Source organism: Nitrosospira briensis C-128 (assembly GCF_000619905.2).
GTDB lineage: Bacteria > Pseudomonadota > Gammaproteobacteria > Burkholderiales > Nitrosomonadaceae > Nitrosospira > Nitrosospira briensis.
This window is the reverse complement of record NZ_CP012371.1, coordinates 749,730-865,072: the sequence shown is the minus strand read 5'-3', so window position 1 is coordinate 865,072 and position 115,343 is coordinate 749,730. Positions and strand designations below refer to the sequence as shown.

Here is a 115,343-nt window from a genome sequence, read left to right as displayed (position 1 = left end):
CGCCCGGACCGCGAAGGCGCAAATCCTGGCGCGCGATTTCGAAACCGTCGGTTTGCTCGAAAATAATTTTGAGCCGCTCCCGGGCTGTCGCGGATAAAGGCTTCTGATACAGCAATATGCATATCCCTCCTTCCGCTCCCCGTCCCACGCGGCCTCTTAACTGATGCAATTGTGCCAGGCCCATACGTTCGGCGTGCTCGATCACCATTAGCGAGGCATTCGGCACATCCACTCCTACTTCGATAACGGTGGTGGCGATCAGTAGATGAATCTCGCCTTGCGCGAATGATTCCATCACTGCCGACTTTTCCTGGGAGGGGAGTCGTCCATGCACCAGGCCGATTTTCAATTCCGGGAAAGTCAGGCTCAACGTTTCGTAAGTCTCCAGGGCTGTCTTGAGTTGCAAAGCCTCGGATTCCTCGATCAACGGACAAACCCAGTAGGCCTGTTTTCCCGCGCGGCAGGCTTCCTGAATACGGGTGGTGACTTCATGGCGTCGCGTATCCGCGACCAGCTTGGTCACGACCTGGGTTCTGCCGGGCGGCAGCCCGTCAATCAACGACACATCAAGGTCGGCATAATAGCTCATCGAGAGGGTGCGCGGAATGGGCGTGGCACTCATCATCAATTGATGCGGCCTGGCGCCGCTTTTTGTGCCTTTTTCTCGTAATGCCAGCCGTTGGTGAACGCCAAACCGATGCTGTTCATCAATGATCACAAGGCCCAGCCTGTCGAATTCGACCTGCTCCTGGAATAGTGCGTGGGTGCCGATGGCAAGCATGGCTTTACCTTCGACGATATTGGCCAGCATGATTTCCCGCTGTTTTCTTTTCTGATTGCCGGATAACCGGGCAATTGTCATGTCCAGATGAGCCAGGAGTGGGGCAAGCCAGGCGGAAAGCTTCCGATAATGCTGTTCAGCAAGGATCTCGGTCGGGGCCATCAGTGCGGCCTGATAATTATTTTCGATGGCTTGTAACATGGCCAATGCCGCCACGACGGTTTTGCCGCTGCCTACATCTCCTTGCAACAGTCGTTGCATCGGATGGGCCACAGCCAGATCGCGGCTGATTTCAGAAAAAGCCTTTTTCTGCCCGCTGGTGAGTTCAAACGGCAGTGATGCCAGCAGTGCTTCAGTCAACTTGTTTCTGGCGGACAGAACGGGCGCGCTGCCGCTGCGGCGCTGCCGATAATGCAAGCGCATGGACAATTGCTGAGCCAGCAATTCATCGAACTTGATCCGGCGCCAGGCGGGATGGGTGCGTTCCTGCAATAGAGCGACCGGTGCGTCCGGCGGAGGTTGGTGCAGGAATAAGACGCTGTCCTTGAAACCCTGGAGCTGATAATGCGTTAACACCGCACCAGGCAGCGTTTCCGAAAGATAGTCCCATTGACTGCCCGCATCCCGGGTCTGCTGAAGGACTCGACGGATCAGCTTGTGTATCGTTTCCGAAGAAAGTCCGGCAGTGGTGGGATAAACCGGCGTCAACGCATCGGCCAGCGGTTCCTGCTCCCCCACGAGCCGGCATTTTGGATGGACCATTTCAACGCCAAAAAAACCTGCACGGGCTTCTCCAAGCAATCGCACTCGCGTGCCGGTGGAGTAGGCCTTCGCCAGACTACCGTAGAAATTGAGGAAACGCATGAACAAGGTGCCGCTGCCGTCTTCTATCTGACAAACGAGTTGCCGGCGGGGGCGATACATGATTTCGCTGCGGATAATGACGCCCTCGACCTGTACTGTCTTGTTGGCAGGCACATCATTGATGGGATATAGATGTGTTTCGTCTTCATAGCGCAGCGGCAAGTGCAGCACCAGATCGAACTCATCGGCAATGCCCAGCCTGACGAGTTTTTCTTGCACCGTCTTGCTGCCCAGATGAGAAGGGGCATGAGGCGTGGGAGTACATTCCGTGTTGCCCTTCACCCCGGCAATACCAGCACCGCGTCCATTTCCACCAGCGCGCCACGCGGCAGCGCCGCTACGCCTACTGCAGCGCGTGCCGGATAGGGCGCATCAAAGTAGCTGGCCATGATCTCGTTTACTTTTTGAAAATTGGCAAGGTCTATCAGATACACATTCAACTTGACGATATCGCCGAGGACGCCGCCACTCGCCGCTGCCACGGCTTTCAAGTTTAAAAATACCCGATGGATTTGCTCCTCGACTCCATTTACCATCTGCATGGAAATCGGGTCCAGGCCGATCTGGCCCGAAACATAAACCGTATCTCCGCCGCTTACACGTATCCCTTGGGAATAGGTGCCGATTGCCTGGGGCGCATCAGTAGTTTGTATCGTCTTTTTTTTCATGTATTCTCCTTGAGTTGTAATGTGTCTTCGCTCCAAAGGTCTGCAAATTTGGAACTATGAAGGTTGGCTTTGCGATATGATGACGGGAATTTTCGCACATTTCAACCGTAAAATCCCACGCTCGATACTCATCATTGCCACAAAAAAAATAGAATACACTTATAGGCTTATCATCAGCCTCAAGGTATGGACATAAAATTCATATGGCATATGATCAACCATTCGACGGAACGGGAATTTCACACGCGTCCATATTGCCGCGATATCGGGCTTGAGAAACTTATTATCGCTAATCCGATAATAAGCAGCGCATGTATTGCTCACAACTTATAAGTAACAGTCTATGCAAAAACTGATCATACAGGGCGGCGAGCCTCTTTTCGGAGAAGTCCGCATTTCGGGTGCAAAAAATGCTGCCTTGCCAATTCTATGCGCTTCTTTGCTTACGGGTGAAACCCTCACGATAGAGAACGTTCCGCATCTGAACGACGTAACGACCATGCTGAGTCTTCTTGAGCAGATGGGCATCGGCGTCGCAGCGAACGACGACAGGACAGAACTGACTGCCGCGCGACTTTCTCACCTGGTTGCGCCTTATGAGATGGTGAAAACCATGCGGGCCGCAATTCTGGTGCTGGGTCCGATGTTGGCGCGCGCAGGTGCGGCAAGCGTGTCGCTGCCGGGCGGTTGTGCTATCGGCCTGCGGCCTGTTGACCAGCATATCAAAGGGTTGCAGGCGATGGGTGCGGAGATCGATATCGAGCATGGCTACATTCATGCAAAGGCCAAGCGCCTCAACGGTGCGCACATCGTCATGGATATCGTCACCGTCACCGGCACCGAAAACCTGATGATGGCGGCAACGCTGGCCGATGGGACGACCATACTCGAAAACGCAGCGCGAGAGCCGGAAGTAATGGATCTGGCCAACTGTCTTATCGCAATGGGTGCGAAAATTCATGGCGTCGGCACCGATATCATCACGATCGAGGGCGTGGAGGCCTTGCGTGGCGCAACGTATCGCGTCATGCCCGATCGTATTGAGACCGGTACGTTCCTGGTCGCCGCTGCTGCCAGCGGCGGCGAGATACACCTCAGGCAAACCCGCTCCGGCACGCTCGATGCGGTGCTCGACAAGCTGATGGAGGCAGGTGCAGCGATTGAATCCGGAGAAGACTGGATATATCTGAAAATGAATAATCCATTAAAATCGGTAAATCTGCGAACCGCGCCTTATCCGGCGTTTCCTACCGATATGCAGGCACAATTCATGGTGCTGAACAGCGTCGCCACGGGTACTGCAATCATTACCGAAACCATATTCGAAAATCGCTTCATGCACGTGCAGGAATTAAAACGCATGAATGCCGATATCAAGGTCGAGGGCAACACTGCGGTAGTATGTGGCGTGGCCGGTCTCGATGGTGCCAATGTCATGGCCACTGACCTTCGCGCCTCCGCCAGCCTGGTGCTGGCGGGACTGATCGCCAGGGGTGAAACCATCATTGATCGTATCTATCACCTCGATCGCGGCTATGAGCACATCGAGGACAAGCTATCCCGGTTGGGGGCGAAAATCAGACGAGCAAACTAGCAAGTCCAGTGATTCTATTGCCCGAAAAAGCGGCGAAATATGAACCGGCCAGACGCTTTTGCAAGCTGCTGCGCACTTCAGGGCAATGTCATGGCAAGACGAAAACCCAGATAGCGCATGCGTTTGTTCGTATCGAACCAGTTGCGGGTGATAGCCCGCATGTCCTGGGGCCGGTGATTCCACGAGCCGCCAAAAAACATACGCTTTGCGCAATTGCCTTGCCAGCAGGTATCCGTCCATTGCCAGACATTTCCCATCATGTCGTATATCCCGAAAGCATTGGGCTTGAAACTGCCCACCGGCGCGGTTCTTCTGTTGTCCCACTCGCTTCCGCAGCCATCGCAGTTGGCATTATTACGTCCGACATCGTTGCCCCAGTAATAGTCGCTGGTTGAGCCTGCCTGGGCGGCGATTTCCCATTCGTCTTTAGTCGGCAGACGGTAGGTTTTCCCGGTTTTTCCCGATATCCACTGTATATAAGCTTGTGCATCGTCCCAGCTTACATTGATCACGGGCCTGCTGCCGCGTCCCCAGCCATTATCCGGGGCTTGATATCCCCCGCAGCCCCCTGCCGCCACGCAAGCGTCCCATTCCTTGAAAGTTACGGTATATTTCCCGATCGCAAATTTATTGCCCGGAATGGGTATCATTTCAGGGCACTCGGAACAAGCTCCGCCGTCTTCGTTCTGACGTCCGGCTGAATTGGATAAGGCTATCGTTTGTACCGTTTGCTGCTGTTTGCCTACCTCATGCTGGGAGGTTAATCGTATGCCGCTCGTTGTTGCCGCTAATACTACTTTTTGAGTCATATTGCCGTCTATCGGGCGTTCACCTTCAAATGCCTCGCCATTATCGCCATGGGTTCTTTCCTGTATTTCCGCAATTTGCATGCGTTTATCGTTGAATTCGCCGGTGGTCATTCCCCTCACGGCATTATCTTTATAATCGGGCTGGGCACTGGATGCGAATGCACCCGCTTCGGTAGATGCTGCAAAGACCAAGGCGAGCAGGACAGTAGACAAAACTGATTTCATGAATTCCATTTGAACGCGGATGGGGGGATTTTTTCGATTCATGTGTGGGTACCGGGAGCATATCTGCCCGGGTGCATGGCACATAACCACTATCATGAGTGCTTCCAGCCTATATGGTAGCCGATGCCAGCCAGATATGGGGGAAAAATAGACTTGCAGAGGGGGGCCAATTCCCATTAAAGCGATCATTTGTTAAATCCCGAATTCAAGCGTAGTCTTTTCTATTCCTTTAATTGCCCTGGATAAAAATGGATACGGTAGCAGTTCGCTGTTGCATCGCGGGTGGGGGTCCGGCCGGCATAATGATGGGGTTGCTATTGGCTCGCGCGGGTGTTGAGGTGCTGGTTCTGGAAAAGCATGCGGATTTTCTGCGGGATTTTCGAGGGGATACTATCCATCCATCCACATTGGAAGCCATGCATGAGCTTGGATTTCTCGAAGCGCTACTGGATCTGCCGCATCAAAAAGCACATCGGATCAATGGGCAATTTGGCACACTTGCCTTGACAGTGGCTGACTTCGGTAATTTGCAAACCCGATGTCCCTTTATCGTTTTTATGCCGCAGTGGGATTTCCTGAGTTTTCTTGCCGAACGGGCAGCTCGATATCCGACGTTCAGCTTGCGAATGAATACTGAAGTGACTGGGCTCATCGAACAGGAGGGGCGTATCGTCGGGTTGCAGGCGATGACACCGGAGGGTCCGCTGGACGTGCATGCGAGTCTTGTGGTCGGAGCCGATGGCCGGCATTCCACTGTGCGTGCGCGTGCCGGACTGAGGGGCATCGAATATGGCGCACCTATGGATGTATTATGGTTTCGGCTGTCTCGGTGCGCTGGGGATCCGGAAGACCCTGTCGGACGTTTCGATGCGGGCAGGGTTTTTGTCATGCTGAACCGGGATGCCTACTGGCAATGCGGTTTCGTGATTCCGAAAGGTTCGCATGCGCAGGTTCGGGAACGAGGGTTGCCGTCATTACGCGATACGATTGCGGAGCTGGCCCCGTTTGTAGCTGATCGTGTCGGTGAACTGCAAGACTGGGAAGCTATCAAGCTACTCGCTGTTCAGGTCGATCGGCTGCGTCAATGGTATTGCCCGGGCCTTCTCTGCCTTGGTGACGCGGCACATGCTATGTCCCCAATCGGTGGTGTCGGAATCAACCTGGCAATTCAGGATGCAATTGCCGCATCGAATGCACTGGCCGCACCGTTACGGGAGGATAGACCCACTATTGCGGCGCTGCGGCGGATTCAACAGCGCCGCGCTTGGCCAACGCGCATGACGCAGCGATTGCAGCTCTTTCTCCAGAAACAGGTCATTGGCCGTATATTACGTGGCGATGATTCTCTTTCGCCTCCAATTTTTTTCCGTCTACTCGCGCGCTTTCCCTTGCTGCAATGGATTCCCGCTCGATTGATTGGTATCGGGTTTCGTCCCGAGCATATCAAGACGCCTGACGTATGGCTTCGCTGAGCTGAATCGACCGCTAATCTGCTCACGGCATGTCAGTTGGCACATTGGTTTTGTTTTCCCCGGAAACTGGAAGGCACCATCCCTGCCGGTCGATTAAACTATCACATGTCGGTTTTTTTTATGGCCGACTGATAGTTGGTGCGCTAACGCACCGAACCCTCTGGAAAATTCACATAAATTTAAATCGCAGCAATATTGCTGAGTTGATAAAGGATGCAGCCATGAAATTTTCTACAAAATTGAGAGCTAAGTTACTGGCACTGGCAAGCGCGCTGGTTTTCGGCGTGGCCGGTACCGGGATAGTTCATGCGGCTGAGGGTGATTACGACATGCCGGATTCGATAGCGCCCGGTGATTCCGGGGCCGTGAGGGACACGGGTTCCCCGAACCAGGATGAAAGCATAAAAGAGAAATGGAGTAAAAAAGATCGGGCTGCGACCAAGACCACCCCCAAGTATGACAACTCAAGATACAGCACCGACGGAACGGAAAGATATGACGACGATGAAGGAGACAGCGGCACAGGCCCCAAGCTTCCTGGCCGCTATTAACGATGGTGGTGAGGGCTGACACCGGGGTCAGGCTTGCTGGCAGAGTCACGCTTACCGGGGAACTCCTCTCCTCCATTTAGAGTCCGTGGGGTGTTGATTGCTCGAGCAGAGGACACAGGTGCGATGCAGAAGCCGATCTGAGGTCAACGTCGTCTGCCGATATTACCGGTTAATCGGTTTATACCTGATCCGTTTAGGTTTTGCGCCTTCTTCACCAAGACGTTTCCGTTTGTCGGCTTCGTATTCCTGATAATTGCCACTGAAGAACGCGACCTGCGAATTGCCCTCGAACGACAGGATGTGAGTTGCAATACGGTCGAGAAACCAGCGGTCATGCGAGATGACCAGCACACATCCGGCAAACTCCAGCAATGCATCTTCCAATGCCCGCAACGTTTCTACGTCCAGATCATTGGAAGGTTCATCCAGTAACAGGACGTTGCCACCTGAGATGAGCGTTTTTGCCAAATGAAGCCTGCCACGCTCGCCGCCTGAAAGATTGCCGACGTTCTTCTGCTGGTCCGCGCCCTTGAAGTTGAAACGCCCCAGATAGGCGCGAGCAGGCGTTTCATACCTGCCGACAGTGAGGATATCATGGCCATCTGAAATGGTATCGAACACGGTTTTTCCGCTTTCGAGAGCGTCACGCGATTGATCCACATGCGCGATCTTGACGGTTGTGCCAATCGTCAATTCTCCGGAATCCGGCCGCTCCTTTCCTGTGATCATGCGAAACAGGGTGGATTTCCCCGCCCCGTTGGGTCCGATGATCCCGACAATGGCCCCCGGTGGCACTTTAAAGCTCAGGTTGTCGATCAGTAGCCTGTCTCCATACGCTTTGGATACACCCTTCAACTCGATGACTTCATTACCGAGCCTGTCCGCGACGGGAATGAATATCTCCTGCGTTTCATTGCGCTTCTGGTATTCCTGCGAGTTGAGTTCATCGAAGCGGGCAATACGAGCCTTGGATTTGGACTGCCGTCCTTTGGGATTTTGCCTGACCCACTCAAGTTCTTTTTTCAGCGCTTTCTGGCGAGCGGACTCGGTCGATTCCTCCTGTTTCAGGCGGTTTTCTTTCTGTTCCAGCCACGAGCTGTAGTTGCCCTTCCAGGGGATGCCATGGCCACGGTCCAGTTCCAGTATCCACTCCGCAGCGTTGTCGAGGAAGTAGCGGTCATGCGTGACTGCCACGACAGTGCCGGGGAACCGGGTAAGAAATTGCTCCAGCCATTCCACTGATTCCGCATCCAGATGGTTGGTGGGCTCGTCCAATAGCAACATGTCGGGCTTGGATAGCAAAAGTTTGCACAAGGCTACCCTGCGCTTCTCGCCACCCGAAAGATTTTCGATCATGGCATCCCATTCCGGCAGGCGTAGCGCATCGGCGGCGATTTCCATCTGTTGACTTCCATCTCCGCCGCTGACGGCCAGGATAGCCTCCAGCCGGACTTGTTCGGATGCCAATGCATCGAAGTCCGCGTCCGGCTCGGCATAAGCCGCATAGACCTCTTCCAGCTTCTGCTGCGCACCGAACACTTCGCCCAGCCCCTCTTGCACTGCGTCGCGCACAGTCTGCACGGGGTTGAGTTGAGGTTCCTGCGGAAGATAGCCGATATTGAGGTTGGGCATCGCCGTCACCTCGCCTTCGATGTCCTTGTCCAGGCCTGCCATGATTTTCAATACGGTTGATTTACCGGAACCGTTCAGGCCAAGCAACCCTATCTTTGCGCCGGGAAAGAAACTGATGGAAATATCCTTGAGAATCGTGCGCCGGGGCGGGACAACTTTGCCCACTCGATTCATGGTGAGTACGTATTGAGCCATAAAAATATCAGATCAGCAAAATGCTTGAGTTTAACGCATGGAGAACCGACAGACAAAAGAATGACATAAACCCAGTGATGCAGACCGTTCTCCCTTCCGGGTAAGGTCTGAAATATTGCCTTGATAATGCCGCAAACGCCGACAGGCGATAAGAAGAAAAAAAATTCCTGAAACCTCCAATTCTAAAACTGCTGAGTATGAGTTAATATCTCGACCCTTAAACAGATTCTGATTGTTCGTTACTACTGATCCCGTTTACATAAATTCAGGCGAGGCCACATGAATACAAGATTATCGATTGTATGCGCAGTATTGATGTTGGGTGCCTGTGCAAGCCCTACCCGCACAGTGCAAGAAGGCGTTAAAGACCCTGGGCCCAGGGTGGCCGCACGGCCTTTGCCTGCCGCCGAACGCATGACAGTCGGTATCGCGCGTTTCACCAATGAATCAATTTACGGTAGTGGTCTTTTTACTGATGCTTCCGGTGACCGTATCGGAAAACAGGCATCTGATCTGTTGGCCCGGCATCTGATGGCAACGCAACGCTTCAACGTAGTCGAGCGGCAGGATATTGGCAAGCTGGCGGCGGAAGCCGACCTGATGGGCATCAGCAAAGAGCAGTTCAAGCAAAATCTGAAAGGGGTCGACGCTTTGATTCTTGGTTCGGTTGCCGAGTTAGGGCGAGACACCACCGGCAATACATGGTTAGTGGGCAAGCAAAAAACGCAACGAGCGCGGGCACGTGTTGTATTGAGGCTGGTCGATCCCAAGACGGGCCAACTGTTCTATACACAGGAAGGCTCGGGAGAAGCGGACTTGTCATCCAGCAGCACCTTCGGCTTCGGTGGTGCGACCGGTTTTGATTCAACCCTGGAAGGAAAAGCGATCGATGCCGCAATCGTGAATATGATTAACAGCGTGGCACAAACCCTGGATGCACGGCGCGCGATGGGGCAGTAAAAAATATGAAAAACAATCACTATTCCCTGAGTGAACCTAAACAGAACTATTCCAGGTGCATGATGCTGGTCGTCGCAATTGGTCTGGTAGGTTGTAGCGCACCATCCATTTACCATTGGGGCCAGTTTGAGGATGGGCTGCATGACCGGTATGTCAGCCAGAACCATCCACAAGCCGATGCTTATTTGCTCGAAACAATTACTAAGGCCGAGCAGGAAAATTTAAGAATTCCCCCTGGCGCGTATGCGGACTACGGCTTTTTATTGTTCAAACGAGGTGATCGTGAAGGGGCGATTGCCTATTTTGAAAAAGAAAAACGCTTTTTTCCGGAATCCAGCGCCTTTATGACCAAACTAATTGAGCGCGTCAAGCAAAAGGAATCTGATTCTGCTGAAAAACAACAGCCACAGGCAGCTATGACTCAAGGAACTCAACCATGAAGTCAATTCTGATCGTTGCTGCGTGTGTCGCTTTGGGGTTGCTTTCGGGCTGTGCCATTCAGCCAGAGAAAATTGATCTAGCGGCCTTTCACGCACATAAACCACGTTCTATAGTAATTGTACCGGTACTTAACGAGACGACCGAAATCAGTGCCCCATCCGTTTTCGTCTCGACCATCACCAAGCCGTTGGCAGAACGAGGCTATTACGTTTTTCCAGTATATCTGACTGATCTGGTATTACGCGATTTCGGATTGGCGGAAGCCGGGCATATCCATCAACTGGATACGCAACGTTTGTTTGAATTGTTCGGGGCCGACGCGGCACTGTTTATTACTATCAAGGATTGGAGCAGCAAATATATTGTTCTCGCCTCGACGGTTGTTGTGGAGATGGATTACGAGTTGAAGGATACAAAAACGGGTACCGTTCTATGGCATTCAAAACAGCAGGTTGCCCAAAGTTCTGGGGGAGGCGACCCGATAAGCATGGTGGTAAGTGCCGCGATAACAGCTATGCTTGCTGATTATCTTCCGCTGGCGAGACAGGCAAATAACCAGGCATTCATACCCCCTCGAGGTTTGCCCGCCGGGCCTTATAACGCCGATTATGGCAGGGATCAGGACAAGTTTTAACGCGCAGTGCAGTTAGCAGTTAGCATCACGATTGATCTGCTTGCAGTTTCAAGGTCCAGGCAAAGCCTGATGTCTGGATCGGACGATTGAGCGATGCCAGTTCAGCGAACCGGATATTCAGAAAATTTTTCGCCGATGCAATCACACAAACGCAAGTATTTTCTACCCTCCATTGTTCCTCGGCGATGTAGCTCGGGTGAGGCGCTCGGCATTATCCCTGGTATCGTAAATATTGATGTGTGGACGATTTTCGGCCGCCTTTTCCATGCGTTCGCGAATTTCGGTTGCCATTTCATTGTTGCGCCGTACGGCCGGGCGTGCTTCCATGGCCTCGAACCAGCGGATGAAATTGGGAAAAGCAACACTGTCGATGCCGCGATCCTTATGCCCTTTACACCACGGATAAGTGGCGATATCGGCGATAGTATATTCGCTGGAAGCAAGCCACTGGTATTTGCTCAAGCGGTTTTCCAGTACCCGGTACAGACGTAGCGATTCATTGTTGTAGCGATCCCGGGCGTACTGATTATCCTTCGCCTGGCCATTGAAGTGATTAGCTTGGCCGAACATGGGCCCGATATGCGCTACCTGGAAAAACAGCCACTGCAATGTGTCATAGCGCCCGCGCGCATCCTTTGGCATGAATCTTTCGGATTTCTCGGCGAGATAAACAAGGATAGCGCCCGATTCCATCATTGTGTAGGGTCCACCGCCTGGTCCGTCCGTATCCACAATGGCAGGAATCTTGTTATTGGGGCTGAGCTTCAGGTGTTCGGGCTCGAACTGTTCACCAACGCCGATATTCACGTCGATATGCTTCCATTCGACTCCCATCTCCTCAAGCATGATCATCACCTTCTGGCCATTAGGCGTTGGGCTCGAATGCAATTCAATCATGGTTTCCTCCTTGTTTGCTTCGTGCATCGATGTCAATTATCGGGATAATTCTGCCGTTTCATGGCGGATATATTTCTGCGAACTGCGCAAGGCTTCGGTAAACTGATTCAAAACCAATTTTTTCAAAATAATCAGCGGGAATCATGTTATTCAAAATAATCGGGGTTTTATTAGGTTATCACTTCTTCGGCATTTTCGGCGCATTGATCGGCTATATCGTCGGGGGTATCGTCGACCGTTACGTAGCTTACGGCTCGGGTGCGGTCAATCCATTTACGAATGCTCATCGGCAGTCGGTTTTTATCGAAGCTGTTTTTTTGCTGATGGGAAAGCTTGCCAAGGCGGACGGCCATATTTCCCAGGATGAAATCACTCATGTTGAAGATTTCATGCAAAAGCTGCACATGTCGTCCGAACACCGTGAGCGTGCGATTGCCCTGTTCAGGCAGGGAGCAGAGCCGGATTTCGATTTCGAGCCGAAGCTGAACGAATTTATCGCTGTTTGCGGACACACCCATAGCCTGAAGCAGATGCTGCTGGTTTACCTCATTGTCATGGCGCTGTCCGACGGGCGGATGGATACGGCTGAGGAGAGCTTATTAAAAGGTATTGCGCTCCGCCTGGGCTATGATCAGCTTGCGTTTTCAAAACTGCTGGAGATGGTTTTAAACCAGTCACACTTTGCAGGTGGCCGGGTATCTTCCGCGAACGCGCTGGATGAGGCTTATAAAGCATTAGGTGTAAAGAAGGAGAGCAGCGACCAGGAAATCAAACGTGCCTATCGGAAGCTGATAAGCCAGTATCACCCCGACAAATTAATGGGGCAGGGGGTCCCGGAAGATATGATTGCTGTGGCTACCGCACAAACTCAGGAAGTACAGACCGCTTATGACCTGATTAAAAAGAGCCGCAATATGTAAATTAAACAGATCGGGTTTTTAGTCCGGTTCAGGTAATTTTGGTCGAGAGGTTGAAATGAAAGTTGCCGTATGTAGTGCAAAGCCCTATGACCGTCAATTTTTAGAGGCGGCCAATCTTAACATCGGCCATGAACTGGCTTTTTTTGATTTGCCGTTATGCGAAGAGACGCAGCAGATGGTGGAGGGTTTTCCGGCCGTATGCGTATTCGTGAACGATACGCTCAATGCCGATGTGCTAAGGATTCTGTCCTCCCAGGGCACGCGCCTGATCGCCCTGCGTTGTGCCGGCTTCAACAATGTCGACATACAGGCGGCGGTTGACCTGGGGCTTCATGTCGTGCGTGTCCCGGCTTATTCACCGCATTCGGTGGCAGAGCATAGTGTAGGACTGATGCTGGCACTCAACCGGCGCCTTTGCCAAGCCTATAATCGTGTGCGCACCGGTAATTTTGAATTGCAGGGGTTGCTTGGTTTCGAATTGCGCGGCAAGACAGTCGGCATAATCGGTACGGGACGCATCGGTACGGCAGTTGCTCAAATACTGCGCGGATTTGGTTGCCGCCTGATTGCATATGATCCGCAGCACAGCCCCGAATGCATCAGCCTGGGTGCAGAATATGTTCCGCTGGAAAAGCTCTACGCAGACAGCGACATCATTACGGTGCATTGCCCGCTGAACAAGAAAACTCACCATTTAATCGGTAGAGCGGCAATCATGCATATGAAGCGGGGCATCATGCTGATCAACACCAGTCGCGGCGCGGTGATCGATACGCAGGCGGTGATTGAAGGGCTTAAATCATCGAAAATCGGTTACCTGGGCCTGGATGTGTATGAGCAGGAAGGAGACCTGTTTTTTCAGGATTTGTCTGATCAGGTGATACAGGATGATGTATTTCTGCGTCTGCTGACTTTTCCAAATGTACTGATTACCGGGCATCAGGGATTCTTTACCGTTGATGCCCTATCCAGTATCGCGCAAACCACCCTGCAAAATATCAGCACCTTCGAGCGCGATGGCGTATGTCGGAACGAGGTGACGCCGGCGCTATTAAGAATGAGCTGAAGAACCTCTGGAAGCGCCGACGGCGGAGGTTCTCATCGCCGTCCTCATCGCCGCCATTGCCGCAGAATAAACGGCGCCCGGACGAGAAGAGTACCGGTATATGTGGTCGCAATTCACGTGATCCAGCTTGAATTGAGTGAAGTTACCGGAAGCATCGCAAATCCGGTGCATGCCCATACTTTACTGTGTCTTATCCCGAATTCGTCATATCCCCATCGCCATACAGCTCTGATTCGCCAGTGGTAGAACAAATTCTTCATCCAGATACTTCGGCTGATTCGGATCGCATATTCCAGGAACATTCTCTTTCGATCTCCTGAACAAATCCTGCAGCGGAAGCTTATCCAGTTCCTGGATCTTTACTCTCGACGGCTGATATGAAACAAGCCATGCGTCCAGCTTTGTTTGTTGGCTATCGTACAGAACACATCTGCGAGATGAATCAGACTGAGATTCTGATTCCGGAGCCTCGCCGGGATCCACTAGGACGGAAGTCCAAGGAGCCTGATCCTTGAATACGCCAGCACAATTGACTGAGGTTTGGCCTCTGGTAGCCTACTTCCTTCTCGTCATCGCGCTGATGGGCGTAGTCCTGTTGCTTTCGCATGTCATTGGTGAACGCCACCGGGCTGGGGCGGCGGATGAGCTGTTCGAGGGCGGTATTGTCACCGTCGGTTTTGCGCGATTGCGCCTGTCCGCCAAATTTTATCTGATCGCAATGTTCTTTGTGATCTTCGACGTGGAAGCCGTGTTCCTCTTTGCCTGGGCGGTTGCTTTTCGCGAACTGGGCTGGGCTGGGTATATCGAGGTGGTTATCTTCATCGGTGTTCTGGGCGCGGCACTGGCTTATTTATGGATGCTGGGCGCGCTGGACTGGGGTTCCAGCGGCCATCGTTCCCATGGACAAAGGGGGGGCAAACGATGCAATGGTCGCTGAGCAAGGTAACCAACGCGGCTGACTCAACCGTGCCAATCGAGTCCCGCGAGCCCGCTGGGTCAATTGAGCCGCCACGCCACCAGCCGGTCATGCGCAGCAACCATGGTATTGAAGAAGACGGGCAACGCAATGTATTGCTGGCGCGGCTGCAAGACCTCGTTGCGTGGGGCCGCAAAAATTCCGTCTGGCCTTACAACTTCGGTCTCTCGTGTTGTTACGTGGAAATGGCCACGAGCTTCACCAGCAAGTACGACATTGCCCGATTCGGTTCCGAAGTGATCCGCGCCTCACCCCGCCAGGCCGACTTGATCGTCATCTCGGGCACCGTATTCATGAAGATGGCGCCGGTGATCCAGCGGCTTTACGAGCAAATGCTGGAACCGCGCTGGGTTATCTCGATGGGCTCCTGCGCCAATTCCGGGGGTATGTACGATATTTACAGCGTGGTACAGGGGGTGGATTCATTCATCCCGGTGGATATTTATGTTCCAGGGTGTCCGCCGCGTCCGGATGCATTCATGCAGGGCCTGAATCTGCTCCAGGACGCGATTGGCAAGGAAAGGCGTCCGTTGAGCTGGGTCATCGGCCCGCAAGGGGTCGAGCGCTCTGACCGGCTATCACAGCGGGATATCAACAGAACGCGGAGAATGCGCGAGACAGTGTTGCGTGGTCCCGACGAGGTTTGAACCTTGAGCGCGCCTTCATCCAGCGTTGTCGTGGAACAGAACGTTCACGGCATTCTTGCGGAATTGAAGGACCGCTTTGGCGCGGCAATCGGGGCCACGCAGGAAACCTGCGATGGCATGCCGACACAGTGGGTCGCGCGGAACAGCGTGTGCGATGTTTTGCGCTACCTGAAACTGGAGGCGCAGCGTCCTTATCGCATGCTATATGACCTTACCGCCATCGATGAGCGCACCCGCGTTCACCGCGACGATCAGCCGGCCAGTCATTTCACGGTGGTTTATCACCTGCTGTCATTCGAGCGCAATGCCGATATCCGCCTCAAGCTCGCGCTTTCTGTCGACGATCTGCGGGTGCCCACCATCACCGGCATCTGGCCTGCAGCGAACTGGTATGAGCGAGAGATATGGGACATGTTCGGCATCGTTTTCACGGGGCATCCACACCTGCGCCGTATCCTGCTGCCTCCTTGGTGGAAAGGCCACGCGCTACATAAGGACCATCCCGCTCGCGCCACGGAAATGGAACCTTTCCGGTTGCCGCAGGATAAGGGGGATGCTGAGCAGGAGATGCTACGCTTCCATCCGGAAGAGTGGGGAATGCGGCGTGCACATGAAAGCACCGATTTCATGTTTCTCAACCTGGGACCCAACCACCCTAGCGTCCACGGTGTCTTTCGCATCGTATTGCAACTCGATGGGGAGGAAATCGTCGACGCCGTGCCCGATATAGGTTTTCATCACCGCGGTGCGGAAAAAATGGGTGAGCGCCAGTCCTGGCATACCTACATCCCTTATACCGACCGCGTCGACTATCTGGGAGGGGTGATGAACAACCTTCCCTATGTGCTGGCGGTGGAAAAACTGGCTGGCATCGAAGTGCCCGAGCGGGTAAAGGTGATTCGCGTGATGATGGCCGAGTTTTTCCGCATCGCGAGCCATCTGGTGTTCTACGGTACGTATGCACAGGATCTGGGCGCGTTATCGCCCGTATTTTTCATGTTCAGCGACCGGGAGCGGGTATTCGATGTCGTCGAGGCGATTTGCGGAGGCCGCATGCACCCGAGTTGGTATCGCATTGGCGGCGTGGCGCAGGATCTGCCTGATGGGTGGGATCGGCTGGTGCGCGACTTCCTCGATTATCTTCCGCCCCGGCTCGACGAGTATGACAAGATCGCGCTGGGCAATCGCATCCTCAAGGCACGCAGCCGCGGTATCGGTACGTATACGGTGGATGAGGCGATTGAGTGGGGCGTGACGGGGCCGGGTCTGCGTGCCTGCGGTTTTGCATGGGATTTTCGCAAGGAGCGGCCTTACTCGGGCTACGACCAGTTCGATTTCGATATACCCACCGGCCAGCACGGCGATTGTTACGACCGCTGCGCCGTTCGCGCCGAGGAGATTCGCCAGAGCCTGCGCATCATCGAGCAGTGCCTCAACCATATGCCGGCGGGATCTTATAAGGCGAATCATCCGTTGACTACACCGCCGCTCAAGAAGCACACCCTGCATGACATCGAGACCCTCATCAATCACTTTCTGGGCGTGAGTTGGGGACCGGTCATCCCGCCGGGCGAAGCATTCGTCGGCATCGAGGCGACCAAAGGGAACAACGGCTATTACCTGATCAGCGACGGTAGCACCATGGCCTACCGGGTACGCATCCGCACACCTTCTTTTCCGCACCTGCAAATGATTCCCCTGATCAGCCGCGGGTTGATGATTTCCGATTTGATCGCCATTCTGGGCAGCATTGATTTTGTCATGGCCGACGTGGACCGCTGAGGCGAATATGCTGAGCGAGCAGGAAAGACACGAAATAGAGGCACAGTCGCACCACTACCCGAACAATCGAGCGCTGTGTATCGAAGCACTCAAGATCGTGCAGGCGCACCGGGGCTGGGTGTCGGACGAGGGCATTGCGGACGTGGCTGAAGCCCTGCAAATGGCTGCGGCGGAATTGGAGGGTGTCGCGACCTTCTACAACATGATTTTTCGGAAACCGGTGGGCAGGCATGTGATTTTACTGTGCGACAGCGTGAGTTGCTGGATCATGGGTTACGACGGGCTGCGTGAGCATTTGCATGCACGGTTGGGTATCGGGCTGGGCGAGACCACCGCCGATGGCTGTTTCACCCTGTTGCCGAATGTATGCCTTGGTGCCTGCGACCATGCGCCGGCGATGATGATAGACAGCGCGCATTATCAAGACCTGGACCCTGCCGGGATCGATGAAATCCTGGCGAAATATCAGATGAACGAAATACGGGAAGAAAAAAAGGAAAAAAGAGAGCCGCCTGATGGAAACACCGCTGACCCGTAACATCACGCTGGGAAAAATGCCGCCCGATTTCGCGCAGTATGAAAAAGCGGGCGGTTATGCGGCGCTGCGCAAGGCACTGCGCATGGCGCCGGGCGAAGTGATGGCCGCAGTAAAAGAGGCAAACCTGCGTGGACGCGGCGGTGCAGGTTTTCCTACTGCGCAGAAATGGAGTTTCGTGCCAATGGGAGACGACGCGCCCCATCCAAAATATCTCATCTGCAATGCGGACGAGATGGAACCCGGCACATTCAAGGACCGCCTGTTGCTCGAAGGCGACCCGCACCAGCTATTGGAAGGCATGATCGTAAGTGCGTATGCGGTTCAGGCCGATGTCAGCTACATTTTCCTGCGCTGGGCTTACAAGCTTGCGGCGCAGCGGCTGGAGCAGGCAATCGCCGAGGCCTACCGCCAGGGCTACCTGGGCAGGAATATTGCCGGCTCGGGGTATAGCCTGGAGCTTCACCTCCACGTCAGCGCTGGGCGCTACATGTGCGGGGAAGAGACCGCGTTGCTGAACGCACTCGAGGGCAAGCGCGCCAATCCAAGAGCGAAGCCTCCCTATCCCCAGGTAAGCGGCCTGTGGGGCAAGCCTACCGTCGTCAACAATGTTGAAACGCTATGCTGCGTGCCGCATATCTTGAACCACGGCGCGGCCTGGTTCAAGAACCTGAGTCGTAGCGGCGATGGCGGCACCAAGCTGTATGGTGTAAGCGGAAGAGTGAAGAAGCCGGGACTGTGGGAATTGCCGATGGGCACGACCATCCGCGAAATTCTGGAAGAGCACGCTGGCGGCATGCGGGACGGTTACCAGCTTCGTGGCCTGCTGCCGGGTGGGGCATCGACAGATTTCATGGTGGCTGATCACCTTGATGTGGCGATGGATTTTGACTCGATGCAGGCGGCGGGTAGCCGCCTTGGCACCGGTACCATGATTATCCTCGACGACAAGACCTGCCCTGTCGGCATGCTGCACAATCTGGAACACTTCTTTGCGCAGGAATCGTGCGGCTGGTGCACGCCTTGCTGGTCTGGGCTGTCGTGGGTGGAACAGATACTGAAAGGCCTGGAAGATGGCAAGGGGCAAGTCTCGGATCTGGAACGGCTCCAATCTCATGCGCGCCTGCTGGGCCCGGGGCATACGTTTTGCGCACTGGCGCCCGGCGCCGCGGAACCACTGCAAAGCGGCCTCAAGTATTTTGGAGACGATTTCGACCGGCACATCCACGAGAAGCGGTGTCCTTGGAAATGAAGATGGCGACGATTCACATCGATAATCGACCCTATTCGGTAAAGGACGGAGAAAACCTGCTGCAACAATGTCTTTCACTGGGGTTCAACCTTCCATATTTCTGCTGGCACCCCGCATTAGGCTCGGTAGGCGCGTGTCGGCAATGCGCCATCAAGCAGTTCAAGAACGAAGAGGACAAGCACGGCAAGATTGTCATGGCCTGCATGACGCCAGCCACAGACGGTGCCCGCATCTCGATCGAGGATCCCGAGGCGCGGGAATTCCGCGCAAGCATAATCGAATGGCTGATGGTCAACCACCCACACGACTGCCCGGTGTGTGATGAGGGCGGCGAATGCCATCTGCAGGACATGACGGTGATGACGGCGCATACTTACCGCCGTTATCGTGGCCGGAAGCGTACATTTCACAACCAGGACCTCGGTCCTCTCGTTAACCACGAGATGAACCGCTGCATTCAGTGCTACCGCTGCACACGCTTCTACCGCGACTATGCCGGCGGACGTGATTTCGATGCGCTGGTGCTTGGCAACCGGGTCTACTTTGGCCGTCATCAGGACGGTACTCTCGAAAGCGAGTTCAGCGGGAATCTGGTGGAGGTCTGCCCCACCGGTGTTTTTACCGACAAGTCCCTGAAGCAGCATTACACGCGCAAGTGGGATTTTCAGACGGCGCCTTCAGTATGTGTGCACTGCGGGTTGGGCTGCAACACGATCCCCGGCGAGCGCTACGGCACATTGCGTCGAATTCACAATCGTTTCAATGGCGCGGTCAACGGCTATTTTCTATGCGACCGCGGACGTTACGGGTACGACTTCGTCAATAGCGAACAGCGTATCCGGCGTCCGGCTCTGCGGAAAGACCGAAGCGCACCCTTTCAGTCCATCAGCAAAGGCGAAGCCATACAGTTTCTGGCCGGGCTAGCGGCCAATGGAACCAGGACAATTGGTATCGGGTCTCCGCGCGCCTCGATCGAAGCCAATTTTGCATTACGCATGCTGGTTGGGCCCGAACGGTTTTATGCCGGCGTTTCCGAACAGGATGGTCGTCTACTCGCTTCCATGCTGGATATTCTGGGGCAGGGTCCGGCGCGTTCGCCATCATTGCACGAGGTGGAGCTTGCCGACGCCGTTCTGGTGCTGGGCGAGGATGTAACCAATACCGCGCCGCTACTGGCGCTTGCGCTACGCCAGTCGATTCGTCGCCAGCCGCAGAAGATTGCCGAGAAGATGCATATTCCACACTGGAATGACCATGCGGTCCGTGCTGCAGTGCAGCAGGAGCGGGGGCCGCTATTTGTCGCTGCCATCGCCGCCACCAGGCTCGACGATGTTGCTACGGAGATGTTTCGCGGGGTTCCCGACGATTTGGCCCGTCTCGGGTTCGCAGTGGCGCATGCGCTCGATTCGAGGGCGCCGCCGGTACCGGACCTACCGGATACGATACGGACGCTGGCCGATACCATCGCAAAAGCGCTAAAGGCCGCGGAGCGTCCACTCGTCGTTTCCGGCATGGGTTGCGCCAGTGCGGCCGTCCTGGAGGCGGCAGCCAGCGTGGCGTGGGCGCTATGCAATACGGGGCATCCGGCGGAGCTTTGCTTCGCGGTTTCTGAATGCAACAGCCTGGGTGCTGCCATGATAGGCGGCGCCACTCTCGAACTGGCGTTCGAGACAGTGCTCGGCACCGCTGCATATACAGGGATCGCAGGCGACACCGTTATTATCCTGGAAAATGATCTTTACCACCGCGCCGCCGCTGCGGCGGTCGATCAGTTCCTCGCAGCCGCAAGGAACGTTGTGGTCATCGACCACATCAGCCATGCGACCAGTGCGAGAGCGGACGTGGTGCTGCCAGCCGGAACTTTCGCCGAGACGGACGGCACGCTGGTGAATAATGAAGGCCGGGCGCAGCGCTTCTTTCAGGTGTTCGTCCCCCAGGGCGATATTCAGGAAAGCTGGCGTTGGGCGCAAGACCTCATAACGGCAACCGGGGCTGATAAAGACGATCCCTGGCTGAACCTGGATCAGGTGACTGCCGCCTGCGCTGCTTCAATTCCAGGATTACAACCTATTTTGCGAGCTGCGCCGTCGGCAGATTTTCGCATTGATGGCCAGAAGATTCCCCGCCAGCCACACCGTTACAGCGGGCGAACCGCCATGCTGGCGAACATCGACGTGCATGAACCCGAGCCACCCGAAGATCCGGATGCGCCGCTCTCATTCTCGATGGAAGGATATCCGAACCATCCTCCGCCGGCGCTCAATCCGCGTTTTTGGGCGCCCGGCTGGAACTCGGTACAGGCACTCAACAAATTTCAGGACGAGGTGGGGGGGACGCTCACCGGCGGGGATCCGGGTGTGCGCCTGATCGAGCCGCTACCGGCCGGAAAAGTCGAGTACTTTACCAACATACCGTCAGCATTTGAGCGGCGCACGGGCGAATGGCTGGTCGTGCCGCTTCGTCATATCTTCGGCACAGAGGAGTTGAGTGCGCTCGCGCCTGCACTTGCAGAACTTGCCGCAAAGCCATACCTTGCGCTCAATCCACGCGATGCGGCGGAGCTCGGCCTTGCCGCCGGAGACGACTCGCAACTGCAGTTACAACGGAATCCCGGCCAGAAGTATAAGCTGCCGGTGCGGTTGGAGCCCGGATTGCAGCGCGGTTCCGCCGGCCTGCCAGTCGGTTTGCCGGCAGTGGCTGGAATCGTCGTGCCGGCATGGGGCAAGGTGACAAGGATGGGAAAGGAGACTCCATCATGAGCGAACTGGCGCTTGCCTGGTCGAACGTGATCCTGATTCTGGCCGTTGTGTTCAGTTTCGCGGCACTGTTGTCCTGGATCGAGCGTCGCCTGCTCGGCGTCTGGCAGGACCGCTATGGGCCGAACCGGGTCGGACCGTTCGGTCTGCTGCAGATCGTCGCCGATGCGATCAAGCTCCTCGCCAAGGAAGACTGGGTGCCGCCGTTTGCCGAAAAAGCCCTGTTCGTGCTGGCGCCGGTAATCATCGCCATCACCGCGCTGCTTGCGTTCGCCGTTGTGCCCGTTGCGCCGGGCATCGGCGTAGTCGATCTGAACATCGGCTTATTATTTTTCCTCGCCATGTCCTCGCTGGGGGTTTACAGCATTGTTCTGGGCGGATGGGCCTCGAATAACAAATACTCGTTGCTGGGCGGGTTCCGGGCAGCAGCACAGATGCTGAGCTACGAGGTCTTCATGGGGCTCTCGCTGATGGGCGTGGTCATGCTGGCCGGTTCGTTCAATCTGCGCGATATCGTCGCGGCGCAGGAAGACCTGTGGTTTTGCATTCCGCAGATCCTCGGGTTCATAACCTTTACCGTTGCCGGCATTGCCGAAGCGCGTCGACTGCCTTTCGATCTCCCAGAGGCGGAGAACGAGTTGGTCGCCGGTTTCCACACCGAATACTCCAGCATGAAGTTCGGGCTGTTTTTTATCGGCGAATACGTCGGCGTCATTCTCATTTCGGCGATGATGGTGACACTGTTCTTTGGCGGCTGGCTGGGGCCGCTATTGCCTCCATTGATGTGGTTTCTGCTTAAAACCTTCATTGTCATCGGTTTCTTCATTCTTTTGCGCGCGTCGTTGCCACGGCCCCGCTACGACCAATTGATGGCCTATGGCTGGAAAGTGATGCTGCCCCTCACCCTGGTCAATCTGCTGGTCACAGGGGCGATCGTATTGGCATGGGAATCATGAGAGTGCCGGTGGACTGTGACTTGAGGAGAAAAATGACATGTGGAATTCTCTGAAAACGATGTGGACGATCTTTCTGCACATGTTCCGGCGCCGGGTAACGATCCAGTACCCGGACGAAAAGCCTGTTATTCCGCCACGTTGGCGCGGGCGCATCATCCTGAGCCGCGACCCTGACGGAGAAGAACGTTGTGTGGCCTGCTATCTCTGCGCCGCGGCGTGTCCGGTGGACTGCATCGCACTCCAGGCAACGGAAGATGAATATGGCCGGCGTTACCCGTCATTTTTCCGCATCAATTTTTCACGCTGCATTTTCTGCGGCTACTGCGAGGAAGCGTGTCCCACCGATGCAATCCAGCTTACCCCGGATTTTGAAATGGGCGAATACGACCGGAAAAACCTGGTGTACGAAAAAGAGGATCTGTTGATCGATGGCACTGGAAAATACCCCGGCTATAACTTCTACCGAGTGGCGGGCCTTGCGATCAAGGACAAGGACAAGGGCGAGGCCGAGAACGAGGCGCCCCCCGTGGATCTGCATCGCCTGCTGCCCTGATTCCGAAACAGAATGAGAAGTACGGAGGCACCATGGAATTCACATTTTATCTTTCTGGGGCCATCGCCATTGCGGCCACGCTGATGGTCATCGTCCGCTTGAGCGCCGTGCATGCGCTGCTCTACCTGATCGTCTCCCTGCTTGCCGTGGCAATCGTATTCTATGTGCTGGGCGCACCCTTTGCGGCCGCGCTGGAAGTCATCATTTACGCAGGTGCGATCATGGTGCTGTTCGTGTTTGTCATGATGATGCTCAACCTCGGCAAAACGGCTGCGGCAAAAGAGAGAGACTGGCTGAACCCCGGCATGTGGGCGGGACCCGCTGTCTTGGCGGCGCTGCTGCTGGCCGAGCTGCTTTATATCCTCATGCAAGACGGCAGCACGCCCGCCAGCGCTGCCGTGGTAGACGCGAAGGCGGTCGGCATCATCCTTTTCGGTCCCTATCTTCTGGGGGTTGAACTGGCTTCACTGCTGCTGCTGGCAGGATTGGTAGGAGCGTGTCATCTGGGATGGTACGAAGGCCGGCGCGGGAACGGGCATGACCATGAGAACGGCTGAGGCCATTGCCGCGATCCCCATGCATCACGGGTTGATGCTGGCGGCAATCCTGTTCGCATTGGGGGTGATCGGTGTCTTGGTGCGGCGCAACCTGATTTTCATCCTGATGTCGATCGAGATCATGCTCAATGCGGCCGGGCTTGCCTTCGTGGTTGCCGGTGCGCGGTGGGAGCAGGCCGATGGCCAGGTGATGCTCATCTTCATCCTCGCGGTGGCAGCGGTGGAAGTCTCGGTCGGCCTCGCACTGCTGCTGTTGCTCCATCGCCGCTTCCAGACCCTGGATGCCGACGCGGTGAGCAAGATGCGGGGATAACATGTTGTCCCTGCTCTGGCTTATTCCCACGCTGCCTCTGGCCGGCTTCCTGGTGCTGGCGCTCAGCGGACGATATCTGGGACATCGCAGTATTGCGGTAATTGGGACGAGCTCGGTGGCTCTCCCGGCACTCATCGCCATCCTGATCGGGATAGACTTCATCGCTGCGCCACCGCCGGGCTTTGTCTTTCGGCAGGAAGCATGGACCTGGATTGCTGTGGCCGGTTTCTCGCCAGGGATCGGCTTTTATCTCGACGCGTTATCACTGGTAATGGTCCTGGTCGTGACTGTCATCAGTTTCCTGATCCACCTCTATTCGACGGAATTCATGATTGGTGATGACGGCTATGCGCGCTTTTTCGCCTACATGAATCTCTTTGTCGGTTCGATGTGTATCCTGGTTCTTGCCGACAATCTACTGTTTCTTTACCTTGGCTGGGAAGGGGTGGGACTTTGCAGTTACCTGCTCATCGGATTCTGGTATCGGGACCCCGCCAATGGGCGCGCGGCGCGCAAGGCATTTATCGTGACCCGTATTGGCGATACCGCTATGGCGCTCGGCCTTTTTCTGCTGTTCACGCATCTGGGCACCCTTGATATCCAACCGTTGATGCAGCGTGTGATGCAGCAGTGGCCGGAGGGGTCGGAACTCGCTATTCTCGCTGCAGCGCTTCTGCTTGGCGGTGCGGTGGGCAAATCTGCCCAGTTCCCGCTACAGGTCTGGCTGCCTGACGCAATGGCCGGCCCCACGCCGGTGAGCGCGCTGATGCATGCTGCGACGATGGTAACGGCAGGCGTCTATCTGATCGCCCGCACGCATGTGCTCTTTTCGCTTGCGCCACCCGTACAACTGGCGGTAGCAGTAATAGGCGCTCTTACCCTGCTGCTGGCGGGGTTCAGTGCACTTGCCCAAAAAGACATCAAGCGCGTGCTCGCGTATTCGACCATCAGCCAGATCGGCTATATGTTCCTCGCGCTAGGGGTGGGCGCCTGGTCGGCAGCCATCTTTCACCTGATGACTCACGCCTTCTTCAAGGCTCTGCTGTTCCTGAGCGCAGGTGTGGTCATCATGAGCCTGCACGAGGAACATGATATTTTCCGGATGGGTGGGCTCAGGAAAAAACTTCCCGTTGCATTCTGGACTTTTCTGATTGGCAGTGCATCGCTCGCGGCGCTACCGCTCGTTACTGCGGGCTTCTACAGCAAGGACCTGATTCTTTGGCAGGCCTGGTCGTCAGCAGGAGGGAATCCATGGTTATGGGCTGCGGGATGGGGAGGTGCAATATTGACTGGCCTCTACATCTTTCGCGTGGTGTTTCTCGTCTTTTTTGGCGAAGCGAGGGCTGCGACGCCCCCCGATACCAGACGGCCAGGGCTGCGCATAACTATACCGCTTATAGTTCTTGCCGCACTCTCTCTAGTTGGTGGATGGATTGAAACTCCACCTTTTCTCGGCAATTTAACGCTGTTTTCCGATTTTGTTCAGCATGCCTTGCCGCCGGCTCGGGTCGTTCATGACGGTAAAAATGACGAAACCATTCTGGAACTGCTCGCAATTGCTGCCTCTCTTGGCAGCATCGCGTTGGCGTACCTGTTGTTTCTGAGATATCCCGCCTTTCTCCATGGACTGATGCTGATCCCGGCATTGGCAAGGATCCGGAAGTTCTGGCATTTTGGCTGGGGTTTCGACTGGTTTTACGAGTTCCTGTTCGTCTGGCCCTATCTCTGGCTCGCGTACGCCGATCGGCACGACGTGATCGACAATATCTACAAAATGGCGATTTCATTCACACTGAGGTGGCTCCAGAAGGTCGATCGGCACGACGTGATCGACTATATCTACAGCGGCCTGGCCGAGCTTTGCCTGTTTCTCTATCGCGCCTTGAGTGCAACGCAAAGCGGACAGGTACGCCGCTATGCGGCGGCGATTGCCGCCGGATCGATCGGTATTATATTCATCGGGATATTCGCATGATTCTCTTCACATTAATTTTCATCCTGGTGGCCGGCGGTGTGCTGTCATGGGTGGTTGAACGCAGCTGGCACCCAGGCTCTGCAAAGTGGGTTGCGCTGGCTACGGCGGGCATCGAGCTCGTATTGACTATATGGCTTTGGCTGCAGTCTGCCAGCGCTATGGCTCTTCCCGCTCACGGAGGGTGGCTTGCCGAGATCAGGGCGGAGTGGATTCCGCGTTTCGGAGTGAGCTTTCATCTGGCCATGGATGGAATAAGCCTCATCCTGGTCGTGCTGACCGCTTTTCTGGGGGTGGTATCGGTGGCATGTTCCTGGACGGAAATCCAGGAGCGTGCCGGGTTCTTTTACTTCAACCTGCTATGGACTTTGGCAGGGGCGGTCGGCGTATTCCTTGCGCTGGACCTGTTCCTGTTTTTCTTCTTCTGGGAGCTGATGCTGGTGCCGATGTATTTCATGATTGCGATCTGGGGCCATGAGAAGCGGCAGTATGCATCGATCAAGTTCTTCATTTTCACCGAGGGGAGCGGTCTGTTCATGCTGGTGGCAATTCTTGCGCTGGTATTCATCCACTACGGCAGCACTGGGGTCCTGACATTTGATTATTTCGAGCTGTTGAATACGGCCATGTCTCCCTCCACCGAGCTGTGGATCATGCTCGGCTTTTTCATTGCGTTCGCAGTCAAGACGCCCATCGTGCCATTTCACACCTGGCTGCCGGACGCACATACCGAGGCGCCGACAGCAGGAAGCGTGATTCTTGCAGGTGTGCTACTGAAAACCGGAGCCTACGGGCTATTGCGCTTCGTTGTTCCGCTATTTCCCCAGGCGGCGGGGTATTTTGCCCCGGTGGCGATGGCGTTGGGAGCAATCGGAATTCTCTACGGGGCTTTCCTGGCGTTCGCCCAGACAGATTTCAAGCGCCTCGTGGCCTACACCAGCGTGAGTCACCTGGGTTTTGCGGTGGTCGGGATATTCGCCTGGAATCCTTGGTCGCTTGGGGGGGCCGTGATGCAAATGATCGCGCACGGCATCAGTACGGGAGCACTGTTTGTAATTGCTGGCATTTTGCAGGAACGGACCCACACACGCGATATGCGTCGCTTTGGAGGCGTGTGGGGCGTCATGCCGCGCCTGGCGGCAATGGGATTGTTTTTTGCCATTGCCGCGCTTGGGCTGCCGGGAATGGGTAATTTCGTCGGGGAATTCCTGGTACTGATGGGATTATCCCGCGTCAACAGCGTGCTGGCGTCCGTTGCGGCCGTGGCATTCGTAACCAGTGTCGTGTATGGGCTTGCGCTCGTGCAGAAAATTTTTCATGGCGAGAATACGCATGGTTGGCAACTACATGATCTATCAGGCCGGGAAATGGCGACCCTGTATTCAATGGCGGCCATAACCCTATGGCTGGGGCTGTACCCGCAACCGGTGCTTGATACGGCAGCGCTCGCCATTGATGGTCCGCGGAACATTGCGACGGGGCAATATCACTCGGGTGCCGAATGATCCTGACGCACTCCGATCTGCTAGTCTTGCTGCCGCTCATCATTGTTGCGGCAAGTGCGGTGTCGGGGATGCTCGTCGCTGGTTTTTATCGCCGTTCACAGCCGGTGATGGTGCTGACGCTGCTCGGGCTGATCATCTCCCTTGCGGCGTTGCCTTTGGCGGCAAGTTTCGGGCCGCGTCAGGTTACCCCGCTGCTGATCTTGGATAACTACGCGCTCTTCTACATGGGCCTCATCTTTGCTGCGACCTTTGTCGTCACTGTTCTCTGCTATCGCTATTTCGGCGGCCGGGAAAGCCACCATGAAGCGCTTTATATCCTGCTGCTGCTGGCTGCGCTCGGCGGTGTGGTGCTGGTGGCGAGCAGCCATTTCGCCTCACTTCTGCTCGGGTTGGAGTTGCTCAGCGTTTCGCTTTTTGCGCTGATAGCCTACCCCCGAAGCGCCGAGCGTCCACTCGAAGCAGGCATTAAATACCTGATTCTGGCAGGCTTTTCCTCGGCATTCCTGCTGTTCGGCATGGCGTTGATCTATGCGCAACTGGGTACGATGCAGTTCGCGCGGATTGGCGCCCTGCCTGCCGTCTTTGCGCAAGGGCTCGACGCTTATGGACTTGCCGGGCTTGCGCTGATCCTGGTCGGCGCCGGATTCAAGCTCGCGCTGGTGCCATTCCATATGTGGACGCCAGACGTGTATGAAGGCGCGCCTGCACCGATATCCGCGTTCATTGCAACGGTTTCGAAAGGCGCCATGCTTGCGATGCTGCTACGTTATTTCGTCACGGCGGACGCACACCAGTCGCAATCGGTCGTGATGGCGTTGAGCCTCGTCGCAATCGTTACGATATTGGCAGGAAACCTGCTCGCGTTGCGCCAGGATAATATCAAGCGAATTCTTGCCTATTCATCTATCGCACAGCTTGGCTATCTGCTGGTCGGGTTCCTGGCGTTCGGCGCGATGGCGGTCGAGGCAGTGGCATACTACCTGGCCGCTTATTTCATTACGATGCTGGGTGCTTTCGGCGTTGTTACGGTATTGTCCAGGGGGACGCCGGAAAAGGACAGCGATATGCTTACCGACTACGCCGGCTTGTTCTGGCGCAGGCCTTGGCTCGCGGGCGTACTTACCGCCATGCTGCTGTCACTTGCAGGTATTCCGCTGACAATGGGGTTCATTGGCAAGTTCTACGTACTTGCAGCCGCCATCGGTGAATCCTTGTGGCTGCTCGTCATCGTTCTTGTGGTTGGCAGCGCAATGGGGCTGTACTACTATTTGCGCATCATTGCAGTCATGTGCGCATATGGCCCGGAGGCAGCCTCTGGACCAGGCACGCCCGCGGTACCGGCTTCGCTTGCGGAAAGTGTAACACTGGCGTTGCTGGCATTACTTCTGATAGGGCTGGGCGTTTCTCCGGGCCAGTTCATCCATGTGCTGGAAACAACGGTTGCGCACCTGACTTGATCAGCATCTGGTTTGATTATATTCGTAGCTATACTCACAGCTTTAGCGATTCCACATACCCGGTCATTTCAAAATAACCGCGGCCCGCGGGTTTGCCATCGCGGCTTACCGTGACCGCGCCTTCCCAATAAACCGCACCCGTCGATTGCCGGGAATCGAGCTCCTGGTCGTCTTGCAGTGGCGTCAGCAGCCATACGGTCGAGCCGGTTTGAATTCGCATTTCCACCGGATAAACGGCGTCCGTATGCGGGGAGCGCCAGGTACGCTGCGGCTGAAAGCTTACCTGGTCCGGCTCGAACCGCGTAAAGTGGCCGGAAGCATCGCGGATTCCCGCATATGACCATACTTTACGACCGTCTTTTCCGCGAATCAGAAATGCCATCAGGGAAGAGCCGTCGTCGAGATTGGCACCTACCCAATCCCATCCCTCGGCGCTGGGATCGAGATAGGCGGTGGACCACTCATGGTCGAGCCAGGCAATACCCTTGACAGCCATCTCCTTGTCGTTGTGAGTGACGGTTCCCGTCACTTGCAGCTGCGGTTCACTATAATAATAACTGGCTTGTTCCGGTAGCGGCCCTTTGTGTGAAAAGCCGTTGTCATCCTGCAGCATTGGCTTTTGCGTGGGTGTCAGCGAGAAGCGCAGCATGAAGTCGCGCGCTTTTATGGTCGTCTGGTAGCGGCCGTTTTCCTCGCGCAACATGTACCAATCGCCCAGCTTCACATCCGTATCGCCTTCTTTGGTATAAGCCAGGCCGAGGCCCTCGCGCGCGCTTTTCTGGTCGTGTAGCAGTTTACCTACCGCAGGATCCGATAACGCCGCGTGTGCGATGATGAGTTGTTTGGGAGCAAAGCGGCTTGGATTGGCCCGGTTGTGCTCGGTTGCCACGCGGAAAAACGTGATCTGGAAGCCAAGCGGTTTTTTGTCTGGCGTTTCCAGCCAGCCTGTGGCATACCACCACTCGTTGCGGAAGTCGGGATGTGCGCCGAAATCCCGCGGAAAAACGAGGGGCACGCCCGAGACAACCTGGGAAAATCTGGGCGGCTCAGCGGAGGTGGGTGTAGCCAGGAACCCGGCAATGAATAACGTAACGACCATGCTCAGTACCCGCACCGACCCTTTCGTGATGCCGAAAAGCCGGTATTTCCGTTTGCGGGAAGAACCGATATGGGCAGTGCTGCATTTCAAAATTTCCATCACCAATCCTCCCTTACTGCACGTATTGCATTGCCTGATACCGCGTGGCGGCCCGACAGCAGCGCGGTCAAAGCGGCCGATGCCGTTAATACGAAAGCTACCGCCAGCAATCCTCTCCATGGCAGGCTCAACTGCATGGTCCAGTGGAATGATTGAGGATTGACAATGAAGACGAGAATGAGGCTGATGCAACCGCCAAGCGCGAAGCCGAGCACAACGCCCAGCACAGTCACCAAGCCGCCTTCTACCGCCAGCATCGCCAGGATCTGCCGGCGGGTCGCGCCGATGTGGCGCAGCATGCCGAATTCCTTGCCGCGTGCTAAAGCTTGCGCCGAAAAACTTGCTGCCACACCAAGCAGGCCTATAACGATGGCAACCATTTCCAGCAGGTAGGTTACCGCAAAGCTTCGGTCGAAAAATTTCAGGCTGGACGCGTGTATCTCGCCGGGTTCGGAGAATTCCAGCGCATCGCCGAACGGCAAGCGCTTCATCGATGCAATCGCCTGCTCAGGTGTAACGCCTTCTTGCAGCCAAAGCGCGGCATCATTTACTTTGTTGTCCCCGGACAGCGCCTGGTAATCCGCCAGCCGCATCTGTATCGCGCCGAATTGCCGCCCATAATCGCGCCATACCCCGGCAACGACGAAAACGGGGGGAGAGGTCGCTATTGGCAGCGTTACCCGTGTGCCTGGCGTATAGCCGTATAGATCAACCATTGCTTCAGATACCCAGATTGGTATCGCATCCTTCGGCAGCAAGGCGGGTGCGACCACTTCGCCCGTCATCGGCAGAGTATTGCCGGGATCGGCCACGTCAATGGGCCGGGCAATCAGCGCGATGCTGGGCCGGCGTGGATCGAGCGTCAGTTGCGATGAGCGAAAAAAGTCCGCACGAGAGATACCGGGCGTGGCCGCGAGCGCCGCCATCTCATCTGGAGTAAGACCGCGCGTATCTCCGCTCGTTGCCGTCTTTACGTATAACTGGGCAGGCAGGATATGTTTCAACCAGTCATCGACCGAAACGCGAAAACTAGCGACCATGATCGCCATCGATACCATCAGCGTAAAGCTGGCCAGGACGCCGCCCAGCGCGATAGAGGCCTGATTGGGGGCGTTGGCCAGTCGGGCCAGCGCCAATAACGGCATGGCTCGGGATGTGCGTTTGCTTATGGCGGAAAACACAGCGGAGAAAATTAATGCCGACAGACGCGGCATGAGCGCAATGCCGCCTATCAGCAACAGCACCACCGCAAGATAACCAAAGATCGGTAGTTCGAAAATTGGCGGCAACTGCGTGAGCACACCCGCCAACGCCAAGCATACCAGGGCAGGCCAGGACGTAGCCAACTTCGAGAGTGCGGCATCTTCGCTACCGGATTTCAGCGCCGGCGCCGGTTTGGCGGTTGCCGCTTCCCAGGCGGGCGCGGCGCTACCCAGCAAGGTGGTGCTGAGTCCCAGCAAAAAAAGGAACGTCGCTACCACCGGGTCAAAATGCACGCTCGGTTTTACCCCGGAAAAAAATCCGCTTCCCAGGTCTCCGCCAAAAACGTGCAATGCGGTAGCAGCCGCTACGTAACCCAAGGCAAGACCCAACAGCGAACCAACGATGCCAAGGGAGCCCCCCTCAAGCAGAATTTGACCCAGCAGTTGCCGTCGCGTCAGCCCGAGCACACGCAACAGAGCGAATTGGTGGCGCCGCCGAACGACCGAAAGCGCCTGCGTCGAAAATACCAGAAATGTGCCGGTGAATAGCGCCACCATGGCAAGCATGTTCAGATTGACGCGATAAGCGCGCGACATATTGGCAACACGGGTTTCCTGATCCGCGGGTTCCGTGACCAGAAATTGTCCGCGCAGTTCCAGTTCCTGTTCAAGCGCTGCCTTGAATGCGGCATGACCGATACCCGGCACCAGTTTCAATTCGATGCGCGATAACTGGCCGATGCGCTGGAAGCGCCATTGCGCTGCGCCGATATCCATCACGCCGATCCGTTGCCCTGCGCGGGCCCGTGTCAAACCACCGGCAACCCGTAGTGTGATAGCTTGGGTTCCGACGCGCAATTTCAGTGGATCGCCTAATTTTACGCCCAGCCATTCCATTGCAGCAGGAGACAGGAAGATGGCATCGTCTGCCAGGATATCGAAGAGCTTGTCTTCACCCGGGATGCCGATCAGGTCCGGCGTCATGATCGAGGCGCGGAAAATATCCAGCCCGAGGATTTTCAGGGTGGCGCCCTTGTTTTCGTCGCGATTGCCGGGAATGGCGACATCGAGCTCCAACACCGGATTGGCGAGTTCGACACCATCATATTCCGCCAGAACCGGGAAAAGCGATTCGTCGAAGGTGGCTTGTGCGCCGCGCACCTGAAGGTCGGATTGCCCGGAAACACTTCTGGCGGCGGCCGAAAATTCATTGAAGGCGGCCGCGTTGATCAGATGTATCGCAAACCCGAGCGCCACCCCAATCGCGATTGCAGCGACGGCGACTGCGGCTTGCGACCGATGGGCCCGCCATTCGCCCCACAACAACCAGCGGGAAAGCGCGCCGCTATGCGTCAGCTTCGCCATCTGCTTTGAGGTGATGCTGCCGAACTTTCCGGGTTTAATGGATGCAATCCATCTTTTGTCAGCACCAGCACGCGGTCTGCCGTTGCCGCTGCTGCGAGCGAGTGGGTGACAATAATGCCGGAAGCGCCATTCGCCTTGATTTCGGTGCGCATCAGCGTGAGGATGTCGTGGGCCGTATCCGGATCGAGGTTGCCCGTAGGTTCATCCGCCAGGATCAGCTTCGGGCGGTGGACCAGTGCCCGGGCGATTGCAACGCGCTGCAACTCGCCACCGGACAGTTGGCGCGAGAAGTGGTCTCCTCTGCCGCTTAGGCCAACAGCGAGCAGCATTTGCCAGGTTCGTTCCGCGGCTTCTTCGGCCTGAATACCATTCAACAGCAAGGGCAGGGCGATGTTCTGGCTCAGCGTCAGATGCGGCAGGATGTGAAAAGCCTGAAAAATGAAGCCGAATTCCTTGCGTCGCAACCGCGTTGCCGCATCGTCATCCAACGAAGACATGGCGATGCCGTCAATCAGCACTTCGCCCGAGTCCGGGGCATCCAAACCGGCGATCAGGTTCAACAGTGTGGATTTACCGACCCCGGACTCGCCCATGATCGCCACATACTCGCCGGCGTCGAGAATATAGGACAAATCGGCCAACACCCGCCGTCCGCTCGCATAGGCTTTTCCGATATGGCGCAGTTCCAGCATGAAGGACCTTAACTGCCCGCTTGCCGGACGGCGCAGTACGCAGCCATATGACGTAACGATGGCGACAACGATGGCTGCGTCGTATCCGCATGGCAGACAGGATAAAAGGCAGGAAATGGAAATTGCATGAGACTGTTCATTGGGAGGAAAACCCTATTGTACTTCGAACTGAAAATCATAAAACCGGCTTTCTCCAGCTACGTTCCGAGTATTCCTCTCGAAGTTGCTTGCCGAACACATGCAATGGTGCTTTTTTCCTTTGCCAAAATTCTTTAGTAGAAACTGGAGGGCGGCAGATAGTCTATGGTTTGTTAACACAATAAGTGCTTCGACGATCAAGCGAAGTGTATGAAGCCAGTGAACACTACATCCAGCTAGTGCGGATAAGTACCTCCATGCGCTTCTTTCGCCCTTCTTGCGTCAGCCGTTGGTAAGATCATCCCATAGGAGATATACGCCATAAGCCCAATTGCGCAGCATCGTCGCCTCTTGTGGATACGACGAATGACGTGGTTTGGTCATAAGGACGGTGATGCGCCATTTGGCCTCCTTGGTCACGGCGGCATAACTTCAAGTTTTTGTGTTACGCATGGATGGCTTCTTTCTTGATATCTTTCAAGGTTAGAACTTTGGCCAGCGTATTTTCAGGCTCAGTCTCGGCCATAACAAGGTCATAGTGCGTTTGAAGATTCAGCCAGTAATTCGGCGTCATGTCGAAGAAGCGAGCAAGGCGCAGGGCCGTATCGGCAGAAATACCGCGCCTTTTCAAAACAATGTCGTTTAGGCGCGTACGGGGAACACTCATGGCCTTTGCTAAGGCATATACGCTAATACCAAGCGGCTCTAGAAACTCCTCTTTGAGTATCTCGCCGGGATGAGAAATCAGGTTCCTGCGGTTGTCTTTTGTAGTCACTACCGTAACTCCTAGTGATAGTCTTCGATTTTTACATCATGCGTATCGCCATCTCTCCAGATAAAACAGATGCGCCATTGTTTATTTATACGGATACTATGCTCAGCCTTCCGCTCACCCTTCAGCCTTTCCAACTGATTGCCGGGAGGAACGAGAAGATCCTTTATATCTTCGGTCGCGTGTAGTGCCTGAAGGCGGGCATAAGCTCTTTTTTTAAGAGTTGCTGGAAGTTTTCGGCTTTTACCCGTAAGCCAAAACTCTTCTGTCTCTTTGTCTTTAAAACTAAGTATCATAATATATTAACGTAACGGAAAGAATTACGTATGTCAAGAGCCCGGTACTCAGGCCCGGCCAAAGGCAGCGATAATTTCATCCGTGATCTGTGCATACATATTCTTCAGGATTTATTCAGAGATTCCCATGTCGTTCAGGCGCCTTCCTCCGGTGGCTTCACGGTTCTAAACATCCGAAGCAATAGCAAGTCATAGATAATTTTCAGCCCGCCCGCGATAACCAGCGGCCAGCCGAAGGACGATATGCTTAACAGATAGCCGGCCAGCAAAGGACCCGCGGCGGATGCCAGGCTGCGCGGAACCGAAGTCATACTTGCTGCCGCCGCACGTTCCGCCGGGGGCACGATCGCCATGACATATGAGCTTCGCGCCGGCACATCCATTTGCGAAAGACCGCTCCGTATCAGCAATAGTGCAATTGCCCAGCCCAGCGTCGGCATGAATGGGATGAGAATCAAAAGTATATTCGCGGGCAAATGCGTAAATACCATCGTATTTATCAATCCAAACCGATTGGCAATGCGAATCGCCGCCAGGTAGGAGAGCGCGGAGAATATACCGGTCCAGAAAAAAATAGTCCCAGCCATCGAAATGGAAAGCTGAAACTTCTGGAACAACCATAACGCGAGCATTGATTGCACCACAAAGCCGCCGCCAAACGCATCCAGGCTGAATAATGCAGCGAGAGTAAAGACGATCTTTCTGGATTTCTTTAATGGAGCGGAGCGGGCCTTGTTTGCGGTTCCCGTCTCGGTAGTCCCGGCTTCTTTTGGCAGGGTTGCATAAATTGCCGCGCACAACAATCCTATTATGCCGTACAACACAAACATGGCTTGCAGTGCGTCTCTGGCATCGATCTGGATTGAGGCCGCTGCAAAGTCAGGTAACCCGGCAGCGAGCGCTCCAGCGGCTGCCACAAGGGCACCGACCATGCTATACCGCACGAAGACGGCGGTGCGCTGGCGGTCCTCCACAAATCGAGAGAGAACCGCATGCTCAAGCGGTAAAAACAGGCTGACGTCGCCACTGGAAGGGTTCAATGTCCCTACGAAAGCCACCAGCAGCAAGGGCCAGAACTCAGTGATGGCCGCAAAGCTGAAGCCGGTTGCGGCCATCAGCGCAGTCGCCGTCAGCAATAACGTCTTATAGGTGAAGCGATAGGCCTGGAAACCAGCCAATAATGTCACGATGCCGGACCCGATCAGGGTGGCGGTCGTGATGATGCCAACCTGAAACGGATTCATGCCCAGCGCGATCAGATAGATCGGCAGCAGCAGACTGACGTAGCCATCGCCAAAGGCCCGCAGGCCGCGAACCCATAAAATGCGGGTGAGAATGGGTGAATTCACTTCGAGCTCAAGCGTGAAAGACGGACGAGATATATATCACGAGCACGCTGGATTCATCTCCTTTCGAGAGTTTTCGGCAGAGAGGCGTTGTCCTGTTTGATGGATGGTTACATAATATTGGCAGTAGGTCAGGCGTCACTACCGACTCAATTTGCCAGAAAAACCGGTGCAGCATCGCAGCATATCGGAGTTCAATCTCATGAAATCTGTCAATACGGCCGAAATGCGGGAAACGCGCATGCGGAACGCGCTTTGGGGGCTTTTTATCGGCGATGCGCTGGCAATGCCCGCACACTGGTTTTACAGCCTGAGTAACATCCAGCAATATTTCAATGGTGGTATCAGAAAATATGAGGCCGCGCCTCATCCTCATCCTGAAAGCTTCATGGTTGGGATGACATACTCTCCGGATGTCGGCAGCGCAAATCGCCTGGGTCGTCCCTACGACATCCTTCACGAACACGCCCGTTTCTATGAAACCAGTTATAGTGAGCCGACTATCCAGTCTTCGGAACAGGAGAGCGAGCACGGCAACCCCGTTCCCCGGCTGGAAGATCGCTTCCACTACCATCACGGATTGGTGGCTGGGGAGAACACGCTTGCTGCCCACCTGGTCCGCGTGCTCATGCGTTCGGTAATACGCCTGGGCCGCTATGATCCACAAGACTTTCTTGAAGGGTTTATAAAGCATCTCACTACACCCGGGAAAAACCGCGATCCGTATACTGAGATATACATCCGACGATGGTTCGAGAATTATTCCCGAGGCTTGCCGCCTCATGCCTGCGCGGAATTGCAACGCAACATATGGTCTATCGGTTCGCACGGCGGCGTTTTACGTCCCATGGTTCTCGCGATGCTGGTCGAGAGCGCTTATCAAGGGCTTGGGTTCGCCATGGAACATCAGTGTCTCACCCACCGCTCCGAAAATGCAGCAAGCGCGCTGGGTGTCCTTGTTCCGCTTTTGCATTCACTGGTAAACGGTGCCGATCCGGTCGAGGCTATTTCTGTGCATGCCAGGCCGATACGCACGCCTCGTATCACCGGTGAGGCGCTTTTCGCGGCTTATCGCAAGCATAATGGCCCCGGCAACATCCCGAAAGATGAGATGTGGCGGCTTCACGTGACACTTGACGATGCACCTTATGAAGTCGTGCAATTCGCCCGGCAATATACCGAGCGTGAAGTGATACGTCATGTTCTTGCAACTGCGTGCTATCCGGAACACGGCCTTCCGCTGCTCCTGTATCTCATCATGAAACATGATCTTGGAGTGGAGGAATCTCTTTTGGCCAACGCCAACGCCGGTGGGGACAGCGTCCACAGGGGCATGATCATGGGGCTGATCGCCGGGGCGGCCAATGACGACCTGCCGGAGCATCTGATAAAAGGGTTGGTTGCTCGTGACGAATTGAAGGTCGAGATTGATGCATTCGTGGACGTCGCGCTGCGGGGAAACGCTATCTGATCGGTATTCCAGGTGTGCTGTAATTTCGCTCGCAGTGTGTCTCGGGGTCCTGGATATTCGCGACCTGGGTCATTTCCAGGGAAAATAATTTCGTGAGCATAAAGACAAGTTTTGCCGGAAATTCAGATGAGTAAACCTGGTTGGAGAGGAAACCATAATGCGGCATTTGCGTGCGATTAAATGTTCTATTGAAGATCGCAATACACGGTTCGTGGCCTATTGGGTCACCGTCGTGGTGGGATCGTGCCTTATTGCGATAAATCAGGGGATTCCATTGCTTTTAGGAGAGCCGATGACGCTCGGACGGTGGATTTCGGCCTGCATCACCCCGGTGGTTCCGTTCCTGGTGAGTTGCCACGGACAAGGAATGAAAAAGACGGGCTAGTGGTTTTCTTCACGAGATTAAAACCACAATACTTGAGACCTGATGGTGATGACCTGAAGTGGCTTAATCCCGGGTTCGGGGCTGAGTCGAGTGACACACGGGAACATGTCCGCTGCAAAGCTTGCCATGCCCGGCGTTCCGGGCGGGAAGCGGCACCCTACGTTTGTTCTCCGCTATGGAGGATGGCTTGCTATCCCAAAGTCTATAATCTATAAAGATTGAGGCGTCATTTGTATTTGTTTATTAGTTGCTCACGCTGAGTAATCGGCTTGAAACTTACGCCAAAAGCGGCTTCCATCAATCTTATGCAGTGGGGAATCTTATGAGATGGCTTCTTCTTGGATCGTTGTTTGCTGCCACGAGCCGTCTTGTTTTTTTCGGTATGCTGCTCTTCGGATTCGTGCCGCATGTTGCATTGGCCCAGGCTCCAGTGCCGGTTGAGACGACGATGGAAAACATGCTTTCGGCTATCCAATCCGATTCATTGGCAGCTTTTGTGTCCTCCGGAGATCCAGCGTTCAAAGCCGGTATAACAGAAGAAATATTCGATAACATCAGCGAATCTCTCGGCTCCCGCCTCAAGCAAGGCTATATCGCCAGGTTTCTGGCCCAGTTGAATCAGCAGGGTTTCACGGTCTACTTATGGAAGCTGGAGTTCAAGGATGCTGGTGACGATGTCCTTGTCAGTGCTGCCATAAAGGATGGGAACGTCAGTGGGTTCTGGTTGCGGTAATAATCCAACTCACCGGTTTTCAGGTTCTCCATGATTAGAGACGCCTTGTTAGAGACGCCTTGCGAAGTGGGCGTTGGAGACCGTCGGTGCGTGTTGGAAACTCAAAAGCCTTGGTCCAGTCTAATAAATGGCACATAAATTGGAAGTATGCGTTGGGAAAATAGGGAGTTGATGGGCATATCGAGGGAATTCAAAGTCTGAGCGTTTATAAAATTAACAGTACAATTTTTAAGAGGTAATTTTCGGCCAATCACGAGAATTCCATGAAAAAAGTCCAATCAGCCTGCCTTATCGCCATCTTGCTGGGTTCGATTCCGGGCGGCTTGGCGTGGGCGCGCGGCGGCGTCGGCGGAGGGCAAATGGGAGGTGGGCATTTTGGAGGCGGAAACGTTGGCGGGGGCCACGTTGGGGGAGGCCACGGAGGCGCAGGTTTCAGGGGAGGGGGAGGTGTAGGTGGCCCGTGGATGGGGATGCATCGCGGAGGAATACACTGGGGAGGTCATTACCGTGGCTACCGGGGTTATGGTTATCGCGGATATGGATACGGTTTTGGCGGGTACGGCCTGGGCCTGGGGTTAGGCTTGGGCTATGGCTTGGGCTATTACGGTTATGGCTGGGGCCCGCCTTATTATTACCCACCTTACTACGCGTCTCTCCCCGCAACTGTCGTGCCGCCGGTGCCGCTAGTGTATATACAGCGGCCGGATACGGTACCGCCCACATCGGCGTCCGTATTACAATCCAATTACTGGTATTACTGCGAAAACCCGGCAGGTTATTATCCAGAGGTCAAAGCGTGCACCGAGGGCTGGTTGCAGGTCGCGCCTCGACCGCCTGATCAATAAAAGGAACGTTGTCATGTATAGCATGCTCAGAACGTCCGCTTTACTGTTGTCATTCTCGCTGGGTGCGTGCGTGAGCATACCGTCGGGTCCCAGTGTAATGGTTCTGCCAGGTTCGGGTAAAACCTTCGATCAGTTTCGAAATGATGACTTCTATTGTAAACAATATGCCAGTGAGCAAGTTAGTGGGGTAACGCCGAATCAAGCCTCCATTTCCAGCGGGCTAGGGAGCGCTGCCGTAGGTACCGGGCTTGGTGCGGCGGCCGGCGCGGCTTTGGGTGGTGGGACCGGTGCCGCAATTGGCGCGGGTAGCGGCCTGTTGGGTGGAGGGCTGGTGGGAAGCAGCACCGCCAGCGAATCAGGATATATTAATCAGCAACGTTACGATATGGGTTATATACAATGCATGTACGCCAAGGGTAATCGCGTCCCGATAGCCGGCCAGATCATGGACAATGCGTCCGTGAGCGGCCCCGGTCAGAGTATAAGTGCACCACCCCGGGAAGGCGATTCACGCCGTTTTCCCCCTCCACCGCCGCCCGGTAATCCGCCACCTCCGCCACCGCAATGAAGCGCTTGTGGACTCCGTTGCTGACCCGGATATTTCATAAATTGACGCGCGCCCTTGCTGGTCTTTTGTTTCGTATGAAAATTTCGTTCAGTCAGGCGTATGAATAACTACGCCACTCTTTCACAAAATCTCCCTACAAAACAAAATTCTGCGCAATCATTACGCGAATTTATGAAACATCCGGGCTAATAGCAGCTACTCGTAGCGTAAAAAGTCCTCTGCCAGCGAGTCAGCGCCGTAGCGCCTGATCAGCGCTTCAATTTCCGAAAGCAGGGCGTCGTCTTCATCGTCCTCCAGGACGCCATCCCCGACCAGCCTGGCTGGCAGGCCCGAGGCGATGGCGTCTCTTATCGTTTCCAGCGTCGGTGGATTCTCCCGGTTCTCGTCGTTCATCACAGTTTCAATCACCCGGGAAAGCGGCTCGCTGGCGGTACTGCGGGAAAAGTCGATAGCGAGTGCATCATCGCCGAACTCCTCGATCAGTACGTCGAGCTCGTCAAGCAGCGATGCGTCGATATCGACATGGTGCAGCCGCTCCGCTTCGCTCAACGAAGCGGGCAACAGGTTCGTGATAAAAGCGCGTACCGAAGCGAGCGTTGCAGGTTGCTCGGCATCCGGATCGTTGACCTGGCTTTCGATAAGCGCCGACAGATTGGGGCTGACGTAAGTGGCAATATCAATCGAATTTTGAATCATGGCGTTTTCCCCGGTGCGGAATGCTCGAATGGCAGTGCATGAAGGTACTTGATTCGCTGTAAAAAAGTGGAGCTTGGTTGGTATTTACCTTCCCCAACTGCTGTGTCAGACCTTGTGTAAAAGAAGATGTCATGTTTCTCAGTTTAGGTCGCATGACAAAAAAGTCAATATTCGGCCTCCATGCTTTTACGCTTGAAGTTGAAGCTGCGAATCTTCGCACCGCGAACTCATTCGGAAGTTTCGTAGTTAAACGGCAGTACCAATAAAGGTGTTTGTTTCGATCCCGGAAAGATTAGCGATCTTTTCCAAGATCGCGGCAATGGCGGCATTTGGGCTTGGCATGCGAATATTTTACGGTTCGACCTCTGTGAACATATTGGTAGACTGTCGCGGAGAGCAGTTTCCTTGCGTTTACACGATCCATTCGGTAACACCGAGGGGTCATATAGCAGGGCCAGTATCGGCACAGTACGTTTGATTTACACTTGACAGGTCTTGTGGGTTCTCCTATAGCTATTAATAGGATATTCGTTCCGAGTGAGGGTAAATACGGCGGACCAGGAGCTTACCAAAGGAGTATCAGGTCTTGCCAACCCAATTTCCATCGCATTTCGAACACACGCGGATCGGCATTTCCGGTCCAGAAGCAGCTGCTGAGCGTGCCAAGGAATGATGTTTCCGGGGATAGCAATGTATCAAAATATTCTGGTTCCAGTTGACGGTAGTACAACCTCCAACCTTGCAATACAGGAAGCCGCCCGGTTTGCCCAACATCAAGAGCAAAGTACGCACTTGGAACTGGTGCACGTGGTCGCCGACATCCATCTTATGGACGCAAACAGCTATATCAATTACGACGAGATGAAAGAAATAGAAACGAGCATCGGCAAAAAAATACTGGCACAAGCACAAACGTTGGCGCGGCAAGCAGGCATGACAGCGGAGGTAAAGCTGCTCGAGGCCGGTGGCGATCGCATCGCCAGTGTACTCGTAGCGGAAGCCAGACGCTGGCCAGCCGACTTGATCGTCATAGGGACCCATGGCCGCTCCGGCTTCAGCCGCGTACTGTTCGGCAGTGTCGCCGAAGGAGTAGTGCGCACCGCCCATATACCCGTGCTCCTGATTCGCGGCGCTTAGACCAAGATCCCGGTAAATGCAAAATCATACCAGTGCATTACGAAGCCATACTGTCTGGTTTTACTCTGACGGGCTGCACAATATGAATCATCGAGAGGACATAGCCATGAAATTCCAACTGCAAATCACGACACGCGATGTTCCCCATTCTGAAGCACTGGAAAACCATATCCGGCAAAAAGCGGAAAAGCTCGAGACATTTTATTCGAATATCATTGGATGCCGCGTGGTAATCGAGGTTCCGCATAAACACAAACATCAAGGCCGTGTGTTCGATGTGCGTATCGACATTACCGTGCCGGGCAAGGAGCTTGTGGTGACCCGAGAGGCGGATGAGGATGTGTATGTTGCGCTGCGTGACGCATTTGGCGCCGCCAAACGCCAGCTTGAAGACTATGGTCGCCGCCAGCGGGGCGACATCAAGGCGCATGCGCCTGTATTGCGCGGCAAAGTAGTGCGTCTGATTGCAGAGGAGGAGTATGGTTTCATCGAGACGCCCGACGGGCAGGAACTATACTTTCATCGCGAAAACCTCGCTAACATCAATTTTGATCAACTGGCGGAGGGCAGTGAGGTACAGTTCCTGGAGGATATCGGCAGCGAGGGCTTTCAGGCAAAACGGGTGAGCACGGGTAAGCACCATGCCGGAGGAGACGAGGAAGAGGAAGAGTAAGAAATGACAAGCAAACTGTGATCATGAATGAACAATACGAAATCCGGCTGCTTGCCGAATCATTCGAAATGGTGAAGCATTAAAAAGGTGAAGGCATTAACTTGAAGATGAGCCGTTTTCTGTGCGAACCGGGGCAAGACGCGTGAAAGCCAGCCTGGCTGCCGGAGACGCGCTGATTTTCGTGGACGTGCAGAACGACTTTCTCCCCGGCGGTAGCCTGGCCGTGCCTGCCGGCAACGAAATCATTCCGATACTCAATCGTTACATAGCGCTTTTTCATGCATATGGGTTGGCTATTTTCGCCACTCGCGATTGGCATCCGCCGGACCACTGCTCATTTATCGAACAGGGAGGGCCGTGGCCGCCTCACTGCGTCGAAGCAAGCCCGGGCGCGGCATTTCCCGCCAGCCTTGAGTTCCCATGCGATATACAAATTATTTCCAAGGCGACCACTAGAGAAAAGGACGCGTATTCCGGCTTTACCGATACCCGGCTCAATGCTTTACTGAAGTCGTCCGGCATCGGGCGCGTATTTATCGGAGGGCTCGCTACAGAATATTGTGTGCTCAATACCGTGAAAGATGCCCTGCAGCTTGGCTATGCGACCTTCATCCTCACGGACGCGGTCCGTGCGATCAATTCAAGCTCGAATGGCGGTTTGCATGCGCTTGAAGAAATGGAGCATCTTGGCGCTGTCCCCATCCATTTTGAAGCGATTTCGGCGTGAATCCGCTTTCCAGTCCGCTATTGACTGACCATTATCAGCTTATGATGTTGCAGAGCTACCTTGAGCAGCACATGGAGGAAACCGCGGTATTTGAGCTCTTCGTACGCAAGCTCGCCCCGGGGCGGAATTTTATGGTTGCGGCCGGGCTGGAACAGGCGCTTGATTTTCTGGAAAACATAAGATTTTCGCCGGAAGAGCTGGCCTGGCTTGCTCCACGTTTCGCACCTTCTCTTATCGCCTACCTCGAGCAATTTCGTTTTGACGGCGATGTTCACGCTATGCCGGAAGGAAGCCTTTTTTTTCCGGATGAGCCTATCCTGCGGATTACCGCTACGCTGCCACAAGCTCAGCTGGTCGAATCGCGCATTATGAATCTGATGCATTTTGAAACGTTGATCGCCTCCAAGGCGGCCCGCTCCGTGCTGGTTGCGCCAGATAAGTTTCTGGTTGATTTCGGCATGCGCCGTGCACACGGGGCGGAGGCGGCGCTGCTCGCCGCGCGGGCGAGCTATCTGGCAGGATTTTCCGGTACTGCTACCGTATTAGCCGGGGCAGTGTATGGAATCCCGCTGTTCGGTACCCTGGCTCATTCCTACATTCAGGCACATGAGGACGAAGCAACTGCTTTCGAGCAATTTGCACATTGCCATCCGGACAACGTGATTCTGTTGATCGATACCTATGACACCGAGGCCGCCGCAGCCAAGGTGGTTGCGCTGGGTCGCAAACTTCTAGCATGTGGTATCCACGTTAAAGGTGTGCGGCTCGATAGCGGCGATCTTGCGACCCATGCCCGGCAGGTGCGCCAAATACTGAACGAAGGCGGATTAGAAAAGACGACCATTTTTGCCAGCGGAAATCTGGATGAGTACCGGTTGCGCGCGCTGTTGTCTTCAGCCACATCGCCCGCTGCGCCAATAGATGGTTTTGGTATAGGGACGGCACTCGATGTCTCCAGCGATGCACCTTCGCTGGATTGTGCGTACAAGCTCCAGGAATATGCCGGTAAAGCGCGGCGCAAGCGCTCGGAAGGGAAGGCCACCTGGCCGGGACGAAAACAGGTTTATCGTAAATATAATAGCGCTGACGGCTCCATGGCGGGCGATATTGTCGCGCTGGCGGAAAATGATTCTCATGATGGAGAGCCGCTTATTGTGCCCGTAATGCAGGCCGGCAGACGTATTAACGAAAGTACTCCCCTGAATGAGATACGTCGGCGGACTTTGGAGAACTATACCCGTCTTCCGAAGCCTATGACGACTCTAGAGGTGGTTACGGCTTACCCGGTGGAAATTTCCACCTCGTTGCGAGCGTTAGCGAAGCATCTGGATGAAGTACAAAGCCTAGACGCTATATAATCTGGTGAACGCAAGGCACCTCGCTGGGTGCGATGCAACTTTTTTAGAGGCAGGCGCCAATAAGCGAAGCGCGTTACGTTGCAGGTCCAAATTTATGGTTCGCTATAAGCTCATGATAGTTTATGCAGCAGCGTCCCGAGGGCGCTCCAAACATCAAATTACGTAACGCATCATCTATCCCTTCGAATTGCCGGGATATCCTTATCGCCATACGTGTAGAGCAATCGGGTCAATTTCCCCCATGCCTCCAGATCGGTTGTCGAACTGTCGCCCTCATTGAAAAACGCTACCGCATGGAGTCGCTCCTGCGGCGATAGTACTTCCTGTTTTTCCTGCAATGATTCCAGCACCGCGAGATTCGCTTCGGATGCATCGTTCGAGTCATTCTGCCGCTGAATGACGCGTGCGCGCAGGGTGGCTGCGCCGGCCTGCAGCGACGCGATGGCAAATGATGCCCCAAGCTCCTGTGCGAGCTGGCGAAAAAGCTCACGCTCATGCTGTTTGAGAAAAGCCGCGTCCACGATTACCAAAGCGCCCTCAGTAAGTAGTTCCCGTGCCAGTTCATGGAGGCGTGCATAGGTGCGCTGTGTCGCATCTGCCCCGTATATGTCGCCTATCTGCGAGCGACTGTCCGCCAGCGGCGGCAATCCGAATAAACGCTTGCGCTCCACGTCGGAGCGGATGCGTATTGCCTGGAACCGTTCCAATGCGGCCTGTGCAAAGGTCGTCTTGCCCGACCCCGGCAAGCCATGGGTGATGATGAGTCCAGGGCAGCGCTTGGCGATGCCCTCCGCAGCCAGAGCAAGAAAACTGCGGCAGCTTGCCGATGCCTTCCCCCTGGCACGCTGAGGCAGGCTTGCCTGTCCGGCGCGGATGGCATTGACCATGGCACGCACTGCGGCACGGTAGTAGATATAGTAACGCAGCACCGATACGCCGCTATAGTCGCCGGTGGCTTCCAGATAGGCATTCAGGAAACGGTAGGCGAGATCAGGCCGCCGGCAGTGCAGCAAGTCCATCACAGTAAAGGCGACTTCGCTAATCACGTCGATCCAGCGTAATGCAGGATCGAATTCGATGCCGTCGAAGGGAATGGGCCGCTGACCGATAAGCGCAATATTGCCGAGGTGCAGATCGCCATGACATTCGCGAATAAAGCCTCCTGCATGGCGCTGTTCGAACCGAACCAGGCATTTGGCATATTCAGCCTCGCCGGCGTGGCACAGTGCAATCACGCCGGCCTCATCCTTGCTATCCTTCAACAAAACTTGTAATTGCTCGAAAATTTTCGATACCGCCGAATATACGGCAGCAGTGGAACCATACTCGGACCCCGCTTCTGCCGCAGGCAGGCTGCCATGGAAATGCGCGATCGTTGCGGCGAGACTATCCATATGACGCGGCAGGATTTGGTCGCGCGACACCAGTCGATCCAATTGTTTGGACGAAGCAAAACGTCGCATCCGCACAGCATATTCTAAAGCCGGCAGTGCATTGAACTCAGGCATTTCCAGTGTTCCCCCGATGGGGACGACATCGAGATATATCTGCGGCGCGAGACGGCGATTAAGCCGAATCTCTTCTTCACAGTAATAGCGGCGTAAGGCCAGGCTGGTAAAATTGACAAAGCCCAGGTCGACTGATTTTTTTATCTTATAGGCATATCGTCCCGCCAGCAGCACCCACGAAATGTGGGTTTCGGTCAGCCGCACGTTCTTCACCGCATGTGGATAGCGGCGGGGATCCAGCAAGGCATTGACCAGGCTGCGTTGAGCACGCTCGTCAGTGGATGGAGTCCTGGAGGGCTGCTGCGATTGTTTGAACGTATTGGTCATGATGCCATTTCGACTAAGAAGAAATCAGACGATCCAGACTATGTCATGAGCCTATGCAGGGCTTGATCCCTTGAGGCAAATCGCTCGGCTGAGCGCTAGTCAAATTGTTCCGCGAAAATAGCGAGAAATCGATCAAGCGCATCTATCGGCAGACGGTTGATGCCTGCCGCCGCTTTACGCCCACCTCCAGTCTCAAACTTCATGCAAAGCACGTCTGCGCCCTCTGGCTTTGCTATCGGCGCACGCACACTGACGGCATAGTCTCCATGGCGAGTCGGTGTAATCACCGCATGCGCGCGAGACGGGTCGTCGTTGGCCAGTCTGTTTGCAAAGACGCCCGCCACGCGTCTTGCCCAGGGTGCGTCGGGCAGCAAATAAGCAGCGTAGCGGGCACCACCCTCCGACAACGGAAGCAACGAGCCTATCATGCCCATATCATCGCGAAATCCTGCTGCGAGCAGATTGAAGGCAGCTGACCCGGCAATAAAATCGAATGGATCAGGATACGGTCTCATTTCTTCATAAAGTTTGACGGGATGAAAATGCAAGTCATCCAGGCTATCGCCGTAGCTATTGTAATTCAGGTATTTTCCCAGGCGTGCCAGCTGTTCTATTTGTGATACGGCAAGTCCTGCCCGCTTTGCAAGCGCGTGGGCGCTTTGCCCGAGATTATCGCCAAAGGCAGCAACGACAGCCCAAAGGCGGTACTGCCCTTCCAGGGATCGATCTACCAGAATACTGGTGCATACATCGGCGGACACATCAATATGGGAAACCAGATTGATGTGTCGTGGTATTTCACCGGCATAGTGATGATCGAAATACTCGACATGCACCGCCGCTTCCAATAACTGCATGAGCCGGGAACGGTTGCTATCCAGCGAAATGTCGAGTACGGTTACCCGGTCGCCGGCACCAGCCTGCACCCTGTCAAGCAGCTTGATATCGCGCTTGACCCCGGTTACCAATTCCGCTTTAACAGGATACGCCAACCGAAGCTGATGCAGCGCGCATAATCCGTCGGCGTCGCCATTGAATACATCGTAGTTCATATTATCCTAAATCCGGTAGTTGACCGCTCATTTAATAGATCAGTGTAATGATTAATAACAATATTTCATATTATTTGACGCTCACCTTCCGGGTGAGGGCGCTACGGGGCGAATTGCACAGTTTTTGCAGCACATGGCTGCGTTGCAACTTCTTGGAATGGAACGGCGCCCCGAAGCGTCGCCCGAGGGACCCCGCGCAGCGCAGGGGATGCCGCGATCACGCTTCACACGCAAAGGGGCGCCCGCATCCCGCTTCGGGGTCGCACCTTCCTGCGGAAGGCACTACTCCGCCCTGTGCGGTCGCATTCCGCGTCGTTGCGCCTTGCCCTGCACCCCAAAAACCGTACACTTCCCCCGTCCAACTACCGGATTTAGGATAATTTCTTGAAAATGTAAGCGCTTTTTGATTTATCGATAGTACTCTCAGCTACACTCCTGACAGTGCCGGATTTTGATTAACCGCTCGGATGATCATTCACCATGAAAAATATCATATTAACTGCAATATTGTTATTCGTGAGTTCAATGGTGCAGGCTGAAGTGCAGGGTAAGGAGGTGACTTACCGCGCCAATGGCACCTTATTGAAGGGTTATATTGCTTACGACGACGCGATTCAGGGCAAGCGTCCCGGTGTGTTGGTAGTGCATGAATGGTGGGGGCTGGACGATTACACGCGTAAGCGGGCGCGGATGCTGGCGCAATTAGGCTATACCGCGCTGGCGCTGGACATGTATGGCGAGGGCAGGCAGGCTCATCATCCGGATGATGCCGGCAAGTTCGCGGGTGAATTGGCGAAGAATCTGCCGCTGGCGAAAATACGTTTTGAAGCGGCGATGGAATACCTGCGGCAACAAAAAAACGTGGACGCGAAAAATATCGCCGCGCTGGGCTACTGTTTCGGGGGGAGCGTGGTGTTGCAGATGGCTCGCCTAGGCGAAGATTTGAAAGGCGTGGTCAGCTTCCATGGCAATCTGGCGACAGAGCATCCTGTGCAACCGGGTGAAGTCAGGGCACGGATCATTTCTTTTACCGGTACCGACGATCCCATGATTCCGGCAGAGCAGGTGGCGGCCTTCAAGCAGGAAATGGAAAAAGCCGGGGCAGATTACAAGGCAGTGACTTTCGTTGGCGCCAAGCACAGCTTCACCAACCCCGCTGCTGACGAGTACGGGCGCAAGTTCAACCTTCCACTCGCTTACGATGCAGCGGCGGACAAGGCATCGTGGAACGAAACAACAAATTTTCTTGCCGGTATACTCAAGCAGGAGTGATATTCGGCGTGCGCAGCACGCGGCTATCGCGAAATCCCTGCGTAAGTTGAGGCGTTCACGCACGATACTGCACGCGGTACCGGATTTAGGTTTAATAGAGACCCTTGCCGTTACTACGCGTATTCGCCGTGCCATCCGGTTTTTTCGCGGATTGGGCGATGCGCACGGTATCGCCAGTGGCGATACCGTCGGGCGGACTTTCAATGATGTGATCGTCGGGAGCAAGGCCCGAACCCAACTCGATGATCTTGCCGAGATCGCGCAAGATCGTGACAGTCTTCAGCACAACCTTATTGTCGGCGCCCACTGTGGCAACACGCAGTCCGGCCTTGTCGAACATCAAGGCGCTGGCTGGCACGCTCAGCACGACAACGTCGTGAGGCAGCTCGAAACTTACGTTCGCGAAGGCGCCCGGCAGCAGTTCGCCTTCCGCGTTATCGACCAGGATCTGCATCAATGTCGAGCCTGATGCCATATCGACCGCCTGGGCCGAAGATGCCACGGCCGCAACGTAGCTCTGGCCTGGACGTTCGGGCACCGTGATTTTTGCCTGGGTATTGGGGCGGATACTGGGTACGTAGGTCTGCGGCACGTTGACATATACACGCAACTTCTTCGTATTCGATATCTGGAAGAGTTCCTGGCCCATTCCGCCGGTACTGCCGGCACCGCTTCCTGTGCCAGTGCCGGGGCTGATGCCGACACCACTACCGCTGCCCCCATTGATCAGCGCGCCGATGTCGGTGCCGCGAGCGGTGACAATGCCATCGAACGGCGCGACGATGCGCGCGAAATTCTTCAATGTCTTCAAGCGGTCGACATTCGCCCGAGCGGATTGCGCCAACGCCTGCTTGGTCATGAAATCGGCAATTTTTTCGTCGGCAGCCTGCTTCGATACATACTTGGAATCCACCAGCAATTTCCAGCGTTTTGCCGTAATTTCAGCAAGTGCCGCAGTCGCCTCTGCGCTGGCGAGATCGGCTTTCCCCTGTAGCAACTGCTGGTCGAGGTCCGGGGTCTCGATCTCGGCGAGCAGTTGGCCGACCTTGACCGGTTTGCCGATGTCGACTTTCCAGCTCTTCAGGTAACCGCTGACGCGGGCATACAGCGATGCGTTTGAAAAGGGCTCCAGACGACCGGGTAGATCAAGGGTAGCGACATTGCCGCGCTTGCCGGGCTTGAGTATGGCAACGGTCGGGATCGCCTGATCGTCGGTCCAGTCGCGAAGCTGCTTGTCGTCGGATTTTCGCATGACGAGGCCGGTGATGACGATGATCGTAACGATGACCGCCGCGACGATGGCGGCGCCGCGAAGCTTGCGCGGAGAAACTTCCTTGATAGGCATTTCAGGTGGCACGAAGTTCTCCAACGGCGGGGTTTGGGGCAGAACCCTTGCCGTGCTTTTCATGTACGATACTGAAAACGACGGGGACGAAGATCAGCGTTGCGATAGTTGCAAAGATCAGGCCGCCGATGACCGCGCGGCCCAGCGGTGCATTCTGCTCGCCACCTTCGCCCAGGCCCAGCGCCATCGGCACCATGCCGATGATCATCGCCAACGCGGTCATCAATACGGGGCGGGAACGCACGAATCCAGCATCAAGCGCGGCTGCGGTCGCATCACCTATCGCGTCGAGACGCTCGCGCGCGAAGCTGATCATGAGCACGCTGTTCGAGGTCGCGACGCCCATGCACATGATTGCGCCGGTCAACGCCGGCACCGAGATCGGTGTGAATGTCACGAATAGCATCCAGACAATGCCGGCAAGCGCAGCCGGCAACGCGGTGATGATGACGAACGGGTCTGTCCAGGATTGGAAGTTTACGACAATCAGCAGGTATATAAGCACGATTGCACCGAGCAAGCCAAACTGCAGGCCCGAGAACGCGCTTTCCATCGTGCGTACCTGACCAAGCAATCTGACCGTCGATGCTTTCGGTACCAGACTCGCAGTATCGTCAAGAATGCGGCGAAGTTCGACCGCAACCGCGCCGAGATCGCGCCCCTGCGTAGTTGCGAAGATCTGCACCATTGGCTGGATGTCGTATTGACTGACCAGCGCGTTGCCGCTGGTGCGTGTGAAACTGGCAAGCGCGCCGAGCACCTGTGGATTGCCGGCACTGCCGCCAACCGGCAGGTTGGCAAGCGCGGCGAGTGTATCGAGCCGGTACTGCGGTGTCTGTATCACGATCGGATACTGTACGCCATTCTGCGGATTCAGCCAGAAAGTCGGCGCCACCTGGCTGCTGCCGGCCAGGTTGGCGACCAGGGCGCTTGTGACATTCTGCATGGTGACACCGACCTGCTGCGCGCGCGTGCGGTCGACATCGACATCGAAAATCGGGCGGCTTCGCGACTGTTGAATACGCACGTCGGCGATGCCACTGATCATACGTATCCTGGATAGCAGCAAGTTGGCGTAATCGAAATTCGCGTCCAGATCATTACCACGGATTTGTAGCTCGATCGGTGCCGGCGAACCGAAATTCAGGATTTGGCTGACGATGTCAGCCGGCGGAAACGAGAATGTCACACCGGGAAATTGGCGCGGAAGTTCCTCGCGCAACCTGCGCACGTAGTCGGCAGTGGGCTGGTGGCCTTCTTTCAGCGCGATCTGGATGTCGCCATCCTGCGTTCCCATGACGCCGGTATTGTTGTAGGTCAGGTTGATGCTGCTGGGCGGAAGGCCGATATTGTCAATCATGGCGCCGATCTCGTGCGGCGGAATGATTTTTCGGATTGCTTTCTGTATTTCCGCGAACTGATTCGCGCTCTCCTCCACACGCGTGCCCACCTGGGTGCGCGCGTGCATGAGGATCTGACCGCTATCGACCGCGGGAAAGAAATTGCGGCCGAGGAATGGCAGCAGCAAAAATGAGGCAAGCACGAACGCAAGAAAACCGATAACGAACACGCGCCGATGTGCGAGCGCAAGCTTCAGATATTCTCGATAGCTCGTGCGCAGGCGCTCGAATCCGGCTTCGAAGCGGCGTTGGAAACGCACCAGGAAATTCTGCGACGGTTTCTCCCCCTCGTCGCGCGGCGCATGCGGATGCAGCAGGTATTTCGACATCGTCGGCACTAGCGTACGCGACAGGATGAACGACCACGCTATCGCAAAAATGACCGCCAGCGCCATGGGTACGAACAGGAAGCGTGCAACGCCTTCAAGGAGGAACATCGGCACGAAAACGATAGAAATGCACAGCAGCGCAACGAATGCCGGGGTTGCGATTTGTGTCGCGCCATCCATGATCGCGGTCTCGACATCCTTGCCCTGCTCGAGATGCAGGTTGATGCTCTCGATAGTTACTGTGGCATCATCGACGAGAATGCCGACCGCAAGCGCGAGGCCGCCAAGCGTCATGATATTGAGGGTTTCGCCGAGCGCCGCGAGACAGATGATCGAGCCGAGAACCGACAGCGGAATGGACACTGCAACAATCAGGGTCGAGCGCCAGCTGCCGAGAAATAGCAGTATCATGATACTTGTCAGCACCGCTGCAATGGTTCCCTCTAACGCAACACCCTTGATTGCAGCCCGCACGAACAACGATTGATCGTTAAGCGGCTTGATCTCAAGCTCTTCCGGCAGCGACGGTTTGATCTCGGCAAGCTTGGCCTTGATGCCGGCGACGATGGAGAGCGTCGAAGTCACGCCATTCTTCAGTACCGACATCACCACCGAGCGCGCGCCGTCAACATGTACGATATTCGTTTGCGGCGCATTACCGTCGCGCACATTGGCGACGTCGCGGATATAAATCGTTGCGCCGTCGACAGTCTTGACCGGCAAATCGCCCAGGTCATCGACCAGGGTTGCCGCATTGTTCAACTGCAACGTATATTCGAATGCGTCTATTTTTTGTGTACCGATCGGGGTGATCAGGTTTTGCGTGGCAAGTGCATTGCCCAGGTCTTGTGCGGACAACCCGCGTGCCTGAAGGGCCGAGGGATCCATGTCAATCTGTATCTGCCGTGTCTTGCCGCCATACGGATAGGGAATCGCGGCACCCGGCACGGTAACCAGGCGCGTGCGAACCGTGTTGAGGGCAAGATCGGACAGCGACTGCTCCGACATGCCTTTTCCAGATAATGCGAGCTGCAGGATCGGCACTGTCGAGGCGTTATAATTGAGGATCAGCGGCGGCGTCGTACCCAGCGGCATCTGCCTCACAACGGTTTGAGCGATCGCCGTGACCTGGGCGTTGGCCGTCGCTATATCCACGCCCGGCTGAAAGAATATCTTGATGACGCCGGAACCCACATATGAGTTCGCTTCGATGTGCTCGATGTCGTTGACGGTGGTTGTCAGCGAGCGCTGGAACAGGGTGGTGATGCGCCCGGCCATCTCATCCGGGGGCAGACCGGTATACTGCCACACCACCGCAACTACCGGAATGCGGATGTCCGGGAAGATGTCGGTTGGCGTGCGAAGGGCTGCCAGCGGACCGATAATCAGGAGAAGGATCGCTAGTACAATGAAAGTATACGGGCGCCGCAAGGCAACGCGGACGATCTCAATCATGCGGCATAGCGAAATGAAATTTGGTGTGGTACATCAAAATAAGCGCTTTCGCCAAGGAACCCCTGAATGAGCCCTCAAGTTTGCCAGCAAAGGCGCGACGGCGACATGGCATAGCAATACGAATGCGAGAGTGCAAGTGGCGGATTCTCTTGGTCAGAAGCCTGTCCAAGCGGGCCGCCGGGAATTGTTCAATACGGCTGAGCAAGATGCGCTGCTTACTGCTTATCGCCGCGTTGCTTTCACAGCGATCATAGTAGAGCAGGTATCAATCATAACAGGCGTTACAGACTAGTATGCCCCGTTGGGCCGTCGCTACCGCTCGATTGGGAATGACAAGGTACCCATTATAAATAGATAGTTTCAGCTGAAGAGTATAACCAATTTTTCTGGTTTAGACATGCGAGGTCGGCGAAGTTGCTAATCCGGAGATCCGCAGCCAGGCTTGGCGACGTGTCTATCATTAATCGTAATCAGCTATCGATAAAATATATTATCCATAGTAAATGGTAGAAAAAAACTCTATTCATCCGTGAGAATTGTCGCAGGATTCTGTTTAAGGACACAGTGAAAGCTAGACTTGAAAGGACGTGGGTTCAATGAACAGCAACCGGGTAAGTTCGACCTGAAAAAGAAAAGGGTTCGTAACACTGCGGGGAGGTGCGACGAACCCAAAATGTAAAGGAAGGTAATACGTTAAAACCGACTACGAGACTAACTTACGACAACAGATAAAACACAATTACAGATACCCTTATTACATCGTGGCAGTTTTTCAACTTCAAGAAGAATATCTGTCGACAGGATAATTGATTTTTACCACTATAGGAATGTGACAAATTGTCGCGCGACAATTTGTCGCAGATGCTTTAAGAGGTCGTGATTCGGGAAAAAGATGGCAAGCTTTTATTCCTGCGCGAGCCGGTATCCTTAAATATTGCAGACAACGATACCCCCGTCATTACCGTAATGGCCCAGGTCGGAGAATAGCCGGACGTTCTTCACATTGCGCAACCATTCGGCTAAACGGTGCACTTGAGTCGATATCTCAAGTCAAAAAATTCGGACCAAAAATCGGGAGGTAGAGCAACGAGAGGATCGGCTCTTGAATCTACCATGCTCTCCACGTTCTGTGACATCCGCGATAAATCGCGTTAAGGCCGCGCGCCGCCAGTTGCTCTACGCGAATTGCGGCACCACGGGATCGAACTTGTCCGTTCGGTGACTTCAATTGTCTCTAAAGCGGACACATTGCTGATAGCATGACTCGTTCCTCACTTATTAATCAGCTGGTTGTCTAATGGCACATACGTTGCGGGATACTTTCTGCTAGATTTTATGCGCGGCTACTCCTCGCCAAGCAAAGATCAAGATGACAGCGCGTAAATCTGCTTAATTAATGCCGGGAGATGGTGATGAAAATTTGCAGGATGTACTTCTTGCTGGCACCCGGACCCACCCCATGATTCTACTTTCCATTTCCCACTTTCTTCATCGCCATCTGCTCTGGTTTCTGATTACCGTATACATCATCGCCGTGTTTTTGCCGGACGCAGGACTATGGATCAGGAATATTTCTTTCGGCGAGATCACCCTCTTTCAGCAGAAAACAAATATTTCGTTGCTGATGATCATGCTCGCCACGTTGATGTTCAACGCAGGCCTGGGGCTGAAAATATCTCATTTGAAAAACATTTTGCAGAAACAATACGTATTGCTGGCCGGGTTGGCGGCAAACCTGGTTATTCCCATCGTCTATGTTTTTGGCATAACGATAGCGATGCGGCTCTGGTATGAACCAATAGAAGTTCAGCATATTCTCGTGGGTCTGGCATTGGTGGCAGCCATGCCGATCGCCGGATCGTCAACCGCATGGGCGCAAAACGCCAATGGTAATCTGGCGCTAAGCCTGGGGCTGGTCTTTTTCTCCACGATTTTGAGCCCAGTCGTCACGCCGATAGCATTTCACGTATTTGGCGAAATGGCCTCGGAGGAGTACGAGGCAGTATTGCACGGTCTGGCAGCATATGGTTCGGGAACTTTTCTGGGTCTTTGGGTGGTGTTTCCGTCATTACTGGGCATCGCGGTACGCTTGATAGTTAACGAGGATTGGCAAGCCAGCGGCATGCCTTATCTGAAGTTCATCAATAGCATCGTTTTATTGCTGCTGAATTACTCCAATGCTTCAGTATCGTTGCCACAAGCCATGGCTGAGGGTGATTACGACTTCCTTGCGATCACATTGGCCATTACGGCAGGGCTATGCTGTACGTTGTTTGCCGCCGGGTATGGCATGAGCCGTTTTTTCAAGCTGGACCAGGCTGAGCGCGTTTCGCTCATGTTCGGGCTGGGGATGAACAATAACGGGACCGGCTTGGTACTGGCATCTTTAGCCTTGTCTTCTTACCCAAATATAATGGTGCCGATTATCTTCTATAACCTGGTGCAGCACATCGCAGCGGGGACCGTGCAAGAGATCATGAGCAGGAGATCGAATGACCTAGACGCTTGAGTTGGTCAGCCGGAATTGTGTTGAATCCCGGCGCAGGCCCTCAACCAGTCTATCAGCGGTAAGCTGGCGAGAGATATTGTCTTCGACTTGCACGTCTTATCGATTGAAAGAGTTGGAATGCAGAAAATTTGTGAAGCGCTAGAAAGGAAGACCGTCGGAAAGGGCTATTAACGATACTTTCTGATTCAGCGGGCGAAGCGGTTACGGTAGGTGCTGCGGTGTTCGGATGCCCTCTTCATCATCTCAACCTTTCGCTCACTTGAGACGTGGTTCGATATTTTTACGTATTGGTTTGATAATAAGTCGTGTCATAACGCCAATTTTGTATATACTAAAAGCCATTAGGCTTTGGTCGAAAATGTGATTAAGTGATATTCCTATGACTTCTTTTTCCCCAGCAATCGTTCACACTCCGTTTTCTGCCTCCAGCGTCCTTGGTGGCGAACGAGTATTACAGACCCACCCACGTTCCACAACTGAGTGGATCGACCTGGTGCGCAAGGGCATACCTGCCCCAGCGATCGATGCAGTCATGCAACGGCTAAACGTGCGGCAGGCCGAACTCTCCCGCGCGCTGGACATCCCCGAACGCACGTTGGTTCGACGCAAAAAGGAAGGGGTACTCAATCGTGAGGAATCTGGCAAATTGCTGCGCTTGGCACGGATTATCGAACGTGCCGCCGAAGTGTTTGAAGATGGGCCGGTGGCGCTGGATTGGATGAAGTCACCCAACGCCAGCCTCAGCGGCGCTACGCCGCTATCCATGCTGGATACCGATCTCGGGGCCGCCTCCGTGATGGATACACTGGGCAGAATTGAACACGGCGTTTTTGCGTGACGGGAATAGTATGGCGCATCGTTACGCACCGCTTTGCCGCATCGGCTTTTTCCGGAGAGGGCGCACGCCTGTTTGGCGGCCGCTGGAATCGCAAAGGTGAGCCGGTGGTTTACACGGCTCAGAGCAGATCATTGGCTTTTCTCGAAATGCTGGTCCAGGATGAACCGCTACGCGCCAACTATGTATTGATCCCCGCAGAGATTCCTGGCGATATTGCGAGGCTAAAAATCGATTCCAAACAGCTCCCCAAGCATTGGCGAACCCTCGAGGCGCGCGAAACCCTTCAGGAAATTGGCAACCAATGGCTGCGCAGTGCCAAATATTGCGTGCTGGAAGTTCCCAGCGCGGTAATTCCGGCTGAGCTCAATCTGTTGCTTAATCCCGCGCACCGTGACTTTGCCAGGATTAAAATCGGCCAGGCCGAGGCGCTTGAGAGCGATTTGAGGTTGAGGCGCAATTTGTCGGAAAGTCTAAAGAAAACGCCAGATGAGCTATAGTCGTCCGTCTCGCGATAGCTCTGCTGAGCCCATCAGCAAATCGAGTTAATCTTAACTCGCAACCAATCGCAACCAATTGAAAAGTCTTTAAGGACCCTGAGAATAGTGCGAGAGTGTTTCTCGCGGGATGATGCTCAAAGGTTAAAGATTGCGAATGACGGAAAAAACTCGCGGAGTGGGGCAACGTGTTCTTCTATTGCTGGTTAGAATACCCGTGAAGCTGACATGTGTCCGGCATTGTTCTTAAACACAGCAAATTCCATTCCTATGACTTGTGGCGGAGAGAGAGTCCTCCAGACTGCTGTCCTGTCATATCCCAACCAGTCTCGTAAACCAGCATCACTGCTAGCTTTTACGCCGTTCGCTGTCTTGACGCGTTGCAAGTTGTCTCATACTATCCCAGTCTCGAATATAGGTAGAAACGTGGGTAGAAATGCGACGACGAATGTCTAGATTCAGTAAAAGAAGTGGCTGTGAGGGTCTAGCCCGACGATTCGCTCCCGCCTCACCGCCTCTCTGATTGCCTTCGCCCAATCGATTATCACTTTTTGTTCATCACGGGCTGGATTTTCAGTTTCCCTAACCTTACACAACACCAAAGCCAAAAGTTCTGAAACCGCAAAAAACCGGTTTGGTTTATTCGCTTGATCCATGTCACGTCATCACCATCCAGCAACCCCGTAACCTGCTTGCATAAGGCGTCGCCGCCGTTGATAGGTGGCCCCGGGGAGCAGTTGCTCATAAAACTCGTCGTCCATAATTACCACATCCATATGGCCCTCTATTTGGAAAAAAATCCTTTGTGATAAATAAGCTGCTTGCGATCAAATTCCTCCATAGGTGCGCACCTCGGTTTAGGTCCTGGTGAAGTAGAGGGAAACATAGTCATAAAAATTTCTGGAACGTTGGGGAGACGAAACATTAGATCTCATGGAACAGCCTTGCCCACGTACCGAGGCCAACTGCTGTATTAGAGGCGGCGACTTTATTATAGCTACTTCAATTAATTTGGCTGTGCTCGAGTCGATACTGCCGGTCCCAAAGGTGTATCCTTTCGTGTTTTGTGCCGTGAAACTCAGGTAAATATGCCAACGAAAAAACAAAAAACGAATATTGCCTCCCGAAAGGTTACGCCACAGCTATTTATCAGAAAACTTCATGGCGCCAAGAATCTTCGGGCAGGCCTATCCCAAGCAAGGGCAATGGTGAATCCCGAGCAGTTCCCTTCAATAGCCAAGCAGCTAAGTCAAACGCCGCTTTATGAGACGTTATTGGCGCCAGTGGCTTTCCCGATGTCGATGGCCGCGATTACACGTAAACCCACGCTAAGTTATACCTCAACTGAAGGTGAGCTGATGTGGTGCGCTTCCGTGCTTACACACTATGTAGAAGCGTTAGGCGCTTTTGTCAAACAGAGGGATAAATACTACGACGCTATACTTGGTGGAGACTATGATCAGGCTGAACGGGTGATAGATGAGATTCAAGAGACATATGGATTCTCTATCTGGCTTATCGGGAATCGACTTCAGTTACTACAAGCAACAAAAGGGTTGCAGCCTCAAAAGAGCTTCCTCGAAGAATTTGTAAGCACTGAGGGGATTAATCGATTTATCGCATGGATTGTCTATTTCCTTAGTTTAAGGGCTGAAGATAACATCTCCTATACTGGGTTTGAGCAGGAGGCTTCCGATGTGTTAGATGTTAAATGGGTACGTGACTACGTTCTTCTCCACTGGTTACCTAATAGACTTATAGACATAGAAGACCCAGGGCAGCCAATCTGGGTGGAGGAAACACACCCCGTGATCGATCGATTCGAGACATTTATAGCGATGTCTTTGCGATATTGTATTAAATCTGGAGAAGGGGGAAGACGAATTCTTGTTTCAGCAATTCAGCAAGTAGAAAGTACTGGAGATAGTACGCTTCGGCGGATACTCATGGTGTTGCGTGACGGATACGTCCCTCAGGCAAATGATGTGCTGGGATTTGCTGATGCGTATACGGAAGGTCGCTACGAGGACGTTATCAATTCCAATTGCGAATCCTTAGAGCTCGTAGCCCGGGCTTACGCATTTACGGGACAACGACCACGAGTTGACGGAAGACCGGGCCTTCGCCAGCAGGCCATCGCTCTAATGTATGACGTTTTATCCATGGCTCCAGAGGCCCCGCAAAGCCGACAAAGCCTAAAGAAAGTGGCTGTGCTCTGCCCGTCCCTGTCGTTTACTTTTCAGGTTGCCGCCTTTCTCGAAAGGGATCAGAACTATATCGTTTCGGGCGGTTCGAGCGAATTGGCTCTGGGCGCAGCACTTAGTAGCTCACTTAATAATCCTTGGAGTATATCGGCCCTTGATAGGATCTCGGGCGAAAACAAGTGGCTTGATCAGTTGTTGAACGCGCACCCGAACTCTTCTGCTTTAAGATTGCGGGAGGCAGTAACAACAGGAAATTATTCGATTTTAAACCAAGAGTTCCTGCGGCTTCCTCCTTATCGAAAAGCGATGTATGTTGGATACATTTATTTTCATAAAGGCGATTTCAACGAAGCGATTTCGAGTTACCAGTTGGCTAGCGGCGCTGAAATAGATTTCGTTTCGAATAGTGCAAAGCGCAATCTCTTCGATGTTTATAACGCTGCTGGCGAGCTCTATAAATCAGTTCAACTAGCAATTGATCAAATCCTGCAAATCCCATCTGCTGCTCAATCATATCCATTGGAGAGTTTGGCCAAAGATTACGTAAATCATCCCCAGTATAGTGGCTCTATGGATTTGGCTATTCTTCTCAGTCTTGCGATCAGACACGGGAGCGCAAAAGTAGAGCGCGATTTGTCCAATATTTACGAAAATGTGCTCGCCGCAGAGGGGGTTATCAAACCAAGCGAATTGGCTAAGTGCGTTGGAAAGTACAGTCCAGCTCGGTTAATTTATTTTCTTCGTTATGTGTGCGTGCCTAGAACACTTGACGACGCGACCTGTTTTGACACTGTCGAAGAAATTGACATTGAGAGAATCGCCGTTTGCCAATTGCTCCTGCAGCTAGATCCGCCAAACTTGACATCTTACCAAGCAGAGATTCGTGTGTTAACTAGAGGCCTCGAGGTTGCGAACTTGCTGACTAAAATGCAGACCAGCAAGATTTATGTTGATGAGGCAGGTGTACGGGAGGCGTTGGATGCAACGCTACGCGACTCATTAACCCGATATCAGAAATTATTAGACTCGCCCTCCTTGACGTATCAGGCGGAAAAGCTTTCCAAGCGCTTAAGTAAGATGCTAGGTAGCAAAGCACATCCAGAATTCAAGGATTTGAAGCTTCCAGCCTCTGAACTCGAAGGACTTTTCAACGCAATGCTTTTGGAAGCCGCAACAGAGTTCGCTTTAAATCCGGCCTATGGATTGGATACCCATGTCAGTACCTCGATTAGGCATGGAGCTTTCGAAGGGCATTTAAGAAGTCCATTAATCAGCGAGGATTTGTTGTGTCTCAAGGATAACGGAGACTACATTTTGCCGCCGGTGTGGGCGCAAAAGTTGGCGAGCCTTAGCGCGACAAATCGTGACCTTCTGCAGAAATTGCTTGCTAAATTTACCCAGCGATTTGAGGAAATTATTAATGGTTATTTGAAGGAAAAGCTACATATACGCTTGCCAGGCAGTATGGTAGGCATGTTTGACTTTACCACCACCTCAACCGAATTTCAGGTCTTAATGGAGGCCACGACCCCAAATACTACTTTAAATGATCTTTCAGATCGATTAATTAGCCATTGCTGGAGTTTGACGACGCGGTCTTTGGATACCATCAGAGATGATTTGCTTAATAGTGCCGCTAAACAAATCGGTATGGCATTTGATAATCTAGTTAAAGGCATTGAATCAAAAATTGCGCACTCCAGCGTAACTCCCTTTATTGACTCCATCGCCAAGGCACGGACAGGATTTCAAGTCGCGATCGAAGACGTGGCAGAGTGGTTCCAGCGCCCCACCGATTTATCCAGAGATCCATTTGAGATAGAAGTTGCAACCCATGTTGCACTTCAGCAAATAGCAAATTGCTATGTAAAAAACCCGATCGAACCAATCTTAGATCTTTCCATAACTGAAAAGATTAATGGAAAAATGTTGGATGGATTGTGCGAGATTCTTTTTGTTCTGTTGCAAAACATCATTTTCCATAGCGGGCTAGGTGAACAAAAACCTAAGGTTTTCCTTTCAGCTGGGCGATGTGGTGAATCTTTGATTTTCGAGTGCAAGAGCCACTTAGGGAAGGAAGTTTCACTTAATGAGCGGCGGGAGCGCGCCTTTGAGGCCATGAGCAAATACGAAGGAGATTCGGCCCTTAAGATGGCAAGAAAAGAGGGGGGGTCGGGACTGTCCAAGGTTTGGAGAATCGCCGAATTTGACCTCAGAGTTACCCATGGACTTGAGTTGTTCGTGACTGATAAGCGAGAATTTATTGTTAAATTATCATTGCAAGGGCTTTGGAGATGATTAAAAAAGCCCTCATTGTTGAGGACAGTGCATTAAAAGCAACGAACATTTCTTCTTTTTTGGCTAAAGATTTTCCATTTCTTCCACCTGCGACTATCTCTGGGAGTTTTCAAAGCGCGATTCGTGCAATATCTGAAACAAAACCAGATCTTATTATTTTGGACATGACACTTCCGACTTTTGATCGCAAACCAAATTCTAGAGAGGGGCGGCTCCGCCCCCTCGGGGGATACGATTTGATGTGCAAAATGAACCACAAATCGCTCTCTGCACAGATTGTTGTCGTTACTCAACTTGAGACATTTGGAGAAGGTGACGAAGAAATAAGTCTTTCTGAAATCACCTGTAGATGTGAAAGGAATTTTCCCAATCTGTTCGTTGGCAGTGTTTATTACGACCAAAGCGGAATGAATTGGCAAACAGAACTTAGAAGATTAGTACGTATCGCGCTATCTAAGAGTGAGCATTTATGAAGATATTGTTGGTGGATGATGATCGCGAGAAAAGTCGCGTCATCGCCGAGACTGTGCTTTCCGTGCCTGGCGTATCGAGTCACGATATCGAATACGTGACAAATGTTATCGCTGCAAAACGGGCAATTATGAAGACCCGTTTCGACTTAGTAATCCTTGATATTAATCTGCCCCCCCGCCCTGAAGATAGGGTGGTCGTAGGTGCCGGACTAGATGTGCTCAACTTCATAAAACAGAATCATAAGGCAAAAGAACCGGCCTACCTTTTTGGGTTTACTGCTCACGAAGATGGCGTCGCAATTGCTTCCAAAGAATTTTCTTCGCCTCTTTGGAAATTACTTAGATTTTCGCACAGAGATGGGGAATGGAAAACTCCACTTCGAGAAGCAATTACATATTTGCAAAAATCCTCGCACCCGCCGTATGTCAGTGACGGAAGTACCTATCACTACGACCTTGCAATCTTCGTTGCATTGGAAGGCGAAGAGCTTGCCAGTATTTTGAAACTAGATGGAAGTTGGTCGAGAATCCAGGTCGAGCATGATCACACACAGTACTACAAGGGGTGCTTTGTCGGCCCCAAAGGGGAGGTAAGTGTTGTTGCCACATCCGCGCCTCGCATGGGTATGCCAGCGGCTGCAGTTACAGCTAGTAAGCTTATCAATAGTTTTAGGCCGCGTTTTGTGGCCGTGGCTGGAATCTGCGCTGGAGTAAGAACAAAAACAGAGATGGGAGACATTCTCATAGCAGACCCGTGCTTTGATTGGGGCGGAGGGAAATGGATTAAGCACAGTCGATCGGACTCGATAAGATTCGTTCCTGCTGCTTACCAATGGAGGTTGGATGAACCCTTGCGAGTGGCAGCTCGAACAGTGGCGGAAATGCCTGGATTATTGGCTAGAATTCACGAACAATTTCCAGGCGAAAAACCAAATACCCCGCCGAGAGTGTTGATCGATGCAATGGCTAGTGGAGCATCTGTTCTCCAAGCCACGACAATGGTTGATGATGTCCGTGGCCACCACAAAAATTTGGTGGGCATAGAAATGGAAAGCTACGCTATTTTCACGGCCGCGGAATACGCATCAGAGCCCCGGCCCAAATGTATCGCAATCAAATCGGTTTGCGACTTTGGGGACGAAGATAAATCTGATTTTGCTCATTCCTATGCTGCCCACACGAGCGCCAACTTTTTATACGAGTTTGCGATTAACAGCCTAGTATTGGATCAACTTTGATTTAGAAGAGAGTGCATTTCCACAACCCCTTATGTACTTAATCCAGAGCTTGGCTTGACAGAGAATCCGTGCTTTAAATACCAAGCGTAAACGCTTTTCGGTCCAACCTTTTGGGACATCTCCCACTACCCCGGGAATGTGGGTATCTCGCGGTATTCTTCGATCCTGTCGTCTTGATTTTGTTTATTGACCAAACTCTGGTTGATCACCGTCGTTCTTGATTTGATTTCCTATTTTCCAGAGAGCCTAAAGGACTGGTCCAGGTACCAAAGCGGATTTCTAGACATGCGCGATTAATGAGAACCGATTCTTCAGTAGGGCGCTAAGAATCCTTCAACTCCTAAAGGATGGAGACGGCGACGATGAGGGTGAAAATGTAGGTAATACTTTTTCGGTCAGTACGTTATATATGGAATTGGCGGAGAGAGAGGGATTCGAACCCTCGGTACGGTTTGAGCCGTACGCACGCTTTCCAGGCGTGTACCTTAAACCACTCGGCCATCTCTCCGAATACAAAATCACCCGCCGGAACCGGCAAGGGGCGCAAAGAATAAACCAGAACGGCGTTTCCGGCAACTTTTCCGGTATTATAAAGGATTAAAGTCGTTTGCTCTCGAAAAACCATAATGCGAACTGCGTTATTGCCAATTTATAGCTGTTTTCATGTCCCGCTTCTCAAATTGAAGAGTTCATCATTTTTACTCGAATAGCGGAGCGCCACGCTATGACGGGACGTAGATTCCCGGATGTCGAAGAAACTAAAATCAGAAAAACAGGACTTCTTATGCAAATTAAATCCCACATTCGTACTATCGCGCATTATCCTCATGAAGGCATCATGTTTCGGGATATCACTACGCTGTTGAAAGACCCGGTGGGTTTGCGCGCCACCATTCAGGAAATAGCTGCGCGTCATAAAAACGTGAAGATCGACAAGGTTGCCGGGATCGAGTCGCGAGGTTTCATCATCGGGGCACCGATTGCTTATGAGCTTGGCATAGGCTTTGTGCCAGTACGAAAGAAAGGCAAGCTGCCTGCTGAAACACGTGGCCGCGATTATCAGTTGGAATACGGGAGCGATCGCATCGAGATTCATGTGGATGCGATTCAGAAAGGCGATCGGGTGTTGCTCGTGGATGATCTCATTGCGACCGGTGGAACGGCAGAGGCCGCCGCCAAGCTGATTGAGGAAATGGGTGGCGAAGTGGTAGAGTGCTGTTTCGTTATCGACCTGCCGGACATCGGTGGCAGGTCACGTCTGGAAAACCAGGGGCTGAAGGTATTTGCCCTATGTGAGTTTGAGGGTGACTGAGTACCTCCACGGGATATCTTGATGATCCCGATCATAGCGGCGGCGCTATGCGGCTATGCCGGATAGGTGCCCCCCTTAATGGGCATTTTCAACATTGGTGAATGAGGGGATTCTGCAAATATTTTCATACGGCGCTACGTTTTTACTCATCCTGAAGCCACGTATCTTTTCCTCACCAGTCGTATTGCTGCGTTGGTTTCCTGGCCAACCGTTAGAAACGGAAGTTGTACTGAACATAGAAGAGGCCCGGTGAAACGCCCGGTGCCCTTGCCTTCAAAAAATTTCCTGCAAATAACTTCGAATACCCCACCAGGACGTCCTGGTGTCGATCGACGTGAACATTGAGACGGAAGTCAATTTCATCACCGACATAGCTGCCTGATCGGCCTGTGGGATCTCTCAAGGTAGCGGCGCCTGCGGCGTTGTATAGAAAGTCGCGCTTGTTTGCCAGATAGAACCGATGATACTGGGCTGTGAAAGTTGCCCATGGCTGGGGATGAAGATTGATCTGGGCATTGAAATCGTGAATATTCTGCCTGCCAACGCGATCGATCCAACCCAGGTAATAGTTTCCGAAGGGGAAGAGCTGATTGAACGTGTTGCGGCTGCCGTCAGTCAAGTTATTGTCCCCGGAGGCAAAGTCGTAGCGCAGCCAGAACTGGGGATTCATCGGCATTTCCTTGAAGTGATAGCCGGCACCGGACGCGACGGCAAAGGCCGAGATGTCCTGATTGGAATACTGACCGAACTGGTACATGCCTTCCAACTCGTACAGAAAACGGTTGTAGTCACCTGCAACGCGGCTGCCGAGGGTATGCACAATTGAATTGCCTCTCGCGTTATTTCTTCCGATTGCCATATTCCGGTTGTCGGCCAGGCTCAGGAAATAAAAATCGGCCAGTTGGCCTTTCATGGGCTTGTACGTTCCCCACAAGCCGAAGAATTCACGCTTCGTGTCCCAGTTATCGAATGCATCTCTTTCCGTATCCATCGGGCGTACCCAGAACGCGTCCAGATCGAATGTCGGGGTTCGCCAGAAGCCCTTCACACCTTGAAATGTACGCCGCGTATTAACCCAGTCCAGCGTGGAGATCAGCCTCTGCGAGCCATAGAGCAATTCCTGGCGGCCGACACGCAGATAAGCCGCCCCGTCCTTGATGCTGGCAATCTTGATATCCGCAAAAAGATTCAGCATGTCCGTATGGTTGACATCCGTGGCAAGTGGCGTCAGGCCCTGGCCGAAGCTGCGTGCATCCAGAAACTCGGCAAATAGCCGGACCCGGTCCTGATACCAGAAATCGGCATGGAATCGGCTGCGTATCAAATGGTAATTATCATTTGCGGAAGTCAGCCGGACATCGGATTCCCGCATGTACCGGTACCAGAAGCTGCCTCCAAAAGACAGCAGAAAGTCATTGCCGATGTGGATGCGCTTGATGGGGTCGAAGAGATCCTTTTCATGCCCTGGTTTTTCCAGGTAACGGAAATCGATATCAAAGGCCGGTGTGGTCATGAGCGCATAGGGTGCGTAAGGCGAAACCGGCGGAGCTTGGCGTTGATTGCCGGTGGCATGATTCAGGAGCGAGTAATATCCCGGCCCGGATGGCGCTATCGAGAACAGGCCGGGACGCGACGGAGCGGTGACAGGAGGAACTTTCGACCAGTCGAATAAGGCGGTGGTAGTTAAGCCCGCCGAAGTCGCCGAAGCTGATGCAGTAGCCGTTGCCGTATTACCGGCCGATGTGGAATCTGCCGCCCACACTTGAAGTGTCAAACTCAGCGCGCTTGCGCCGAGGCAGAATTTCAATAGCGGCATGCGTGTGAGTGGTGTGGATAGAATGGAAAGCATCTTTGACTCGGCCGCGTTTGTGGCTACCGAAGCCGGGGAACTGATCAGGGTCATAGTGGAGGTTATTTCGAACTTCAGGTTAAAAATTGGCCGCGACTATAGCAGAATCAGGACAGCCTTTGAACAACTGAGCAGTTGACGGCATCGGTTTTCCCGTAGGACTCCGAGGTTTCCGCAGGGTCATTTCAGTTTCAGCAAGGTATGGCAAGGCGCAGGGCGGCAACAAGCGCAGCACATTGTGCCGTACGAATAAATCAATCCGACCGCGAGTATGACTGATGGGTCAAGCAGGTGAATGAGCCGCCCTATGCGACCTTTCTCCACTGGATAAAAATGAACAGTTATCCAGCGGATCGGTCAGGCGTCGATGGAGATGCGTTTGAAGTAAAGGCTGACATACGGCGCGTTCGCTGTATTTATTGCAGCCCGTTTATCGGCGCCTATTGCTTTCTTCCGGTTCTATTCGGGGCGCTGCTCCAGGGCTCTAGCGGTAGAATTTTCCTTCGCGTTCCGGTTGGTAGACGATTTCCACTATCCGTACCTTTATCATGCCTCCACCTGGCCGAGGCCACTCTATTTCATCCCCGGTGGAGAGGCCCAGGAGGGCACTGCCTACTGGGGCTAGGATGGATATCTTGTCGCCGGAGCCGTCAACGTCTTTGGGATAGACCAGAGTCAGGCAGAAGTCCTCGCCGGAGGAATCGATACTGAAGCGCACGGTTGAATTCATGGTTACCACGGATGGCGGTATCTGCTCGGGCTCGACGATTTCGGAGCGATCAAGCTCGGCGCGCAATTCCTTGGCGGGAAAAGCGTTGGCTGGAAGGGTCTCGAGCAAAGCTTCAAGCCGGTCCAGATCCTGAGACGTTAGTACAACTTGCGGTCTGCTATTCATTTCACCCTCATTTCAAGTTTGGATTTCGATTCAGGCTATCAAGGCAACAGTTTGCCCTAGCCGATTTGCGTGAGAGTCGCTGAGGCCCACGCCACGGCCAAGGAAGTAATGCGACTGGGTTTTTCGTTATCTGTTTGACCGGCGCCGTACAGATTAGTGCGGCGCCTTACCTCAGGTATATCGCGCAGGTGCACCTACCGGCGATCCAAATGTGATAACCCGATTTGGAAAGGAAGACATACATTCTACACCAAATGGCATCAATATTGCTCAGCGGCGCTCTGCCTGCCAATGCCGGTGATTTGCCTCGTTCGGTCCAGCAAATATGATTTCATCAGGATATGCGCCCGCGTTGCCGATATTGCGTTCCCATGCGATCAGAATGGATCTCCGATTTCAATTGATTCTGACATTCTATCTGCACAGCATAGCAGTGAATTCGAAGGTCTCAACGATATAAAAGCTTACCCACAGGCATGCGCCATTGAGGACGGACCAACCCACGCGCTGACCCGCCCTTGCCGTTGACCCCTCCTTGCGTTGAGCGTAGAGTCAGCCATTGAATCGAGCTTCAGCGGGCAGTTTCCATTCCTGTTTGTTTCTTGAGGAGCAATCATCGAAATGCAATCTCCTACCGTTTCAAATCCCATCGTATTAGCCCCGGTTAATCCGGCAATTGAAAAATACATGCGCAGCCTGGTCAGCCAGACCGATCATCCGGTTCTGGCTGAAATGGAAGCTGAAGCGGAGAAAAACAACTTTCCTATCGTAGGCCGCCTGGTGGGCATTTTTCTGGAAACCCTGGCAAAGACTGTCAATGCGAAACGCATATTCGAATTCGGCAGCGGCTATGGTTATTCCGCCTATTGGTTTGCCAAGGCAGCGGGTGTAGATGGACGAGTGATTTGTACCGATGGAGATCCTCTCAACAAAGAGAAGGCCGAGCAATATCTCGAGTCTGCGGATTTAGCGCAGAGAATCGATTTCCGTGTTGGAACCGCGCAGGAGACGTTCGCGCAGACCGAAGGAATATTCGATATCTGCTACAACGACGCTGACAAGGGCGATTATCCCCAGATCTGGCGTATGGCTAAAGACCGGATTCGCCCCGGCGGTCTTTACATCGCTGATAACGTACTTTGGCATGGAAGGGTGGCGCTGGAGCATTATGTCGATATTGTTCCCGGCTGGACGGAAGCCATTCTTGAGCACAATTCGCTCATCTTTGACGATCCCGAGTTTGATGCTTTTATAAATCCAACCCGTGATGGAGTCGTCGTTGCGCGTAAAAAAGCGATGTGACGAGAATACGGGATAGTAAGCTGAGACCGCGGCGGCTGCGGACTTAGCTTATTCAAAAGTTAAGTATTGCTTTTTTGGATGAGGTGTGTAAAATTATTTTGTACCTGAAACAGTTGCACCCGAATTGCAACTTCTTTAAAGAAATACGCCGCAGTGTAGCGCGGTTGAAGTAAAGCGAAACTAGGGTTCCGGCTTTCTGCTGAAAGTGTCTGGTCCGAGAGTTTCCGGCTTCGTCGTGACGAGGCTCCACGGAGGGATAAAAGCCCGGGAGATAATGTAAGTAATACATTAACTCTTGGAATTTGATCCGCTGATAAAGGAGACCGGTCATGCACTTCTCTTCGATTTTTTTTCCTCTTTTTGCAGCAATTGATAGCGTCGGGGCCTGCTTGGGCTTCTCGAACGGCGCTTCTCCAGCATGAGTTGGCGCGTGAATCATCGGCCAGGCATGGTTGTTCCGCTTCTCTCGGGATGGGTATCATGTCAATGAGGGGGAACCGGTATACGCCTCCCCCTGCTGCTACCGTTGCTGCAGCGGCGCCCGTCATCGACGATAAACTCCACCGTAGCATGAGTGTCTGGAGTAGCCTCATCCTCGGCTTCGCCGTTGTTTCGCCGGTAGTGGGCCTGTATGCCATCATTGGTGTACAGACCGTCGTGACAGGCGGTGGCTGGTTTGGCGCACTGATACTCTGCCTCGTGATGCAATTGCTTGTAGCCACCGTCTACGCAGAGCTTTCCTCGCAGTTTCCAATCGCCGGTGGCGCTTACAAATGGGCGCATCAGCTCGGTGGTGTCATCACCGGTAAATATGCTGGCGTGATATACGTCAGCTCCACGGTTGCGATGCTGACCACAACCGCCTATACCGGGGGAGTCTGGCTTTCCCTCTTCGTCGGATCAGAGAGTGAAACAGGGCTTGGGCTGGTGGTGTGGGGCGCAGTATTTCTATTGCTCTGCACGCTGATCAACTTGGCGCACATCAATATTTTCAAGCTGATCATTTCACTGGGCGTTTATGCGGAGATGATCGGGTCCGTGGGTGTCGCTCTGCTGCTATTTCTCTTTTTTCGGCAGCATTCATTTTCGGAGTTGTTTCAGCATTTGGGCACGGGCACTGCGCCCGATGAGATCAGCGCCTTTCTGGCGGCACTTGCCATCGCGGGCTGGGCGTTTATCGGTTTTGATGCCTGTTCCACTATCGCCGAAGAAACGCATGATCCCAAGCGCATGGTGCCGCGCGCGGTCTTCTTTTCGCTATGTATGGTGGGGTCAGTCGTGCTGTTCAATTCCGCGGCGCTGACGCTGGCTTTCGATCGCGATACGCTCATTGCCAGCGCGACGTCCGACCCGATCACGCCCGTGATCATCGCCAGCTTCGGCGCATGGGCGGCAAAGCCGTTCCTGGGTATTGTCATGATCGCCTTTCTGGCCTGCGGGGCATCTGTGGTGAAGTACACGTCGCGCATCATTTATTCGATGGCCCGCGAAGGCAATATGCCCGCCGTGTTAAGCCGGTTGGCGCCCGACAAGACGCCGCGCAATGCGGTGATATGCACGGTATCGATGTCTGCGCTTGGGTTGCTGTTCGGGTTGAATGATGGCGCCGTGGCTACGGTGATTGCGTTCGGTACGGGGGGACTCTACGCCATGTTTTCCATGACCACCGGGGTTGGGTTGTACGCCCGGCTCTCCGGCCGCTGGAACCCGGCTCTCGGTGAGCTCAAGCTTGGCATCTGGGGCTTGCTGATCAACTCGGTAGCCTTTGCCTGGTCGGTATTTGAATTCGTCAACATTGCCTGGCCGCGTGCCTACGCAGTTGCTCCGAATGCACCCTGGTGGCAGCTCTGGGCGGTGCCTCTGGTGTTGAGCGTTATCCTGGGGATAACGACTCTTCATATCCTGATGTCCCGAACGCAGCAAAAAGGCTTTGAAAAAAAGATGTTATCCAAATGAAGCGCGATATCAGCCTTCTCGAAATTCATTCAACCGAAAATTTATTACGATGAGGAGAAAAACATGAACCAATCGGATGCATTGATTTGGGAACAGCACATCCCCGGCGGGTGCCACTGGTCTGGCATTGTGCGTCGGGGTACGACACTACGCCTGGTGGATGTGATAGGACGAGCCAATGCCGCCGTACTATTTTTTAATCAGGAGGAAAAACTGGAACGTTACAACATGGCCGATACACTCAAAACCCAACATACGTTCCGTTTGACCAAGGGACATGCGTGCCATTCAGATATGGGCCGTATTTTCTGCTGCATTACCGAAGATACCGCCGGGTGGCACGACACTGTGTGCGGCATGAGCGATGCCGAATCGATACGCCAGAAATATGGTACGGCGCGGTTCGAAGAGCGCCGTAACGAGATGTTTCGCAACGGGCTGGATGGCATGCTGATCGAATTGGGAAAATGGGGGCTGGGCATACGTGATGTCGTATCCAATATCAATTTCTTCAGTAAGGTAACCGCCAATTCATCCGGTGAGCTGGCGTTCCATCCCGGCAGCAGCAAGGCGGGAGATCATGTGGATCTGAGTTTCGAAATGGATACGCTGATGGTGTTATCCACTGCGCCACACCCGCTTGATTCGTCAAAAACCTATCAGCCCGGAGCGGTCGATCTGGCAGCATTTGTGACACCGCCGTCGGTAATAGCGGTCTGCACTCGCATTGCCGAGAACGCGCGCGCACTGCTGAATACCCGGAATTTATACGCTTGTCATGGAGGTGCGGCATGAGCAAGAAGCAATTTGTGGAAAGCAGGCTTGATCCCGAAACGGCAACGGTGGACGAAGTCTGCCCGGCGGGTGAGCCCTGGGTCAGACTGCTGACGGAGAAACAGGTATTTCGCATTGTCGATCTGGGGGGTAACCAGGCGGTCGACACATTGTTCTACAACGCATCCCACGCCTTTGAGCGATACAGCGCAACCGATACCATCCGCCGCCAGAAGCAGCTCTATCTGACCACCGGCAGCAAGCTGTATTCCAACTTCGGCAATGTCATGCTCAGCATCGTGGCAGACACATGCGGACGGCATGACACCATAGGCGGGGCCTGCGCCGCGGAGAGCAATACGGTTCGGTATGGGCTGGAAAAATTTCCAATGCACAGTTGCCGCGACAACTTTCTGCATGCGCTGGCCCATGAACCGGTCTGTGAGCATCTCGACATGAGCAAGCGCGACCTGCCCAGCAACATCAATTTCTTCATGAACGTACCCGTGTCGGAGGCCGGCGGCCTGGAGTTTGCAGATGGCATGTCCGCCCCATTCAAATATGTGGAAATGAGAGCTGAAATGGATGTGATCGTGCTGATTTCGAATTGTCCGCAACTGAACAATCCGTGCAACGCCTACAACCCTACACCGATCCGTCTCCTGATCTGGGACGATCCCGAAGACATGTCGTTTGATTAATCATTCCCGGGTTGCGAGTGGATTGCGGGGGTCTTGCGGATCGCCATTGTGATTCCTTCGAATTACGAGGGCGATGCTGCAGCAGAGGTTCGCGCGCATCATGCGGCAATCGAGCAGGACTAAACAGGAAATAGACCATGTTTAAGAAGGTATTGATAGCTAATCGCGGCGCCATCGCCTGCCGCATCATCCGTACACTGCGTCGAATCGGTGTGAAAAGCGTGGCGGTCTATACGGATGCCGATGCGCTGTCGCAGCATGTGATAGAAGCCGATGAAGCATACTGTATCGGTAATGGCGTCGCTGCAGAAAGCTATCTGCGTGCCGACAAGATTCTGGAGGTTGCCGCACACTCGGGCGCCAAGGCTATTCATCCTGGCTATGGTTTCCTCAGTGAAAAGGCGGACTTTGCCGAGCAATGCGCTGCGCATGGCATTTGTTTCATCGGCCCCACCCCGCAGCAGATGCGTGCGTTCGGGCTGAAACATACGGCACGGGAACTGGCTTTGCAGAACCAGGTGCCGCTGCTGCCGGGAACCGGTCTTTTGGAAGACCTGGAAGATGCACGCCGTCAGGCGGCCCACATCGGTTATCCAGTCATGCTGAAAAGTACCGCGGGAGGGGGCGGTATCGGCATGCGGTTGTGCTGGAACGGGGAAGAGTTGAGTGCCGCCTACGAATCGGTGAAATACCTGGCGCAAAATAATTTCAAGGATGCGGGTCTGTTCCTGGAAAAATATGTGGAGAATGCTCGCCATATCGAAGTCCAGATTTTTGGCGACGGTAAGGGCGGGGTCATCGCGCTGGGCGAACGTGACTGTTCCATGCAGCGGCGCAACCAGAAGGTGATCGAAGAAACGCCCGCACCCCACTTGCCTTCGCGTGTACGCCAGGCGCTACTGGATGCGGCGGTACGGTTGGGTAAAACGGTCAACTACCAGTCGGCGGGTACGGTGGAATATATTTTCGATGCCTCCACCAGCGAATTTTATTTCCTTGAGGTAAATACCCGGTTGCAGGTCGAGCATGGCGTGACAGAGGAGGTGACCGGTATCGACCTGGTGGAGTGGATGGTTCGGCAGGCTGCCGGAGAGTTGCCGTCCCTGGATTCGTTCCATATCGAACCACGGGGCGTGTCAATCCAAGTGCGGGTATACGCCGAGAACCCCGCGAAGGATTTTCAGCCATCCTGCGGTACGCTCACCTCGGCGGAGTTCCCGCCCGCGTCTGTGGCGCGGGTTGAAACCTGGGTGGAACGCGGCGTCGAGGTCTCGCCGTTCTATGACCCGATGCTGGCGAAAATAATCGTGCACGCGGCAGACCGTGAGCAAGCCATCGCCAGACTCCTGGCCGCATTGGACGCTACCGCGCTGAATGGCATTGAAACCAACGTGGGTTATCTCAAGCAGATCCTGCGCGGCGCGGTGTTTCACGGCGGACAGCACACGACGAGCTTCCTGAATGGTTTCCGTTATTCTGCTCATACCGTCGATGTGATGAGCCCTGGCGTACAGACCACGGTGCAGGATTACCCAGGCCGAACGGGCTACTGGAATATCGGCGTGCCGCTATCCGGCCCGATGGATGGGTTGGCCTTCCGCTTGGCCAATCGGCTGGTTGCAAACGCCGAAGATAAGGCCGGGCTTGAGATCACCCTGGCTGGCCCGACACTGCGTTTCAACTGCGACTCTATGATTGCGGTGTGCGGCGCACCGATGGAGGTGCGCCTGGATGGCGAGCCGCTGACCTTTTGGCGATCGTATCCAGTCAAGGCGGGTGCAATATTACAATTCGGAAAGCTCGTGGGCAATGGCTGCCGCGCCTATCTGGCGGTTCAGGGCGGTTTCCAGGTTCCTGACTATCTGGGCAGCAAATCCACCTTCACCCTCGGACAGTTTGGCGGCCATGCTGGTCGGACTCTGCTTACCGGCGATGTGCTGCATATCGTTGCGGCCGATGCCAGTGATACTTCAGACCATGATGACACCCGCGCCCGTGCGAACGGTGCTGGAAACCTGTTACCGGAGGAGCTGGTTCCTCATTACAGTGATAAATGGGAAATCGACGTGCTTTATGGCCCGCACGGAGCGCCGGATTTTTTTACCGAAGAGGACATTCGGATACTCTTCGCTGTTGACTGGGAGGTTCACTACAATTCAAGTCGCAGCGGCGTACGCCTGATCGGTCCCAAACCAAAATGGGCTCGAAGCGATGGCGGCGAAGCGGGGCTGCATCCGTCCAACATCCATGACAATGCATATGCTATCGGCACGGTGGACTTTACTGGCGATATGCCCGTGATTCTCGGCCCGGATGGTCCAAGCCTGGGCGGGTTTGTCTGTCCCGTTACGATAATTCAGGCTGAATTGTGGAAAATGGGCCAGCTCAAGCCGGGCGATAGTGTCCGTTTCCGCCGGGTTTCAATGGACGAGGCGCTTGCACTCGAAAAATTGCAGGATACCACCATCGAAAACCTCCGGGTGCCGAAGCCCATTCTGCCGGAAATCGAACGGAAAACACCGGCCACGGCAGCGGCGACAACAACGACACCCATTCTCCACGCTATCCCGCAGACTGCCCAGCAGATACAGGTAGTATATCGCCAGGCGGGAGACAAGAACCTGCTGGTTGAATATGGTCCGCCTGAACTCGATCTCAATCTGCGCTTCCGTGCCCATGCTCTCATGGAGTGGGTACAGTCTGCCCTCGATAACGGCAGCCTGAAAGGCATCCTGGATCTGACGCCCGGCATCCGGACTTTGCAAATCCATTTCGATTCACGCCTGCTGGCGCGGGATAAGCTGCTGGATTCTTTGATTGCAGCGGAAAAGAAGCTGCCGGACATCGAACACCTGGAGATTCCCACACGTATCGTGCATTTGCCGTTGTCATGGGATGACGCGGCAACGCGGTTGGCGATCGATAAATACATGCAATCCGTGCGAAGCGACGCGCCATGGTGCCCGAGCAATATCGAATTCATTCGCCGGATAAACGGACTGGACAGCATCGAGGAAGTGCAGCGCATCCTGTTCGAGGCGAGCTACCTGGTGATGGGGTTGGGCGACGTGTACCTGGGTGCGCCGGTCGCGACCCCGGTCGATCCCCGCCACCGTCTGGTCACTACGAAGTATAACCCTGCCCGTACCTGGACACCTGAAAATGCGGTAGGCATAGGCGGGGCGTATCTATGCATATATGGCATGGAAGGTCCTGGCGGTTACCAGTTTGTTGGGCGCACCGTACAGATGTGGAATCGCTATCGTCAGACCGCTGATTTCAAGGATGGCAAACCCTGGCTGCTGCGATTCTTCGATCAGATCAGATTCTATCCAGTGAGCGAGAGCGAGTTGCTCAAGCTGCGCCGCGATTTCATCACTGGACACTTCAAGCTGCGCGTGGAAGAAAACCGGTTCAGTTTGAAACAATATAATGCCTTTCTGCAAGAGAATGCGGCGTCGATCAGCGCTTTCAAGGCAAAACAGCAAGCTGCGTTTGAAGCCGAGCGCGAACGCTGGGATGCCGAGGGCAAGGTTGAGTATGTGAGCGAGATTACCCTTGAGGAAGCCGATGCGCAAAGCGAACTGGACCTTCCGGATGGGGCGCATGCGATCAGCTCGCATGTGACCGGCACGGTATGGAAACTGCTCGTCGAGGAGAGGCAACATGTCGAAGCGGGAACGCCGGTTCTTATCGTTGAATCGATGAAAATGGAGTTTGCCGTGGAAGCGATAGTGAGCGGCACGATTGGTCAGCTTTTCTGCAAGGTAGGCGGACATGTGTCCGCCGGCCAGTTGCTGCTGGTGATTCAGGAGGATTAAATTGAACGAATTGATGCCTCTGGGCGACATACCCTCGATGCTGCAGCGCTATGCCAGCGGCGAGTTCACACCCAGTCAGATGGTGGAAGCGGTGCATGCGCTGATCCAGAACGATACGGCCCATGTATGGATATATAAACTGCCGCTTGAGGCACTGAGAGGCTATGCCAGTGCGGTGGAGGCCAAGGCGAGGACCGCGGATAAGGCGGCGCTGCCGCTTTACGGTATCCCTTTTGCCATCAAGGACAACATCGATCTGGCAGGCGTACCGACCACGGCGGCTTGCCCGGGTTTTGCCTATACATCGCAGCGTAGCGCAACGGTGGTGCAGAGATTGATTGACGCGGGCGCAATTCCTATCGGCAAAACCAATCTCGATCAGTTTGCAACCGGGTTAAATGGTACTCGCTCTCCTTACGGGGCTTGCCGCAATGCGTTCAATCCCGATTATATTTCGGGTGGGTCGAGCTCCGGCTCGGCGGTGGCCGTGGCGAAAGGCTGGGTATGCTTCAGCCTGGGAACCGACACCGCCGGTTCCGGCAGGGTGCCCGCTGCATTCAATAATCTTATCGGGTATAAGCCAACCGGGGGCTGGCTTTCGACGCGCGGAGTGGTGCCCGCCTGTCGCTCGCTTGACTGTGTTTCCATCTTTGCCCTTACCGCAAACGATGCTGAGCGAGTTCTTGAAGTCACCGCCAGCTACGATGCTGAAGACATTTATTCGCGAGCGAGACAAGGTCGCGGCCATAATTCTGCTACACAGCGCTTTTCCGAACTTGGTTTTCGCTTTGGTATTCCCCGCAAGGACCAATTGCAATTCTTCGGTAATCAAGAGTACGAACGGCTGTTCAGCGAGGCTATCGTAAAACTGCAAGGTTTGGGCGGCAAATCTGTTGAGATAGACTTTGCGCCCTTTCTGGAAGCAGCGCGCTTACTCTATGAGGGCCCTTGGGTGGCCGAGCGTTATGCGGCGATTCAGCAATTCTTTGACTCGCATAGCGAGCAGATCATTGCGCCGGTACGCGAAATAATGGGTAGCGCCAAACGGTACTCGGCTGCCGACGCCTATAATGGGACATACCGCTTGCGCGGGCTTAAACGGCAGACTGATCGAGCCTGGACCGAAGTAGATTGTCTACTGACGCCCACCGCCGGGACCATTTATACGATCCAGGCGATGCAGCAGGACCCCATGCGCCTCAATGCAAATCTTGGTTACTACACCAACTTCATGAATCTGCTGGACTATTTGGCGGTAGCGGTGCCCGCTGGTTTTCAAGATGATGGGCTACCGTTTGGCATAACCCTTGCAGCGCCAGCCCACCAGGATGAGATGCTGCTGCATCTCGCAGGGCGCCTGCAACAAGCCTATGCGCTGCCCCTCGGGGCCACCGGCATTTACCTGCGAGAAGAGGGTTTGCCGGAACAGCTCTTGATCCCGGGTTCATCACAGGCACCGCAATCCGATCAGCAGTCCGGTCACGTGCGCGTGGCGGTTTGTGGCGCGCACCTGTTTGGTCTCCCGTTGAACGAACAACTGACCAGCCGCAGCGGACGCTTGGTGTTGAGCACCACGACTTCACCAGACTATAAACTTTACGCGCTACCGGGCGGGCCGCCCTATCGTCCCGGATTGGTGCGGGTGGAAAAGAATGAACAAGGAAGCGCCATCGAAGTCGAAGTGTGGGAATTACCCACGCGGGAATTCGGCAGTTTTGTGGCGGGTATTCCTGCGCCTCTGGGCATCGGTACCATTACCCTGGCAAATGGCGACGCAGTGCAGAGTTTTCTGTGTGAGGGATATGCGGTGGGAGATGCGGAGGATATCAGCCGGTTTGGAGGCTGGCGAGCTTACATGCAACAGCTAGGCAACACCTGATTAATTACGCTTACGGTGGGCGAGCTCCGCCCGCCATCGTTTCCTCGATCGTCGGGCGGAGCCCGACCTACCGCTGCAACTCCGAGTTTTGTTGATTACGCGCGATTTCGCTGATGCTGGCAAACGCCGCTATCGGGATTTGATATCGCACCGAAAAATATCGCTTCAATTCAAACAGGCTTGCGGATCGGCTGAAGAGATTGGAAGCTGCCGGACTAAATTACGCTCACCGTAGGGCGGGCTGCGCCCGCCATCGTTTCTTTGATCGTCGGGCGGAGTGATTATCCGGAACGCTCACCAGCAGAACCTGTACGCTACGAATACCTTTAATAGAGAAGGGTGGCGATTGAAGCCCGTATTGGAAGCGATAAGGGGATGGGGTAAAAAAACTGCCCCGGTACTATGGGGTTTCAGTTATCAAACCCAACTACGCAACGCCTGATTAAATTACGCTCACGATGGTAGGTCGGGCTCCGCCCGACATCGTTTCTTTGATCGTCGGGCGGAGCCCGACCTACTGCTGCAAATCCGAATGCTGTTGATTATGGTTGTGAACACCAGCGAATTTTGCCATTATGGTTATAGCTTACTTTTAAGGTGGAGCCATGACAACCATGAATATTTCCCTTTCTGAAACCTTGGATCGTTAAATTATGCTTCGCGGTACCGGGAAGGAGTGCCTGTAACCGGGTAATCCCATCTTTCTCCCGAATCGGGGCTCTCGCTAGCGTGAGCCCCTGCAAGATTTAACGACAGATTTCCTGAGCACTCACAAATAATTAGCCACTGTACTTACAGCAGGGTTCCATGAACATTTTCAGGCTTTCTTTTCGGATGCTTCGCCGCGATTGGCGTGCGGGGGAGTTACGTGTACTGACGTTCGCGCTGGTTATTGCGATCGGGGGGATGACCACGGTCGGTTTTTTTGCCGATCGTGTGCAATTGGCGCTTTCCCGCCAGGGAAATCAGTTGCTTGGCGCAGACCTGATCGTTTTTTCAGACCATCCGCTGGCCCCGCGTTATGCCGATGAAGCGAAACGGCTGGGGCTAGCTGTTTCCACTGCGCTTAAATTCCCCAGTATGACCGGGAAGGGGGAGAGCAATTTACTGACGGAGATCAAGGCCGTCACCGCTGGGTATCCTTTGCGCGGTACCTTACGTATCACCGAGGACTTCAGCAATGTATCCCCTGAAGCCACACGGGTTGCAAATGCAATTCCGGCGCCTGGCTCGGCATGGGTGGATGAGAAGCTCATGGTCCGCCTTGATCTGCATCGCGGCGATAAGATAGAGGTGGGCGCGGTACACCTAACTGTTGCCGCACTGATAACGCAGGAGCCGGACTATTCCATCGGCTTCCTCAATCTGAGGCCCCGGGTGCTGATCAATGCAGCCGACCTGCCCGCAACCGGGTTGGTGCAGGAGGGTAGCCGGATCGGCTATCGTCTTCTGGTTTCTGGAGAATCCGGCGACGTGGAGAATTTCCGGAGATGGGCTCAATCGCATTTGATGCTTGGGGAAAGGATAGAGGGGATTCGCGATGCTCGTCCTGAAATCAAGGCCGCTCTGGAGCGCGCGGAAAAATTCCTCAGCCTGGCCGCGCTGGCAAGCGTAGTACTGGCGGCTGCGGCGGTAGCGCTTGCCGTACGGCGTTTCACTCAGCGCCATCTTGACGGTTGCGCGGTCATGCGTTGCCTGGGCGCCAGCCAGGGGGCCATGCTACGCCTGTACCTGTATCATTTTATTACACTGGGGTTGATCGCCAGCGGGGCAGGATGCCTGCTCGGTTTTGTTTCGCAGGAGGCGCTGACTTTTTGGCTTTCAGGGTTGGTGGAAGCTGAATTGCCGTGGCCCAGTATATGGCCTGGCGTGCACGGGTTGTTGACCGGCATGGTGCTGCTACTTGGGTTTGCATTGCCGCCCCTGCTCAATTTGCGAAGCGTGCCGGCGCTACGCGTATTGCGACGCGATATCGGTATGCCGAATACCTTCAGCATTACCGGCTATGGGCTGGGGTTGGCTGCGTTATCGGTATTGTTTTTATGGAAAGCCGGCGACGTGCGCCTGGGTATGTCTGTCATCGGCGGGTTCGTTGCGGCGATCGCGGTTTTTGGCTTGATTGGATGGCTGCTGTTAAAGGCCCTCACGCACATGCGTGTTCATACAGCAGGCGCATGGCGCTACGGATTGGCCAGTATCCGCCGGCGCGCGACTTCCAGCGTGGTTCAGGCCGTCGCATTGGGATTGGGGTTGATGGCGATGCTCGCGCTGACGCTTATCCGGGATGATCTGCTGCAGGATTGGCGTACCAGCCTGCCGCCGGATGCGCCCAATCATTTTCTGATAAATATACAGGAAGACCAATTGCAGCCACTGGCGGCATTTTTTAGCCAGCATAACATGGAACGCCCACCCGTCTTTCCAATGGTGCGCGGACGTTTGACGGAGATCAATGGCAAGTCGATCGCGTCGGGTGAATATGCGGACATCCGCGCGAAACGACTCGTGGAACGTGAGTTCAATCTGTCCTGGGCGGACGAAATGCAGAGTGACAATCAGATTGTCAGCGGTCACTGGTGGAAAAAGGGAGACAGCGGAAAAGCGGAACTATCCATGGAGGAGGATATCGCGAAGACAATCGGCATCAAGCTGGGCGACAGTCTGACTTACGATGTGGCGGGCAGCGTATTTACCGCAAAGGTGACCAGCTTGCGAAAAGTAAATTGGGATTCGTTTCGCGTCAATTTTTTTGTAGTGGCGCCGCCGGGTGTGCTGGAGAAATACCCGGTGAGCTATATCACCAGTTTCCATCTGCCGTCTCAGCAGATAGAAGTGACGAATCAACTGATCAAAGCCTTCCCCAACCTGCTTGTGCTTGATGTTGCGAACATCATCAGCCAGGTCCAGAAGGTAATTGAACAAGTGACTAAGGCGATCGAATTTGTTTTCCTTTTTACATTACTGGCGGGACTGACGGTATTGTATGCCGCCATTGTCTCTACTCAGGATGAGAGAATTCATGAGGCCGCTATTTTCCGCACGTTGGGCGCGAAGCGTCGGCAACTTGCGGGCGCATGGGCAGCCGAATTCGCCATATTGGGGGGCCTTGCCGGGCTTTTTGCCGCGGCAGGCGCCAACGCGCTGGGGTATGTCGTGGGCGAATATGCGTTGAATCTGAGCTATACATTCAACCCGTGGATATGGCTGACCGGCTTATTTGCAGGGGTTGTGGGCGTGACCGCAGCGGGGCTGATGGGCACTCGCTCCGCACTCTCGACGCCGCCGCTTATGACACTGCGTAAAGTTTGATGAAAAATCATCAATTTTATTGCTTCTGATTTAACCAAGGGGCTGCTAAGTTGTGCCGGCGTATTGCTCATCTTGATATGGATGCATTCTACGCATCGGTCGAGCTGCTTCGCTACCCAGAATTGCGCGGCGCGCCGGTTGTGATTGGCGGGCGGAGTGACCAGCAGCCGGATATCCTCGAAGACGGCAGTAGGCGTTTCGTCCGGTTGCGGGACTATGTCGGCAGAGGCGTGATCACTACCGCTACCTATGAAGCGCGTGTTTTCGGCGTCTCCTCGGGTATGGGCCTGATGAAAGCCGCACGGCTTGCGCCGGATGCCATCTTGCTGCCTGCCGACTTCAGCGCATATCGCCACTATTCACGACTGTTCAAAGCAGCCGTTGCGGCTGTTGCTCCCCATATTGAAGACCATGGCATTGACGAAATTTACATCGACCTGAGCGAACTGCAGGGTGATGTGCTGATACTTGCCCAGCGCATCAAACAGACTGTGCGTGACAGTACCGGGCTTTCCTGCTCCATTGGTATTTCCCCCAACAAGCTGTTATCGAAAATCTGCTCCGATCTTGAGAAACCGGATGGTCTCATCATCCTGAATCCAGCAGATATCCCGCGCCGGATATGGCCTCTTCCAGTCAGCAAAATCAGTGGAATCGGGCCAAAAGCCACTCAAAAGCTGGCGATGCTCGGCATTACTACTATCGGTGAGTTGGCACAAGTTGACGCTGCGCTTCTTCAAAGGCACTTCGGCCGCAGCTATTGCCGTTGGCTGCAAGAAGCTTCCCATGGCATTGATGAGCGGCCGGTAATGGTGAATTCAGAACCCAAGTCGATCAGTCGCGAAACGACATTCGAAAGAGATCTGCACGTTCAGCATGATCGCTCCATTCTGTCAGAAATCTTTACGGGCCTTTGTGCAGACCTGGCAAAAGACCTCCAGCGCAGGGGTTACGTTGCCCAAACCATCAGCATCAAGGTACGGTACGAAGATTTCCGCACCATAACCCGCGATATTACCTTATCCTTTCCTGCGGCCGATGCTATTGCAATTCGCCGAGCGGCGGAAGAATGCCTGCGGCGCACGCCACTGAAGCACAAATTACGATTGCTGGGCGTCCGTGCCAGTTCGTTATCTTCGGGCAGCACCTTGCAGAGCATGGGCATGGCACACCAGACCGAACTGCCGCTGACTGTACTGGAAGCATGATACTGGACGCTACGATCGCAAACGGCAGTTATAATTCATGAAGACCACTCTTGCCACTCTTGCCACAGTAGGCGCCATTAGTAATAATCTTGAGCACTACCAGCAGAATAGGTACCGGACATGCAGCATCCCCTTGTTGCTCTTGCGCTGGTTATATTTATCGCCTTCCCCGGCTTGGCCCGCGCGGATCTCACCGGCAAGGTAATCCATATCACGGATGGCGATAACCTTACCGTGATAATAAACAATGAGTGGGTAAGGGTCCGCCTGGCGGGAATCGACGCGCCCGAAACAAACCAGCCCTTCGGCACGCGTTCAAGGCAATCCCTTTCTGATCTGTGTTTTTGGGAAAAAGTGACGGTGTTTCCGAAAGGCAAGGACCAGTATGGCCGCATGTTTGCGAAGGTCCGCTGCGGTGATGTCGATGCCGGCGAGGAACAGGTGAGACGCGGCATGGCGTGGGTATACGACCGTTATGTGGAAGACCCGACCCTCGACCCCGTCGAGGATGAAGCCAAGGCCGCCAAGCGAGGATTATGGGCTGACCCTTATTCCTCTCCCCCTTGGGAATGGCGCGAAATATGGGAGTAGCTTATATCCATTCAAATCCCATCTATGCGTCCAGCCTGAATAGCCGAGGTAATGGTACAAGTCCTGAATCGTGGGGGCGCGTAGGCGATGCCTATTGTGCTGCATGAGTTCACTCACCGCTATTGCCGTACCTGATTTGACCGCAAAACCACTCGGGTTCTCAATCCTTACAAAGATCGCTTGTCTCTGCGCAGCCAGCGAAAAAAGAATACATAGATAAAAGCTGGAAGAAACGGCAGAATCCATGGAAACATCTGCGAAAACCATGCAGCATAAAAACTATTCATATAACGCGCCTTGGCTGAGGCGCAGGCCTCAGCAGTAGGCAGGCGGCAGGAAAGCGCGATCTCCAGGGATACCTGGGTATGGGCCCGCCATATCCAGTATGTCATTGCTGTAGCAAAAACAATCAACAATAGCGCGAGCAGGGTTATGCCTTTTTGTCGTGGCATAGGTTGCAATTCTCCGAATACAGGAAGAGTTTGTTAAAAAAGAGGAAATTCAGCAGCGTTGATTGACGCTCGGGAAATTCATGGGAATGATAAAGAATCCCATGAACATGTAATTCCTCAGTGAATGATGTCCTGCGGCCGAGATGTTGTCAAGGGGTGAGCGAACACATGGGGCAGTTGCAACTGAGCAACTGAACTTCAATGAAGTATGGGGCGGGTGAAATAAATGTTTTGCAGCCTGAACGGTTCAGGCATTGCGAAATCGCGTGCGCTTGACCAGCAGGATAGCCAGTAGCGGCAGCACAAAGCCGATCGCGGTTACCGAGATCAACAACATGCCAAGTTGACTGTAGTCCGCGGGAACCGCGATCTGGCCAGTAAGGGGATCGTCTACCTCACGCGTGACGATGAAAATCTGGTTCATGTACTTGGTGGCGAGCTGGGAAGCGGACAGGGCAAGATTAGTGAATGAAGCCATCACTGCGAAGAAAGTCGCCTTGAGTCTTTCCGGCGCCGAGTTGGCGATCCACGCCAGCATGGGAATCATTGCGATTTGCCCCAGAGGCGATTCAAGCGCGGTATCGATCACGGCAATAAATCGCGCATCCACTATGCCGCCAGTCAGGGAGGCGGTCCACTCATGCAGCCCGAAGAACATGCCGATTATAGGCAGAGAAAGCAGGGTTCCCAAAACGGTGAGAGCACCGATGATGTAAGCGATCGACCGTTCAGCCATGAAACGGCGAAAAATGAACATTCCGGCCAGGGTCAGCGTCGCACCAATCAGAGACAATGCAGCGAGAAACTGCTGATCGAAACCCAGACTGTCGATCATCCACCAGGTCGAACCGGCGCCCGGCCCCGGTATCGCGCGAAATACAAATATCAGAATTGCCGTACCCACCAGCACGTTGCGCGCATCAGGCTCAAGCTCGCTTGTCAATCGCCACATCAGAAACAAAACAATTGCCATGGATACCGCGAAGATGATTTCTTCCCCGCCGGGAATGCGGCTTAGGCCGACGCTCAGGGACACCGCAGTAAAGGCGAATCCGCCGCCGAGAATCCACCAGTTGACTGGGGGAGGGTCTGTATAAATGCCAAGCAGCGCTTCAGACTCCTGGCGACTATGTCCCTGCGCTGCAAATCGTGCCATATCCCGCCGCCGCAACCAGGAGGCGAACAAGACGCCCGCTATTGAAACCAGCGGGATTATCAACGCAAGCTTGTAGACGAACAGATAAGCGGCCGCTTTCTGCACCTCGGGTAATTCGCCCACGCCTTGCAACACGACGACATTCACCACCGAGACTAAAACACCGCCACTGATAATCGCAACCCGCCCGAGCGTCTGCATGGTGACATGCATGGACTTGCGATTTTCAAGCGCGAGCGGATGCCCGTTTGCATCCACTCGCGGCACGGCCTCCACCGTCATGGCGTCCGCTACCACATCCTGAACAACGTAGCCGATGGGTGCGAGCAAAGCGGCGGTAACGTACCAGGTTTCCACTGTAGCGATAGCGCGCATGGTGTCGGTGTGCCCGAGCAGCCCGATCATGATCAGCAGGCTCAGCGTGATCAGCGCCGCGCCGAGATATACAAGCAGGCTCTTCCATCGCCACACCAAATCCACCAGATGGCCGAGCGGCATCTTCAATGCCCAGGGCAGCATCATCCAGAACCCGAGCGCAGCCAGAAACTCGGCGGAAAGCCCTAGTCGCTCTTTAACATAAAAGGTGCCGACGATTCCCGTCAGGCTGGAAATGCCTGCGGCGGTGTAGACCATGAGCGGGGGGAGATAAGACAAGCGCATTTCCCGCCCCAGCGCGAGTATATTGGCGTCGAGCCAGCGGCCCACAGTGGCGAAGAGCCCGATGGCTGGGGGAACGGCTGTCATAACAAGGGACTTCTCATGAGCTTTGCCGGCTGGACGACCGAGTCGAACGGTCGAATTATTCTAGTCAAAAATTTTGCGGATTTTATCTTGCGGATTATCTGCTTCATTCGCTCAAACTCGGGTGACTTACCGCCTGCGTTGCGCCAGCCCGATCCGCGGCTCAGTCAACCTGGTTTCTGAGATGATCCCAGTATGAAGTTGCAACGTAACTGTTGGCGCAGGTAAGCGTTGTCAAGGCCATCACACGGTAAACCACGCTGCGCGGCACTTTGACATTCACGGCCGGATTGAGCAAGTCGGAGGAGACCGCGACCCGTTTCAACGTTTCCCCGGCCAGTAATATTGGCCACATGCAGGCCAATCTTTGGCGGATTTCGGAGACGGGAAGCGATATTGTATAAATCCATCCCTGATCCAGGTGTTCCATGGCAAGCCCGATGAGCTGGTTCAGGATGGGCCTGAATTTGGGAAGGTTGCTCTCGATCAGCAAATCGGTCGGTTTCAACCCGGCCTCTGCCAGAAGCGACTCCGGCACGTAGCAACGGCCATTGTGCAGATCACGGGCGATGTCTTTAACGATATTGGTGAGCTGCAACCCTTTTCCGAATCTGACCCCGATGGCGGACATTTCTGCGACATTCCATCGGCCCATTGCCGGCCGGTGCGCGCAGACCATTCTGGTCCAGAATTCTCCTACGCAACCCGCGACATAATAAGTGTACTGGTCCAGCTCGTCCAGTGTGGACAATGCGGTAAGTTGCCCGCTTGATTCACCGGGGAAGTGGGTCAGGTCCATTTTCATCCCCTCGGGTAGCACCTTCATCAGCCATTGGATACGCTCCCGATCCCCTGCAGAGCATTTTTCATATAGTTTCAGGCAGTCTGCAAGGCGCTGAAGGAGAATGCTTTCCGCAGAGTCTTTCTGGTGGGGAACCAGAGCGGCCTGAATTTCCTGGATGGCATTCCAGTCAATCTCGGCATTTGCGAACTGCGCGGAGAACTGATTAAGGTATCTCAGGCGCTGCGGACGATCGAGCAGATCCGTATCAGCGATGGTATCTGCTGCGCGCGCGAAGAGATACGACAATCCCATCTGGTCGCGCACGCCAACCGGCAGCACGTTCAGCGTGAGATAAAACGAACGGGAAACCTGCTTGAGGATATCGTGCAGGAGCTCATGTGTAATCGGGTCAGTACTCAACGATGGAATCCAAAGCCGCTCTATTAACAAGGGGCGAACATTACCTGTTGTAGAACCTGAAGGTCAAGACGTTATGTTCCTGAAACCGGTTTTTCAGTCGAACAGCTTCGGATTTCTAGTGGGCAAAAGCGGGTGAATAGTGAAGAAATGCGATTGGAGTTTAAGTTTGGGCGGGCAGCATTATTATGCTGCCGTCGTAGGATGATTTAATGGACGTCCCCTAGCCAAGCTGGCATCAAGGTGCCAAAGTGGAGGTGTTATACAGCCACTTCAACGGAGGGAAGTCATGGAAAAGCTTGCCTTATTGTAGTTGGACTGGATTTGGCAAAGAATGTGTTTCAGGTACATGGTACTGATGACTGGGGCGCAAATAATCGAATATCGAGGAGGCTGGCCTCTGAGGGTGTGTGCGTTGCCGCACGGAAGGGGCTGATTTTCAATATTACGCTGAATTCAATATCTCTGGTCTCGTGAGAGATGGAATCGACCCGCTGTTGAAAAATTTTTCATACGGCGTTATGTAAACACCTACCAAATTGGAGATAAAGATGAGCGCAGATAACAGAAAAGATGGCAGCCACAGCAATCGCGGCTTTGCCTCGATGGATGAAGATAAACAAAAGGAAATTGCCAGCAAGGGCGGAAAGGCCGCTCATGAGAAAGGGACCGCGCATGAGTTCGATTCCGAGGAAGCTCGTGAGGCGGGCCATAAAGGGGGTGAGCACAGCCATGGCGGCACTCACGAGCAGCACGTTAAAGCGGGTAGCCAAAGTCATAAAAATTCCGATAAGGGTGGTGATAAATCCCATTCGTCCGACTCCGGTCGTGGTGGCAGTTCCGAACAGCCTCCCAAGGCCGGTAGCCAAAGCCAAAAAAGCGACGACGGTAGTAGCTCCTCTAGTCGCGGCGGCACCCACGAGCAGCATGTCAAAGCGGGTAGCCAAAGCCATAAAAACAAATAGTGATAAGGCTGGGCTGTAAAAGAGGCCCGGGAAGAGGGAAGGGTGAGTATCTCCATCCTCCCCTCTTCCCAATCCTGAAGGGATACGGAATATTCCTGTAGTGCGGTTTTGGCACTAGCTTCGCTTGTATTTTATTGGTATAGCGGAAATCAGGGACGGCGGCAACGAACGGAAGCAGGTGACCGGCGGCAATAATATTTTGTCGCGGGTAATCAACTTTGGCAGAAGAAAGCTGTCAAGGGTAGGAAGTGCCGGAATATGGCGTCGTGGCAGCAACAAGCTTTTGGAACTCAAATTTTCTCGTCAGAAGCATCCGTGTGCAAGAATGTATCCTCATTATCTCAACAATACAAAGAGGAGTTCCGCTCCGATGCATTGTGAGGCCGCCTAAGCAGGTTAACAGCTATAACGGTTCATGCAATCGGCTTCAGGGAGAATATCCAGGGGATATCCATTAACTCCAAAGGGAGGAGATTGACATGCGAACAGTTGGCGATGTGATGATTCCGGATGTGCACACCATCAGCCCGGACGCAACAATCGAGGAAGCAGCGCAAGAGATGCGCGATGGAGATTTCGGCCTGATGCCGGTAGGAGAAGAAGATCAATTGCTTGGTGTGATAACCGACCGCGACATTATAATTCGTGCTGTCGCCGAAGGCCAAGGTTCGAGCTTTAAAGTTCGAGATGTCATGTCCAGTGAGCCTGTCTGGGCGCATCGGGACGATTCAGTAGGTAATGCAGCCCAAATCATGAGAGAGCATCAGATTCGACGCCTTCCGGTTGTGGATGACGATCAACGGCTCGTGGGGGTCGTGGCGCTCGGAGCTTTTGGCGTCGAGGACTCCGATATCGGGCCTGTCTCCGAAGCGCTCTCTGAAACCTGAAACCATACCAGGAGAAAGAAGCGATATTTCCATAACACGCTGCTCGAAGCTGGCGGCTTGTGCCTGGACAGGAATAGTATCGTTTTTCCGGTATTCAGCCCGTCACTTGTGACGTGTTGTTGCGCCGGTAAGCTCATCCTCTGGCATATCCAGTTAGTCTGCGATAAAGCTGAATAGAGCGTCGTTGCATACTACCCGAGCACGGCTGCTACTTTTTATTTATGCCTTACATGTAGCGAAACATCTCGTCCGTAGCGAGGCAAGGGCCATGCCTGCAAGCATCATAGCCCAACCCTCCGGTTCGGGTATGGCGGTGATCATTCCCACCTGACCATTGATGCTCACCAGATACAAGTTACCGGCGGCATCCTCGCCAAATGAGGAGATGCCCCCTGAAATACCGGTAGGGGACAGCAATTCGGCCGTTCGGTCGGTAACATCGGCATTCGTAATGGGCGCGCCGGTAAAGTGGAAAGACATCACCTTGTCGTTAATGAAGTCTGCGAAGAAATAAGTGCCATTCAGCCCATCAATCGCCGATCCACGGTAAACATAGCCACCTGTGATCGAGGCACCGCTGCCATTGTGATCATATTCGAAGATTGGCAATGTATGATGCGCAAGCGACGGATCATCAGGAAAATTCAACCGTGTGCCCTCGAACTTGCGCCACCCGTAATTGGCGCCAGCGGTGCCGATATTAATCTCTTCGCGATTATCCTGCCCGACGTCGGCAATATAAAACGTGCCGGTTTTCCGGTCGAAGCTGTCGCGGTATGGATTGCGCAGCCCATAAGCATAGATTTCCGGGTTGCCGCCAGCAAGGTTGCCAGCAGGGATCGCATAGCCATACTGCGAGGGGTCGTTTGGCAAACGATCGGCCGATACATCAACCCTCAACATTTTTCCCAGATTTTCGGAAAGATTCTGTGCGCGATTCTGAGGATCATCGCGAGCTCCGCCGTCGCCGGTGCCGATGTAAAGGTTCGCGGCCTCGCCGGGGCGAAAACCGATCCAGCCTGCCTTGTGATTGTTGAGCCCGGCAGGTTGAGCGATAGTGATCACCGTTTGCCGGCTTGCGGCATCTGCTATGTTAGGCTGCCCCGTGCTGGCCTGATAAGTGGCGACCACCGTGTTGAGCGTGGTCCTTTCTATGTAATCGACATAAAAGCGCCGATTGGTCGCGAAATTCGGATCAAACGCCATACCGAGCAGGCCGCGCTCGCCGTCGGTATTGACCGAGCTGGACAAATCGAGAAATGGAGTGGGACGCACCGTCCCGTTCTCGAGGATTTTAATCAATCCACCCTGCTCTACAATGAATAGCCGTGAATCGCCATTGGGTGAAGTGGCGAACAAGGGGCGGTTTAAACCGGTGGCGACAATTTGGGTTTGCAACTGCGCAAGAGCAGGTGGTATCCAGACGGTAGCGGCAAAAGCTGCAGCGAGCAAGATGGAAAAAACTTGTTCATGATAGCTCCTGGGAGTCGGGTTATACCAGGCTATACAAAGCTGTACAAAGAAAGCTGAAGCAGGAATACCAAAAGTGCCTATTCTTTATTTATATAGACAACGCCCAGTCGGTTGTCAAATGAGTGCGAGTCACGGCTGCTGATGAGGCATCATTTTGGTACATTGGAGTTGGATGTGCCCCATTTACATCTGTATCCATGAAGAGAAAACGCTTAAGCCCTGGAATGAGCTGGAGCTGGCATTCATGGGGCTAGAGTAACGAGGTGCCCAACCACCAATTATGGGGTTTTCGCAAGCGGATGCAGGTGCAGTGTCTGTTCGGGTGGTCCCGGAAGAAATGGAGTCCGTATGCCGTTAACCCAATCGGCATGCCCGCTGCCATAATAAGGTGAGAAGGGGTGCCCGCTCTGTCCGCCGGGCATTTCGAAATAACCTTGCTCTTCATTACCGGGGGCAACTGCAAAACGATTTGCGGCGCCGAAGCTTGGTCCCTGCACCCGCGGCATATTGCTGTCGCCGGGCAGTTCATCCTTGGGCATATTCAGCCATACGTCGATAAAATCGGGCAGAGCACGGCTGAGCGGGTGTCTGATGCGGGCAGTGTTACGCTCACCCCAGCTACGAGCCGCGATACCGCCCGGTTGGCTTCGCATACGTTCCGCCACGCGTCTGGCAGAGCTGCCCAGCAAGTCTTCCCAATCGGTATAAACAGGCGGCAACAAGTGTTGTGGACGCTGCTCGATCAAAGTCCACACAGCGTGTTCGGCCTGATTCAACTTTGGCAGCACGAAATCCGGGGCGTCATTGCGCACTGCTGCCGCAAAACCGTCAAGTACCCTGTTAGTAACCTCCCGGCGGAATGCGCGGACCAGACGATAGGCAACCGACGATGTCGAGGCATGTCCGTCCCAATCGCGGAGCGCTTGCTGCATTTCGGTCTGCCAAGGCACCGCTTCTGCATGGTTTAGCGTCAGCTCGAGAAGTCTCCGCCAGCGCGCCAGGAATAACGCGCGATCGTCCAGTTGGATTGCCAGCATGCTTGCGGGTGAGAAATGCTCGCTTCCGCGTAAGCCATCGCGGATCTGCTTCGCGCGGGCACCGAGGTCATAGCCTCCATCGCCGAGCCGGTCGAGCATGAGGCCGTCGACAGTACGTGCATTCGCCGTCCACAGGCGGTGCTCGGGCGGATTAACGATCAATGGATACTGGGCGGGCTTGAGCCAGCCGCTCCATCCCATACCCGGCACGCTCCAGTCTGCCGGCATTGTTGGATCATAACCACCGGTTTTAACTGGAATACGCCCGGCGATAGTCCAGGCAATATTGCCCTTTCGGTCACCGACAATAAAATTCTGGGCGGGAATACCCGCATTCTGCGCGATCACGACGGCTTCATCCACGGTTTCCGCCCCATCCAGTTGGGCGAGCTCCATATCGATCGCGCCGGGCCGGTGCGCTGTCCAGGCGAGCGCAAGGGGTACGCCATCGTGATCAGTGGCGAGTATCGGTCCCCACTCGGTCTCATAAACATCCAGGACCTCATCCGGTGCGCCGCGCGCATGCAGGGTTTCACGATGAACAGTGACGGAATTCCAGCCGGCTGCGTTGCGGTATCTTGACTTATCCGCCGGATCCAGCCTGACCCGCACCCAGTCCGTGAAATCGCCATAACTGTTTGTAAAACCCCAGGCGATATGGCGATTCGAACCCACTGCGATTGCGGGTGTCCCCGGAAGGCTGGCACCGATAATGTCATTGTCAAATCCGGGGCGCCGCAAGTTCGGGTAGATCAAACGGGTACGGAACCAGATATTTGGAACACGCAGTTCCAGATGCGTGTCGTTGGCGACCAGTGCCGCGCCCGCAGCCAATTCGCCGGCCACGGCAAAGCTATTGCTGCCAGGCAGGTCATCGCTGTGATCCTCGGTATCGCGCAAAAGGCCGGGGTCTAGCTTGCGCAGGTCGAGCTCGTTAGCGGATGGAGTTCGCGGCCAGTGGGATGCGGTGCCAATAAGCGGCGCATCCCAGTCACCCCCACCGGCGGTGAGAAATCGGTAGGCCGCTTCGGGTAATGTTGCATGCATGGTAGAGAATGCAAGCTCGCGAAAATTACTTCCGTCATTCAGCGTGAAATACATCGCATTGACGACCAGTATGCTATCTTCGCTGCGCCATGCAACCGGGAGCATGCGCGTCAGCAGATAGGGGAACGGTCGCGTAGTGAGCGCATTCAGTCCTTCATTTACCCCATCACGATATACGTCGAGCAGTTGCTGCTGGCTGGTCGGCAATTCCTGCAATATCGCCGATGCACGCGAGCGCATACGGTGCTTCCGCGCTTTTCGGTCGGCCGGCAGGGCTGCCGGTCCGAACAGCTCAGCCAATTCACCGGCTGCTTGTCGTCGCATCAGATCCATTTCGAAGAAGCGTTCCTGCGCATGGGCATAACCGAGCGCCCAAACCAGATCATGGCGATCCTGCGCACGCAAAGTTACGCTACCCAGCGCATCGCGCTCAACAGTGACTGGGGCAGACAGGCCATTTACATTTACTGTGCCGGCATATTGCGGCAAGCTACCACGCAGCACCAGCCAGCTACCACCTGCCAACAATGCCGCTAGTATGAAAAATACCAGTAGAACCCGGTAGGCCGGGCGGAGCGCAGCCGTCATGTTTAAGGAAGAGCGATTGGAAACAGGTTATTTCCCTATCAGGGCAATACGTCACGTGGGCTTACTCAGACTTCAGACGTTTTTTTGACGATAGGCAACACTATGGAGAACCCAGCCATTTTGGCAGCGGCTCAACAATTCAAGAGGAGCCGAGTTTATGACGAATGGATTCGATGCGCTCGCGGTTCACGCCGAGATCCGATTTTCCCAAGCGGGATGCGGAGCGAACTTGAATCACCTTGGCCGCCGGATCGAACCAGAACTCGGCATCATCCACGTACTTCATGAGCCGGGTAGTGAACTGTGCATAGAGGTAGTCAGGCTCTCTTTTCACTATCTTGGCGCCATCCATTGTCCTGATAACCTCGGCGATGCGGTCCAGTGCGGTGTCCGGATCGCCTTTCAGCGGCAGCGGTGCGATCTCGGCATAAGCGCGTTGGGGATGATCGGGGTAAAGCGACGCCTGGCTCGACACGCTATTAGGTGTTTTCGAGGGAGGCTTGAGTCTTCCGTCATGCACGCCCAGATCGGTGGGCGGCGTGCCTTTGAGTAGCCCGAGTTGACCGGCAAGCAACCCCGTAATGACGACAACGGCAATGACAACAAGTGCCCACTTTACAATAACCATGTCAATGCCCGGCGACTCCCAATGTAATGGACGAGGAGCGTACTCCCTAAGCCTACAGCGGCGGCGTCACATAATCCCTTTGCTTTATCCGCCATGTCATCCGCTTTTGGCATGGCTACACCATCAGTGCGAATAAGGGCTAGCCAATGGTCAAGCTACTTGGTTTTGCTATTTGCCACGACGAATTCCGCCAGACGTTGCGCCGGTTCGCCTTTAATATTGGGAAACGCGGTCATCCCCATGCTTCCTTTCTGAACTTTCTGAATGATGGCGTCCTTGTTCGCCATCGCGGTGCTTATAACCATCACGCTGCCGCTTTCCGGTTTATGGCATTTTGTACAGTTTGTATAAAATATGTCCTCCCCGCTGACATTCTCGGCCGGCGTGTAATTATCCGTCTTCGAGCAACCAACCAAACTCACCAATGCGGAAACAGCTAGCACCAAGACCATTTTTTTCATTTTGTGCACTCCAATTTTTATAAGATGGAAATATTTCTTTCAAGCTGCCATGGGAAGGCATTATATCGTCCTTACGGATCGTTCAGGTATTATCCTGAATCCGACTGTTGACTGCTATTTTTCAGCGCATTTGCCAATTCGTTTACCAACTGAGCGCCATACCGGAAGGAATTTTTCGTACCCCGTGCGCTTCATCTTCCTGGTAAGCTCACTCCACTCCGTCCACCTGCCGGATTCAGGATTATTGCCGCGATCGTCCATATTGCGATGATCACCGCAGGGTTCGATGGAGAAGAAGGAGGAAAGACTTTACGCCTTATCCGTTTGCCGGCGGGTGACCAAGGAGTCGAAGGGCAAGCAGTACGGTGATCGGTAGATAAATGAACAGGCCCGTAACGCCCAGAAGCGATTCTCCAATCCAGAAAGTGATGACGAGATTGAAGATCAATACCCCATAATATAAACCGCAACCGAGCAGCACGCGTCCGGTCACCGATGGGGCAGGGAAGAGGCTGGCTTCAGCCTGAAGTTTGCGATCGAGAGGAAGATAGGCGCGAAGAGAGAGAAAGCCCACAACAGTCCAGCCAATATAATTGGCTATCGGGATGCCGAAATGCGTGCCAGGATCAGGATAGTAGTATATTCGCCCGAGGAACCACCGCTCGCCGCGGAGCGCGACCGGATCGATGACGACATCGATGAACATGAAAAAAAGAATGGTGAGTACCACTACCGGCCAGCCGGTTCTGGCTGCAAGGGGAAACCCCATCCGGATCATGCTCATACCGGGACGGGGGTCTGTGCTGGTAGCAGGCAGGAGAAAAGCCAGCGCCATGCAATAGCTCGCATAGAGAAGAAAGGGAAACGAGAGAGAATCCATGGCGGGGACATCCGCGATATACAATTCCTGCCCGACCGTTGAACCGGTATAGTAATACCAGCCGAAAGGAACCCCGGTGCGAGTGGAAGAGAGTTCGCACAGAAGCGCCACAGTGTATGTAATAGCCATGAAGCAGGCTGTCCTGCGCCAGCCGATCAGCCTGCTGGCGGAGAAGAGAAACCCGGCAAGGAACACAAATACATAGGGGCGAAGCGTAATAGTCTTCAGCAGGAGGTTAAGGAATTCCATCGAATATTCCATTGGTCCGGTAGATGGACTCTTACCGGAGATTGATCTCCTGGACGTTCGTCTTCAGGAGCGAAGGGGCGCAATACATTATTTTTTGTGCTATCTGGGCTTCGTAGCGTTTTGGCGCAGCCCACCGTCCTTTATTTGCCGGACGAGATTATATCCTGTCATATTCGGTAACCGGAAACTATAAGGCAGCATGCAAACCTCTGCCGGATCTTTCCGGACGAGCAGGACTGGCAAGAATCGAATTTTCGCATAAAACCACACAAACCAGATAGCCCGCTTCAGCAGAGCAATAGAAAGCTCAGCGCATCATGCACCGTCATCCGTATTTTTTGATTGCGATTAGAGTCCTGTTCTATGAAAGCGCTGTCGTCAATGTAATCGATATGTACCGTTTCCTTTCGATTTGGTGGGTTTTTACCCCTCAAATACGGCCGCGGAAAAGATTTCTCTTCCCTATACTTGTAAATCTTGTGGCTTACTGTCTTCCAGGAATCTTTAGTGCTTTATTATTTTTGATGACTCCATCGTGAGGCGCATTCTCAGGTTTTTTGCCTTTGCTGTTTTGACTCTGCTTTTCGCCGCACTTGTTATTGCAGCCTTCCTTCTTTACCGGGAGGTTACAACGTCTTCCTATCAAGCACGGCAATTGTGGAATTTGGCCGATGATCTGCGCTGGGAAATGAAAAGCGGTCCAAGCGACCAGCCGCATTTCCCGCAAGCGGGTCCTTATGACATCCGCCTGGGTTATAGTCGCCTTCCGGAATTGCTTCAGCATCTGGCAAAGCACGGTTTTGAGGTTCATGCGCAGGCGCGGATTTCTGCACGCATGGAGGAACTTGTCGCGCAGGGCCTGTTTATTCCTTACCGCGAAAAATCCCAGGCCGGTCTGGAAATAACTGCCGACGATGGCGAGCCATTGTATCGCGCTGCGTTTCCGGCACGTGTTTACGCGGATTTCCAGTCAGTGCCGCCTGTAGTGGCGAATAGCCTGACGTTTATCGAAAATCGCGAATTGCTGGACCTGACTCAGCCGAAAAAAAATCCGGCCGTCGACTGGAACCGGTTGGGCAGGGCAGTGCTGGATAAGGCGATTCAGCTTTTTCGTCCCGAGCACGACGTATCAGGGGGCAGCACGCTGGCAACGCAAATTGAAAAATACCGCCACTCTCCCAACGGAATGACGCTGAATGCAACGGATAAGCTTCAACAGATTGCGTCCGCATCCGTGCGCACTTATCTGCAGGGGGAATACACATTGCCCACGCGCAAGCAGATCCTGGTGGATTACCTTAATACAGTCCCGCTTTCGGCAGCCGCAGGTTTCGGAGAAACGAACGGGATTGGAGATGGCCTGTGGGCGTGGTATGGCCTGGACTTCGACGAAACCAATCACATCCTTAATTCACGGTTTGCACAAGGAGATGCGCTTACCGAGAAGGCGCGCCTCTACAAGCACGTGTTGAGCCTGATGATTGCGCAGCGTAGACCTTCCTATTACCTGATAGCGGGGCGAAAAGAACTGGGTGAACTTACCGACAGTTATCTGAGGGTGCTGGCTCAGGCTGGCGTGATACCGGCGCGCCTTCGGGATGCGGCGCTTGAGCTGCCGCTGAATTTTCGTGTTGCGCGCTCTCCGGAAGAAGGCCGGAATTTTGCTTCGAAGAAGGCTGTCAATGCTGTTCGCGTGCAACTCGCCTCTCAGCTCGGGTTGCAGCGCATGTATGACCTGGACCGCCTGGATCTGTCAGTGCAAAGCACTCTTGACTTGGAGCTACAGAAAAAAACCACCGATATGCTGCGCGAGTTAAAGGATGTGGAACATGCGCAGGCTGCCGGGCTCTATGGGCAGCGCCTGCTGGGTACGGAAGATCCGGGAAAGATCATCTACAGCTTCACGCTTTCTGAATTGACGCCGCAAGGCGCCAAGTTTCGAATCCTGGCGGATAATTTTGAACAACCACTGGACATCAACAAGGGGACCAAGCTGGATCTGGGTTCCACCGCAAAATTGCGGACATTGGTGACCTATCTCGAAATTGTGGAAGCGCTGCATAATAAATATGCGACGCTGGCACCGAAAGTACTTAATGGACAAGAGGTTGACCCCGGCGATATTCTCAGCCGCTGGGCGATCGGTTATCTCTTGCAAAGCAGGGACAAGAGTTTGGCATCCATGCTGGATGCCGCTCTCGAGCGCAAGTACTCGGCTAATTCGGAAGAGCGGTTCTTTACCGGCGGCGGCTCGCACGTCTTTCATAATTTCAAGCATGAAGACGACCGCAAGATCATGAGCGTACGTGAAGCGACGAAGAATTCAGTCAATCTTGTCTATATTCGCCTGATGCGCGATATCGTGCGCTATCACATGTTTCAGGTAGGAGGTTCATCAGCCAGGATACTCAAGGACGTCGGAAATTCGGGCCGCGTGGAGTACCTCAGACGCTTTGCAGACAAGGAAGGCACGGAATTCATCAATCGTTTTTATCTCAAGTACAAAGGTAAAACAACCGAGCCGGGCGGGATCAGCAAGTTGCTTTTCTCCAGCTTTCGGCACACGCCGCGTCGTTTGGCGGCCGCTCACCGTTATGTTTATCCGGAGTCTACCCTTGCAGAGTTCGAGAAATTCATGGCGCCGTATCTGCCCGGCTTTAAACGTGTGACCCCGACAATGGTTCAAGATCTGTATGAGGCGTATGCACCAGGCAAATATTCATTGGCCGATCAGGGCTACGTAGTAACCGTCCACCCACTGGAATTATGGTTGGTACGCTACCTGAATTCCCATCCACTTGCCCAGTACAAGGACGTGATCGCGGCGAGCACGGACGAGCGAATCGCTGTCTACCAGTGGTTGTTCAAGACCATACACAAGAATTCGCAGGATGTGCGGATTCGCGGTCTTCTGGAGCTTGAAGCATTTCTCGAAATTCATCGTAGCTGGAAACGCCTCGGCTATCCATTCGATTCGCTGGTGCCCTCGCTTGCCACAGCCATTGGGAGTTCCGCCGATCATCCCGCCGCGCTTGCGGAATTGATGGGTATCGTTCTGAACGATGGCGTGCGAATGCCAGCTGTACTAATTGAACGCTTGCGTTTCGGAGCCGGCACCCCTTTTGAGACAATGGTCGAACGAGCGCCCATTCAAGGAGAAAAAATGTTTTCTCCAGAATTGGCCGCGGCAGTGCGTGGCGTACTGACAGATGTGGTCGAGAGAGGTACAGCTTCGCGGTTGGCGCGAGCCATTGTGGAAGAGGATGGGGCTGAAATTTCGATTGGCGGAAAGACAGGGACGGGCGACCATCGTCATATCACGTTTTCTTCGCCGGGCGTCATCAAGGAATCGCGCGTCGTAAATCGCTCCGCCACTTTTGTCTTCTTCATCGGAGACCGTTTTTTCGGAACGATGACTGCATTCGTGCCCGGGGCGGACGCCGCTAACTACACGTTTACCTCGGCGCTTTCTACGCAAGTCATGAAACATCTCTTGCCCATCCTGAAGCCCCTCATCGACCGGGCCCAGCCGTTGCCGGAGCAGATCCTGGCAAGAAATGCGATCAAGGGCGAGCTACCTGAAGAACGTAAAAAGGGGAGTAGAAAGGAAGGTAAGAAAGAAAATGAAAAACTGGAGATGAGTCAGCTAGCGCGTCATTTAATCGAATTGCACTGAAAATATACGAAATATACCGATAGTTCAGTCCTCGGTATTGATCCACCATAAGAAGACGACGACACCCAGCACAAGCCCGAGGCCCAGGATGGCCTTTACAAATTCCTTGACGAACCAGTACACCATTGCTTCATATAAATCCAATTGTTCATACCCCCCTCAAAAAAGACCGCTATTTACGAGACCACCACCATAGCAGTAACGATAGAAACAAGGACACCAGCAAGCCTGTCGTCAGCGGAAAGTAGAGTCTGAAGTTTTCCCGCTCGATGGTAATGTCCCCCGGCAACCGCCCGAACGGTAGTTTCGATAACCACGGCCATGCAACGCCCGCAACCACCAGCAGTATCCCGAGAATGATGAGTAAACGCTGCATAAGGATTTCCTCGAGGATTTTTGGGGAATTTCTTCCACATCATTTGGCAACGGTACGCAAAAATCTACGGATTAGTGTAAACCGTTTTCTTTGGAAAGATCAATTGACCCCTTCTGCTTCTGCCTCCGCCTCAATATTCATAAGATCAGGCTGGCAACGCCGCCTTCGCCGGTTTCAATTTCTTAAGTTATATTTTTCCAGCCCCAGCTTATCGCTTCGCTGATTCGTTTTCTTGTTAGTGTGCTAACACACGGAAGTACGACACAGCCGTCGATAAAATTCTTTTAGATTTCTTGAAATCCGGGGAAAAATGACCCCATCACCTTGTTCTGTTCGTCGTGCTGTTCACGGTATCCGCCGCAATAGGCGCCGAGATAAATAGCTGCGCTATCACATAGGATACCCTGGGTGTAGAGGCGGACCTCAGCAGTGTGATTTGCACGGTCGATCTCACTCGAGCGTCAATCTTTCAACCATTCTTTTAAGGAGAAGAATATGAATATTCTGATAAAGAACCCTCGTAATTTCCTGGTCGCCATTGCGGCGGTGTTTGGGCTATATGCCGGGTCTGGTGTTTATGCGCAAGACTCGATCGACAAATCCAATGCGAGCGAGAAATCGAAGCATGCGGAAAAAAGCAAACAAAATTCACAGACGAGGAAAAATGAGGGAGGAACCATCGTTGAGGTACCGGTGCTAATGATGGTTCCCGTGGAGGTATCGAGCGATATGTCGACGAATAGCGGGTGCTGGGTGAAGCTATACGATAAGAAAGACTATAGCGGCGATAGCTTTTTGCTGGTCGGCCCCGTCGAATTACCGGTGATGACCGGGCCCTTCGGCTTCAACTGGGAAAATAAGGTTCGCAGCCTCGAGGTCGGCCCCAACGCCAATCTCACGATTTTTGATAATCGCAATTTCCGGGACCAGGATAAATTTGTCGATGCAGGTAAAAAAATCCCCAACATGTCAAAAAAAATGGGATTCTTTGATGACTTCCGGTCGATGATGCTCACTTGCATATGAGCCGGTAAAAAGAAAGGAAGCTGGCGTTAGCGTGCCAATCCAGGCGTATTCCAGGGGGCTGGCGCCAGCCCATCCATAAAGTCCCATGGCCGCCTGCGCTAACCTTCCGGCTTCCTTCAAGATCAGCATGAATCGAGAATGATGCGTTTGAGGATATGCAACCGGCGATGAAAAAAATGTTCCGCGCCGGGCACGACCACCACAGGTAGTTCCTGCGGGGCAGCCCAATCCAGAACAGTTTGAAGGGGAACCACTTCGTCCTGATCGCCTTGTATGATCAGGACCTGCCTGGTGCTTTCAATATCGCCTTTAATATCCGGTTGGGCGAGGTGGGGCGCGTTGAGCCGCCCAACAGCGGGAGCGACCAATACCACTATCTGTGGTTTGAGCCGTTGCGCCGCATACACCTGGATCGCCCCTCCGAAGGAGAAGCCCGCCAGCAGTAATAGCGGAGGGGTATCAAAGGAGGCGGCGAATTGGTTTCTGATGGTTTCAACAACTGCGAGCACGTCTTCGGTTTCACCTGCCCCATTGTCCTTGCCTGAGTTAAGTTCGCCTTCGCTTTGTTCCACACCGCGAAAATTGAATTTGACTGTGACAAATCCCAACTCGAGAAACGCCTTGAATAGGGTATGGACCACCTTGTTATTCATTGTCCCACCATATAATGGATGGGGATGCGCAATAATGGCAAAGCCACGACGGTAGCGGAAATCCGGTTCCGCCAGAACCGTTTCCAGCTTTCCCGCCGGGCCATCAATGAATAATTTCTGGGGAATGTGTGAATTCAACAGTATGCTTTCCAATATAAAAGATAAATGGAAAATACGTTTGTTGCCTGCCCTGGCAGCCTGTCGGACCTAAAGGAAATCGGCTCCAAAAGCGCCTGGCCAGTTCATATTTTTGCTGCTTTTTCGACCAATAGAATAACTATTGGCCTCAAAATCCCCAAAATCTGCCCTCACCCAGTCAATTTTTTGCTGCGATTCTTCAAGTCCGACAGGCTGCTAGATTCGCAATCGCTCGACGATACGTCCGTTTTTCAAATGCTCTTCGATGATCTCGTCAATATCTTCTTTGTCCACATAGGTATACCAGACCTCTTCGGGATAGACAACGATAACCGGACCTTCGTTGCAACGATCGAGACAACCTGCATTGTTAATCCGTATCCTCCTGCTCTTGCTGTCGAGCTTAAGGGCCTTGATTCGCTCCTTGGCATAATCACGCATGGCCTGAGCGCCATAATTGTTACAGCACAAAGTTCCTGGCTCGCGCTGGTTTACGCAGAAAAATACATGCCGCAGGTAGTAGCTCATAATATGTTCAACGGGATGAGAAATAATGAATCAAAATTATTATACGGAACAGCGATTATTTCTTCCACTGATGAGTTAATGGGAGTTATTGCCCCGCACGGCTTGCTTAGCAGATACTTTCGAGAAGGGCGAAAACGAGCCTGGCCTGGAACAAACCACTACCGTCTTTCACGATCTCTTCTTTATTATTCTGGATTGTGCTGTCTATCTCAATTTTATTTCGGTCCATAAGCGGCTTAACACGCGGCGTTGTTTGCGGTCCAGGTCCCGCAGCATTTCGAGATGGTTCAGCATTTCAGGGGCTGGGAATATGGCTCCATTGTTCGCGATTTCTGCCTGGATATATTGTATTGCATCCATGTTGGGATTGCCGGAACCGATGAGATTGGTGAGCTCGGCGGAATTTTTCCCCTCCAGCATGAAGTTGATGAATTGATGGGCGAGGTCGGGACGGCTTCCACTTCGATGCAGTACCATGCTGTCGAGTGCCAGAACTGCGCCTTCTTTCGGAGTCGAATAGCCGATCGTGAATTTCCGCCCGGTATTTCTGGCATCAAGCGCTGCCTGGAACATATCGTTGGAATATCCTTGCGCCACCCACAAATTGCCAACCGCCAGCTCCTTGATATAGCTGGTATTGCTGAAGGCCGCCCAGTAAGGCTTGGCGCGCACGATCAGGTTCGCTGCTTCTTTCCAGTGTTTTTCATCGGTATCGTTAACCGAATAGCCTAAATATTTCAGCGCCGCAGCCATCAGTTCGCGCTGGCTGTCGAGTACCGTTACGCGCCCTTTTATTTTTTCGAGATATTTCGGCTCAAAAATGACTGCCCAAGTGTCGGTAGGCAGGCCAAGACTCTTTATTTTCTCCTGATTGAAGCCGAGCAGGGTAAGCGTATAGGCATATGGAACGGAATATTTATTGCCCGGATCGAATGGTGTGTCGAGGTATGCAGGATTGATATTTCCGAGATTGGGCAACAAGGATTTATCCAGTGGTTTCAGGGCGCCCTGGCGAATAAGGGTATCCATAGCATTGCCGGTGGGAATGATGAGATCGTAGCCGGTCGCACCTGCCGACAGCTTTGCCAGCATTTCCTCATTATCGGAATAATAATCCTGGGAAAGCTTGCAATTGCAGGATTTCTCAAAGCGTCCAATCGTTTCCGGCGCGATGTAATTATTCCAGTTGAATAGATGCAGGACATTTTCCTTGCTGGAGAAGACAACATCCTGATCCTGTTTCGCGCAGCCCGTGGTGAACAACACCAGCCAGGCAAGCAGGAACAGGAACGATGCAACCGGCGCTGGATGGATGCACCGCGTATTCATCATCCCGTCTCGCGCGACGTTGCGTTCGCGCTTGATGAAGCATGCGATTCGAGCCTGGCCGCAATGATGATCATGACCAGCGTGAGCAGCATCAATAATGTGGAGATGGCGTTCACTTCCGGCGTCACCGCAACCTTTATCATCGTATAGATATGGATGGGGAGAATCGGTTCACCCACCCCCTTGGTAAAGAATGTAATGACAAAGTCATCGATGGACAAGGTAAACGACATCAATGCACCGGCAACCACGGCGGGCATGATCAACGGCAAGGTGACAAGACGAAAAGTCTGCCAGGGAGAGGCGCCGAGATCGCGCGCGGCTTCAAAAATACTTTCATCCATGCCCTGGAGCCGCGCCCGTACGATGATGGCAACGAAACCGATACAAAATGTCGTGTGCGCAATGATGATGGACACCATGCCGAGCGTTAAATTAAGCACCTGCAAAAAGAATAAAAGCAGCGATACGCCCAGAAGGATTTCGGGCATCGCCACCGGCGTGAACACCAATATCGGCAAGACCTTGAGCTTATACCGATGTATCGCCAGGCCAGCCATCGTACCGAGCAGGGTTGCGCTGAAACTTGCACTGAGCGCGATGATCAGCGAATTGCGCGCGGCGGTGAGCATTTCCGTATTCTGGAACAGTGTCTTATACCAGGACAATGTGAATCCCACCCACTCGGCATTCAGCTTTGAATCGTTGAACGAATACAAAACCACGATAACCAGCGGAACGTACAGGAAGGCGTAAATCACGCCGGCTGCGGACCAAAGCCAGATATTGGTGCGGCTCATGCTATGCCGCGCGCCGCCCGGTGGCCGAGCGAGCGAACCAGGCGGTCAACCCGGCGACGGATAGCACCGCCAGCGTCAGCATGATTGATAGCGCTGAACCAAAAGGCCAGTCACGGGTGCCGAGGAATTGATCCTTGATCAGATTGCCGATGAGAATGTCGCCCGTACCGCCGAGTATGTCCGGCACCGCGAACATGCCGAGTACCGGGATGAATACGAGTGCCGAACCCGAAAAAACGCCGGGCAGGGATAGCGGCCACGTGACGCGCCAGAACCGCTGCCAGCCGTTGGCGCCCAGATCCTGTGCGGCGTCCAGAAGCGAGGGATCATGCTTTTCCAGGTTGGTATAAAGCGGCAGCACCATAAACGGCAGGTGTACATATACCATGCCGATCAATACGGCAAACGGCGAGAACAACAACGTCACAGGGGCAATCCCGAATGCGCCGAGAATAGCATTGATGAAATGGCTGAGCCCGGATTCAGGCCCAAGAATAATCATCCAGGCATAAATACGGATGAGAAAATTACTGGCAAATGGCAACACTACCAGCAGCACCATCAGGTTTCGGAAGCGTTTTTCACTGCGCGCGATCAGCACTGCCAGCGGATAGGCCATAACAAGACAAATGAGGGTGGTTGCCGACGCAACGCCGAAGGATTTGAGAAAAATTTCCGCGTAAAGAATGTTGCTGAAAAAAAACTGGTAAGCTTCGGCGGTAAGGCCGTATTCGCCGTGGTCCGCGCCCGCGGGTGCAGTGATGGGTGCCAGGCCACCGAACTCGCCCGGAAAGCGGAACGAGGTGAGAATCATGATCAGGCTGGGAGCGACGAAGAATACGACCAGGAACAATAGCGGCGGTCCGCTTACCAGAAATCGGGCAGCGCGAGGCGCATTGGCTTCTTCTTTAGTCATTGAGAAAAATACCGGCGTCGTGATGCCATGAGACGCTTACTGGATCCCCTACCTCGAAAAACTTTGCGCGTCCAGGTGCGGAATTAGGCAGCAAAGCCTCTATATCGGCGCCATTGGCGAGCTCAACGATATAGGTGGTAACATCTCCAACATATAAAAAATCACGTACTTTACCGAGGAAATGATTTTTCAGGCGTGGTTCCTCCGAGGGGTGGGAAATCAATACCTGTTCGGGACGAATCGCGATCGTACCTTTATCGCCGGGTTTGATACCTTCCTTGCCGGCGGTTGTAATTTCCCCCACTTCGCCTACATCAAGTCTCAAATGGGTAGGCGAAGCCTCCAGGACTTGTGCGCTCATCATGCTGATCTTGCCGATAAAATCCGCAACAAAGCGATTTCTGGGAAAACCATAGATTTTGGAAGGTTCGTCGATTTGTTCGACATTGCCGCGGTTCATCACCGCGATGCGATGTGACAGCGCCAGCGCTTCGTTCTGGGCATGGGTAACAAAAACGAATGTTACCCCAACTTCTTTCTGAAGATTGATCAACTCCATCTGCATTTCCTCGCGCAATTTGGCATCGAGTGCACCCAATGGTTCATCCAGCAGCAACAACCGGGGGCGGTTGACTAATCCTCTGGCAAACGCCACTCGCTGTTTCTGCCCACCCGATAATTCATTGGGGAAACGGTTGCTGAAATTCGACAGGTGTACGCTGTCCAGGGCATCCGCTACGCTGGTTTTTATTTCATGTGGTTTTTTACCAGCCATCTTGAGCGGAAACGCAATATTGTCCGCTACGGTCATATGCGGGAACAACGCGTATGTTTGAAATACGGTATGGACCGGGCGTTTTTCCGGCGGCGTGCCGACCATGTCTCTTCCGTCCAACAGGATTTGGCCTGAATCCGGAAGATCGAACCCGGCTATCATCCGCAGGAGCGTCGTTTTACCACAACCCGATGGCCCCAGCAGCGTGAAGAATTCACCCGACTCCACACTGATGCTGACATTATCGACCGCGGTATAGCTGCCAAAGCGCCGTGTGACATTACGGATTTCAAGTAGTGCCATTGTCGTGCCGGTTAAAAGACAAAAGACAGGAATTTTACCAAAATTTGTTCCGCCTGCCGCTCCCGATCCACATGCATCGATATGCTTATAGGCTAGCCGGAGTATAGGCAGAGTAGGGCCGGTGGTGAATGCGGGAAATTTGTCGGGACGACAACCCGCGCGTACACGCGGACAAGGAGCTTGGAGACCTGGAGCAGCCTGTCGGACTTAAAGGAAATCGGCTGCAAAAGCGTCTGGCTGGTTTATATTTCGCTGCTTTTTCGGCCAATAGAATAGCTATTGGCCTTCAAATCCGCAAAATCTGCCCTCGCCCAGCCACTTTCGCTGCGATTCTTCGAGTTCGACAGGCTGCTAGCGTTTCAGTGCCATGTCTGCCACAGCAGCAATGCTGCCAGTATCGCTGCAATAGCAGCGAATAAGCGGCTTTGGCGTTTTTGTTCGGTGAGTATTTCGGTTATTTTTTCGTCCATCGCCTGTGTGCGATTTTCATTTAAAACCTGATGCAGCAAGCGTGGAAACTGCGGCATGATGACTGCCCAGCTCGATGCTTCCTTGGCCAGCCGCCGAGTTAGCCCGCGCCAGCCAAGCTGTTCGGCCATCCAGTTTTCCAGGTAGGGCTTCGCCGTCGTCCACAGGTCGAGATCGGGGTCGAGGTCGCGCCCCAGCCCTTCGATATTCAATAAGGTTTTTTGCAGCATTACCAGCTGCGGCTGGATTTCAACATTAAATTGGCGTGATGTCTGGAACAGCCGCAGCAGCACGCGGCCAAAGGAAATTTCCTTCAGCGGCTTGTCAAAGATGGGTTCGCATACGGCACGAATCGCAGTTTCGAAATCATCAACGCGAGTATTTTTCGGCGCCCACCCCGCCTCCACATGCGCCTCGGCCACACGCTTGTAGTCGCGCCGAAAAAATGCCAGGAAATTCTGCGCCAGATAATTTTTGTCCTCGTCGGTGAGCGTTCCCATTATGCCGAAATCGACCGCGATGTAACGTCCGTCCTGGCCAACAAAGATATTGCCCGGATGCATATCGGCGTGGAAATAACCGTCCCGAAATACCTGAGTAAAAAATATTTCCACGCCGACTCTGGCAAGTCTTGGAATATCGACTCCCTGCTCGCGTAGTTTCGTCACCTGGCTGATAGGTATGCCTTTTACGCGCTGCATCACCATAACGCCGGAATAGCAATAATCCCAGTAAACTTCGGGCACTAACAGCAATGGAGAATCCAGAAAATTACGCCGCAGCTGACTGCAGTTCGATGCCTCGCGCATGAGATCCAACTCGTCGTCCAGATGCCGGGCAAATTCGGTCACCACCTCGCGCGGCTTAAGCCGCTTGCCGTCGGGCCACAGCGCTTCGACCAGCAAAGCGCCGGAATCCATCAATGCCACGTCATGTGCGATGATGGGAGCGATGCCCGGTCGCAGCACCTTGACCGCAACTTCCGTTCCGTCATGCAGCACCGCCAGATGAACCTGTGCGATGGATGCACTGGCTACCGGTTCTGCGTCAAAGACCAGAAAGACCTCGGTGACCGGTTTTCCATAGATCTGCTCCAGCGTCTTGATGGCGAGACTGGAGGGAAACGGCGGGACCTGATCTTGCAGCTTGGCCAGTTCATCGGCGATATCCTGCGGCAGAAGATCCCGGCGAGTCGAAAGCATCTGGCCAAACTTGACGAATATAGGGCCAAGGGTTTCCAGCGCAAGGCGCAGGCGTTCGCCTCGCGCCCTATCCAGCCGCCGCCAGAACGTCGCCACCTTGACAGCAGGCCGCAGAAACCGAAGCCGCTCGTGGCCCAGAAAAAATTCATCCAGGCCAAAACGAAATGCTACCGAGAGTATTTTGAGAAGGCGAAAGAAACGCATTTATGCCAAGGAATGGTGGTACGTCTGTAATCTTCTCAATTTTGTTTGTCGTGAAGCCGACTTTTTAGCGATCCAACGCGTTCACGCGCATTTCCAGACTTGCGGCATGGTTCCGTAATGTGTTTATTTCATGAATAAGCTCGTGCATATCCATTGATTTTGCAAGCAATGGCTGCTCTTCTGTCAGATATTCCGTCAGCGTCTGCCATAAATTACGTGCGGTTTCAGCTTGCCAGTGCATCAGGCCTTCGCCGGCCTTCACTACCCGATGCGCGAGGATATCTCCCGTTACACCGCTAATATCCTGCTCCACATCCCAATGCAGGCTTTTTCCGATAAGGAGAATTTCTTCCGCAAACTCGCTATCACCCGAGATCCTGACTTCGCGATAGGCATCTTCATCATGGGCAAGCAAGCGTGGCAATAAACCTGGAATAAGCGTCAAGGTGGCGTCATCGAGCGCGCCCTTTGCCGCCGCCGAAACCTCACCGCTGGCCTGGATGGTCAGGGCGAGGTCAGGGAAGGGAGGGAGGCGAAAACGTGCCGTCCTGCCTGCATGAAGCTGCAACCGCTTACGCGCCCAACTCTCTCCGCGCAACAAGTGGTTAAGCGGGGCTATCGCAACGGATGCCAGCATTGCGGCCGGATCTATGAGACTTGCTGAATTCCTGCCAACAGCCAGACGGATTCAGGGTCCTTGATATTCTTCTGCACGTGCCAGATTTCATCAAATGCTTCCGGTGGATTGGAAGACTCCCGCAGTTGCCCGTTGAACCGGACGCTGGCAATGGCCGTGTTGTTCTCGGTAACCACCTCAAGCAGTTCCGCATTGATACCCATCACCTCGGTTCTTTGAGGTTCATTGCCGCGTTCGGAGATCTGCATGCTGATCTCCGCAAACATTTCCGGCGTAGTGTATTCCCGGATGTCGCTCAGGTCCCGGGCATCATTGGCCGCTTGCAAGCGGATGAATGACGTTTTTGCATTGCGCAGGAATGGCTCGACCTGGAAGTCCGCGGGAATATTCGCGGTTTTGCTGGCAACAGCTTGTGCCTGGGCTGGTGCTGCCGTACTTTCCCCCGGTGCCGTTGCGTGTTCTGTCGCCGTCGCGGTCCCGCTACTGCCGGGGCCTGCTCCCATGCCCGAATACTGCATCGGTCGTGCCGAATGTTCCTGCCGCGGTTTGCGCATCATGCGCACGACGAAGAAAACCGCAGCCATCAGCGCAGCCAGCATCAACACATCCATCATATTGATGCCTTCAAATGCGCCACCCATGAATAATGCTGCCAGCAATCCTCCCGCAGCCAATCCAGCCAGCGGGCCCATCCACCTATTGCCCGCCGCGGCGGGTGCCGACGCAGCAGGGGGTGTTTGCGCCGATTTGGGAGGCGTTTGCGGGCTGATGGCTTCACGTTGCTTGCCAATGCTCTTGCCGCCGCCAAAGCGCCTTGCTTCGGCATCAAAGGCGGCCAATCCGAAGCTTAAAATGGCCAGAGTCAGCAGGGTCAATATTTTCTTCATGATGGTCTCCTGAGAGGACGGTGAAAGGAAGAGTATAGCATTATCGATTCACCTGGATGTTCCATAAATTGCATCGGATACGCCTGTCTGAAAGCGTTTGCCAACGTTAATCACAATCTCGTCATATTACTGCCCGGATAAGGGAACCGCATCGAAAGACGTGGCTGATTTTAGCGATCGATCGATGATTGTCGGCATCAGTGTTCTGACCACCAGCGAAGCCGTAAGTGCGATCTTGTCACTTACTATTTTGATACGAGGATTTATCGCTGTCGGCAGTGATGTACACCTTAGCCTGAACAGTTGTTCCGAAGCACTGTGGATTATGGCTGGGATCGAAATAGAGTGTCATATGTAATCTGGCGTACAGACTTCCATGCACAATCGTGTTTAATCAGAGAATCAAGTTGCCTGATGTCCAGTCTCGGTCGTTTCCAAGGCTCGCGACTGGCGATATGTTTTTGAGCCCATGACCACAATCATATTGACCGTTAATACCGGCAGTTCATCAGTTCGCCTGGGGGTCTTCGTTTGCGATGGCGACACATTCACGGAGGTGGCGAGCATACGTCATGATCTTTCCGTTGGCGAACCATTGAGCGTACTGAAAGAATTCATGCAGACACATGCGCTCGGGGGAATTACCGTGGCAGCGCATCGAGTGGTTCACGGCGGTATGAATCTTACCGCGCCATGCCTGATCGACAGGAAAATCGAGCAGGAGATCGAGCGATTGGCGCTGCTGGCGCCACTTCACAACCCCGTCGCGCTGCGGTGGATACGCGCAACCCGCGAGGTGTTGAAGGACATTGTCCAGGTCGCGGTGTTTGATACCGCGTTTTTTACGGCTCTGCCGAAAACTGCGCGAGCTTATGCTATTCCGCATGAGCTTGCTGAAAAGCATGGATTGCGCAGGTATGGCTTTCATGGGCTGGCGCACAAGTCAATGTGGCAAAGCTGGCGGGCGCTTCAACCAGGTTCCTTGCGAAGTGCGAGGATAATTTCGATGCAACTCGGGGCCGGTTGTTCGATCACGGCGATCGATAACGGATTGCCGCGAGATACTTCAATGGGATTTTCACCCTTGGAGGGGCTCGTGATGGCGACGCGCTCAGGCGATATAGATCCGGGTCTCACCATATTTCTCCAGCGTCAGGAAAGCCTGACACCGGAGCAACTGGATCGATTGCTCAATGGGCGCTCGGGCCTGTTGGGTGTTTCCGGGATCAGTGCCGATATACGTGAGTTGTTACGATCTCCAGATGAACTTGCGCGGCTGGCGGTGGATTTATATTGTTACCGGGCACGTAAATATGTGGGTGCTTATCTTGCAGTATTGGGCGGCGCCGAAGCCATCGTTTTTGGGGGCGGAGTGGGCGAGAACGTGCCGGAAGTGAGGGAAAAAATTTTGACCGGCATGGACTGGTGCGGAATTGAAGTCGATACCCAAAAAAATTACGGTGCCAGTGGAATGTCGTGCATCAGCAGCCCTTTCAGCCGGATTGAGGTCTGGGTTACACCCGTAAATGAGGCGGTTATCCTGGCACGCGAGGCGGACGCTTTAATGAAACGCGAAGCGGATTAACGATTACAGGAGAAAATCATGAGCGAAACCCGGTCGATAAGCACACCTGAAAATAAGCCGCTCTCAGCAGATGATCTGCGCAAGATGAACGCATATTGGCGTGCGGCGAATTATCTCTCCGTCGGACAAATCTATCTGCTGGACAACCCTTTACTCAAGGCGCCGCTCGCGCTTGAGCATATCAAGCCCCGATTACTTGGCCATTGGGGCACGACGCCCGGGCTTAATTTTATTTATGTACATCTGAACCGTGTCATAAAAAAATATGACCTGAATATGTTCTATATAGCCGGGCCCGGCCACGGTGGACCGGCCATGGTCGCAAATACGTGGCTCGAAGGTACCTACAGCGAATTCTATCCCCGTATTTCCCGCGATGCTAAAGGCATGCAACGACTATTCAAGCAATTCTCGTTTCCCGGCGGCATTCCCAGCCATGTGGCGCCGGAAACGCCGGGCTCGATTAATGAAGGCGGTGAACTGGGTTACTCGCTGTCGCATGCCTTTGGGGCGGCTTTCGACAGCCCGGATCTGATCGTGGCGTGCGTGGTGGGGGATGGCGAAGCTGAAACCGGACCGCTTGCCGCCGCTTGGCATTCCAACAAATTTCTGAATCCGGCCCATGATGGCGCGGTGCTGCCGATCCTGCACCTTAATGGTTATAAAATTGCAGGCCCCACGCTACTCGCGCGCATCAGCCATGAAGAGTTGGAGAGCCTGCTCATGGGCTATGGTTATGAGCCCTATTTCGTCGAAGGGTCCGACCCCGAACTCATGCATCAGACAATGGCGGTTACGCTGGATGTCGTGATCGGCAAGATCAGGGCAATTCAGCAGGAAGCACGTAGCAATGGCGTAACGACATATGCCCGCTGGCCGATGATTGTTTTGCGCAGCCCCAAGGGGTGGACCGGCCCGGAAGAAGTCGACGGCAAGAAAGTCGAGGGTTTTTGGCGCTCGCACCAAGTGCCGTTTGCGGAGATCGGTTCAAAGCCATGGCATCTGAAGCTGCTCGAAGACTGGATGAAAAGCTACAAGCCGGAAGAGTTATTCGATGACAAGGGAACATTGGTACCGGAGTTGGCAGCGCTGGCGCCGCAGGGCGAGCGGCGAATGGGCGCAAATCCCCATGCCAACGGCGGCCAACTACTGAAAGACCTGGAAATGCCGGATTTTCGCGATTACGCCATTGCTGTGCCCACGCCAGGGTCCGTAGTAGGCGAAGCCACGCGGGAGACGGGAAAATTTTTACGCGATGTCATGAAGCTCAACCTGGACAGCCGCAACTTCCGCGTGATGGGGGCGGACGAAACCAGTTCAAATCGCCTTGGTGCTTTGTTTGAGGTAACGGCTAGAACCTGGGTGGCGCAAATCCTGCCGGAGGATGAGCATCTTTCCCCGGATGGGCGCGTGATGGAAATTCTTTCCGAGCATACATGCCAGGGCTGGCTCGAAGGTTACCTGCTGACTGGCCGGCACGGCTTATTTTCATGCTATGAAGCATTCATTCACATCATTGATTCCATGTTCAATCAACATGCCAAATGGCTCAAGGTTACCAAGGAAATCCCCTGGCGCAGGCCAATCGCCTCGCTTAATTACCTTCTGACATCGCATGTATGGCGCCAGGATCACAACGGTTTTTCGCATCAGGACCCCGGGTTCATAGACCACGTGGTAAACAAGAAAGCGGATATCATCCGCGTCTATCTTCCGCCGGACGCCAACACGCTACTGGTTATAACCGATAAATGCCTGCGCTCGCGCAATTATATCAACGTTGTCGTGGCGGGGAAGCAACCTGCGCTACAGTGGCTGGATATGGACGCCGCAATTACGCACAGTACCGCCGGCATCGGTATCTGGGCCTGGGCAAGCAACGATCAGGATGGCGAGCCGGATGTGGTGCTGGCCTGTGCCGGCGATGTCCCCACCCTGGAAACCCTTGCAGCGGTCGACCTGCTGCGCCATCACGTTCCTGAGCTGAAGATACGGGTGATAAATGTAGTGGACCTGATGACGCTACAGCCGAAAGAGGAGCACCCGCATGGCCTATCCGGCCGCGATTTCGACACGCTGTTCACTACCTGCAAGCCCATAATTTTTGCTTATCACGGCTACCCGTGGCTCATTCACCGCTTGACGTACCGCCGAACCAACCATGAAAATCTGCATGTTCGAGGTTACAAGGAGGAGGGCACAACGACGACTCCGTTTGACATGACCGTGCTCAATGACCTGGACCGTTTTCATCTGGTAATGGACGTGGTGGACCGCGTACCCGCTCTGGGTTATAAGGGAGCATATCTCAAGCAATTGATGCGGGATAAGTTGATCGAGCACGAATGGTATATCAGGCAGTATGGTGAGGATATGCCCGAGATCCGCGACTGGAACTGGGTATGCTGATCAGATGAGGTTGATTATCATAGGTTGCCAGCGAGCGGGAACGGGTATAAATACAAGTTTGGCTACCTGGGAGAGGGAGGATTGATGATACTTCTCATCAATGCCATCGCAATTTTTGCTTCATTTTCGCTGAATCAGATATATGCCGTTTATTGGGGCGCTATCCTGCCGACACTTTATGCAATTATCGTGGCACCGCAGGCGTTGATCACCAGGCCCGAGATACCGACCTCGGCGATAACGAAAATTCTTGCTGACAAGTGGGACAACGCGGAGGATCTAACCGCTTATATCGTGAAATACTGGATGGCATTCGCCTATCCCGCTACGTCATGGAAGAAGCAGCGTAACAGCGTGATTTTATACCTGACATCGTTTGTCCTGGGCATCGTATATTTTCTCAGGGAATTGTTCGCTGCCGGCATTATCCTGTTTATTATCGGATATGTTCTCTATCAAATGAGCCTGAGAGCGGACAGGCCGAGATCGGTATATGCAAATGCGGATTTCAGAGATAGCGACAATGAGTTTGCAAGGAAAGAATGGGAACTGGCAGCCATGTCGATCGTTGCAATTTCCGATTTGTACCCGGATGATCGCGCGCTGAAGGTATCGGCAAACGAGGTGTCGGAAGATGGGGACGTCAAGTCGCTGCTGGCAAAATATCGTCATGACGGAAGAATGGGAGCAGCCGGCTCACGCCCTGCGGCGTAAAACGCCATGCATGCTCCTGGTCAAGGACTTCGGGCACGCGACCGCAGCCACCCATGTGCTGGATCATCAGGTGGATATTGCCAAGATGCAGGAGTGGCTGGGGCGTGCGAATATTGCAACGACGCGGACCCATGATCACCGCAAGGCTCGGCCGGAGGATGGCCCAACGTTTAGGGTGAGCTAATAAAAACTCAGCTAAATTTCCCTGACTAAAAAATCAAATAGAGTGCCAACACCATCAAGTAATCGTTGCGTAAGCTTATCCGGGCACACGATATTTCTATTCGCTCAGACCCACTCTTTATGAGGCGAGCGTATTTCAGCAATAAACTTCTGGGGATTCAAGTCGAACTGACGGACCAACTCGTCGTGTCTGGTATTCTTCACCTCATGCTTAGCACCCCAGCGTAACAACTCCAGGATTGCGTGAGCGGGCTTAAGGCAGGTCGAGCCGTTTTTCAAATACAGTCTGTTACACTTAACCAGCGTGATGACAGCTTTAACGAGTTCATGGTTCTAGCGATAAAAAGGGCTCTGTTGCAAAAAATAAAAAAGGTAGCGCACTATTGTGTTTTCCAGCGTAGATCGTCAATGGTCAGATTTAAAATGGCGTCATTTCCGTGGGAAGCCTCATTGAAAGACAATTCGGTATCGACAGCGCTTAATCAATCAGATCGAGGACACAGTTCCGGTTTAGTCTCTTTTTGCAACAGAGCCTTACATGTGAGAAAAGCATTATCGTGAACGATGGGGAACCTATTCAGAACCGTGAGAAATTGGTTACGCTGCGAGAAGACACAGTGCGATTTCGTGAAGATGCCGTCCATCTACGCGAAGACGCTGCCGGCTCGCGCGAGCAGATAATTTGTACGGCGAATACGGAACGGGAAGCGTCTGATGGTCATCTGGTTTTTGTGCGGGAAGCGAACGCACAACTGGTCATCTCTGGAATTGAGGCTGGGCGAGCTAGTCAGCTGAAGGACGAGTTTCTTGCGATGATCTCCCATGAACTCAAAACTCCCTTGAGTGTCATCCTGGGGTGGTCTCAACTCATCCTGGGGGGAAAGCTAGAGCAAGACGATGTTCGTAAAGGCATGCAAGCCATCGAGCGTAGCGCTCGTGCCCAAAACAAACTCATTGAAGATCTTCTCGAAATGAGCAGTATGATTTCCGGCAAAGTACGACTTGACATGCAGCAACTGGATATAGTCGGTCTGGTGGGCGCAACGGTTGAATCAATGAGGCCAACCGCGGAAACCAAAAGAATTATTCTGCAAGAAACGACTGATCGGGAAGCCGGGTGGATATCGGGTGACGCTAACAGGATGCAGCAGGTTTTCTGGAACCTTCTTTCCAACGCAATAAAATTCACGCCTACAGGCGGTAGAATAGAAATTGGCATGAAGCAGTCGGACTCATTTTTCGAAATCAGAATCGATGACTCGGGTCTGGGAATATCAGCCGACTTTCTGCCCTATGTGTTTGAGCGCTTCCTGCAAGCTGAAACTTCACTTGCGCGACAGCACAAAGGACTCGGCTTAGGTCTTGCTATCGTCAAACAGCTGGTGGAACTCCATGGTGGAATGGTCCGGGCAGAAAGTGCAGGGATTAATAAAGGGGCTTCATTTATTGTGCAACTGCCGCTGCTGCCGTAACTGCGACAGACAGCAATGCAACCAACATTCTCTTGTTCTTCACTTCATTCCCTCTTGTCTCATCTATTGAAATTGTAGGAGCATAGATGCGAGTTCCGTGGATTCGGCGCAGAAAAGCCAGATCCACGGCCAAGTACTTTAGATATCTTCGCCGGCGCGAAAATTGCCCTGCACGTTGCCCGGCTGTCACAGATCACGGAATTTGTTCAAAAGTATTCCTCAATAAATCTTTCGCTCCAGTTTTGCCTGATGCAATACCGCGGTTGCGAGTTCTTCGATGGACTTGCTGGTTGCGTCAAGGTAGGAAATCCCTTCCCGTCGCATCAGCGTTTCTGCTTCACGTACTTCATATTGGCAGTTCTTGAGAGAGGCGTACTCGCTGTCGG

At 53.8% G+C, this 115,343-nt stretch carries 94 protein-coding genes, 1 tRNA gene and 1 riboswitch (2 of these 96 cut by a window edge); of the genes, 57 read left to right on the top strand and 38 right to left on the bottom strand.

Translation table 11 applies throughout. The features are described from left to right. Both recG and F822_RS03925 read right to left on the bottom strand, forming a co-directional pair. Positions 1-1,927 carry the 5' portion of an ATP-dependent DNA helicase RecG gene (gene recG / locus F822_RS03930; protein WP_025040731.1) on the bottom strand. 182 nt of this gene lie to the left of the window's left edge, so 1,927 of the gene's 2,109 nt are visible here — the first part of the coding sequence; it begins with the start codon at positions 1,925-1,927; its stop codon lies off the left edge, out of view. Continuing rightward, positions 1,924-2,313, bottom strand: coding sequence for a RidA family protein (locus F822_RS03925; protein WP_025040730.1), 390 nt, complete (start codon positions 2,311-2,313; stop codon positions 1,924-1,926). The genes recG and F822_RS03925 overlap by 4 nt, the downstream gene beginning before the upstream one ends. A 343-nt stretch (positions 2,314-2,656) precedes the next feature. On the opposite strand from F822_RS03925, the gene murA reads away from it, so the two are divergent. Next, positions 2,657-3,907 (top strand): UDP-N-acetylglucosamine 1-carboxyvinyltransferase, encoded by a 1,251-nt coding sequence (gene murA, locus F822_RS03920; protein WP_025040729.1) that lies wholly within the window; start codon positions 2,657-2,659, stop codon positions 3,905-3,907. A 77-nt stretch (positions 3,908-3,984) separates the two neighbouring features. Here murA and F822_RS03915 read toward each other — a convergent pair whose 3' ends face one another. Next, positions 3,985-4,941 carry a formylglycine-generating enzyme family protein gene (locus tag F822_RS03915; protein ID WP_197272879.1) on the bottom strand — a complete coding sequence of 319 codons (957 nt, stop codon included), beginning with the start codon at positions 4,939-4,941 and terminating at the stop codon, positions 3,985-3,987. A 248-nt stretch (positions 4,942-5,189) separates the two neighbouring features. Here F822_RS03915 and F822_RS03910 point away from each other — a divergent pair, with 248 nt between their 5' ends. Together F822_RS03910 and F822_RS15170 are read left to right on the top strand one after the other, a co-directional pair. Continuing rightward, positions 5,190-6,413, top strand: a complete 1,224-nt coding sequence (locus tag F822_RS03910) for an FAD-dependent oxidoreductase (RefSeq protein ID WP_025040727.1) — start codon at positions 5,190-5,192, stop codon at positions 6,411-6,413. Between the two features lie 221 nt (positions 6,414-6,634). Then, positions 6,635-6,964: a hypothetical protein gene (locus tag F822_RS15170; RefSeq protein ID WP_036575441.1), complete on the top strand. Its 330-nt coding sequence runs from the start codon at positions 6,635-6,637 to the stop codon at positions 6,962-6,964. Between the two features lie 162 nt (positions 6,965-7,126). On the opposite strand, the gene ettA is transcribed toward F822_RS15170, so the two are convergent. Further along, positions 7,127-8,791, bottom strand: coding sequence for an energy-dependent translational throttle protein EttA (gene ettA / locus F822_RS03900; RefSeq protein WP_025040725.1), 1,665 nt, complete (start codon positions 8,789-8,791; stop codon positions 7,127-7,129). A 279-nt stretch (positions 8,792-9,070) separates the two neighbouring features. Here ettA and F822_RS03895 point away from each other — a divergent pair, with 279 nt between their 5' ends. Genes F822_RS03895 through F822_RS03885 form a run of 3 tightly spaced genes read left to right on the top strand, consistent with a single transcriptional unit; the run spans position 9,071 to position 10,826 of the window. Beyond that, positions 9,071-9,751 (top strand): CsgG/HfaB family protein, encoded by a 681-nt coding sequence (locus F822_RS03895; RefSeq protein WP_025040724.1) that lies wholly within the window; start codon positions 9,071-9,073, stop codon positions 9,749-9,751. Between the two features lie 5 nt (positions 9,752-9,756). Further along, positions 9,757-10,191: a DUF4810 domain-containing protein gene (locus F822_RS03890; protein WP_025040723.1), complete on the top strand. Its 435-nt coding sequence runs from the start codon at positions 9,757-9,759 to the stop codon at positions 10,189-10,191. Further along, positions 10,188-10,826 carry a DUF799 domain-containing protein gene (locus tag F822_RS03885; protein ID WP_025040722.1) on the top strand — a complete coding sequence of 213 codons (639 nt, stop codon included), beginning with the start codon at positions 10,188-10,190 and terminating at the stop codon, positions 10,824-10,826. Before F822_RS03890 ends, F822_RS03885 begins: the two co-directional genes overlap by 4 nt. Before the next feature lie 162 nt (positions 10,827-10,988). On the opposite strand, the gene F822_RS03880 is transcribed toward F822_RS03885, so the two are convergent. Continuing rightward, positions 10,989-11,723: a glutathione S-transferase family protein gene (locus tag F822_RS03880; protein ID WP_025040721.1), complete on the bottom strand. Its 735-nt coding sequence runs from the start codon at positions 11,721-11,723 to the stop codon at positions 10,989-10,991. Between the two features lie 143 nt (positions 11,724-11,866). On the opposite strand from F822_RS03880, the gene djlA reads away from it, so the two are divergent. From djlA to F822_RS03800, 15 genes are all read left to right on the top strand, one after another. Further along, positions 11,867-12,643, top strand: a complete 777-nt coding sequence (gene djlA, locus F822_RS03875) for a co-chaperone DjlA (protein WP_025040720.1) — start codon at positions 11,867-11,869, stop codon at positions 12,641-12,643. A 55-nt stretch (positions 12,644-12,698) separates the two neighbouring features. Then, on the top strand, positions 12,699-13,709 hold the full coding sequence (locus F822_RS03870; protein WP_025040719.1) for a 2-hydroxyacid dehydrogenase: 1,011 nt from the start codon (positions 12,699-12,701) through the stop codon (positions 13,707-13,709). A gap of 511 nt (positions 13,710-14,220) precedes the next feature. Beyond that, positions 14,221-14,646: an NADH-quinone oxidoreductase subunit A gene (locus F822_RS03860; RefSeq protein ID WP_025040717.1), complete on the top strand. Its 426-nt coding sequence runs from the start codon at positions 14,221-14,223 to the stop codon at positions 14,644-14,646. 89 nt (positions 14,647-14,735) lie between these two features. After that, positions 14,736-15,332 carry a NuoB/complex I 20 kDa subunit family protein gene (locus F822_RS03855; RefSeq protein ID WP_156304462.1) on the top strand — a complete coding sequence of 199 codons (597 nt, stop codon included), beginning with the start codon at positions 14,736-14,738 and terminating at the stop codon, positions 15,330-15,332. A 3-nt stretch (positions 15,333-15,335) separates the two neighbouring features. Beyond that, the gene (gene nuoC, locus F822_RS03850; protein ID WP_025040715.1) at positions 15,336-17,114 is read left to right on the top strand and encodes an NADH-quinone oxidoreductase subunit C/D; all 1,779 of its coding nucleotides are present in this window, start codon (positions 15,336-15,338) and stop codon (positions 17,112-17,114) included. A gap of 7 nt (positions 17,115-17,121) precedes the next feature. After that, a complete protein-coding gene (gene nuoE, locus F822_RS03845; RefSeq protein WP_025040714.1) occupies positions 17,122-17,652 on the top strand; it encodes an NADH-quinone oxidoreductase subunit NuoE in 531 nt (176 codons plus the stop codon). Further along, on the top strand, positions 17,630-18,901 hold the full coding sequence (nuoF, locus tag F822_RS03840; protein WP_025040713.1) for an NADH-quinone oxidoreductase subunit NuoF: 1,272 nt from the start codon (positions 17,630-17,632) through the stop codon (positions 18,899-18,901). Before nuoE ends, nuoF begins: the two co-directional genes overlap by 23 nt. 2 nt (positions 18,902-18,903) lie before the next feature. Further along, positions 18,904-21,660, top strand: coding sequence for an NADH-quinone oxidoreductase subunit NuoG (gene nuoG / locus F822_RS03835; RefSeq protein ID WP_025040712.1), 2,757 nt, complete (start codon positions 18,904-18,906; stop codon positions 21,658-21,660). Beyond that, positions 21,657-22,613, top strand: a complete 957-nt coding sequence (gene nuoH / locus F822_RS03830; protein ID WP_025040711.1) for an NADH-quinone oxidoreductase subunit NuoH — start codon at positions 21,657-21,659, stop codon at positions 22,611-22,613. The genes nuoG and nuoH overlap by 4 nt, the downstream gene beginning before the upstream one ends. A 37-nt stretch (positions 22,614-22,650) precedes the next feature. Continuing rightward, a complete protein-coding gene (gene nuoI, locus F822_RS03825) occupies positions 22,651-23,166 on the top strand; it encodes an NADH-quinone oxidoreductase subunit NuoI (RefSeq protein ID WP_025040710.1) in 516 nt (171 codons plus the stop codon). 32 nt (positions 23,167-23,198) lie between these two features. After that, positions 23,199-23,723, top strand: a complete 525-nt coding sequence (nuoJ, locus tag F822_RS03820) for an NADH-quinone oxidoreductase subunit J (protein WP_025040709.1) — start codon at positions 23,199-23,201, stop codon at positions 23,721-23,723. Then, a complete protein-coding gene (gene nuoK / locus F822_RS03815; RefSeq protein ID WP_269430524.1) occupies positions 23,704-24,036 on the top strand; it encodes an NADH-quinone oxidoreductase subunit NuoK in 333 nt (110 codons plus the stop codon). The genes nuoJ and nuoK overlap by 20 nt, the downstream gene beginning before the upstream one ends. A 1-nt stretch (position 24,037) precedes the next feature. Continuing rightward, a complete protein-coding gene (gene nuoL / locus F822_RS03810; protein ID WP_025040707.1) occupies positions 24,038-26,011 on the top strand; it encodes an NADH-quinone oxidoreductase subunit L in 1,974 nt (657 codons plus the stop codon). Continuing rightward, complete coding sequence (nuoM, locus tag F822_RS03805) at positions 26,008-27,513, top strand: NADH-quinone oxidoreductase subunit M (RefSeq protein ID WP_025040706.1); 1,506 nt, start codon at positions 26,008-26,010, stop codon at positions 27,511-27,513. The genes nuoL and nuoM overlap by 4 nt, the downstream gene beginning before the upstream one ends. Then, entirely contained in the window at positions 27,510-28,970 is a 1,461-nt protein-coding gene (locus F822_RS03800) for an NADH-quinone oxidoreductase subunit N (protein WP_036575436.1), read from the top strand. The genes nuoM and F822_RS03800 overlap by 4 nt, the downstream gene beginning before the upstream one ends. A 34-nt stretch (positions 28,971-29,004) precedes the next feature. On the opposite strand, the gene F822_RS03795 is transcribed toward F822_RS03800, so the two are convergent. From F822_RS03795 to F822_RS03785, 3 genes are read right to left on the bottom strand one after another with little or no spacing between them, the layout of a single operon-like run. Continuing rightward, positions 29,005-30,168, bottom strand: coding sequence for a lipocalin-like domain-containing protein (locus F822_RS03795; RefSeq protein ID WP_082204594.1), 1,164 nt, complete (start codon positions 30,166-30,168; stop codon positions 29,005-29,007). Then, entirely contained in the window at positions 30,168-32,735 is a 2,568-nt protein-coding gene (locus tag F822_RS03790; RefSeq protein ID WP_036575432.1) for an FtsX-like permease family protein, read from the bottom strand. The genes F822_RS03795 and F822_RS03790 overlap by 1 nt, the downstream gene beginning before the upstream one ends. Beyond that, positions 32,723-33,427, bottom strand: a complete 705-nt coding sequence (locus F822_RS03785) for an ABC transporter ATP-binding protein (protein ID WP_025040702.1) — start codon at positions 33,425-33,427, stop codon at positions 32,723-32,725. The genes F822_RS03790 and F822_RS03785 overlap by 13 nt, the downstream gene beginning before the upstream one ends. Between F822_RS03785 and F822_RS15855 the strand changes: the two genes are divergently transcribed. Continuing rightward, positions 33,426-33,557, top strand: a complete 132-nt coding sequence (locus tag F822_RS15855) for a hypothetical protein (protein ID WP_269430523.1) — start codon at positions 33,426-33,428, stop codon at positions 33,555-33,557. The two genes, F822_RS03785 and F822_RS15855, sit on opposite strands and share 2 nt — an antisense overlap. Positions 33,558-34,010: 453 nt before the next feature. Here F822_RS15855 and F822_RS03780 read toward each other — a convergent pair whose 3' ends face one another. From F822_RS03780 to F822_RS03770, 3 genes are all read right to left on the bottom strand, one after another. After that, a complete protein-coding gene (locus tag F822_RS03780) occupies positions 34,011-34,340 on the bottom strand; it encodes a HigA family addiction module antitoxin (RefSeq protein WP_025040701.1) in 330 nt (109 codons plus the stop codon). An 11-nt stretch (positions 34,341-34,351) separates the two neighbouring features. Further along, complete coding sequence (locus F822_RS03775; RefSeq protein WP_025040700.1) at positions 34,352-34,633, bottom strand: type II toxin-antitoxin system RelE/ParE family toxin; 282 nt, start codon at positions 34,631-34,633, stop codon at positions 34,352-34,354. A 134-nt stretch (positions 34,634-34,767) separates the two neighbouring features. Beyond that, entirely contained in the window at positions 34,768-35,982 is a 1,215-nt protein-coding gene (locus F822_RS03770) for an MFS transporter (RefSeq protein ID WP_025040699.1), read from the bottom strand. Between the two features lie 199 nt (positions 35,983-36,181). Here F822_RS03770 and F822_RS03765 point away from each other — a divergent pair, with 199 nt between their 5' ends. The 5 genes from F822_RS03765 (at position 36,182) to F822_RS03745 (ending at position 39,981) form a co-directional block, all read left to right on the top strand. Beyond that, on the top strand, positions 36,182-37,450 hold the full coding sequence (locus F822_RS03765; protein ID WP_231623565.1) for an ADP-ribosylglycohydrolase family protein: 1,269 nt from the start codon (positions 36,182-36,184) through the stop codon (positions 37,448-37,450). Positions 37,451-37,607: 157 nt separating this feature from the next. After that, positions 37,608-37,835 (top strand): nitrate/nitrite transporter NrtS, encoded by a 228-nt coding sequence (gene nrtS, locus F822_RS16005; protein ID WP_025040697.1) that lies wholly within the window; start codon positions 37,608-37,610, stop codon positions 37,833-37,835. A gap of 322 nt (positions 37,836-38,157) precedes the next feature. Next, a complete protein-coding gene (locus F822_RS03755) occupies positions 38,158-38,568 on the top strand; it encodes a hypothetical protein (protein WP_082204672.1) in 411 nt (136 codons plus the stop codon). Positions 38,569-38,831: 263 nt separating this feature from the next. Next, positions 38,832-39,413 carry a hypothetical protein gene (locus F822_RS03750; RefSeq protein WP_025040695.1) on the top strand — a complete coding sequence of 194 codons (582 nt, stop codon included), beginning with the start codon at positions 38,832-38,834 and terminating at the stop codon, positions 39,411-39,413. A gap of 13 nt (positions 39,414-39,426) precedes the next feature. Continuing rightward, positions 39,427-39,981, top strand: coding sequence for a glycine zipper family protein (locus F822_RS03745; protein ID WP_025040694.1), 555 nt, complete (start codon positions 39,427-39,429; stop codon positions 39,979-39,981). A 195-nt stretch (positions 39,982-40,176) separates the two neighbouring features. Here the strand turns inward: F822_RS03745 and F822_RS03740 are convergent, their stop codons facing one another. Beyond that, positions 40,177-40,677 (bottom strand): hypothetical protein, encoded by a 501-nt coding sequence (locus F822_RS03740; RefSeq protein WP_025040693.1) that lies wholly within the window; start codon positions 40,675-40,677, stop codon positions 40,177-40,179. A 690-nt stretch (positions 40,678-41,367) separates the two neighbouring features. Here F822_RS03740 and F822_RS03735 point away from each other — a divergent pair. From F822_RS03735 to F822_RS03720, 4 genes are all read left to right on the top strand, one after another. Continuing rightward, complete coding sequence (locus F822_RS03735) at positions 41,368-41,814, top strand: universal stress protein (protein ID WP_025040692.1); 447 nt, start codon at positions 41,368-41,370, stop codon at positions 41,812-41,814. Positions 41,815-41,920: 106 nt separating this feature from the next. Then, on the top strand, positions 41,921-42,487 hold the full coding sequence (gene hpf, locus F822_RS03730; RefSeq protein ID WP_025040691.1) for a ribosome hibernation-promoting factor, HPF/YfiA family: 567 nt from the start codon (positions 41,921-41,923) through the stop codon (positions 42,485-42,487). A gap of 142 nt (positions 42,488-42,629) precedes the next feature. Continuing rightward, positions 42,630-43,214 carry an isochorismatase family protein gene (locus tag F822_RS03725; protein WP_025040690.1) on the top strand — a complete coding sequence of 195 codons (585 nt, stop codon included), beginning with the start codon at positions 42,630-42,632 and terminating at the stop codon, positions 43,212-43,214. After that, positions 43,211-44,572, top strand: coding sequence for a nicotinate phosphoribosyltransferase (locus F822_RS03720; RefSeq protein WP_025040689.1), 1,362 nt, complete (start codon positions 43,211-43,213; stop codon positions 44,570-44,572). The genes F822_RS03725 and F822_RS03720 overlap by 4 nt, the downstream gene beginning before the upstream one ends. Positions 44,573-44,742: 170 nt before the next feature. Here F822_RS03720 and F822_RS03715 read toward each other — a convergent pair whose 3' ends face one another. Both F822_RS03715 and F822_RS03710 read right to left on the bottom strand, forming a co-directional pair. Beyond that, on the bottom strand, positions 44,743-46,407 hold the full coding sequence (locus F822_RS03715) for a bifunctional aminoglycoside phosphotransferase/ATP-binding protein (protein ID WP_025040688.1): 1,665 nt from the start codon (positions 46,405-46,407) through the stop codon (positions 44,743-44,745). Between the two features lie 95 nt (positions 46,408-46,502). Next, positions 46,503-47,459, bottom strand: a complete 957-nt coding sequence (locus tag F822_RS03710) for a hypothetical protein (protein WP_025040687.1) — start codon at positions 47,457-47,459, stop codon at positions 46,503-46,505. Between the two features lie 480 nt (positions 47,460-47,939). Between F822_RS03710 and F822_RS03705 the strand changes: the two genes are divergently transcribed. Then, positions 47,940-48,731 (top strand): dienelactone hydrolase family protein, encoded by a 792-nt coding sequence (locus F822_RS03705; protein WP_025040686.1) that lies wholly within the window; start codon positions 47,940-47,942, stop codon positions 48,729-48,731. A 91-nt stretch (positions 48,732-48,822) separates the two neighbouring features. On the opposite strand, the gene F822_RS03700 is transcribed toward F822_RS03705, so the two are convergent. Together F822_RS03700 and F822_RS03695 are read right to left on the bottom strand one after the other, a co-directional pair. Next, positions 48,823-50,088 carry an efflux RND transporter periplasmic adaptor subunit gene (locus tag F822_RS03700; protein ID WP_025040685.1) on the bottom strand — a complete coding sequence of 422 codons (1,266 nt, stop codon included), beginning with the start codon at positions 50,086-50,088 and terminating at the stop codon, positions 48,823-48,825. Further along, complete coding sequence (locus tag F822_RS03695) at positions 50,078-53,260, bottom strand: efflux RND transporter permease subunit (RefSeq protein WP_025040684.1); 3,183 nt, start codon at positions 53,258-53,260, stop codon at positions 50,078-50,080. The genes F822_RS03700 and F822_RS03695 overlap by 11 nt, the downstream gene beginning before the upstream one ends. A 1,459-nt stretch (positions 53,261-54,719) precedes the next feature. Here F822_RS03695 and F822_RS03690 point away from each other — a divergent pair. The 6 genes from F822_RS03690 to F822_RS03660 all read left to right on the top strand — a co-directional run bounded on the left by F822_RS03690 (position 54,720) and on the right by F822_RS03660 (position 63,314). Beyond that, positions 54,720-55,769 carry a bile acid:sodium symporter family protein gene (locus F822_RS03690; protein WP_025040683.1) on the top strand — a complete coding sequence of 350 codons (1,050 nt, stop codon included), beginning with the start codon at positions 54,720-54,722 and terminating at the stop codon, positions 55,767-55,769. Between the two features lie 379 nt (positions 55,770-56,148). Then, complete coding sequence (locus tag F822_RS03685) at positions 56,149-56,607, top strand: Xre family toxin-antitoxin system antitoxin (protein WP_025040682.1); 459 nt, start codon at positions 56,149-56,151, stop codon at positions 56,605-56,607. After that, positions 56,604-57,104 carry an RES family NAD+ phosphorylase gene (locus tag F822_RS03680; RefSeq protein ID WP_025040681.1) on the top strand — a complete coding sequence of 167 codons (501 nt, stop codon included), beginning with the start codon at positions 56,604-56,606 and terminating at the stop codon, positions 57,102-57,104. The genes F822_RS03685 and F822_RS03680 overlap by 4 nt, the downstream gene beginning before the upstream one ends. A gap of 1,085 nt (positions 57,105-58,189) precedes the next feature. Continuing rightward, entirely contained in the window at positions 58,190-61,603 is a 3,414-nt protein-coding gene (locus F822_RS03670; RefSeq protein WP_025040679.1) for a hypothetical protein, read from the top strand. Continuing rightward, positions 61,600-62,076: a response regulator gene (locus F822_RS03665; protein ID WP_025040678.1), complete on the top strand. Its 477-nt coding sequence runs from the start codon at positions 61,600-61,602 to the stop codon at positions 62,074-62,076. Before F822_RS03670 ends, F822_RS03665 begins: the two co-directional genes overlap by 4 nt. After that, positions 62,073-63,314, top strand: a complete 1,242-nt coding sequence (locus F822_RS03660) for a phosphorylase family protein (protein ID WP_025040677.1) — start codon at positions 62,073-62,075, stop codon at positions 63,312-63,314. The genes F822_RS03665 and F822_RS03660 overlap by 4 nt, the downstream gene beginning before the upstream one ends. 416 nt (positions 63,315-63,730) lie before the next feature. Here the strand turns inward: F822_RS03660 and F822_RS03655 are convergent. Beyond that, a tRNA-Ser gene (locus tag F822_RS03655) sits at positions 63,731-63,822 on the bottom strand. 276 nt (positions 63,823-64,098) lie between these two features. Here F822_RS03655 and F822_RS03650 point away from each other — a divergent pair. Beyond that, a complete protein-coding gene (locus F822_RS03650) occupies positions 64,099-64,626 on the top strand; it encodes an adenine phosphoribosyltransferase (protein WP_025040676.1) in 528 nt (175 codons plus the stop codon). Positions 64,627-64,837: 211 nt separating this feature from the next. Here F822_RS03650 and F822_RS03645 read toward each other — a convergent pair whose 3' ends face one another. Both F822_RS03645 and rnk read right to left on the bottom strand, forming a co-directional pair. Then, entirely contained in the window at positions 64,838-66,475 is a 1,638-nt protein-coding gene (locus F822_RS03645; protein ID WP_051536650.1) for an alginate export family protein, read from the bottom strand. Positions 66,476-66,959: 484 nt separating this feature from the next. Next, complete coding sequence (rnk, locus tag F822_RS03640) at positions 66,960-67,370, bottom strand: nucleoside diphosphate kinase regulator (protein ID WP_025040674.1); 411 nt, start codon at positions 67,368-67,370, stop codon at positions 66,960-66,962. A 621-nt stretch (positions 67,371-67,991) separates the two neighbouring features. On the opposite strand from rnk, the gene F822_RS03635 reads away from it, so the two are divergent. From F822_RS03635 to F822_RS03590, 9 genes are all read left to right on the top strand, one after another. Next, on the top strand, positions 67,992-68,672 hold the full coding sequence (locus tag F822_RS03635) for an O-methyltransferase (protein ID WP_036575423.1): 681 nt from the start codon (positions 67,992-67,994) through the stop codon (positions 68,670-68,672). A 169-nt stretch (positions 68,673-68,841) separates the two neighbouring features. Next, positions 68,842-68,945: riboswitch (guanidine-I (ykkC/yxkD leader) on the top strand. A gap of 207 nt (positions 68,946-69,152) precedes the next feature. Then, positions 69,153-70,628 (top strand): APC family permease, encoded by a 1,476-nt coding sequence (locus F822_RS03625; RefSeq protein WP_051536648.1) that lies wholly within the window; start codon positions 69,153-69,155, stop codon positions 70,626-70,628. A gap of 63 nt (positions 70,629-70,691) precedes the next feature. Further along, a complete protein-coding gene (locus F822_RS03620; RefSeq protein WP_025040670.1) occupies positions 70,692-71,423 on the top strand; it encodes an urea amidolyase associated protein UAAP1 in 732 nt (243 codons plus the stop codon). Then, on the top strand, positions 71,420-72,103 hold the full coding sequence (locus F822_RS03615; RefSeq protein ID WP_025040669.1) for an urea amidolyase associated protein UAAP2: 684 nt from the start codon (positions 71,420-71,422) through the stop codon (positions 72,101-72,103). Before F822_RS03620 ends, F822_RS03615 begins: the two co-directional genes overlap by 4 nt. 137 nt (positions 72,104-72,240) lie before the next feature. After that, a complete protein-coding gene (uca, locus tag F822_RS03610) occupies positions 72,241-75,924 on the top strand; it encodes an urea carboxylase (RefSeq protein ID WP_025040668.1) in 3,684 nt (1,227 codons plus the stop codon). Position 75,925: 1 nt separating this feature from the next. Continuing rightward, entirely contained in the window at positions 75,926-77,803 is a 1,878-nt protein-coding gene (gene atzF, locus F822_RS03605; protein WP_025040667.1) for an allophanate hydrolase, read from the top strand. 807 nt (positions 77,804-78,610) lie between these two features. Continuing rightward, the gene (locus tag F822_RS03600) at positions 78,611-81,112 is read left to right on the top strand and encodes an ABC transporter permease (protein WP_025040666.1); all 2,502 of its coding nucleotides are present in this window, start codon (positions 78,611-78,613) and stop codon (positions 81,110-81,112) included. Between the two features lie 50 nt (positions 81,113-81,162). Further along, positions 81,163-82,320: a DNA polymerase IV gene (gene dinB, locus F822_RS03595; protein WP_036575420.1), complete on the top strand. Its 1,158-nt coding sequence runs from the start codon at positions 81,163-81,165 to the stop codon at positions 82,318-82,320. Between the two features lie 120 nt (positions 82,321-82,440). Continuing rightward, positions 82,441-82,911: a thermonuclease family protein gene (locus F822_RS03590; RefSeq protein WP_051536640.1), complete on the top strand. Its 471-nt coding sequence runs from the start codon at positions 82,441-82,443 to the stop codon at positions 82,909-82,911. A gap of 167 nt (positions 82,912-83,078) precedes the next feature. Here F822_RS03590 and F822_RS03585 read toward each other — a convergent pair whose 3' ends face one another. The 3 genes from F822_RS03585 to F822_RS03575 all read right to left on the bottom strand — a co-directional run bounded on the left by F822_RS03585 (position 83,079) and on the right by F822_RS03575 (position 86,464). Further along, a complete protein-coding gene (locus F822_RS03585) occupies positions 83,079-83,363 on the bottom strand; it encodes a hypothetical protein (RefSeq protein ID WP_231623564.1) in 285 nt (94 codons plus the stop codon). 247 nt (positions 83,364-83,610) lie between these two features. Continuing rightward, the gene (locus F822_RS03580; protein WP_025040662.1) at positions 83,611-85,263 is read right to left on the bottom strand and encodes an MFS transporter; all 1,653 of its coding nucleotides are present in this window, start codon (positions 85,261-85,263) and stop codon (positions 83,611-83,613) included. A 160-nt stretch (positions 85,264-85,423) separates the two neighbouring features. Further along, positions 85,424-86,464 (bottom strand): phytoene/squalene synthase family protein, encoded by a 1,041-nt coding sequence (locus F822_RS03575; RefSeq protein WP_025040661.1) that lies wholly within the window; start codon positions 86,462-86,464, stop codon positions 85,424-85,426. Between the two features lie 548 nt (positions 86,465-87,012). On the opposite strand from F822_RS03575, the gene F822_RS15735 reads away from it, so the two are divergent. Together F822_RS15735 and F822_RS03560 are read left to right on the top strand one after the other, a co-directional pair. Beyond that, a complete protein-coding gene (locus tag F822_RS15735; protein WP_025040660.1) occupies positions 87,013-87,426 on the top strand; it encodes a con-10 family general stress protein in 414 nt (137 codons plus the stop codon). Positions 87,427-87,905: 479 nt separating this feature from the next. After that, positions 87,906-88,313 (top strand): CBS domain-containing protein, encoded by a 408-nt coding sequence (locus F822_RS03560; protein WP_025040658.1) that lies wholly within the window; start codon positions 87,906-87,908, stop codon positions 88,311-88,313. Positions 88,314-88,532: 219 nt separating this feature from the next. Here F822_RS03560 and F822_RS03555 read toward each other — a convergent pair whose 3' ends face one another. The 5 genes from F822_RS03555 to F822_RS03535 form a co-directional block, all read right to left on the bottom strand. Then, complete coding sequence (locus F822_RS03555; RefSeq protein WP_025040657.1) at positions 88,533-89,765, bottom strand: PQQ-dependent sugar dehydrogenase; 1,233 nt, start codon at positions 89,763-89,765, stop codon at positions 88,533-88,535. A gap of 299 nt (positions 89,766-90,064) precedes the next feature. Next, complete coding sequence (locus F822_RS03550) at positions 90,065-92,458, bottom strand: penicillin acylase family protein (protein WP_025040656.1); 2,394 nt, start codon at positions 92,456-92,458, stop codon at positions 90,065-90,067. 139 nt (positions 92,459-92,597) lie between these two features. Beyond that, positions 92,598-93,086, bottom strand: coding sequence for a DUF1499 domain-containing protein (locus tag F822_RS03545; protein WP_025040655.1), 489 nt, complete (start codon positions 93,084-93,086; stop codon positions 92,598-92,600). Between the two features lie 155 nt (positions 93,087-93,241). Further along, entirely contained in the window at positions 93,242-93,547 is a 306-nt protein-coding gene (locus F822_RS03540; RefSeq protein ID WP_025040654.1) for a c-type cytochrome, read from the bottom strand. A 316-nt stretch (positions 93,548-93,863) separates the two neighbouring features. Next, a complete protein-coding gene (locus tag F822_RS03535) occupies positions 93,864-94,676 on the bottom strand; it encodes a carotenoid biosynthesis protein (protein ID WP_025040653.1) in 813 nt (270 codons plus the stop codon). 688 nt (positions 94,677-95,364) lie between these two features. Here F822_RS03535 and F822_RS03530 point away from each other — a divergent pair. Next, a complete protein-coding gene (locus F822_RS03530; protein ID WP_231623563.1) occupies positions 95,365-98,352 on the top strand; it encodes a transglycosylase domain-containing protein in 2,988 nt (995 codons plus the stop codon). A gap of 172 nt (positions 98,353-98,524) precedes the next feature. Here the strand turns inward: F822_RS03530 and F822_RS03525 are convergent, their stop codons facing one another. Then, positions 98,525-98,728 (bottom strand): DUF2905 domain-containing protein, encoded by a 204-nt coding sequence (locus F822_RS03525; protein WP_025040651.1) that lies wholly within the window; start codon positions 98,726-98,728, stop codon positions 98,525-98,527. Between the two features lie 495 nt (positions 98,729-99,223). On the opposite strand from F822_RS03525, the gene F822_RS03520 reads away from it, so the two are divergent. Then, on the top strand, positions 99,224-99,754 hold the full coding sequence (locus tag F822_RS03520; protein WP_025040650.1) for a beta/gamma crystallin domain-containing protein: 531 nt from the start codon (positions 99,224-99,226) through the stop codon (positions 99,752-99,754). 122 nt (positions 99,755-99,876) lie between these two features. Here the strand turns inward: F822_RS03520 and F822_RS03515 are convergent, their stop codons facing one another. From F822_RS03515 to F822_RS03475, 9 genes are all read right to left on the bottom strand, one after another. Next, positions 99,877-100,545 carry an alpha/beta hydrolase gene (locus tag F822_RS03515; RefSeq protein WP_025040649.1) on the bottom strand — a complete coding sequence of 223 codons (669 nt, stop codon included), beginning with the start codon at positions 100,543-100,545 and terminating at the stop codon, positions 99,877-99,879. Between the two features lie 216 nt (positions 100,546-100,761). Next, positions 100,762-101,073: a (2Fe-2S) ferredoxin domain-containing protein gene (locus tag F822_RS03510; protein WP_025040648.1), complete on the bottom strand. Its 312-nt coding sequence runs from the start codon at positions 101,071-101,073 to the stop codon at positions 100,762-100,764. Positions 101,074-101,277: 204 nt separating this feature from the next. Beyond that, entirely contained in the window at positions 101,278-102,405 is a 1,128-nt protein-coding gene (locus tag F822_RS03505) for an ABC transporter substrate-binding protein (protein ID WP_407938227.1), read from the bottom strand. Next, positions 102,402-103,202, bottom strand: a complete 801-nt coding sequence (locus F822_RS03500; RefSeq protein ID WP_025040646.1) for an ABC transporter permease — start codon at positions 103,200-103,202, stop codon at positions 102,402-102,404. The genes F822_RS03505 and F822_RS03500 overlap by 4 nt, the downstream gene beginning before the upstream one ends. Position 103,203: 1 nt before the next feature. After that, on the bottom strand, positions 103,204-104,118 hold the full coding sequence (locus F822_RS03495) for an ABC transporter permease (protein WP_025040645.1): 915 nt from the start codon (positions 104,116-104,118) through the stop codon (positions 103,204-103,206). Continuing rightward, positions 104,111-105,196 (bottom strand): ABC transporter ATP-binding protein, encoded by a 1,086-nt coding sequence (locus F822_RS03490; RefSeq protein ID WP_025040644.1) that lies wholly within the window; start codon positions 105,194-105,196, stop codon positions 104,111-104,113. The genes F822_RS03495 and F822_RS03490 overlap by 8 nt, the downstream gene beginning before the upstream one ends. 359 nt (positions 105,197-105,555) lie before the next feature. Next, entirely contained in the window at positions 105,556-107,070 is a 1,515-nt protein-coding gene (gene ubiB / locus F822_RS03485) for a ubiquinone biosynthesis regulatory protein kinase UbiB (RefSeq protein ID WP_025040643.1), read from the bottom strand. Between the two features lie 64 nt (positions 107,071-107,134). Beyond that, entirely contained in the window at positions 107,135-107,707 is a 573-nt protein-coding gene (locus F822_RS03480; RefSeq protein ID WP_025040642.1) for a ubiquinone biosynthesis accessory factor UbiJ, read from the bottom strand. 11 nt (positions 107,708-107,718) lie between these two features. Next, positions 107,719-108,594: a Tim44 domain-containing protein gene (locus F822_RS03475; protein ID WP_025040641.1), complete on the bottom strand. Its 876-nt coding sequence runs from the start codon at positions 108,592-108,594 to the stop codon at positions 107,719-107,721. A gap of 469 nt (positions 108,595-109,063) precedes the next feature. On the opposite strand from F822_RS03475, the gene F822_RS03470 reads away from it, so the two are divergent. The 5 genes from F822_RS03470 (at position 109,064) to F822_RS03450 (ending at position 114,957) form a co-directional block, all read left to right on the top strand. Further along, on the top strand, positions 109,064-110,179 hold the full coding sequence (locus F822_RS03470; protein WP_025040640.1) for an acetate/propionate family kinase: 1,116 nt from the start codon (positions 109,064-109,066) through the stop codon (positions 110,177-110,179). Between the two features lie 18 nt (positions 110,180-110,197). Then, positions 110,198-112,588 carry a phosphoketolase family protein gene (locus tag F822_RS03465; protein ID WP_025040639.1) on the top strand — a complete coding sequence of 797 codons (2,391 nt, stop codon included), beginning with the start codon at positions 110,198-110,200 and terminating at the stop codon, positions 112,586-112,588. Positions 112,589-112,672: 84 nt separating this feature from the next. Continuing rightward, positions 112,673-113,302: a hypothetical protein gene (locus F822_RS03460; protein ID WP_025040638.1), complete on the top strand. Its 630-nt coding sequence runs from the start codon at positions 112,673-112,675 to the stop codon at positions 113,300-113,302. Then, positions 113,259-113,486 (top strand): hypothetical protein, encoded by a 228-nt coding sequence (locus F822_RS15730; protein WP_231623562.1) that lies wholly within the window; start codon positions 113,259-113,261, stop codon positions 113,484-113,486. The genes F822_RS03460 and F822_RS15730 overlap by 44 nt, the downstream gene beginning before the upstream one ends. Before the next feature lie 556 nt (positions 113,487-114,042). Then, a complete protein-coding gene (locus F822_RS03450; protein WP_051536638.1) occupies positions 114,043-114,957 on the top strand; it encodes a sensor histidine kinase in 915 nt (304 codons plus the stop codon). Between the two features lie 219 nt (positions 114,958-115,176). Here the strand turns inward: F822_RS03450 and ppsR are convergent, their stop codons facing one another. Continuing rightward, a protein-coding gene (ppsR, locus tag F822_RS03445; protein WP_025040635.1) for a posphoenolpyruvate synthetase regulatory kinase/phosphorylase PpsR crosses the window boundary here: on the bottom strand, positions 115,177-115,343 show its 3' portion. Its footprint extends 673 nt past the window's final position; the window shows 167 of its 840 coding nt (coding positions 674-840); its start codon lies beyond the right edge, outside the window — the gene reads right to left on this strand; the stop codon is at positions 115,177-115,179.

Coding starts and splice junctions, on each gene's coding strand:
- F822_RS03925 (WP_025040730.1), bottom strand. CDS start 2,313: ATGAAAAAAAAGACGATACAAACTACTGATGCGCCCCAGGCAATCGGC.
- murA (WP_025040729.1), top strand. CDS start 2,657: ATGCAAAAACTGATCATACAGGGCGGCGAGCCTCTTTTCGGAGAAGTC.
- F822_RS03915 (WP_197272879.1), bottom strand. CDS start 4,941: ATGAAATCAGTTTTGTCTACTGTCCTGCTCGCCTTGGTCTTTGCAGCA.
- F822_RS03910 (WP_025040727.1), top strand. CDS start 5,190: ATGGATACGGTAGCAGTTCGCTGTTGCATCGCGGGTGGGGGTCCGGCC.
- F822_RS15170 (WP_036575441.1), top strand. CDS start 6,635: ATGAAATTTTCTACAAAATTGAGAGCTAAGTTACTGGCACTGGCAAGC.
- ettA (WP_025040725.1), bottom strand. CDS start 8,791: ATGGCTCAATACGTACTCACCATGAATCGAGTGGGCAAAGTTGTCCCG.
- F822_RS03895 (WP_025040724.1), top strand. CDS start 9,071: ATGAATACAAGATTATCGATTGTATGCGCAGTATTGATGTTGGGTGCC.
- F822_RS03890 (WP_025040723.1), top strand. CDS start 9,757: ATGAAAAACAATCACTATTCCCTGAGTGAACCTAAACAGAACTATTCC.
- F822_RS03885 (WP_025040722.1), top strand. CDS start 10,188: ATGAAGTCAATTCTGATCGTTGCTGCGTGTGTCGCTTTGGGGTTGCTT.
- F822_RS03880 (WP_025040721.1), bottom strand. CDS start 11,723: ATGATTGAATTGCATTCGAGCCCAACGCCTAATGGCCAGAAGGTGATG.
- djlA (WP_025040720.1), top strand. CDS start 11,867: ATGTTATTCAAAATAATCGGGGTTTTATTAGGTTATCACTTCTTCGGC.
- F822_RS03870 (WP_025040719.1), top strand. CDS start 12,699: ATGAAAGTTGCCGTATGTAGTGCAAAGCCCTATGACCGTCAATTTTTA.
- F822_RS03855 (WP_156304462.1), top strand. CDS start 14,736: ATGCGCAGCAACCATGGTATTGAAGAAGACGGGCAACGCAATGTATTG.
- nuoE (WP_025040714.1), top strand. CDS start 17,122: ATGCTGAGCGAGCAGGAAAGACACGAAATAGAGGCACAGTCGCACCAC.
- nuoF (WP_025040713.1), top strand. CDS start 17,630: ATGGAAACACCGCTGACCCGTAACATCACGCTGGGAAAAATGCCGCCC.
- nuoG (WP_025040712.1), top strand. CDS start 18,904: ATGGCGACGATTCACATCGATAATCGACCCTATTCGGTAAAGGACGGA.
- nuoH (WP_025040711.1), top strand. CDS start 21,657: ATGAGCGAACTGGCGCTTGCCTGGTCGAACGTGATCCTGATTCTGGCC.
- nuoI (WP_025040710.1), top strand. CDS start 22,651: ATGTGGAATTCTCTGAAAACGATGTGGACGATCTTTCTGCACATGTTC.
- nuoJ (WP_025040709.1), top strand. CDS start 23,199: ATGGAATTCACATTTTATCTTTCTGGGGCCATCGCCATTGCGGCCACG.
- nuoK (WP_269430524.1), top strand. CDS start 23,704: ATGACCATGAGAACGGCTGAGGCCATTGCCGCGATCCCCATGCATCAC.
- nuoL (WP_025040707.1), top strand. CDS start 24,038: ATGTTGTCCCTGCTCTGGCTTATTCCCACGCTGCCTCTGGCCGGCTTC.
- nuoM (WP_025040706.1), top strand. CDS start 26,008: ATGATTCTCTTCACATTAATTTTCATCCTGGTGGCCGGCGGTGTGCTG.
- F822_RS03800 (WP_036575436.1), top strand. CDS start 27,510: ATGATCCTGACGCACTCCGATCTGCTAGTCTTGCTGCCGCTCATCATT.
- F822_RS03795 (WP_082204594.1), bottom strand. CDS start 30,168: ATGGAAATTTTGAAATGCAGCACTGCCCATATCGGTTCTTCCCGCAAA.
- F822_RS03790 (WP_036575432.1), bottom strand. CDS start 32,735: ATGGCGAAGCTGACGCATAGCGGCGCGCTTTCCCGCTGGTTGTTGTGG.
- F822_RS15855 (WP_269430523.1), top strand. CDS start 33,426: ATGAAGGACCTTAACTGCCCGCTTGCCGGACGGCGCAGTACGCAGCCA.
- F822_RS03785 (WP_025040702.1), bottom strand. CDS start 33,427: ATGCTGGAACTGCGCCATATCGGAAAAGCCTATGCGAGCGGACGGCGG.
- F822_RS03775 (WP_025040700.1), bottom strand. CDS start 34,633: ATGATACTTAGTTTTAAAGACAAAGAGACAGAAGAGTTTTGGCTTACG.
- F822_RS03765 (WP_231623565.1), top strand. CDS start 36,182: ATGAAATCTGTCAATACGGCCGAAATGCGGGAAACGCGCATGCGGAAC.
- nrtS (WP_025040697.1), top strand. CDS start 37,608: ATGCGGCATTTGCGTGCGATTAAATGTTCTATTGAAGATCGCAATACA.
- F822_RS03755 (WP_082204672.1), top strand. CDS start 38,158: ATGAGATGGCTTCTTCTTGGATCGTTGTTTGCTGCCACGAGCCGTCTT.
- F822_RS03750 (WP_025040695.1), top strand. CDS start 38,832: ATGAAAAAAGTCCAATCAGCCTGCCTTATCGCCATCTTGCTGGGTTCG.
- F822_RS03745 (WP_025040694.1), top strand. CDS start 39,427: ATGTATAGCATGCTCAGAACGTCCGCTTTACTGTTGTCATTCTCGCTG.
- F822_RS03740 (WP_025040693.1), bottom strand. CDS start 40,677: ATGATTCAAAATTCGATTGATATTGCCACTTACGTCAGCCCCAATCTG.
- F822_RS03735 (WP_025040692.1), top strand. CDS start 41,368: ATGTATCAAAATATTCTGGTTCCAGTTGACGGTAGTACAACCTCCAAC.
- hpf (WP_025040691.1), top strand. CDS start 41,921: ATGAAATTCCAACTGCAAATCACGACACGCGATGTTCCCCATTCTGAA.
- F822_RS03715 (WP_025040688.1), bottom strand. CDS start 46,407: ATGACCAATACGTTCAAACAATCGCAGCAGCCCTCCAGGACTCCATCC.
- F822_RS03710 (WP_025040687.1), bottom strand. CDS start 47,459: ATGAACTACGATGTATTCAATGGCGACGCCGACGGATTATGCGCGCTG.
- F822_RS03705 (WP_025040686.1), top strand. CDS start 47,940: ATGAAAAATATCATATTAACTGCAATATTGTTATTCGTGAGTTCAATG.
- F822_RS03695 (WP_025040684.1), bottom strand. CDS start 53,260: ATGATTGAGATCGTCCGCGTTGCCTTGCGGCGCCCGTATACTTTCATT.
- F822_RS03690 (WP_025040683.1), top strand. CDS start 54,720: ATGATTCTACTTTCCATTTCCCACTTTCTTCATCGCCATCTGCTCTGG.
- F822_RS03685 (WP_025040682.1), top strand. CDS start 56,149: ATGACTTCTTTTTCCCCAGCAATCGTTCACACTCCGTTTTCTGCCTCC.
- F822_RS03670 (WP_025040679.1), top strand. CDS start 58,190: ATGCCAACGAAAAAACAAAAAACGAATATTGCCTCCCGAAAGGTTACG.
- F822_RS03665 (WP_025040678.1), top strand. CDS start 61,600: ATGATTAAAAAAGCCCTCATTGTTGAGGACAGTGCATTAAAAGCAACG.
- F822_RS03660 (WP_025040677.1), top strand. CDS start 62,073: ATGAAGATATTGTTGGTGGATGATGATCGCGAGAAAAGTCGCGTCATC.
- F822_RS03650 (WP_025040676.1), top strand. CDS start 64,099: ATGCAAATTAAATCCCACATTCGTACTATCGCGCATTATCCTCATGAA.
- F822_RS03645 (WP_051536650.1), bottom strand. CDS start 66,475: ATGCTTTCCATTCTATCCACACCACTCACACGCATGCCGCTATTGAAA.
- rnk (WP_025040674.1), bottom strand. CDS start 67,370: ATGAATAGCAGACCGCAAGTTGTACTAACGTCTCAGGATCTGGACCGG.
- F822_RS03635 (WP_036575423.1), top strand. CDS start 67,992: ATGCAATCTCCTACCGTTTCAAATCCCATCGTATTAGCCCCGGTTAAT.
- F822_RS03625 (WP_051536648.1), top strand. CDS start 69,153: ATGTCAATGAGGGGGAACCGGTATACGCCTCCCCCTGCTGCTACCGTT.
- F822_RS03620 (WP_025040670.1), top strand. CDS start 70,692: ATGAACCAATCGGATGCATTGATTTGGGAACAGCACATCCCCGGCGGG.
- F822_RS03615 (WP_025040669.1), top strand. CDS start 71,420: ATGAGCAAGAAGCAATTTGTGGAAAGCAGGCTTGATCCCGAAACGGCA.
- uca (WP_025040668.1), top strand. CDS start 72,241: ATGTTTAAGAAGGTATTGATAGCTAATCGCGGCGCCATCGCCTGCCGC.
- F822_RS03600 (WP_025040666.1), top strand. CDS start 78,611: ATGAACATTTTCAGGCTTTCTTTTCGGATGCTTCGCCGCGATTGGCGT.
- F822_RS03590 (WP_051536640.1), top strand. CDS start 82,441: ATGCAGCATCCCCTTGTTGCTCTTGCGCTGGTTATATTTATCGCCTTC.
- F822_RS03585 (WP_231623564.1), bottom strand. CDS start 83,363: ATGCCACGACAAAAAGGCATAACCCTGCTCGCGCTATTGTTGATTGTT.
- F822_RS03580 (WP_025040662.1), bottom strand. CDS start 85,263: ATGACAGCCGTTCCCCCAGCCATCGGGCTCTTCGCCACTGTGGGCCGC.
- F822_RS15735 (WP_025040660.1), top strand. CDS start 87,013: ATGAGCGCAGATAACAGAAAAGATGGCAGCCACAGCAATCGCGGCTTT.
- F822_RS03560 (WP_025040658.1), top strand. CDS start 87,906: ATGCGAACAGTTGGCGATGTGATGATTCCGGATGTGCACACCATCAGC.
- F822_RS03550 (WP_025040656.1), bottom strand. CDS start 92,458: ATGACGGCTGCGCTCCGCCCGGCCTACCGGGTTCTACTGGTATTTTTC.
- F822_RS03545 (WP_025040655.1), bottom strand. CDS start 93,086: ATGGTTATTGTAAAGTGGGCACTTGTTGTCATTGCCGTTGTCGTCATT.
- F822_RS03540 (WP_025040654.1), bottom strand. CDS start 93,547: ATGAAAAAAATGGTCTTGGTGCTAGCTGTTTCCGCATTGGTGAGTTTG.
- F822_RS03535 (WP_025040653.1), bottom strand. CDS start 94,676: ATGGAATTCCTTAACCTCCTGCTGAAGACTATTACGCTTCGCCCCTAT.
- F822_RS03530 (WP_231623563.1), top strand. CDS start 95,365: ATGAAAAGCGGTCCAAGCGACCAGCCGCATTTCCCGCAAGCGGGTCCT.
- F822_RS03525 (WP_025040651.1), bottom strand. CDS start 98,728: ATGCAGCGTTTACTCATCATTCTCGGGATACTGCTGGTGGTTGCGGGC.
- F822_RS03520 (WP_025040650.1), top strand. CDS start 99,224: ATGAATATTCTGATAAAGAACCCTCGTAATTTCCTGGTCGCCATTGCG.
- F822_RS03510 (WP_025040648.1), bottom strand. CDS start 101,073: ATGAGCTACTACCTGCGGCATGTATTTTTCTGCGTAAACCAGCGCGAG.
- F822_RS03505 (WP_407938227.1), bottom strand. CDS start 102,405: ATGATGAATACGCGGTGCATCCATCCAGCGCCGGTTGCATCGTTCCTG.
- F822_RS03500 (WP_025040646.1), bottom strand. CDS start 103,202: ATGAGCCGCACCAATATCTGGCTTTGGTCCGCAGCCGGCGTGATTTAC.
- F822_RS03495 (WP_025040645.1), bottom strand. CDS start 104,118: ATGACTAAAGAAGAAGCCAATGCGCCTCGCGCTGCCCGATTTCTGGTA.
- F822_RS03490 (WP_025040644.1), bottom strand. CDS start 105,196: ATGGCACTACTTGAAATCCGTAATGTCACACGGCGCTTTGGCAGCTAT.
- ubiB (WP_025040643.1), bottom strand. CDS start 107,070: ATGCGTTTCTTTCGCCTTCTCAAAATACTCTCGGTAGCATTTCGTTTT.
- F822_RS03480 (WP_025040642.1), bottom strand. CDS start 107,707: ATGCTGGCATCCGTTGCGATAGCCCCGCTTAACCACTTGTTGCGCGGA.
- F822_RS03475 (WP_025040641.1), bottom strand. CDS start 108,594: ATGAAGAAAATATTGACCCTGCTGACTCTGGCCATTTTAAGCTTCGGA.
- F822_RS03470 (WP_025040640.1), top strand. CDS start 109,064: ATGACCACAATCATATTGACCGTTAATACCGGCAGTTCATCAGTTCGC.
- F822_RS03465 (WP_025040639.1), top strand. CDS start 110,198: ATGAGCGAAACCCGGTCGATAAGCACACCTGAAAATAAGCCGCTCTCA.
- F822_RS03460 (WP_025040638.1), top strand. CDS start 112,673: ATGATACTTCTCATCAATGCCATCGCAATTTTTGCTTCATTTTCGCTG.
- F822_RS15730 (WP_231623562.1), top strand. CDS start 113,259: ATGACGGAAGAATGGGAGCAGCCGGCTCACGCCCTGCGGCGTAAAACG.